This is a genomic window from Deltaproteobacteria bacterium (assembly GCA_005879535.1).
GTDB lineage: Bacteria > Myxococcota > Myxococcia > Myxococcales > 40CM-4-68-19 > 40CM-4-68-19.
The window spans coordinates 216840-298188 of sequence record VBKI01000047.1 but is presented as its reverse complement, the minus strand read 5'-3'; the positions used below and the strand labels follow the sequence as shown (position 1 = coordinate 298188).

Annotated in this window: 80 protein-coding genes and 1 pseudogene (1 of these 81 running past the window's edge); 37 read left to right on the top strand and 44 right to left on the bottom strand. The window is 68.0% G+C overall.

What is annotated here, in order from left to right:
• The 3 genes from E6J58_05030 to E6J58_05020 form a co-directional block, all read right to left on the bottom strand.
• On the bottom strand, positions 1 to 467 hold a 467-nt coding region (locus E6J58_05030; GenBank protein ID TMB41064.1), incomplete at its 3' end, for a glycosyltransferase.
• Positions 468 to 563: 96 nt separating this feature from the next.
• Positions 564 to 1808 (bottom strand): glycosyltransferase, encoded by a 1245-nt coding sequence (locus tag E6J58_05025; protein TMB41063.1) that lies wholly within the window; start codon positions 1806 to 1808, stop codon positions 564 to 566.
• A gap of 96 nt (positions 1809 to 1904) precedes the next feature.
• The gene (locus tag E6J58_05020) at positions 1905 to 2300 is read right to left on the bottom strand and encodes an SRPBCC family protein (GenBank protein TMB41062.1); all 396 of its coding nucleotides are present in this window, start codon (positions 2298 to 2300) and stop codon (positions 1905 to 1907) included.
• Between E6J58_05020 and E6J58_05015 the strand changes: the two genes are divergently transcribed.
• The 3 genes from E6J58_05015 (at position 2290) to E6J58_05005 (ending at position 5869) form a co-directional block, all read left to right on the top strand.
• Positions 2290 to 3540, top strand: coding sequence for a 4-alpha-glucanotransferase (locus tag E6J58_05015; protein TMB41061.1), 1251 nt, complete (start codon positions 2290 to 2292; stop codon positions 3538 to 3540). The two genes, E6J58_05020 and E6J58_05015, sit on opposite strands and share 11 nt — an antisense overlap.
• Before the next feature lie 101 nt (positions 3541 to 3641).
• Positions 3642 to 4160 carry a DUF3455 domain-containing protein gene (locus tag E6J58_05010; protein TMB41060.1) on the top strand — a complete coding sequence of 173 codons (519 nt, stop codon included), beginning with the start codon at positions 3642 to 3644 and terminating at the stop codon, positions 4158 to 4160.
• Positions 4161 to 4237: 77 nt separating this feature from the next.
• Positions 4238 to 5869 (top strand): hypothetical protein, encoded by a 1632-nt coding sequence (locus E6J58_05005; GenBank protein ID TMB41059.1) that lies wholly within the window; start codon positions 4238 to 4240, stop codon positions 5867 to 5869.
• Positions 5870 to 5931: 62 nt separating this feature from the next.
• Here the strand turns inward: E6J58_05005 and E6J58_05000 are convergent, their stop codons facing one another.
• From E6J58_05000 to E6J58_04985, 4 genes are all read right to left on the bottom strand, one after another.
• Complete coding sequence (locus tag E6J58_05000; protein ID TMB41058.1) at positions 5932 to 6153, bottom strand: hypothetical protein; 222 nt, start codon at positions 6151 to 6153, stop codon at positions 5932 to 5934.
• A 111-nt stretch (positions 6154 to 6264) separates the two neighbouring features.
• Entirely contained in the window at positions 6265 to 6930 is a 666-nt protein-coding gene (locus E6J58_04995; GenBank protein TMB41057.1) for a hypothetical protein, read from the bottom strand.
• 14 nt (positions 6931 to 6944) lie between these two features.
• Positions 6945 to 7619: a hypothetical protein gene (locus tag E6J58_04990; GenBank protein TMB41056.1), complete on the bottom strand. Its 675-nt coding sequence runs from the start codon at positions 7617 to 7619 to the stop codon at positions 6945 to 6947.
• Between the two features lie 354 nt (positions 7620 to 7973).
• Positions 7974 to 8477 (bottom strand): DUF2846 domain-containing protein, encoded by a 504-nt coding sequence (locus tag E6J58_04985; GenBank protein TMB41055.1) that lies wholly within the window; start codon positions 8475 to 8477, stop codon positions 7974 to 7976.
• A 94-nt stretch (positions 8478 to 8571) separates the two neighbouring features.
• Between E6J58_04985 and E6J58_04980 the strand changes: the two genes are divergently transcribed.
• Positions 8572 to 8826: a hypothetical protein gene (locus tag E6J58_04980; protein TMB41054.1), complete on the top strand. Its 255-nt coding sequence runs from the start codon at positions 8572 to 8574 to the stop codon at positions 8824 to 8826.
• A 2335-nt stretch (positions 8827 to 11161) separates the two neighbouring features.
• Here the strand turns inward: E6J58_04980 and cobA are convergent.
• From cobA to nirB, 5 genes and pseudogenes are all read right to left on the bottom strand, one after another.
• A pseudogene (gene cobA, locus E6J58_04975) lies at positions 11162 to 12651 on the bottom strand (uroporphyrinogen-III C-methyltransferase).
• Positions 12648 to 13475: a uroporphyrinogen-III synthase gene (locus E6J58_04970; protein ID TMB41053.1), complete on the bottom strand. Its 828-nt coding sequence runs from the start codon at positions 13473 to 13475 to the stop codon at positions 12648 to 12650. The pseudogene cobA and the gene E6J58_04970 overlap by 4 nt, the downstream one beginning before the upstream one ends.
• Positions 13476 to 13482: 7 nt before the next feature.
• Positions 13483 to 14313 (bottom strand): formate/nitrite transporter family protein, encoded by an 831-nt coding sequence (locus E6J58_04965; GenBank protein TMB41052.1) that lies wholly within the window; start codon positions 14311 to 14313, stop codon positions 13483 to 13485.
• Between the two features lie 19 nt (positions 14314 to 14332).
• Positions 14333 to 14713, bottom strand: coding sequence for a nitrite reductase small subunit NirD (gene nirD / locus E6J58_04960; protein ID TMB41051.1), 381 nt, complete (start codon positions 14711 to 14713; stop codon positions 14333 to 14335).
• Positions 14710 to 17250, bottom strand: a complete 2541-nt coding sequence (nirB, locus tag E6J58_04955; GenBank protein ID TMB41050.1) for a nitrite reductase large subunit — start codon at positions 17248 to 17250, stop codon at positions 14710 to 14712. The genes nirD and nirB overlap by 4 nt, the downstream gene beginning before the upstream one ends.
• A gap of 358 nt (positions 17251 to 17608) precedes the next feature.
• Here nirB and E6J58_04950 point away from each other — a divergent pair, with 358 nt between their 5' ends.
• Genes E6J58_04950 through E6J58_04940 form a run of 3 tightly spaced genes read left to right on the top strand, consistent with a single transcriptional unit; the run spans position 17609 to position 22439 of the window.
• A complete protein-coding gene (locus E6J58_04950) occupies positions 17609 to 19201 on the top strand; it encodes a porin (GenBank protein ID TMB41049.1) in 1593 nt (530 codons plus the stop codon).
• Positions 19202 to 19243: 42 nt separating this feature from the next.
• Complete coding sequence (locus E6J58_04945; GenBank protein ID TMB41048.1) at positions 19244 to 21064, top strand: FAD-dependent oxidoreductase; 1821 nt, start codon at positions 19244 to 19246, stop codon at positions 21062 to 21064.
• Complete coding sequence (locus E6J58_04940; GenBank protein ID TMB41047.1) at positions 20979 to 22439, top strand: amino acid permease; 1461 nt, start codon at positions 20979 to 20981, stop codon at positions 22437 to 22439. The genes E6J58_04945 and E6J58_04940 overlap by 86 nt, the downstream gene beginning before the upstream one ends.
• A 104-nt stretch (positions 22440 to 22543) precedes the next feature.
• Here the strand turns inward: E6J58_04940 and E6J58_04935 are convergent, their stop codons facing one another.
• From E6J58_04935 to E6J58_04925, 3 genes are all read right to left on the bottom strand, one after another.
• Positions 22544 to 23788 (bottom strand): TIGR03118 family protein, encoded by a 1245-nt coding sequence (locus E6J58_04935; protein TMB41046.1) that lies wholly within the window; start codon positions 23786 to 23788, stop codon positions 22544 to 22546.
• A gap of 22 nt (positions 23789 to 23810) precedes the next feature.
• Positions 23811 to 26240 (bottom strand): ABC transporter permease, encoded by a 2430-nt coding sequence (locus E6J58_04930; protein TMB41045.1) that lies wholly within the window; start codon positions 26238 to 26240, stop codon positions 23811 to 23813.
• 69 nt (positions 26241 to 26309) lie between these two features.
• Positions 26310 to 27962 carry a tetratricopeptide repeat protein gene (locus E6J58_04925; GenBank protein TMB41044.1) on the bottom strand — a complete coding sequence of 551 codons (1653 nt, stop codon included), beginning with the start codon at positions 27960 to 27962 and terminating at the stop codon, positions 26310 to 26312.
• Between E6J58_04925 and E6J58_04920 the strand changes: the two genes are divergently transcribed.
• Both E6J58_04920 and E6J58_04915 read left to right on the top strand, forming a co-directional pair.
• A complete protein-coding gene (locus E6J58_04920; GenBank protein TMB41043.1) occupies positions 27933 to 28661 on the top strand; it encodes a GNAT family N-acetyltransferase in 729 nt (242 codons plus the stop codon). The genes E6J58_04925 and E6J58_04920 overlap by 30 nt on opposite strands.
• A gap of 44 nt (positions 28662 to 28705) precedes the next feature.
• Positions 28706 to 29581 carry an isocitrate lyase/PEP mutase family protein gene (locus E6J58_04915; protein TMB41042.1) on the top strand — a complete coding sequence of 292 codons (876 nt, stop codon included), beginning with the start codon at positions 28706 to 28708 and terminating at the stop codon, positions 29579 to 29581.
• Between the two features lies 1 nt (position 29582).
• Here the strand turns inward: E6J58_04915 and msrB are convergent, their stop codons facing one another.
• From msrB to E6J58_04890, 5 genes are all read right to left on the bottom strand, one after another.
• Positions 29583 to 29975, bottom strand: coding sequence for a peptide-methionine (R)-S-oxide reductase MsrB (gene msrB / locus E6J58_04910; protein ID TMB41041.1), 393 nt, complete (start codon positions 29973 to 29975; stop codon positions 29583 to 29585).
• A gap of 30 nt (positions 29976 to 30005) precedes the next feature.
• Positions 30006 to 30395: a DoxX family protein gene (locus tag E6J58_04905; GenBank protein ID TMB41078.1), complete on the bottom strand. Its 390-nt coding sequence runs from the start codon at positions 30393 to 30395 to the stop codon at positions 30006 to 30008.
• Positions 30396 to 30412: 17 nt separating this feature from the next.
• Complete coding sequence (locus E6J58_04900) at positions 30413 to 30829, bottom strand: glyoxalase/bleomycin resistance/extradiol dioxygenase family protein (GenBank protein TMB41040.1); 417 nt, start codon at positions 30827 to 30829, stop codon at positions 30413 to 30415.
• Positions 30830 to 30919: 90 nt separating this feature from the next.
• Positions 30920 to 31870: a sigma-70 family RNA polymerase sigma factor gene (locus tag E6J58_04895; protein ID TMB41039.1), complete on the bottom strand. Its 951-nt coding sequence runs from the start codon at positions 31868 to 31870 to the stop codon at positions 30920 to 30922.
• A 19-nt stretch (positions 31871 to 31889) separates the two neighbouring features.
• A complete protein-coding gene (locus tag E6J58_04890; GenBank protein TMB41038.1) occupies positions 31890 to 32492 on the bottom strand; it encodes a carbonic anhydrase in 603 nt (200 codons plus the stop codon).
• Between E6J58_04890 and trxC the strand changes: the two genes are divergently transcribed.
• Positions 32493 to 32990, top strand: a complete 498-nt coding sequence (gene trxC, locus E6J58_04885; GenBank protein TMB41037.1) for a thioredoxin TrxC — start codon at positions 32493 to 32495, stop codon at positions 32988 to 32990.
• Here trxC and E6J58_04880 read toward each other — a convergent pair.
• The 8 genes from E6J58_04880 to oxlT form a co-directional block, all read right to left on the bottom strand.
• On the bottom strand, positions 32971 to 33381 hold the full coding sequence (locus E6J58_04880; GenBank protein ID TMB41036.1) for a hypothetical protein: 411 nt from the start codon (positions 33379 to 33381) through the stop codon (positions 32971 to 32973). The two genes, trxC and E6J58_04880, sit on opposite strands and share 20 nt — an antisense overlap.
• Positions 33382 to 33392: 11 nt before the next feature.
• Entirely contained in the window at positions 33393 to 34178 is a 786-nt protein-coding gene (locus E6J58_04875) for an ABC transporter ATP-binding protein (GenBank protein ID TMB41035.1), read from the bottom strand.
• A complete protein-coding gene (locus E6J58_04870) occupies positions 34178 to 34921 on the bottom strand; it encodes an ABC transporter ATP-binding protein (protein TMB41034.1) in 744 nt (247 codons plus the stop codon). Before E6J58_04870 ends, E6J58_04875 begins: the two co-directional genes overlap by 1 nt.
• Positions 34918 to 35910, bottom strand: a complete 993-nt coding sequence (locus E6J58_04865) for a branched-chain amino acid ABC transporter permease (GenBank protein TMB41033.1) — start codon at positions 35908 to 35910, stop codon at positions 34918 to 34920. The genes E6J58_04870 and E6J58_04865 overlap by 4 nt, the downstream gene beginning before the upstream one ends.
• Complete coding sequence (locus E6J58_04860) at positions 35907 to 36806, bottom strand: branched-chain amino acid ABC transporter permease (GenBank protein TMB41032.1); 900 nt, start codon at positions 36804 to 36806, stop codon at positions 35907 to 35909. The genes E6J58_04865 and E6J58_04860 overlap by 4 nt, the downstream gene beginning before the upstream one ends.
• 45 nt (positions 36807 to 36851) lie before the next feature.
• Positions 36852 to 38078 carry an amino acid ABC transporter substrate-binding protein gene (locus tag E6J58_04855; GenBank protein ID TMB41031.1) on the bottom strand — a complete coding sequence of 409 codons (1227 nt, stop codon included), beginning with the start codon at positions 38076 to 38078 and terminating at the stop codon, positions 36852 to 36854.
• A gap of 101 nt (positions 38079 to 38179) precedes the next feature.
• Positions 38180 to 38509 (bottom strand): hypothetical protein, encoded by a 330-nt coding sequence (locus E6J58_04850; GenBank protein ID TMB41030.1) that lies wholly within the window; start codon positions 38507 to 38509, stop codon positions 38180 to 38182.
• A gap of 47 nt (positions 38510 to 38556) precedes the next feature.
• Complete coding sequence (gene oxlT, locus E6J58_04845) at positions 38557 to 40161, bottom strand: oxalate/formate MFS antiporter (protein TMB41029.1); 1605 nt, start codon at positions 40159 to 40161, stop codon at positions 38557 to 38559.
• Positions 40162 to 40216: 55 nt separating this feature from the next.
• Here oxlT and E6J58_04840 point away from each other — a divergent pair, with 55 nt between their 5' ends.
• Positions 40217 to 41260 carry an aromatic ring-hydroxylating dioxygenase subunit alpha gene (locus E6J58_04840; GenBank protein ID TMB41028.1) on the top strand — a complete coding sequence of 348 codons (1044 nt, stop codon included), beginning with the start codon at positions 40217 to 40219 and terminating at the stop codon, positions 41258 to 41260.
• Complete coding sequence (locus tag E6J58_04835; GenBank protein TMB41027.1) at positions 41257 to 42612, top strand: amino acid permease; 1356 nt, start codon at positions 41257 to 41259, stop codon at positions 42610 to 42612. Before E6J58_04840 ends, E6J58_04835 begins: the two co-directional genes overlap by 4 nt.
• On the opposite strand, the gene E6J58_04830 is transcribed toward E6J58_04835, so the two are convergent.
• From E6J58_04830 to E6J58_04820, 3 genes are read right to left on the bottom strand one after another with little or no spacing between them, the layout of a single operon-like run.
• Entirely contained in the window at positions 42546 to 44891 is a 2346-nt protein-coding gene (locus E6J58_04830) for an EAL domain-containing protein (protein TMB41026.1), read from the bottom strand. The two genes, E6J58_04835 and E6J58_04830, sit on opposite strands and share 67 nt — an antisense overlap.
• Positions 44892 to 44926: 35 nt before the next feature.
• Positions 44927 to 45322: a DoxX family protein gene (locus E6J58_04825; protein TMB41025.1), complete on the bottom strand. Its 396-nt coding sequence runs from the start codon at positions 45320 to 45322 to the stop codon at positions 44927 to 44929.
• On the bottom strand, positions 45319 to 45936 hold the full coding sequence (locus E6J58_04820; GenBank protein TMB41024.1) for a LysE family translocator: 618 nt from the start codon (positions 45934 to 45936) through the stop codon (positions 45319 to 45321). The genes E6J58_04825 and E6J58_04820 overlap by 4 nt, the downstream gene beginning before the upstream one ends.
• A gap of 66 nt (positions 45937 to 46002) precedes the next feature.
• Between E6J58_04820 and E6J58_04815 the strand changes: the two genes are divergently transcribed.
• The 3 genes from E6J58_04815 to E6J58_04805 are packed head-to-tail and all read left to right on the top strand — an operon-like array spanning position 46003 to position 47888.
• Entirely contained in the window at positions 46003 to 46911 is a 909-nt protein-coding gene (locus E6J58_04815; GenBank protein ID TMB41023.1) for a LysR family transcriptional regulator, read from the top strand.
• 9 nt (positions 46912 to 46920) lie between these two features.
• Entirely contained in the window at positions 46921 to 47268 is a 348-nt protein-coding gene (locus tag E6J58_04810; protein ID TMB41022.1) for a hypothetical protein, read from the top strand.
• A gap of 41 nt (positions 47269 to 47309) precedes the next feature.
• On the top strand, positions 47310 to 47888 hold the full coding sequence (locus E6J58_04805) for a CHRD domain-containing protein (GenBank protein ID TMB41021.1): 579 nt from the start codon (positions 47310 to 47312) through the stop codon (positions 47886 to 47888).
• Positions 47889 to 47950: 62 nt separating this feature from the next.
• On the opposite strand, the gene E6J58_04800 is transcribed toward E6J58_04805, so the two are convergent.
• Positions 47951 to 48337: a polymer-forming cytoskeletal protein gene (locus tag E6J58_04800; protein ID TMB41020.1), complete on the bottom strand. Its 387-nt coding sequence runs from the start codon at positions 48335 to 48337 to the stop codon at positions 47951 to 47953.
• A gap of 195 nt (positions 48338 to 48532) precedes the next feature.
• Between E6J58_04800 and E6J58_04795 the strand changes: the two genes are divergently transcribed.
• Both E6J58_04795 and E6J58_04790 read left to right on the top strand, forming a co-directional pair.
• On the top strand, positions 48533 to 50089 hold the full coding sequence (locus E6J58_04795; protein ID TMB41019.1) for an acyl-CoA synthetase: 1557 nt from the start codon (positions 48533 to 48535) through the stop codon (positions 50087 to 50089).
• A gap of 15 nt (positions 50090 to 50104) precedes the next feature.
• On the top strand, positions 50105 to 50881 hold the full coding sequence (locus E6J58_04790) for an enoyl-CoA hydratase (GenBank protein ID TMB41018.1): 777 nt from the start codon (positions 50105 to 50107) through the stop codon (positions 50879 to 50881).
• Here E6J58_04790 and E6J58_04785 read toward each other — a convergent pair.
• Genes E6J58_04785 through E6J58_04770 form a run of 4 tightly spaced genes read right to left on the bottom strand, consistent with a single transcriptional unit; the run spans position 50878 to position 54362 of the window.
• Positions 50878 to 51459 (bottom strand): peroxidase-related enzyme, encoded by a 582-nt coding sequence (locus E6J58_04785; GenBank protein ID TMB41017.1) that lies wholly within the window; start codon positions 51457 to 51459, stop codon positions 50878 to 50880. The two genes, E6J58_04790 and E6J58_04785, sit on opposite strands and share 4 nt — an antisense overlap.
• Before the next feature lie 40 nt (positions 51460 to 51499).
• Positions 51500 to 52570: a DNA topoisomerase IB gene (locus tag E6J58_04780; GenBank protein ID TMB41016.1), complete on the bottom strand. Its 1071-nt coding sequence runs from the start codon at positions 52568 to 52570 to the stop codon at positions 51500 to 51502.
• A gap of 24 nt (positions 52571 to 52594) precedes the next feature.
• A complete protein-coding gene (locus E6J58_04775; protein TMB41015.1) occupies positions 52595 to 53650 on the bottom strand; it encodes a hypothetical protein in 1056 nt (351 codons plus the stop codon).
• On the bottom strand, positions 53502 to 54362 hold the full coding sequence (locus tag E6J58_04770) for a GNAT family N-acetyltransferase (protein TMB41014.1): 861 nt from the start codon (positions 54360 to 54362) through the stop codon (positions 53502 to 53504). The genes E6J58_04775 and E6J58_04770 overlap by 149 nt, the downstream gene beginning before the upstream one ends.
• Here E6J58_04770 and E6J58_04765 point away from each other — a divergent pair.
• Both E6J58_04765 and E6J58_04760 read left to right on the top strand, forming a co-directional pair.
• A complete protein-coding gene (locus E6J58_04765; GenBank protein TMB41013.1) occupies positions 54334 to 55251 on the top strand; it encodes a hypothetical protein in 918 nt (305 codons plus the stop codon). The two genes, E6J58_04770 and E6J58_04765, sit on opposite strands and share 29 nt — an antisense overlap.
• A gap of 175 nt (positions 55252 to 55426) precedes the next feature.
• Positions 55427 to 56524, top strand: a complete 1098-nt coding sequence (locus E6J58_04760; GenBank protein ID TMB41077.1) for a class I SAM-dependent methyltransferase — start codon at positions 55427 to 55429, stop codon at positions 56522 to 56524.
• Between the two features lie 24 nt (positions 56525 to 56548).
• Here E6J58_04760 and E6J58_04755 read toward each other — a convergent pair whose 3' ends face one another.
• Positions 56549 to 57382: a PilZ domain-containing protein gene (locus E6J58_04755; GenBank protein TMB41012.1), complete on the bottom strand. Its 834-nt coding sequence runs from the start codon at positions 57380 to 57382 to the stop codon at positions 56549 to 56551.
• A 211-nt stretch (positions 57383 to 57593) separates the two neighbouring features.
• Here E6J58_04755 and E6J58_04750 point away from each other — a divergent pair, with 211 nt between their 5' ends.
• Positions 57594 to 58040, top strand: a complete 447-nt coding sequence (locus E6J58_04750; protein ID TMB41011.1) for a hypothetical protein — start codon at positions 57594 to 57596, stop codon at positions 58038 to 58040.
• Between the two features lie 351 nt (positions 58041 to 58391).
• Here E6J58_04750 and E6J58_04745 read toward each other — a convergent pair whose 3' ends face one another.
• Positions 58392 to 58829 (bottom strand): hypothetical protein, encoded by a 438-nt coding sequence (locus E6J58_04745; GenBank protein TMB41076.1) that lies wholly within the window; start codon positions 58827 to 58829, stop codon positions 58392 to 58394.
• 49 nt (positions 58830 to 58878) lie between these two features.
• On the opposite strand from E6J58_04745, the gene E6J58_04740 reads away from it, so the two are divergent.
• The 9 genes from E6J58_04740 to E6J58_04700 all read left to right on the top strand — a co-directional run bounded on the left by E6J58_04740 (position 58879) and on the right by E6J58_04700 (position 66741).
• On the top strand, positions 58879 to 59436 hold the full coding sequence (locus tag E6J58_04740) for a scp-like family protein (GenBank protein TMB41010.1): 558 nt from the start codon (positions 58879 to 58881) through the stop codon (positions 59434 to 59436).
• A 77-nt stretch (positions 59437 to 59513) separates the two neighbouring features.
• Positions 59514 to 60689: an ABC transporter permease gene (locus tag E6J58_04735; protein ID TMB41009.1), complete on the top strand. Its 1176-nt coding sequence runs from the start codon at positions 59514 to 59516 to the stop codon at positions 60687 to 60689.
• On the top strand, positions 60686 to 61564 hold the full coding sequence (locus E6J58_04730) for a branched-chain amino acid ABC transporter permease (GenBank protein ID TMB41008.1): 879 nt from the start codon (positions 60686 to 60688) through the stop codon (positions 61562 to 61564). The genes E6J58_04735 and E6J58_04730 overlap by 4 nt, the downstream gene beginning before the upstream one ends.
• Positions 61561 to 62463: a branched-chain amino acid ABC transporter permease gene (locus E6J58_04725; GenBank protein ID TMB41007.1), complete on the top strand. Its 903-nt coding sequence runs from the start codon at positions 61561 to 61563 to the stop codon at positions 62461 to 62463. Before E6J58_04730 ends, E6J58_04725 begins: the two co-directional genes overlap by 4 nt.
• Positions 62456 to 63208, top strand: a complete 753-nt coding sequence (locus E6J58_04720) for an ABC transporter ATP-binding protein (protein TMB41006.1) — start codon at positions 62456 to 62458, stop codon at positions 63206 to 63208. The genes E6J58_04725 and E6J58_04720 overlap by 8 nt, the downstream gene beginning before the upstream one ends.
• On the top strand, positions 63205 to 63900 hold the full coding sequence (locus E6J58_04715; GenBank protein TMB41005.1) for an ABC transporter ATP-binding protein: 696 nt from the start codon (positions 63205 to 63207) through the stop codon (positions 63898 to 63900). The genes E6J58_04720 and E6J58_04715 overlap by 4 nt, the downstream gene beginning before the upstream one ends.
• Before the next feature lie 286 nt (positions 63901 to 64186).
• Positions 64187 to 65374 carry an MFS transporter gene (locus E6J58_04710; GenBank protein TMB41075.1) on the top strand — a complete coding sequence of 396 codons (1188 nt, stop codon included), beginning with the start codon at positions 64187 to 64189 and terminating at the stop codon, positions 65372 to 65374.
• An 83-nt stretch (positions 65375 to 65457) separates the two neighbouring features.
• Positions 65458 to 65925, top strand: coding sequence for a hypothetical protein (locus tag E6J58_04705; protein ID TMB41004.1), 468 nt, complete (start codon positions 65458 to 65460; stop codon positions 65923 to 65925).
• Between the two features lie 9 nt (positions 65926 to 65934).
• On the top strand, positions 65935 to 66741 hold the full coding sequence (locus E6J58_04700) for an SDR family NAD(P)-dependent oxidoreductase (GenBank protein ID TMB41003.1): 807 nt from the start codon (positions 65935 to 65937) through the stop codon (positions 66739 to 66741).
• Here E6J58_04700 and E6J58_04695 read toward each other — a convergent pair.
• On the bottom strand, positions 66707 to 68149 hold the full coding sequence (locus E6J58_04695) for a hybrid sensor histidine kinase/response regulator (protein ID TMB41002.1): 1443 nt from the start codon (positions 68147 to 68149) through the stop codon (positions 66707 to 66709). The two genes, E6J58_04700 and E6J58_04695, sit on opposite strands and share 35 nt — an antisense overlap.
• On the opposite strand from E6J58_04695, the gene E6J58_04690 reads away from it, so the two are divergent.
• Genes E6J58_04690 through E6J58_04680 form a run of 3 tightly spaced genes read left to right on the top strand, consistent with a single transcriptional unit; the run spans position 67929 to position 73181 of the window.
• On the top strand, positions 67929 to 70535 hold the full coding sequence (locus tag E6J58_04690; GenBank protein ID TMB41001.1) for a response regulator: 2607 nt from the start codon (positions 67929 to 67931) through the stop codon (positions 70533 to 70535). The two genes, E6J58_04695 and E6J58_04690, sit on opposite strands and share 221 nt — an antisense overlap.
• Positions 70532 to 71416 carry a ferritin-like domain-containing protein gene (locus tag E6J58_04685; GenBank protein TMB41000.1) on the top strand — a complete coding sequence of 295 codons (885 nt, stop codon included), beginning with the start codon at positions 70532 to 70534 and terminating at the stop codon, positions 71414 to 71416. Before E6J58_04690 ends, E6J58_04685 begins: the two co-directional genes overlap by 4 nt.
• Positions 71409 to 73181 (top strand): fatty acyl-AMP ligase, encoded by a 1773-nt coding sequence (locus E6J58_04680; protein ID TMB40999.1) that lies wholly within the window; start codon positions 71409 to 71411, stop codon positions 73179 to 73181. Before E6J58_04685 ends, E6J58_04680 begins: the two co-directional genes overlap by 8 nt.
• A gap of 6 nt (positions 73182 to 73187) precedes the next feature.
• Here the strand turns inward: E6J58_04680 and E6J58_04675 are convergent, their stop codons facing one another.
• The 3 genes from E6J58_04675 to E6J58_04665 form a co-directional block, all read right to left on the bottom strand.
• The gene (locus E6J58_04675) at positions 73188 to 74747 is read right to left on the bottom strand and encodes an enoyl-CoA hydratase/isomerase family protein (protein TMB40998.1); all 1560 of its coding nucleotides are present in this window, start codon (positions 74745 to 74747) and stop codon (positions 73188 to 73190) included.
• A complete protein-coding gene (locus E6J58_04670) occupies positions 74744 to 75055 on the bottom strand; it encodes a hypothetical protein (protein TMB40997.1) in 312 nt (103 codons plus the stop codon). The genes E6J58_04675 and E6J58_04670 overlap by 4 nt, the downstream gene beginning before the upstream one ends.
• Before the next feature lie 94 nt (positions 75056 to 75149).
• Positions 75150 to 76004 carry a fatty acid desaturase gene (locus E6J58_04665; protein TMB40996.1) on the bottom strand — a complete coding sequence of 285 codons (855 nt, stop codon included), beginning with the start codon at positions 76002 to 76004 and terminating at the stop codon, positions 75150 to 75152.
• 137 nt (positions 76005 to 76141) lie between these two features.
• Between E6J58_04665 and E6J58_04660 the strand changes: the two genes are divergently transcribed.
• From E6J58_04660 to E6J58_04640, 5 genes are all read left to right on the top strand, one after another.
• Positions 76142 to 77146, top strand: a complete 1005-nt coding sequence (locus tag E6J58_04660; GenBank protein ID TMB40995.1) for a 2-keto-3-deoxygluconate permease — start codon at positions 76142 to 76144, stop codon at positions 77144 to 77146.
• A gap of 3 nt (positions 77147 to 77149) precedes the next feature.
• Positions 77150 to 78346: a four-carbon acid sugar kinase family protein gene (locus E6J58_04655; GenBank protein ID TMB40994.1), complete on the top strand. Its 1197-nt coding sequence runs from the start codon at positions 77150 to 77152 to the stop codon at positions 78344 to 78346.
• Positions 78343 to 79338 (top strand): 4-hydroxythreonine-4-phosphate dehydrogenase PdxA, encoded by a 996-nt coding sequence (pdxA, locus tag E6J58_04650; protein TMB40993.1) that lies wholly within the window; start codon positions 78343 to 78345, stop codon positions 79336 to 79338. The genes E6J58_04655 and pdxA overlap by 4 nt, the downstream gene beginning before the upstream one ends.
• A 69-nt stretch (positions 79339 to 79407) precedes the next feature.
• On the top strand, positions 79408 to 79956 hold the full coding sequence (locus tag E6J58_04645) for a hypothetical protein (GenBank protein TMB40992.1): 549 nt from the start codon (positions 79408 to 79410) through the stop codon (positions 79954 to 79956).
• A 78-nt stretch (positions 79957 to 80034) separates the two neighbouring features.
• Positions 80035 to 80814, top strand: a complete 780-nt coding sequence (locus E6J58_04640) for a hypothetical protein (GenBank protein TMB40991.1) — start codon at positions 80035 to 80037, stop codon at positions 80812 to 80814.
• Between the two features lie 19 nt (positions 80815 to 80833).
• Here E6J58_04640 and E6J58_04635 read toward each other — a convergent pair whose 3' ends face one another.
• A complete protein-coding gene (locus E6J58_04635) occupies positions 80834 to 81241 on the bottom strand; it encodes a hypothetical protein (protein TMB40990.1) in 408 nt (135 codons plus the stop codon).
• A protein-coding gene (locus E6J58_04630) for a tetratricopeptide repeat protein (GenBank protein TMB40989.1) crosses the window boundary here: on the bottom strand, positions 81238 to 81349 show its 3' end. Its footprint extends 2420 nt past the window's final position; 112 of the gene's 2532 nt are visible here — the last part of the coding sequence; its start codon lies off the right edge, out of view; its stop codon occupies positions 81238 to 81240. The genes E6J58_04635 and E6J58_04630 overlap by 4 nt, the downstream gene beginning before the upstream one ends.

Here is an 81349-nt window from a genome sequence, read left to right as displayed (position 1 = left end):
CGCTGCGTCTGGCGTCCCTGAATCGCGAGCAGCTCGCGGTAATCGCGCTCCACCGCTTCGCCGATCTTTTCCACCGTGAAGGGTTCCACCGTTCGGGCGCCCTGGCGCGCCAGCTGGTCCGCGAGGCGGCGATCGCGCCAGAGCCGCACCAGGGCGCGTGCAAACTCGGCCGGTCCTTCGGCAAGGATCAGATCGACTCCGTCCGAATGAGGCAGGCCCTCGGCGGCGATGCGGCTGGCGACCACGGGAGCTCCGGCCGCCCAGGCCTCGAGGATTTTGATGCGGGTCCCCGAGCCGACGCGCAGCGGGATCGCGGTGGCAAAGGCGCGGTCGAGATACAGCCTGACAGAAGCGACGTCGCCCTCGATGGCCACGTCGTTCGAGGCGAGCGCCCGCGAGCACACTGCCCTTCTCGTTCTCGTGTCGCCGGGCCACGACGGTGAGTCTGAACGCCTTGTCGAGCGCACGCAGGACGCTCAAAGCGCGGAGAGCGCCGCCGGTGTCGGCCACAAGCGGCACGGCTGGCAACAAGTAGAGGATGCTCGGCTGGTCGGGACGCACGGTCAGTTGGCGAGGCCTGCAAAGAGATTTTCCAGAGCGCCGGTCATGATCGCGGTCGTGTATCGCTGCCGGTAACGTTCTTGCGCGGCGCGCCCCAGGCGGGAAGCAGTTTCCGGCTCGCGAAGGAGGCGAAGCAGGGCTTGCGCCAACGCCGCCCCGTCGCGCGGCGGCACGATCAGTCCCGTCTGCTCGTGGTCGACCATCGTCGGGATGCCGCCGACAGGCGTGACCACCGAGGGGATACCGAGCGACATCGCCTCCATGATGGCCTGCGGGAGGGAATCGAGCTCGGTCGGGTGGGCGTGAATGTCGATGACCTTCCACGCGTCGCCGTTGTTTCCCGGATAGCCGCAAATGAAGACGCGACCGTCGACCCCGAGGCGTTTCGCTTGCCGGCGCAAATCGTCCGCGTACGACGATCCGCCGCGCGGGTACCCGAGAAGCAGGAAGGCGACGTGGGGTTCCTCGGCGAGGACGCGACTCGCGGCTTCGAGGAGCACGTCCTGCCCTTTGGTTGGCAACAACGTCGCAATCTGGCCGATGACGCGGACGTGCGGGTCCGCCGGCAGGCCGAGCACTTCGCGCATCTCCGCGCGCGATCGCGCGCTCGACGGCGGCTCTATGCCATTCGGTATGACCCTGACCTCCGCTTCGGGGCGCCCCATGAACGACTTTACCGCCTGCGCACAAGCCTGGGAATCGGTGACGACCGCATCGGCACCGCGCAGCACCGCCGGGTGTACGCGGCGCCACAGCCAGAGCGGGTCCCATTGCTCGACCTGATATGTGGTGATGGCCACCGGAACGCGCATCAACGCGCCGCAGATCGTTCCCACCAGGCTGCCCGAGCCGAGGTGCGCATCGATGACGTCGATCTCGTGCTCCCGGAGATAGCGACAGAACCGGGCAACCGATCGGGTGAGCATCAGGCTGCGATTCAGTGCCATCATCGGGCGCGCATCGCGGCCCAGGTTTGGGTAGCCTTCTCCCAGGTCCGCGACCGGGATGCCGGAGCGGGCGTACAGAGCGCGCATCGTTCCGTTGCGCGAGTCGAAGTCGCGGTCCGGACGCTTCACGCAGACCACGCGATGATCGAAGTCCTTCGCATTTACCGTCCGCGAGAACGCAAGGAGCCGGCTCTCGTCGCCGCCAAAGAGCAATTCATTGATGAGCGAAACGACGCGGATTCGCCGCTTCATGATCTCACTCTCGCCACAGAGTGCCCCCGCGTCGCCTGATCTCGTCATCCTCGCCGTCCACTGCAAGCGAGTGAATCCGATTGCCTAATCCTCGCGTCGGCCCATCGGCGCGATGCGGCGAATGATTTCGAACACAATCCGGCTTCAGCGAGGGCGTTCGAGCTTGCGCCGGATGGCCGCAGCGCCCGCTTCGACGAGGGCGGAGATCGCCGGCACAATCTCGTCGGGGAGCACGTCGGTGACCCAGACGAACCGCGTGCGTGCGCCGTCGGCGTACACCTGCATCGACGCGTTGTGATGCGTGGCGCGGCCACCGCGCGCCGTCCAGCAAAGGCGGCGCGTTTCGTCGTTCAGCTCGACGAGCAACTCGCGAACGACCAGCCCGTTGGCAAACGTCACGACGCGCGCGCCCGGTTCGAGCCGCGAGTCCACCAGCACGCCCGGAACGAGCTTCTCGTGCGGCGCGCCGAAATCGCGCACGGCCGACCAGACGTCCTCCGGCCGCGCGTCGAGCAGCAGTTCTTTCCGGATGCAAGCCATCCAGCGACTCTATTCCGGATCGTCGCGTGGCGCTTGCGTTCTCGCGCGGGCGGGTCATGAGTACTCTGCGATGAAGGCTGCGCCCGGGGGAGATCTGGCTCTGGTGGGCGGGACCATCCATCCCGGCCCTGGCGACCAGGTCGTCCGCGACGGCACGGTGCTGGTGCGAGACGGCGTCATCGAGTCGGTCGGTCATCCTCCGGTTCCATCCGCTGTACAGCGGATCGACTGCTCGGGCTGCGCCGTCACCGCCGGCCTCTGGAACAGCCACGTTCATTTCTTCGAGCGGATGTGGGCGGGGGCGGAAGCGATCCCTCCAACGGAGCTGGACCGGCAGCTCCGGGACGCCTTCACCGCGTACGGGTTCACCAGCGTGTTCGACACCGGTTCGATGTGGGCGAACACGCGGTGCATCCGGGATCGCATCGAGTCCGGGGAGGTGCCGGGACCGCGGATTCGCTCGACCGGCGAAGGCCTGCTCCCGGCCGGCGGCCTGCCGCCGGACATCGTCCTCGCCATGATGGGCGTCATGAAATTCCCGGCCCCGGAGATCGCGGACGCCGCGCAGGCCACCGCTGCCGCGCGAAAGCTTCTCGAGGATGGCGTGGATGCCATCAAGCTGTTCGTGTCTACACCGCGCAGCGGCTCCCTTCCGGAGAACGCCATCCGCGCGGCGGTCGACGCCGCCCACGATACGGGCAGACCCGCGTTCGTCCACCCGAACAGCGCCGCCGACGTGCTCGCCGCACTGCGCGCCGGAGTCGACGTCATCGCGCACACGACGCCGGATTCCGGCGCATGGGATTCGCCGATGCTCGCCGCCATCGCGGAACGGCGGGCGGCGTTGACGCCGACGCTCGCGCTGTGGAGGCAGTTCGCTCGTCACGACCGTGTCTCGGCGCGCGAACGCATCGCCGTCATTGCAGCGGGGCAGGTGCGGGCGTGGATCGGGGCCGGCGGCACAGTCCTCTTCGGAACTGACCTGGGCGCGGTCGATCCAGACCCGTCACCGGAATATGCGTCGATGGCTGAAGCGGGAATGACCTTCACCCAGATCCTGGCCTCGCTGACGACCGCGCCGGCGGAGCGGTTTGGGGTATCGCAACGCCTCGGCCGGATCGCGCCCGGCCTCCGTGCCGACATTGCCATCTTCGAAGGCGACCCCTCGCGGGACATCCGCGCCCTGGCCAAGGCGCGCTATACAGTGCGTGCGGGGAAGGTCATTCATCGGACTCACTAGTCCGCAAGCTGATCCGGGCGCGCATTGCGGAGATGGCGGAATAGTTTCGCAGGTTCGCTTCATCTCCAATGCGTAGGGCCGCAGGCAACTCTGGAGGAAAAATGCCTCGATTCGGATCTGCCATCGCGCTCGTGCTCGCTTCTTGCGCCTCCACTCCGCGGTCGCAGCCAACGGCCGTTCCGCAAAATCTCCGTGTTCCAGACGGCCAGTCGCTCCTCCTGCGCGCGGCGGCGCGCGGCGCCCAGATCTACGCGTGCAGGGTGAAGGCAGCGGATCCGGCGGCATTCGAGTGGGCGCTCAAGGCGCCCGAAGCGGAGCTGTTCGATCAGAGTGGCGCCAGGATCGGCCGACACTACGCGGGCCCTACCTGGGAAAGCGCCGATGGAAGTCGCGTCGTCGGCGAAGTGATGCAGCGGTCGGCGGTGCCGGGCGCGGTGCCGTGGTTGCTCCTGCGCGCGAAGTCGAGCGAAGGCAGCGGCATGCTTTCGGGCGTGAAGTACATCCAGCGCCTCGACACCGTCGGTGGGGTCGCGCCATCCGGGGGCTGCGATGCGGCACATGAAGGCACGGAGGCGCGCGTGGATTATTCGGCGAACTATGACTTCTACGGCGCGCGCTGATCCTTCATCCGGGTGCGCATGGACCTGTTCCGCGCATCGTGACAGAATCGCCGCCCTTCCAAATCCAGGGGGAAGCCATGCAGTCTTTCCGTGGCACTCACGCTCTCGCGGTGGCCCTTGCGCTCGCGCCCGGATGGGCACTCGCCCAACACGAGCACGATCACGCGCACCCCGCGCCGGAGAAGTTCGGGCAGGTCCGGTTTCCCACGTCGTGTGACGCCAAGGTTCAGCCGGTGTTCGAGCGCGGGCTGGCGCTGTTGCACTCCTTCGCTTACGTCAAGGCCGCGAAGACCTTCGAGGAGGTTTCGGCGAAGGATCCCGGTTGCGGGATGGCGCAGTGGGGGCTCGCGATGACCTATTTCCACACCATCTGGGGGCCGCCCACGGACGACGAATTCTCTGCCGGACGAGCGGCAGCGCAGAAGGCGGCGGCCGTGGGAGCGCCGAGCGCGCGTGAGCGCGACTACATCGCCGCGATCGGCTCCTACTACGAGGGCGATGGAGTGCCGCACCCGTCGCGCGTCGTAGCCTACGACAAGGCCATGGCCGGCGTGGCGCAGCGCAGCCCCGGCGACCACGAGGCGGCGATCTTCCACGCGCTCGCGATTCTCGGGGTCGCCTACAACTCGCCGCCCGACAAGACGTACGCGAGACAGAGGGAGGCGGCAAAGATCCTCAATGGCCTGCTGACCGTCGAGCCGGATCATCCGGGGATCGCCCACTATATGATCCACTCCTTCGACTACCCCGAGCTCGCCGAGCTGGCGCTGCCGGCGGCGCGCGCCTATGCGAGGATCGCACCCTCGGCCCCGCACGCGCAGCACATGCCGTCGCACATCTTTACGCGCCTGGGAATGTGGAAGGAGTCGATCGACTCGAACATCACGTCGGCGCAGACGGCGCAGAGGTGGATCTCCAAGACCCACGCCGGGGCGACGGCATTCGACGCGCTGCACGCCATGGACTACCTCGAGTACGCGTACCTGCAGACGGGCCAGGATGCGAAGGCGCGAGAAGTGGCCGACAACGTCGCCAAGGTGACGAGCTTCGACATCGCGCAGTTCGCCGCTGGCTACGCCCTCGCTGCGGTGCCAGCCCGACACGCGCTCGAGCGCCGCGCCTGGAGCGAGGCGGCAGCGGTGACCGCAAAGCCGGCGACGTTCCCATGGGCGAAGTATCCCTATGCCAAGGCGATCGTTCATTTCGCGCGCGCAGTTGGGGCGGCGCGGGCGGGCGACGCGAACGCGGCGCGGTCGGACGTCGCGACGCTGACCGAGATCCAGGCCTCGCTCAAGGGCCAGAAAGGTTTCGACTGGGCCACCCAGGTCGAAATCCAGCGGCGCGCAGCGGCGGGATGGCTGGCGCGGGCCGAGAAGAAGGACGCGGAAGCGCTGGCCCTCATGCGATCGGCCGCCGACCTGGAGGACTCGACCGACAAGCACCCCGTTACACCCGGATCGATTCTTCCGGCGCGCGAGCAGCTCGCCGACCTGCTCGCCGAGGTTGGGCAGCCGGCGGCCGCGCTCGCCGAGTACGAGGCCTCGCTCCGTGCGGCGCCGGGACGTCTCAACAGCTATGACGGCGCGGCGCGGGCGGCGGAACGCGCCGGGAAGAAACAGGAGGCGAAGGCCTTCCGCGATCGGTTGGTGGCGCTGTGCGGTGGGTCGGTGCCCGATCGCCTCACGCCGGCGAAGACAGCTGCGCAATAGCTCGCACAAAAAAAGGGCGGCGCACGATGCGGCCGCCCTGCGTCGGACCATTTACATGCTCGTCAGAAGTTGGAGCCACTCCGCCCGGTGCTCTCGCCCCGGTTCTTGTTCGCTCCCGATTGCCATACCGGAAGCACGTCGCGTTCCTCGACGCCCTGCTCGCGCAGATACTCGAAGAAATCCCGCACCGGAATCCGCGTATTGGTGTCGACGAGGCTGATCTGGTGGTTGTTCTTGTCGAACTTGATGTTCTGCAGTCCGCGGTTGGTGTCGCCTGTCGCCATGAGGGTTCTCCTTGATTGAGAGGGTTTGGCCGCGACGCGGGCGGCACCCTAGTGAAAGGCGAAGTGGTTGCAAGAGACGTTCAAGCCCTAGCTTGGACGCGCGTGGCCCGATTACCGCCGGTGACTGCCGCTCGCTGCGATGCGGGTGCGGGCGGGGAACGAGCGGCCGCGAGTGGGTGCGCCAAACGACCGGCTAGTTCGTCCGCTGACGTATCCGCCACCGACGGGGCGGGTTGAGCGATATCCACCGGCGTAAGATCGGCTGCCGCCGCGATAACGTCCCCAGCCATAGCCGGCACGATACAGGCCGCGATACCAGCCGAAGTGAGACGGCCCCCACGCTCCGAAGTAGGGATAGGCGCCCCAACCCCACAGCCACGGCGCCGCAACCCACGACCAGCCCACGCCCACGCAGTAGACGTATTGATACGGCGAAGACGCGCCGTAGGTTCCCTCGTCGACGTACTGCTGGCCGTAAGGCATCCAGACCCAGCCGTACTGGTTCGTGTAGACCCATTGGCCCGTCTGCTGCGGCGCCGCGGTCGCCGGCGGCGAAGCGGGTGCGGGCTGCTGCAGGATGCCCACCTGATCGCTGTCCGATGCAGGCGACGGCGGGGCGGCAGGAGGCGCGGGGGGCTGCATGCCCGGCTCCGCGTCCGGCGGCTGCGCCATCTTCACGTCTTGCGAATCAGGAGGAGGCGGCGGCCCTTCGGACTGCGCAGACGCGATCGCCGGAAAGAGCAACAGGGAGAGGATGAGAACGGAGAGCTTCCGCATGATGGGCCTTTGTCTCAGTGCAGATACCAAAGCAGGTTGAGCCGGACGCCGTAGATGCTGGAGACATCATCGGGGGTGCCCGGCGGGTTGGGAATCTGGTGCCAGGTGACGAAGAATTCCGGACTGATCGCAAACCAGGGCGTGATGCGCGCGTCGTACGATAGGCCCCCGGCAAGCGCGAAGCCGGTGGGACTCGATGCGCGATCGGCGTAGCCCGTGTCGTACGTGATCCCGCCGAATCCAGCGCCGAAGTTCACGTTGAGGCCGTTGCCGGCGCGGTCGCCGGCGAGCACGGTCTGCCCGCGCAGGGTCCAGGTCCACGAGCCCACGCTGTTGCCGTAGTAGGTGCTGCCGACGTCCGTGTTGAAGTCCATGAACATCTGGAAGCGGTCGGAGAACCCGTAGCCGATCCGGAAGTCCACGTCGGCGGCACCAAGGCGCGAGGGTCCTTCATTGGAGAGATAGAGAGAGCCGCCGCCCAGACCGAAGGACAGCAGCAGTCCCTGGCGCGCCTGCGGCTCATAACCGCGGTCGTAGCCGGGTGAATAGCCATGGCGCATCAGGTCGGGCTGCGATTCCGATCGAGCGAGCATCGACCCGTCGAGCGCCGGCCCGTCGGCGGCGCGGGCTGCGAACGGCAGCGCGGCCAGCACTGCGACGGCAGTGGAGGCGACTTTGGTCGTGGTCACGCGAATTCGACGCAACCCACGCAGCGCCCATTCACGGACGCAACCCGCTGAAATGAACCGTCATGTTTCAGGCGCGCCGCCACGCCTCCGGACGTCTGATGCGTGTGCGGCGCGAGATGATCATCGTGCCGCCTGCAATCGCTGTTCAAAGGGGCAACCATGCGTACCGCTTTGCTGCTCATCGCTGCATCGATCCTCGGAATGGCCTGTGCCCATGAGGGCGACGTGCAGGGGAGGCGGTACGAAGGCAGCGCGGGAGACGCGGAGCACGACGGCGACCATCACCGCGACGAAGATCGCCGCGACCGCGATGGCGACCATCGCTGAAGGAAAGGCAAACCGTGGGGCCGATCTTCAGTTCAGAGGCGCTTCCGCCATCTCGCACTCCGCGACTCCGGCGCGGCCGGTCTGCTCGTCCACGAGCTCGAGGCGGTTTACGGCGGACAAGAGGCCCGTCCCGACATCTTGCCTGACGAATACGTTGCGTCCGGATGCCGCGGTGAACTCGATCACCGACTCGTTGTCCGCCTTGCCGATCAGCTTGTGCTTGCCAGGCGTGATGCTCAGCCAGTGGAATGTCTTCGCGGCGGTTTCTCCGAGAGGTGCTCCATCAAGCTCGAGGCTCATCTTGACCGCGCCGCCGTTGGACCCGTTCCGGAACACGTAGAGGGCGGCCTTGCCCTTCGAGGGCCTGGCGAACTCCTTCGCCGCATAGTCGCGCTCGGGACCTGCCATCTCGACGCTGGCGCAGCCAGCGAGCATGGCGAGAACGGCTGCGGCCGAGGCTCGACGACCAAACATCATTCCGTCACCTTCGCTGTGGAGGCCGCGAGATGGCGGCCGGACAGAGCGTGCCATGGTGCCCGGGCCTCGTCAGGTTTTCGCCTGTTGCGGGCGACAGCGCGAGGTGTCTGAACGACACGCGCCGTAGTCGTTGGGTTAGAGTCTGCCGATGAGGTTCGGGAGCATGGCGCTCGCTCTCGTCGCGGCATGCGCGGTTCCGCAGGCTCGTGGGGCGTTTCGCATCTCCGCGACGCACTACGAGTCGATGACCGGCGTGAAGGTCGGCAGCGGCGCAGACGCCATGACCTGCAGTCGGGATACCATCACGGGAAGCCACATCCTGCGCTGGTATTGCCAGTACGAGGCGAAGGGTCCCCAGTACCAGCTTCAAGCCCCCATTCGACTCGACCTGCGCGTTCGGTAGATCCGAACGGGGGCCTCGCTTCCTGCCAGCGCGGCTACCGAAGCACCGGGGATTCAGTGATCACTGGCGGTGCTGGCACAACTGCGTTGCGCTTTGCTAGGCTGCGCGCGCTGAAACCGGCGAACGAGGGACACGCAGATCCCCGTCCCTCGCCATCGACATCTCGATCGCGCAACACAAGGGGGGCATATGAGGACCAGCGTTCGATCCATCACCGTACTGTTCGCCGTCGGGGCGAGCTTCGCTGGCCTGATCGCGCCAGCCGCGGCCGACTCGGACGAGCCGAAATTCCGTTTGCTCAAGGAACACCACCAAGAGGGCAACCACGACTTCGCCATCACCACGCTCTCGACCCGAAACGACGTTGTCACCGGGGGTGACGTCCTGGTGCGCGTCGATGTCGCTCCCTCCATCGCGCTCGGCAATGTCCGCGTCGATCTCAACGGCACCGCCGCCACGTCCGTCTTCCAGCAAGTCCCTGGCAGTCACGCCCTGATGGGGCTCGTCACCGGTCTCGTGAACGGCGACAACGTCCTCGCCGCGAGTGAGCAGGGAAAGAAAGGCAAAGGCCCCTCCGGACGCCTCACGGTGACGAACTTCCCCATCACCGGGCCCATCTTCTCCGGCCCGCACGAGACGCCCTTCTTCTGCACTACCACGACGTTCATCCTGCCGACGACGGGCGGGAATCTGGGCGATCCGATCGACAGGTACTGTTCGATCGTGACGCGGATCGATTACGTGTACCGCTCGACCACGCCGCTGCCCAACCAGGCCTTCAAGCCGCTTTCGGTCAACGGCGTGCTGCCAGCCACGCCGCCCTCCGACATCGCGCTGCTCCCCAACAGCACCGTCAGGTTCATCGTCCGCGTCGAGACCGGGACGGTGAACCGCGGCATCTATCAGATCGCCATCAACCACGATCCGTACCGCGAGCCCGCGCCGGATCCCTTCCACCGGCCCGCAGGCTGGACCGGCAAGCTGATCTATCAACACGGCGCTGGCTGCCAAGCCGGATGGTACACGCAGGGCACCACCACCGGAGGAGTGCTCGACGTCAACCTTCTCGGCCGCGGTTATGCGCGCGCGTCGAACAGCCTCAACGTCTTCAACCAGAACTGCAGCGATCTTCTGGCTTCCGAGACGACGGTGATGACCAAGGAGCGGTTCGTCGAGCACTACGGCGTGCCGACCTTCACGCTCGGCACCGGCACCTCCGGCGGCTCGTACCAGAGCCATCAGACCGCGGAGAACTATCCGGGAATCTTCGACGGCATTCTCGTCCAGCTCGCCTTCCCGGACGTCGTCACGGTCACCGCCTACACGGTCGGCGACGCGCGGTTGCTCGACCTCTATTTCAACCAGGCGCCGGGATTCTTCACCCAGGAGCAGCAGCGGCTGGTCTCCGGCTTCGGCCAGTTCGGGAGCATCGCGACGCTCAGCAACAGTGGGACGTCCGCGCGGCGGCTCGATCCGCGCGGCGACTTCAAGACCGAGGTGCCCTTGAGCGCCCGGTACGATCCCGTGACCAACCCGAACGGCGCACGCGGCGACATCTACGATCACACGGTGAACGTATACGGCAGGGATCCGGAGACCGGATTCGCGCGACGGCCGCTCGACAACGTCGGAGTCCAGTACGGGCTGAAGGTCCTCAACGACAACAAGATCACCAAGGAGCAGTTCCTCGATCTCAACGAGCGGATCGGGGGCTTCGACATCGACCTCAATCCCATCCCCGAACGCCACGTCGGCGACCGCCGAGCCATCATCACCGGGCGGGAATCGGGGCGCGTCCTGCAGGGCATGTTCGGGTTGGCGGAAACACCCATCGTCGACGTCCGCGCGTACAACGACGCCATCCCCAATGGCGACATCCACCAGATCGTCAACAACTTCACGACCCGCGCGCGGCTCGTGCGGAGCAACGGCCACCACGACAACCACATCATCCTCATCGGCGGTCGCTTCGGGTTCACCACGGACAGCCCTGATCTCGGCGTGGCGTGGGATCAGCTGGACCGCTGGGTGACGGCGATCCAGGCCGACACCTCCGGCGCACCGAAATCCGTCAAGGTCGTGAGGAACAAACCGGCCGACCTCGAGGACGCGTGCTGGGGCCCAGGCTCTCCATCAACGCCGGATGGCCACCACTATTACCCGGGGCCACAGGAATACCAGGGCACGGGTCCGTGCTACACGCTCTATCCCCGATTCGCTACGCCCCGGATGGTAGCGGGTTCGCCGCTGGTGCAGGACATCATGACCTGCCACCTGAAGCCCATCGATCCTGCCGACTACACCGTCACGTTCACGGCCGCGGAGCTCGCCCGGCTCAATGCGATCTTCCCGAGCGGCGTCTGCGACTGGTCGAAGCGGACAGGCGACTACCGCCCGACGAAAGGGACGTGGGCGTCATTCGGTCCGGCGGGGGCAAAAGACGACGGCGAGGACGACTGACGGGTTGTGGAGCCGGCGGCTGGCTCGCGCGCGGGTAGCTGACCTGCCCAATGGCGAGCGCCTCGAGCTGCTCGGCGACCGCAACCGTCGCGCCGATCACGAGCAGCCCGGGTAAATCGGAATACATCTCGGGCAGCTCGCAAGCGCCTAACGTGGCCAGCGTCCCACGCCAGGAACGCGCCTCGGCAGTCGAGGCGGAGAGCAGCACCGCGGCGCGCGTCTGCGGATTCCACCCTCGGGAGAGCAAGAGCGCGACGATGGCGGCGCGGGTCGCGATGCCCATCAGCACCACGACGGTCGCCGCTCCCGGTGCAAGCGATCCCAACGCCGGCGCGAAGGCCGTCTCGGCGTGACCCGAAACGACCAGGAATGCGGAGACGGTACCGCGATGAGTGACGGGAATGCCGGCGAGTGCTGGCCCCGCCACTGCCGCGGATACGCCGGGAACGACCTCGCAAGGAACGCCGGCCGCGGCCAGCGCCAGCGCTTCTTCGCCACCGCGGCCGAATACGAATGGGTCGCCGCTCTTGAGGCGGACCACGCGTTCGCCGCGCAGCGCACGGCGAATCATGATTCGCTCGATCGTCTCCTGTGAAATGGAATGCCGCCCGGCGCGCTTGCCGACATAGGCCCAGCGCGCATGCGCGGCGTGGCGCAGTGTCGCCGGGTCGACCAGCGCGTCGTAGAGAACCAGATCGGCCGCCTGAAGGCGCGCCACCGCACGGACCGTGAGCAACTCCGGATCTCCCGGCCCTGCGCCGACCAGCGACACCAACCCCGGACTTCTCATGGCAAGCCCTTCGTCGCGTACATTTCATCGAGGGCGCGCAAGAGGAGCGGCCGGCGCGCGGCGATCGGCACCCCGTCCGCTCGCCAACGCGCGCGCAATCGCTCTGCAGCCACGGTCCACTCGCCGAGATCCTCCGGCAGCAAGCCCTCGAGCGCCTCGCGCAAGAGACCCGCCAAGGCGGGCGCGCACCCGCCGGTCGAGACTGCCACGGTCACTCCGCCCTTGCGCACCACGCCGCCCAGCCAGGCGCTGGCCGCGTCCGCGTCGTCGACCGCGTTGACGAAGATCTGCCGCGTCTCCGCTGCCTGTGCGACTTCCCGGTTCACTTGGGGCGTAGCCGCCGCCACCACGAACCAGCAGCCATTCAGATCGGACGTCTCGAAGGGCCGCCGCAAGAGCGTTACGCGAGGCCGCTCGAGGTCGGTACCGATCCGCGGCGCCACTACGGTGACCCGGGCGCCGGCTTCGAGGAGTCCGGTCAGCTTGCCCGCTGCCACGCCTCCGCCGCCGACGAGCAGCACGGGGCGATTCGCGAGTTTCAAGAACGCTGGATATGCGACTACCGATTCCGTCACTGGGGACTTCCTTCGGCGAGACGCCCGACCAGCGCTCTGATCATGGCGGCCATCTTTGGAGACTCGGGCATGACCTGTGGCGGAATGCCCAGCTCCTTGAGCACCCGCGCGCACGTTGGACCGACGGCGGCGACGAGGACGCGCGACCGCAGAGCAGCGAGCAGGCCCTCCTTGCGACCAACATCACCCGCGACCGCCATCAGATTCCGCGCCTGGATCTGCGTGGTGAATGCGGCGGCAGCGAACGCTCCTCCTTCCAGCTCCTCGATGACGCGGGCCAGCGGCCCCGTGTCCTCTGGCAGCTCCCACTCGTAGAGCATCAGTTCGAAGAGTCGCGCCCCGCGAGACACGAGCGCGACGACGAGTGGTGGGTTCTTCTCGCCGTAGTGGGTGAGCACCACCATCCGTCTCCGGACGTCCACCTGCGCCAGAGCGTCGATGAATTCCTCCGTCGTATACGGAGAGCGCGCCCGGATCGAAGCTGTGATGCCTTCCTTGTGCAGCGCCGCGACCGGCTTGGGCCCGCGGCACACCGCGAGACCGCGCAGGATGGCATCGCGCAGTTCCGCCTCCCGTCCCAGCGCGCGCGCTTCGCCAAACAGAGCGGAAGCTCCCACTCCGGTGGAAAAGACGAATACCGGGGACGGCTCGGCCCGTACCCGGTCGAGCACCGCGGCCATCTCGCGTCCCGCGGAGCGGCGATGCTCGCGCACCGCCGGAACGCAGACCGGCACGCCTCCGCAGCGACGCACGAGCGCGGAGATCTCCTCGGCGAGCCGGGACTCGAAGAGCGCGATGCGCTGTCCGTTCAGCTTCTGCGGCATGCCGCGGCTAACCCGCCACCGCGGCGCGGGCTTCCTCCTCCACCGGCCGGACGGCCAACATCCGCCGCTCCCCCTGCGCTACGTACCAGTACGGCAGCCCGATCAGCAGCGCTCCGCCGACGATGTTCCCGAGAGTCACCACGCCCAGGTTCCTGGCGAAGCCCACCCAGGACACGAGATTGGGGTCGTGCGGCAGGAAGAGCCCGATGGCGAGCAGCGTCATGTTCGCCACGCTGTGCTCGAAGCCGGCGCCGATGAAGGCGAAGAGGCACCAGAAGATCAGCACCAGCCGCGCCGTTTCGTCCTTGGTGCGAAGCCCCATCCAGACCGCGAGGCACACCAGCGCGTTACAGAGGACGCCGCGGAAGAAGAGCTCCACCGCGGGCGCAGCCATCTTCGCCGCCACTACGCCGAGCACGAACTCCTTCGCGGGCGCCTTGCTCAGCACACCGGAAACGGCAACCGCCAGGGCGAGCAGCATCGACCCCGCCAAGTTCCCGATGAAGCTTGCCGCCCACACCTTGCCGAGCGCCCCCGGCGCGACGGTGCGCGACAGCGCTCCCACCGTCATCACCAGGTTGTTGCCGGTGAACAGCTCCGACCCGGCGAAGATGACCAGGGTCAGCGCAACTCCGAACGACGCGCCCATCACCGCCTTCGTCGCTCCCGAGCCGGCCGCCTGCAACGGTGCCCCGATGGCGAAGATGAGCACGATGCCCAGTCCTACGTACGCGCCGGCGAGCGCGGAGAGGATCAGGTACTGCCGTGGGCCGTGGCGAAGAAGGCTCGCCTTGGCCCGCGCTGCCGCTGCGATCCCTGCGATGGTTTCGTGCTCCACACGTTCCTCCTCGAAGCCGTCAGCGCGTTCCGATCCGGCGCGGCTCGCGGTAGACGAGAATCCGCCCCTGCTCGACACGGACGTCGTAAGTGGGGACGCGCACCTGTGCGTCGTCGAGGCATTCGCCGGTGCGCAGATCGAAGCTCTGCTTGTAGATCGGCGAGGCAATCTTCGGGACACCGGCCCGGTCCCCGACGATCCCGCGCGAGAGGACGAACGCCTTGCTGAAGGGGTCGAAGTTGCCGATCGCGTAGAGGGCGTCGGGGGAAGCGGTCCTCACCAGCGCCACCTGCTGGCGGGCGACCATCGCGCACACACCGGTTCCCGGAAGGACGTCGTCGAGGGGGCAGACGTCCTCCCACGCCTCGCACTCGCGAGCCACGCGAGCGGCCGCGTTCATCCGAGCTCCTGCTGCAGGAGGTGCGACTTCTCCGCCCACGTCGCAGGCCGGTGCTGCGCGCGGGAACGGATGGAGACTAGACTCGGATCCGGTGCCGGCGAGTTCACGAAGGTGCGGAACCGGGCCAGCTTCGCCGGATCCTCCACGGTGCTCTTCCACTCGCATTGGTAGGTGGCGACGATGTGCGCCATCTCCGCTTCCAGCTCCGCGCAGATGCCGAGCGAATCCTCGATCAGCACCTTGCGCAGGTACTCGATTCCACCTTCGAGGTTGTTGAACCAGCCCGCCGTCCGCTGCAGCCGGTCGGCGGTGCGGACGTAGAACATGAGGAAGCGATCCAGGTACCGGATGACCTGGTCTTCGTCGAGATCCGTGGCGAAGAGCTGGGCGTGCTGCGGCTTCATGCCGCCGTTGCCGCAGAGATACAGGTTGTAGCCTTTCTCGGTGGCGATGACGCCGAAGTCCTTGCCCTGCGCCTCGGCGCACTCGCGCGCGCAGCCGGATACGGCGGACTTCAGCTTGTGCGGCGCTCGCAGGCCCTTGTACCGGTTCTCCAGGCGGATGGCCATCGAGACGGAGTCCTGCACCCCGAAGCGGCACCAGGTGTTGCCCACGCACGACTTCACCGTGCGCAGCGCTTTTCCGTAGGCATGCCCGGACTCGAAGCCGGCGGCGATCAGATCGCGCCAGATGTCCGGCAGCTGCTCGAGGCGCGCACCGAAGAGATCCACGCGCTGCGCGCCGGTGATCTTCGAGTAGAGCCCGAATTTTTTCGCGGCGCGGCCTAGGGCGATCAGCTGATCGGGAGTGATCTCGCCGCCCGGAACGCGAGGCACGACGGAGTAGGTTCCGTCCCGCTGGATGTTGGCGAGGAAGCGGTCATTGGTGTCTTGCAGCGGAAGACGCTTGTTGTCGAGCACGTGCTCGTTCCAGGTCGAGGCGAGGATCGACGCGATGGCGGGCTTGCAGATCTCGCATCCGTTGCCTCGCCCGTGCTTCGCGATCAGCTCGTCGAAGTCGCGAATCCGATGCAGCCGGACGAGGTGGTAGAGCTCCTGCCGCGAGCGAGGGAAATGCTCGCAGAGATGATTCGAAAGCGCCTTGCCGGCCTTCTTCATCTCGGCGCCGAGGATCTCCCCAAGCAGCGGCGTGCAGGAGCCGCAGCCAGTGCCGGCCCGGGTTGCCGACTTGACCGCTCCCACCGAACCGAGCTGCTGCTCGCAGATGGCACGGCAGATGATCCCCTTGGGCACGTTCTGGCAAGTGCAGATGGTGGCGGCATCGGGCAACGCATCGACACCGAGCCCTGCCAGTCTGGCACCGGAAGGCTGCGGCAGGATGAGCTGCTCGGGATGCGCCGGCAAAGGGACCTGGTTCTGCGTCAGCTGCAGCAGCTGGCCGTAGGACGAGGCGTCGCCCACCAGGACGCCGCCCAGGAGGCGCTGCCGATCGGCGCTCACCACCAGCTTCTTGTAGATGCCGGCCACCGAGTCGGTGAAGGAGAGGACGCGGCTGCCCGGCCGCGTCGCGTGAGCGTCGCCGAAGCTCCCGACATCCACGCCGAGGAGCTTGAGCTTGGTGCTCATGTCGAAGGTGCCGAGCCTTTCCTCCCCGCCCGTCAGCGTCGAGACCGCTGTGCGGGCCATCTGGTAGCCCGGCCCCACCAGGCCGTACGTGCGGCCCCGGTAGTAGGCGCACTCGCCGATGGCGAGGATGTCGGGATCCGAAGTGCAGCAGCGATCGTCGATGACCACTCCTCCGCGCTCGCCGATCGAAAGGCCGCATTCGCGCGCGATCTCGTCTCGCGCACGAATGCCCGCGGAGAACACCACCATGTCCGCAGCCAGCGCGCCACCGTCGGCGAAGCGGATCTCCGCAACGCGTCCTTCGAGCGAAACGATCTCCGTCGTGTGCTTGCCGGTGTGCACCGAGACCCCGAGCGACTCGATCTTCGCGCGCAGGATCTGCCCGCCGCCCTCGTCCACCTGCATGGCCATCAGCCGCGGCGCGAACTCGACCACGTGCGTCTCGAGACCCATGTGGTTGAGCGCGTTGGCTGCCTCGAGACCGAGGAGTCCGCCACCGATCACCACTCCGACGCGGGCCTGCGCCGCGTAGGCGCGGATCGCCTCCAGATCGTCGATGGTGCGGTAGACGAAGCAGCCTTGCGTCTCGCGCCCCTGTATGGGCGGAACCAGCGGTGAAGAGCCCGTCGCCAGCACCAGCTTGTCGTAGGGTACGGCCCTCCCGCGCTCGGAGGTCACCGCCTTGCCTTCGCGGTCGATGGCTGCGGCGCGGTCGGCCCGGTGGACGGTGATCCCCGCGTCGTCGTACAGGCCGGGCTCGACGAGCGAAAGGTCCGCCGCAGTCTTTCCGCTGAAGAAGCTGGAGAGATTCACTCGGTCGTACGCGAACCGTGGCTCCTCGCAGAAGGTGACAACCTGCCAATCATCGCGATGCCTGTCCTCGAGCAGCAGCTCGAGAAACTTGTGCCCCACCATCCCGTTGCCGATCACGACGAGACTCTTCTTCGTCATCGGCACCATCCGCCCCAGACCCGCATCCGCATGAACGACGGATCGGAGCAAGCGCGATGCCAGCGCTGACGCAGCGCGTTCGCACTCGAAGAAGAGGGTTCGCGGCATGCATGCCGCGCGACATTCCTGTCGTTTCTTTCCCGGATACCTTCGGTTTCGTTGGACCCCGCGCGCCTTTTCGAGGGCTCCGGTTCCTCTGTGGAACCGCGCGCCAATCGAAGCGGGCGGGGCGGGAGGCGACAAGGATGTGTGATTCCCGGCGCGAGCCGACGAATACGGAGGAGCCGTGGTGGCTCTGCCTCGTGGCGGCTCCGCCGTCCATCGGACCGACGACAGGTCCCTGCAAACGAAATCGATAATGTTCGCGCCACCAATGATTCGATGGCGCCCAGCCGGTCGTCGTTCCGACGCTGGTCCAACTGACAGGAATACCCCCGATCCCTGTAATGGCCGCGTTGCGCCCATGCAGGTGCGCGCCTGCCGTAACGCAAGGGGGAAACCAATGCGTCGTTTTGCAATCGTGACCTTCTCTCTGCTTTGTCCGTTCGCGGTCGCGAGCCTTGCTTTGGCGCAGCCGGCGAATGAGCCGCAGAATCCCACGCCCACGGGTGAGGCCGTCCCTTCCGACGTGAAGCAGCCACCTCCGCCGCACAAGCCGTTCGACTTCACCGTCTACGGGCGGGTCAACGTCTCCTACGACATCGGGAACCAGGAACTGACCACGGCGCCGTGCATCACCGCCGCCTCTCCCTGCACGCCGCCCGCGGGCAACTTGCGCTGGCTTCACGACCTCTCCAGCAACCTCTCTCGCTTCGGCGTCAGGGGTTATCACGACCTGGTTGGCAGGGATTTCCAGGCGGTCTTCCAGCTCGAGGCACAGGTGGACGTGACCGCAACCCCTGGCAGCAAGCCGAACGGGAGCAACGACACCATCAATCCCGCCAACACCGCCGTGACGGGCGCGCTCGCCTCGCGAAACAGCTTCGTCGGCGTCAGCACACCGTTCGGCGCGCTGAAGCTCGGCAAGAACGACACTCCGTACAAATCCGTGACCGCGGACTTCGACTTCCTCGCCGACACGCCAGGCGACTACAACAGCATCATGGGGAATACCGGCGGCGACAACCGCACCGAGTTCGATGCACGCCTGCCGCACGCCGTCTGGTACGAGTCCCCGGACCTGATGGGATTCCGCCTCAACGCGATCTGGTCGCCCGGCCAGAACCGCTTCGAGGACAACATCGGGTACGCCATCGGCGAGAACGCCTGCTCCGGCGGCAACGCGGGGCCCTGCAACGACGGCGCCTTCGGCGATGCGTACGGCTTCTCCGCCGAGTGGCACGGGTTCGGCCTCAAGCTGATCCTCGCCCACGAGATGCACAAGACAACGAACCGGACCGGAGACGCGGGCCAAACCACGCCTGCCGGGACGTCGGTCGTCGGCACCGCCAACGAATACGCCTGGAAGTTCGGCGCGAAATACACGTTCGAGCCGACCGGAACGACGGTTGCCGGCATTTTCGAGGAGATGCGCCGAAACGACGCTTCCGCCTTCAACGAGCGCCAGCGTGACGGGTACTACCTGTCCGCCCTGCAGAAGGTGGGCCCGAACGACGACGTGATGGGCGGATGGGCGCATGCCGCCAACACGCCCGGGGATCCGGGCGCGGGCCCCGTGGACAACACCGCCGATATGCTCACGGTCGGCGTCCGGCACTGGTTCAACCCGAAGACGACGATCATCCTGAGCTACGCCCACATGAGAAACAGCTCCGCGGCGCACTTCGCGCTTGGACCGGGCGGGCACGGCGTGACGTGGGACTGCAAGGACGGCAGCGGCCCGTCGACGGCGAGCGCGGGTCCCGGGATCGGCCTGATCGGCAACGGGACCGGCTGCTTCACGGGAACGAGCCCGCAGGCCTTCTCGTTGGGAATGACATACGACTTCTGACTCCCAACCAAGTGTGTAGCCCTCCCGTGACATAGTGCCGCGATGCCCGGCACCTCCGGCTCAGGCGGCGTGACACGGGCGCTGGTTGCGACGCTCTTCGCTGCAGGCTGCGCCACGAGCCGCCCTGCTCCTCAGCCCGAAGCCGCCCCCCTCTGTCGCTGCGCGCCGGGACAGCCATGCTGGCCGACGCGGGACGATTGGCAGAAATTCGGAGCGAGCCTCCGCGGCAAGCTCGAGCAACCCCAGTCGCCGTTCGCGCCGTGCAGGAGCGACGCGGCTGGCGAGGCCTGCGCCACGGCCATCCGCAATTCGACGAACCCGTTCTATCTCCAGGATCAGCCGGGCGGCACGGAGTCCACCGGCTGGCTCGGCGCGTGGACCGCCGCCTCCAGCGCTTATGCAGTCGTCGCGAAAGATGCGTCGGACGTCGTCGCGGCGGTGAAATTCGCCCGGCGATCTCGACTGCGCCTGGTGATCAAGGGGACGGGACACGACTACCTCGGGCGCTCCAACGCGCCCGATTCGTTGCTGGTGTGGACGCACCAGATGCGCAAGGTCGACGTCCGCGACGCGTTCATCCCCCAGGGTTGCGGAGCGGCGGAGCCCGCACCGGCGGTGACTCTCGAAGCGGGGACGCGCTGGCTCGAGGCGTACCAGGAGGTGACCGTCAAGCACGGCCGTTACGTCCAGGGAGGCGGCTGCACCACGGTCGGAGCCGCTGGCGGATTCATGCAAGGCGGCGGGTTCGGAAGCTGGTCGAAGAAATATGGAATCGCTGCGGCGAGCATGCTCGAGGCGGAAGTGGTCACCGCCGACGGCAGGGTGCTGGTCGCAAACGGTTGCCAGAACCAGGATCTCTTCTGGGCTCTGCGCGGCGGGGGCGGCGGTACGTTTGGAGTCGTCACGCGGGTGACGCTGCGAACGCATCCGCTCCCGGACTACTTCGGCGCAATCGACGGCAGCATCGTCGCGAAGACCGATGCCGCCTTCAAGGATCTGCTCGAGCACTTTCTCCTCTTCTACCGCGAGGAGTTGAGCAACGAGCATTGGGGCGAGCAGGTGAAGGTCCGGCGGAGCAACTCGCTCGATCTCTCGCTCGTGTTCGAGGGCATGAGCGCGAAGCAAGCGGGCGAGGTGTGGCGCCCGTTTCGCGAATGGGTCGATGCGAATCGCGACACCCTGACGATGAAGGCCGAGCTCGTCGAGATGCCGGGCAATCGGATGTGGGACGCCGCATATCTCAAGAACATTCCGGGCGCCATCGAGACGGATCCTCGGCCCGATCAACCTCCTGACCGCTTCTGGTGGTGGGCCGGCGATGGCGGGCAGGTATCGGCGTACTGGTACGCCTATCAATCGCGCTGGGTTCCGCTCGATCTGTTCGAGCCCGCGAACGCATCGGGGTTTGCGGCCACGCTCTTCGATGCGTCGCGACACTGGTCAGTCGCGCTGCACTTCAACAAGGGCCAGGCCGGCGCTTCTGCGGAGGCGAGGGAGCGCGGCCGGGAAATCTCGATGAACCCTGCCGTCTTCAAGGCCGCGGCCTTGATCATCATCGCCGCGGCGGCGAACGCGTATCCAGGCGTACCGGGCCACGAGCCGGACATGACCGAAGGCGAATCCGCCAAGGCACGAGTCGGCGCCGCAATGAAGGTCATCCGCGCGGCGACGCCGGGCGCCGGCAGCTACCTCAACGAAACGGACTATTTCGAGAGCGACTGGCAGCGGGAGTTCTGGGGCGAGAATTACGCGCGGCTGTCGGAGATCAAGCGAAAGTATGATCCTGACGGTCTGTTCTTCTGCCACCATTGCGTGGGCAGCGAGGGATGGTCTGAAGACGGCTCGTGCCGATCGACGCGCTGATCGCCGTCACTCGGCACGCAATGCGATCATCGGGTCGATGCGCGAGGAGGTAATATGCGCCGGCCAGATGCCAGCCGATTCAGCCGCAGGGACAACTGCGCCATCCGACCTCGTGCGCGCGATCGGCCGCTGGAGCCTCGTCGCGCTGGTCATCAATTGCATCATCGGCAGCGGCATCTTCGGCCTTCCTTCGCTGATCGCGGGCTACCTGGGACGATGGGCGCCGCTCGGGTACATCGTCGCCGGCGCGGGAATGGCGGTGATCGTCGCCTGCTTCGCGGAAGTGGCCTCGCGGTTCACCGACGCCGGTGGACCATACCTCTACGCGCGCGCCGCGTTCGGCAGCCTCGTCGGCATCCAGACCGGATGGCTCGCATGGCTCGTCCGACTCGCAGCGAGCGCTGCCAGCGCGAACCTGTTCGTCGACTATCTCGGCGAGTTCGTGCCGCAGACGAGCTCCGGAGCGCCGCGCATCGCCCTGCTGACCGCGATCATCGGGGTACTCCTCGTCGTGAACGTGCGCGGCGTCCGCGCCGGTGCCCAGGTGAGCAACTTCTTCACCGTGGCCAAGCTGTTGCCTCTCCTCGTGCTGGTCGTCTCCGGCGGGATCTTCATCCTCACCACCGGCTGGCGGGTGGGAGGTGGCGAAACCCGCCCGGGAGGGGCCATCGAAGCCATGGTGCTCCTCGTCTTTGCGTACGGCGGCTTCGAATCGGCGATGATCCCCATGGGCGAGGCGCGCAATCCGCGACGCGACGCCCCGTTTGCGCTGTTCACCGCCCTCGCGGTCTGCTCCGTCGTCTACATGCTGATCCACCTGACGGTGATGGGCGCCCTCCCCAACCCCGCGGGCGTGCCGCGGCCTCTCGCCGCAGCGGCGCGAGTCACGATGGGGACACCCGGAGCGATCCTCGTCACCCTGGGTGCCCTCTTCTCCACGTATGGCCTGTTGTCCGCGAACATCCTGAACGTCCCGAGGCTGACGTTCGCGCTCGCCCAGAAGGGGGAATTCCCCGCCTTCTTTCGCATCGCGCACCCTCGCTTCCGCACCCCGCACGTCTCCATCGCCATCTTCGCCGTGCTGACCTGGGCGCTGTCCGTCGGCGGCGGATTTCGCTGGAACGCGGTGCTTTCGGCGGTGGCGCGCCTTTTCACTTACGCAGTGGTGTGCGCGGCGGTGCCGATGCTGAGGCGCACGCGGCCGGGAGAGGCCCGCTTTCACCTGCCGGGCGGCACGGTGTTCGCCGCGATCGGCATCGCCTTCTGTGCAGTCGTGGCCAGCCGGATGGGGAGGAGCGAGCTCGTCATCGTCCTGGTCACGGGAGCGGTAGCCACCTTGAACTGGTGGTGGAGCCGCCGCACGCCTAACGCCTGAATGTCGAGGCCGATGCCTTCGGGCACGATCCGACGGCGAGGACGGCAATGAACGTCGCGACCATCGTGTCGTAGCGAAGGCTGCGACGGTGGTCATCCACCGCTTTATTTGGGCGCCGGCGCGGGCACCAGGTTGCCGAACAGGCCGTGGCTCTCGCCGTCCGGCCCGGCGGTGAAGTACAGCGTGTTGGTCGATCCCGAGTTCGTGTTGCCGTGGCCGAACTGCAATGCCCACAACCCGTCGATTTTCAGCGGCGGTCCGGTCGCGGAATGGAGCTGGCCGAGCTGCACCGCCTCGCCCGTTCCGCGCGCGCTGGCGAGATCGAATGCGTTGATCCTGCCGTCGCCGAAGTTACCCACCAGCAGCGCGCCGCCGAAAGCGCCAAACGTGGGCGGCGCGAGCGCGAGGCCCCAAGGAGAGTTGAGGCGAGCCTTCGAAGCGACGCGGCGGATCAGCTTTCCGACGGTGTCGTATTGGTCGACGTAGCCGTGGCCAACTCCGGCGACGTCATCGTGCGCGTCGGCGTCCTGCAGGGCATACGTCACGAACACGCTCGCCCCGATCGTCTGGATGCCGAACGGCGCGTACCCTGCCGGAAGGTTGGGATCGGTGAACGCGCCCGGCACGTTCACCGCGACGAAGGCGCTGTTGAACACATCCACGGCGCCGTTGTGGAAGTCGGTGGCGTAGAGGAAGTCGCCGGCGGCGGTGCTCGCGATCGCGAGCCCCTTGTAGACGGAGCCCGCTGCGGAGTTGTTGACCGCAACGGTCGCCTGCGTCGACCCTGGGGCCGGCACGGTGGGCGCCCAGCCCGCGACCTTCCCGTCCTCCGTGGCGAAGATGAACCGGGCAGGAGCGGCCGAGGCTCCGCTGCGCACGACGAACCCCGCCCCGCCGTTGAAGACGACTCCGGTCGGAGGCCCAGGAATGGTCACGACGAGCGTGCGCCTTGCTCCAGTGGCGTCGTAGAGCGTCGACGTCAAGGTGCCATTGTTCGCGACCCACCACGGACTCGTTGCACTGGAGACCAGCCCCCAGGCGTTCACGAGATGCGGGTCGGGGGGATTGGCGGTCGTCCTCTCATCGGAGACGAGGTCGGTCTGAAGATAGTATTGCGCAGCGACGGATTGCGCGAAGAGGAGAGCACCGATCGAGATCGGCAGCCACACACGCGTTCGCATGATTTTCTCCCTGCTTCCGGGAGGCCATCTGCTTCGGCGCTCAATGCGAGCGTGCACCAAGCGGAGGATGCCGCGGGCCAAGCCCGGCGCTCGCTGGATATACCGGAGGCACGTGCTTCGCCTCCGACAAAGGTCCCGTGCGGATCCGACCCGCGTCGACCCCGCCATCTCGCTGCGCGCCGAATAACCCTTACTCGGCTCGGAGCGCCACCGCGGGATCCACCAGCGCTGCGCGTCGCGCCGGGGCGAGCGTTGCCACCAGCGCCACCGCGGAGAGCAGCAGCGTGGCGGCGAGCAGCGCCAGCGGGTCGAGCGGTCCCACTCCGAAGAGGAGCCGGGCGAAGAACCGCGCCGTGGCGAGCGCGCCCGCAAGTCCAAGCAGCAACCCAATGCCGACCACCGCCGCGCTCTCCCTGGCGACGAGTCCCAGCGCCTGCGCCGGCCGCGCACCCAAGGCCATGCGCACGCCGATCTCGCGCGTGCGCTGCGTGACGGTGTAGGCGAGCACCCCGTACAGACCGAGGCCGGCGAGCAGCAGCGCCAGCGCGGCGAACCCGTGGAGGAGCTTCAGGGCGAAGCTGCGCTGCGCCAGCGACGCCGAGAGCATGTCGCTCAGCGGCCGCGCCTGCCAGGCGGTCGCGCGCGGATCGATGGCCAGCAATTCCTGCTGCGCCACGCGCAACACCTCTCCTGCCGGCGCTGGGGAGCGGACGACGAACGTGAGGGTGTTGCTGGGAAGCTGGTCCAGCGGGAAGTACATCGTCGGGCGCAGATCCGCATCGAGGCCGAACTCGCGCACGTCGCCGACCACGCCGGCAACGGTCCACCAGCGCGGATCGCGTGCCAGGCGCAGGCGCTGGCCGACCGGATCCTCCGCGGACCAGTACTTGCGGGCGAACGATCTATTGACCACCGCCACGGGCGCTTTGTCGGCCGCGTCGGTCTCCTGCGGCATGCGCCCGCGCACCAGCGGGATGCCCATGGCTTCGAACCACCCGGGTGTGACGATGCGAATCTCCTCGTCGGGCGGCTGCACTCCCTCGGGTACGGGACGGCCGTCGATCTCGAACGCCTGATCGTTCGCGACGCCGCTCAGGGGCTGGTAGTCGACCCCGCCGACCGCGGTGACCGCGGAAAGCTCCCGCAGGCGCTGCCGCGCATTCGCCAGGACTGCGCGGACGTGCTCGTTGTTTCCCGGCACCCCGACGGTGAGCGTGACCGCGCCCGCGGCCTGGAATCCCGGATCGACGTGCACGACGCGGCTGAAGCTTCGCAAGAGGAGCGCCGCGCCGGAGAGCAACACCAGCGCCAGCGCCACGTCGGCGGCGACCAGGGCGCGCCGCAGGCGCCGGGGATGGCGCGCGGCGGACGCGCTGCCTCCCCGCAGCACGTCCTGGGGGCTCGTCTGCGTCGCGGTGAGCGCGGGCAAGAGCCCGAAGAGAATGCCGCTCACCACCGACGCAGCGAGCGCGAACGCCAGCACCGCTCCATCCACGCGCACCTGGTGCGCCCGCGGCAGATCGGCAGGGCCGGCGGCGAGGAGCGCATCCACGCCCCAGATCGCGATCGACGCTCCCAACGCGCCGCCCAGAAGGGCGAGAACGAGGCTCTCGACCAGCATCTGTCGCACCAGGCGCGACCGGCCTGCTCCCAGCGCTGCCCGCACCGCCAGCTCGCGCTCCCGTGCGCTGCCGCGCGCGAGCAGGAGATTGCCGACGTTGGCGCAGGCGATCAGCAGGACCAGCACGACGGCACCGAACAGCATCCAGAGCGTGAGCCGGACGCCGCCGACCATCTGATCGAGGAGAGGAATGAGAGTCATCTCGAAGCCGCTGTCGGCGGGATAGACGGCGGGGAATTCCGACCGCAATCGCGCCGACACCAGCGCAAGCTCGGCGCGCGCGTCGGCGAGCGTGGAGCTGCGGGCCAGCCGCCCGATCACGCGCAGGAAGCGGCTGGGGCGGGCGCTCGACGTGAGCTGGTCCGCCGGAAAGGGAAGGGGTCTCCATGCGTCGAAGCTTTCCGGAAGCTCGAGATCTTCGCCCAGGACGCCGACGACCGTGAACGGCACTCCGGTGATCTGGACCGTCTGACCCACGACCGCACGGTCCGCGCCGAAGCGACGCCGCCATAGCGCTCGACTGAGGACGACGACGTTTCCGTGGCCGGGCTCTTCCTCCTCCTTGCTGAACCAGCGCCCGAGCGCGGGTTTCACTCCCAGCACCGGCAGCAGCGAGCTCGTGGCGCGGCCGAGCCCGATGTGCTCCGGCGCGCCCTCGCCGGCGAGGCTGCCGCTGCCGTACCCCCACGCTGCCACGCCGCTCATGGTGGACAGGTGCTCGTGATCCTGCCGGTACTCGGCCAGCGAGGTCGTCCCGCTCGGAAACTGCCGCCAGGATCCGTAGAAGCGCACGAGTTGTTCGGGCTCGCGATACGGCAACGGCTTGAGGAGCAGCCCGCGCACGACGCTGAACACGCTGGAGGTCGCGCCGATGGCGATCCCCAGGGTCAGCACCACGACGGCCGCAAAAGCCGGGCTCCGCAAAGGCAACCGCAACGCGCCTCGAACGTCCTGACGCAGACCGACCATGGATCCGTTCGGCAGCCAGATCCGTGCCACGCCCTCTCGACGGGGCCTTCAGGGCGTGCGTCCGCAAATGGGATCCCCCGTCCCGCCTCCGGACGGATTTCAATCCAGATGCATCTGCTGGAGGAGCTTGGGAAAACGCGGGTCCTTGCGCAGCGAATCCCAGAGCGGACTCACCTTCACGTCGCGAAGCATCCAGTCGCGCTCCGCATAGGCCTGGTCGAGCAGCGCAAAGGCGCGATCGCTGTCCCCGAGCATCCCATGCAGGGCGGCGACCGCTGCCGGATGATTCCCGTACGGCGGGTCCGATCGCTGCTGCAGTTCCTGGATCAGCCGCCGTGAGCCGGCGGTATCTCCGGCCACACCCAGGATCCACGCGCGCATGGCGACGTGCTCGACCGCCGATGCTTTCACCTGTTCCAGCTCCGCAAGCGCCTCGGCCTTTCGTCCGGCCGCGGCGTAGGAACAAGCGAGCATCTCGCGCGCCGCCGCGAATCCCGGGTTGAGCTCGAGCGTCTTGCGGAAGGCCGCGATCGCCTTTTCGTAATCGCGGCTCTCGAAGAACACCACGCCCAGCATGTTGTTGACGATGACCGACGCAGGATCGAGCTCCAGCGCACGCTCCGCCTCCGCACGCGCTTCAGCGAACCGCCCCAGCGTCACCAGCAATATTGCGTACCAATGGTGCGCCGTCGCGTACCCGGAACGCAGCTCGATGGCTCGCTTGAACTCACGCTCCGCGGTCGCCCAGTCGTAGTCGAAGATGCTGATGAGGCCGAGGGATGCGTGCGCCTCGGCCAGGGCGCCGTCGAGCTCCAGCGCCCGGTACGCATGAGGCCTCGCCTTGGGAAGGATCTCCGCCGGACGCGCGGAGGTGTACTCGCCGAGCAGCAGGTAGCAATCGGAGAGCCCGGCGTGCGCGAGCGCGTACGCAGGATCGAGGGCGATGGCTTTTTCGAACAGAGCCATCGCTTCCTTCAGATCTTCCGTCGTCCGCTTGGTCCAGAAGTGACGGCCTTTCAGGTACAGGTCGTGCGCCTGGGAGCTCCCGGTCGTCATGGGGACCAGCGACGACTGCTTGAGGAACTTGGGTCGCAGCGCGTCGGCGATGGCGGTCGCAAGCTCGTTCTCGACGGCAAAGACGTTCTTCAGCTCCCGATCGTAGGTCTTCGACCAGAGGTGATATCCGTCGACTGCGTTGATGAGTTGCGCGGTGATGCGCAGGGCGTTGCCTTCGCGGCGTACGCTTCCCTCCAGCACGGTGGCGACGGCGAGCTCCTCGCCGATCTGCCGCACGCTCAGGTTCTTGTTCTTGTACGCGAACGCCGAGGTACGCGAGACGACGCGCAGTCCGTCGACGTTGGCGAGCGCGTTGATCACCTCTTCGGTGATGCCGTCCGAGAAGTATTCTTCGTCCTTCGCCTGGCTGAAGTTCGCGAAAGGCAGCACGGCGACCGACGGAGCCGCGGGTACGGCGGGCGCTGCCGGGGCCCGGGCCGTCCGGGTGAAGTGCCACGCGACCGCAGGCACGACCGCGAGCGCGGCAACGGCGCCCAGCGCCAAGGCGACGCGCAGGCCTCCAGGACCTTCCGGGCGGATCGGAACCGTCCGCTCGATCCTCCCCGCCGACACGTCGAAGACCCACGCGAGCACGACCACGACGGGAAATCCGACGGCGAGGCCCACCACCACGAACGAAAGCGTCCAGTCGGGCAGCCGGAGCCCGTGCATGATTGGCTCGATGACCTGGAGCACGGCGAACGAGACGATCGCGTACCCCACGAGGGCGCGGAAGACGCGCCTTCGCTTCAGCTCCGCGATCAGCGGGACGAACATCCGGCCTCCGTTCCCACGGGGCGGAGCCTAACACCCTGTGCGGGCCGACGGGACGACTCGTGTCCGCTGCGCAATTTACAGTATTGCGGCAGACTTGCAACCGCGGTATGCGAGTCGATCTCGCTGAACCGGTCTTGCTGCTCCCGCATCTCACCGCGGGCCCTGGGGGGAAGCAGAGTGGCGACGATACGCAGTTGTGGTTCGCAGGACTTTCCTGCCGTTCTCGATCTGTTGCGCCAGCACTGGCCGAACGAAGTCTTCGACGAAGCGACTCTCCGAGGCGTCTTCGGGCGAGGGCTTCTGTCTCCGCGGCAGCGATACGTCTGCGCCGAGCTCAGATCGCGCGTGGTCGGCTTCGCCTCGCTGACGCTGAAGATGAGCCTGCGGCAGGAAGGCACGATTGGCCATCTCGACGAGCTGGTCGTCGACGGGAACCATCGCTGCCACGGCATCGCGACCCTCTTGATGCAGAGGATCGAGGACCTCGCGCTCGCGGTGGGCTGCCGCCATCTCGAGCTCGACTCCGCCCTCCATCGCAAGGAAGTGCACGCCTTCTACGAGCAACGCCAGTTCGAAAGGCGCGCGCTGCTCTTCTCGAAGGCGCTCCGCGGCGCGTAGGGTTGCGGTTGCCCGCGGCCTGCTCCCGCCTCAGCTTGAGCAGCATGGAAAAGGTGAGCGGCCCCGAGTCCTGGAACGCGGTTCTGCAGAAGCATCGCCCGCTCGTGCTCCCGGCGGCGCATGATGCGCTCTCTGCCCGTCTGATCGAGAGCGCCGGATTTCCGGCGTATCAGATCGGCGGATTTGCCCTGGTCGGAGCCCGCTACGGGCAGCCCGACATCGACCTCATCCATCTCGGCGAGCGGCGCGCCTCCATCCGCGACATCATGACCGGCTCGAGCCTGCCGGTGCTGGTCGATCTCGACGACGGGTACGGCGACGTGAAGAACGTGACCTTCGCGGTGCGCTGCATGGAGGCGATGCGCGTCTCGGCGGTCTTCATCGAGGACCAGCAAGCGCCGAAGAAGTGCGGGCAGATGGACGACAAGCACGTGATCTCATCGGAGGACATGGTCGCGAAGGTCCGCGCCGCGGCGGCGGCGCGCTCGAGCCGCCAGGCGATGTATCTGATTGCCCGGACCGACGCGCTGGAACCGGAGGGCATGCGCAAGGCGCTGAAGAGGGGCGAAAAGTATCTGGAAGCCGGCGCTGACGCGCTCTACGTCGAAGGCCCCCGGGACGACAAGGAGCTCGAGGAGATCGCCAAGGCCTTCGGGGGCGCCGCCCTGGTGACGACGATGATGGAGGGCGGCGGCGAGACGCCTTGGCATTCGCCGCAGGAGTTCGGAGAGATGGGCTACTCGATGATTCTCTATCCGACGACCATCATCTTCCGCGCCGCCCGGGCGATGGAGCGCGCCGTGGCGGACCTCCGCGCCGGGCGTCGCCTCGACACGAAGGAAGCGATGAACAGGGACGAGTTCATGAAGCTCGTCGGCCTCGAGCGCTGGCAGGAAGTGGAGAAGAAGTTCCAGGCCTGATTCAACGGATCTTCCTGAGCGCCGCAGAGTTGATGCAGTAGCGCTCGCCCGTCGGCGCCGGGCCGTCCTGGAAGACGTGTCCGAGGTGCCCGCCGCAGCGGCGGCAGTGTACCTCGACGCGCTCCATGCCGTGGCTCGTGTCGCGGTCGGATGCGACCGCGCGCGCGTCGGCTGGGCGTGTGAAGCTCGGCCAGCCCGTCCCGCTCTCGAACTTGTCCTCGGCGCGGAAGAGCTGCGATCCGCAGCCCGCGCAGAGGAAGCTGCCGGGCTGATGATCGTCCCAGAGCGCGCCGCTGAAGGCGCGTTCGGTGCCCTTCTCGCGGAGCACGCGGTACTGATCCGGCGTCAGGGTGCGACGCCACTCTTCTGCGCTCTTCTCCACCTTGTCGTCCATGGCGGCCCTGATTCTAGCGCGTCGCCGGTTTCAACCGGCGCCCCGGATGCTGCGAACCAGCTGAGGCCGCCGCAGCAGCAGCCCCGCCCAGACGACGGCGCCGAGATACACGGGAAAGAGGATGTGGCTGAACAGCGGGTTCCCGATCCGGAGGTTCGTTGCCACCGCGCCACCGAGAAAGCCCGTCAACAGGACGGCGCCGAGAGCGGCCGTCGGCGGGATCACATACAGCGCGGTGCAGACGAGGACGATCCACCCGATCAATTGAATGCTGCTGTCCGGATATCCGAGCCGTGCGGTGGCTTCCACCACCACGGGAAGCCGGAGCACCTTCATCACGCCGTCCATCAGCAGAAAGAGCACCGCGAGCGTGCTCAGCACCCGGCCTGTCCACTGCTGGCTCTTCGATCCGACGTCCATGGCGATGCCTCCCGCGCTCATCGCTCGATCGCCTTGGGATCCATCCACAGGACCTCCCAGTGGTGGCCGTCGGGATCGTAGAAGCTCCACCCGTACATGAAGCCGTGGTCCATCGGGTCCATCGCGGGTTCCCCGCCCGCCGCCACCGCCGTCTTGACCAATTGGTCGACCTCGGCGCGGCTGCTGCACGAGAGCGCGAACAACCCTTCCGACTGCGCCTGCGTGTTGCAGATCTCCTTCCTGGTGAACGTCTTGAAGAAGGGCTCGGTGAGGAGCATCACGAACGCTTCTTCGCTCACCACCATGCAGGCGGCCTTGTCGTCGGTGAACTGCGGGTTGAAGCCGAAGCCGAGCTTGCGGAAGAACTCCATCGAGCTCTTCAGGTCGCGGACGGCCAGGTTGACGAAGAGCTTGCGCGAACGGTTCTCAGCCATGTGCGGCCTCCAGGAAACGGTTTCATCGCAATGGACTCCGCGGCGCGCGGAAAATCATCGGTCGCGCAGGACGAGAGGGTCGCGCAGCCTTCAGGACAGCTCTGCAGGCAGTCCGAATCGGGGGAAGAGCGTCTCCGTGTCCAAAAACGAGGTCCAGCCGGCGATCTGATCTCCGGCCAGCTCGAGCACGACGGCCGCCCACGGCCGAAGCGTGCCCTGCGGTCCGGCGGGCTTGTAGTGGGCGAAGGCCGGCGACGCGCAGGCAGCGATCGGAAGCAGACGCGATCCTCGACAGCCCGCGCCGCGGCCGAGCAGCCAGCTCCGGACGGGTTCACGACCACGGAGCCAGAGCGCGTACGGCGGCATCGAGAACGCCGCGTCCTCGCGGAGCAGGGCGGTGAGGGCATCGACGTCGTAGCGGTGGAATGCCTCGACGTAGCGGTTGAGCAGCCGCGACTGCGATTCCGAAAGCGCACCGCCGCCAGCGCTGACGTCGCGGGTGGCGAGGGTCGCACGGGCGCGCTGCAGCGCGCTGTTCACCGCCGCGATCGAAGTCTCCAGCGTTTCGGCGACTTCGGCCGCCGACCAGCCGAGCACTTCGGTGAGGAGCAGCGCCGCGCGCTGGCGCGGTGGGAGGTGCTGCAGCGCGGCCACGAAGGCGAGGCGGATGCTCTGGCGCAGCACCAGAAGCTCGGAGGGGTCGGCGTCGGCGGGCAGCGCCTTCGAGTCCGGGATGGGCTCGAGCCAGTGCGTGCGGGGCAGCTCGTTCAGCGGGTCGTCGGCCGAGCCTTCCGGTCCCAGCTCCATCGGGCGCGCGCGTCGCGAGCGATCGGCGAGCGCGTCCAGGCAGACGTTGGTGGCGATCCGGTACAGCCAGGTGCGCAGCGAGGCCCGGCCGTCGAAGCGCTCGAGGCTCCGCCAGGCGCGAAGGACGGTCTCCTGGACCGCGTCGTCGGCCTCGGCGGCGGAGCCGAGCATCCGGTAGCAGTGGCCGGTGAGCGCGACGCGCTGTTCCTCGAGCTGTGTCGCGGTGGGCGTCATCGAGGGGACTCTAATGCCTTCAATCGGCGTCGTGCTCGAAGAAGCGCACGCGTCCTGTCTCGAGCTCGTACTCGGCGCCGATGACGCAGAGCCGATCCTTCTGCACCAGCTCCTCGATCAGCCTGCTTCCATGCCGAAGCTGCGCGACCGAGGCGAGCACGTTGGCGCGCATCGCTGCGCGGAGAGGGTCGGTCAGGCCGGGAGTCGACAGGACCGGATCGATGATCGGCCGGATCCGCGCGGTGATCCGCAGGACGCTGTCGGTGGCCGGCGGCTCTCCACGCTGCAGATGCCGCGCCGCAGCCGAGATGGCCCCGCAGCGCGTGTGGCCCATCACGACGACGAGGGGCACCTGGAACGCATCGACGGCGAATTCGATGGATCCCACCTGCGACGGCGCGACGATGTTGCCGGCCACCCGGATGACGAAGAGATCGCCGAGTCCCACGTCGAAGACGAACTCCGCCGGCGCGCGCGCGTCGGAGCAGCCGAGCACGGCGGCGAAAGGCCGGGCCTCGGTGGCCGAGGCGGGGTCCCAGCGCGTGCGCGCCTCTGGGCCGCGCTCGACGANGCTGGAGCGCCTCGGCGGAATCGATCGCCATCGCAGCGTCAGGTATCCCAAATGACGCGTGGGTCAAGAGGGTCCCCTTGCGCGTTGCGCAGGAATGATTACGAGGACGGGATGGACGACGATCGGGTCGAGTACCCCTGCGCCCGGTGCGGGGCCACCAATCGCATCCCGCGCGGCCGGTTGCGAGACGACCCCCGGTGCGGGCGATGCAAGGAGAGCGTTTTCCCCGATCAGCCGGTCGCAGCCAGCGATGCCACGTGGAGGCGCGAGGTCGAGGACTGTCCCATCCCCGTTCTCGTCGACTTCTGGGCACCTTGGTGCGGTCCCTGCCACGCGGTTGCGCCGGCCCTGGAGCAGGCCGCGAAAGAGCGCAAGGGAAAGCTCAAGATCGTGAAGCTGAACGTGGACGAGAACCCGCGCACCTCCGCAATGCACCAGGTGCAGTCGATTCCGACGCTGATCCTCCAACGCGGACCCCTGCTGGTCGGACGCGTGGCAGGCGCGCTGCCCAAGACGGAGCTCGACGCCTTCATCGACCGCTACGTTTGATCGTGCCTCGCATCGCCGCGAGCATCTTCTCATCCTGCTCTTTCGTCCTCTGCAGCAGCGCGAGCAGCTCCTGCTTGGTCTTTACGAGCTTCTCGAACGCGTCGACGGTTCGAGCATCGGACATCACCGTCATGTCGTGCCGTCCCATGGGGAGGTCGCGATACCCGGTCATCCGGTTTGCGGTGGCCTGCAACTCCGCCGCGACGGCACGTTGCTCCTCGACGAGCTTCGCGTACGCCTCGCGCTCCTTCGCGGCGTTCGGGTCTCCGAGGTCGAGGGCCCTCATGTGAAGCTCGAGGACTTGCGCCATCGCGGCCGTCACCGTCCCGAGCGCCGCGGGCAACGCCGCATTCTCCGCCAGTCCCTTGCCACATGTCTGTTCATCGCCCATGCGCGCCTCCTTCAGAGGGGCCGGTCGCCCAGAAACAGGCGGCCGACGTCCGGATCCTGCAGCAGCTCCGCTCCTGTCCCTGCCCTCGCGACGGAGCCGGAAACGAGCACGTAGCCTACGTCGGCGAATTCCAGCCCCTTCTTCGCGTTCTGTTCGACCATCACGATGGCCTTGCCTTCGCTGCGCCGCAGGTCGGAGAGGATCTCGAACACCATGTCGATATAGCGCGGCTCCAGGCCGATGGACGGCTCGTCGACGAGCAGAACGCGCGGCTTCATCACCAGCGCCCTCGAGATCTCCAGCAGCCGGCGCTCGCCCCCCGAGAGGACGCGCGCGGGCTGGTGGCGACGATTCGCCAGCCGCGGGTACTTCTGCAAGACGTCCTCCGCCGCCTGCTTCGCCTCCTCTGGACGCGCCATGAGATATCCGCCCATCCAGAGGTTCTCCTCCACGGTCATGTCCGGGAACACGGAGTTGTCCTGGAGGATGTAGGCGATGCCGGCGTGCCTCAGCTTCTCGTTCGAGGACAAGCGCGTGATGTCGCGCCCGGCGACGTGGATGGTGCCGGCGCGGATGCGCGTGAAACCGTAGATGGAATGGAGCACGGTCGACTTGCCGGCGCCGTTCGGCCCGATGATGCACAGCGCCCGGCCCGCCGCGATCTGCAGATCGATGCCGTGGAGGATCTCCATCTTCCCGTAGCCGGCGCGCAGATCGGAGATCGAGAGCACGGGCTCTCCGCCGGCGAGCTCCGCAATCCGCGCGCGCGAGGGGCCAGCGCCTTCGAGATCGAGCATCAGCGCGCTCCCAGATAGGCGTCGAGGACGCGCGGGTCCTTCTGCACCTGCTCCGGCTTCCCTTCCGCCAGCAGCTCGCCGTGCGCGAGGCAGTAGATGTACTGGGCGAGATTCATGATCACGCGCATGTTGTGCTCGATCACGAGCAGGGTGATGCCGAGCTGCGCGTTCACCTGTCTCAGCTGGTCGAGCAGGCCGTTGATGAGCGTCGGATTGATCCCGGCGGTGGGCTCATCGAGCAGCAGCATCCTCGGTCCACTCATCAAGGCCATGGCGAACTCGAGCAGCTTCTGCTGCCCGAAGGAGAGGTCGCGGGCCCGCAGATGGCGCTTGGCATGCAGGCCGACGAAGTGCAGCAGATCATCGGCCTTGCGCAGATCGGAAGGAGGGCTCTTGCGGAACATCGATCGCCACCCGAGCTCGGATGTGGGAACGCTGATCACCATGTTCTGCATGCAGGTCATCCCGCCGTAGATCCGCGTCTGCTGGAACGTGCGAAGCAGCCCGAGGCGGGCGATCTGCGCGACCCGCAGCCGCGAGATCTCGCGACCCTGAAACCGGATCGATCCCGCATCGATGGGGTGTTGACCGACGATGGAGTTGAACAGCGTGGTCTTTCCCGAGCCGTTCGGGCCGATCAGCCCGCAGATGGCGCCTTCGGGGACGCGCAGCGTCACCGCCTTGTTGGCGACGAGGCCGCCGAACGCCTTGCTTACCCGCTCGACCTCCAGGATCGCGCTCACCGCCCGCTCTCCGCAGCGCCGTCCTCGATCCGGTGGCCGAACCGTTCCGGCCAGCGTTCCCGCGCCCAGCCGAGGATCCCGAGGGGAAAGAACACGACGATGACGACGATCAAGAGCCCGAGCGCGACCCGCTGCCAGCCCAGCAGATACGTCCAGAACAGCTCCTTCGTGACGTGGAAGACGACGGCGCCGAGCACCGGTCCCCAGAGCGTTCCCTTTCCCCCGAGAATCGCCATCAACACCATCCAGACCCCGAACGTCGGCCCGGCGAACGCGACCTCGCGCGGGTCGATGAATCCGAGCAGGTTGCCCACGGCGCCGCCGCTCAGCCCGAGGAAGAAGGCGCAGACGCACCAGGCGGTGGTCTTGTAGCGCGTGGTGCGCAGCCCCATCGCTTCGGCCTTGTCCTCGTCGTCGCGGATGGCGTTGAGGACCAGGCCGAAGCGGCCCGCGTAGAGCCAGCGCAGCGACGCGAACGTGGCGGCGGCGAGGGCGAAGCACAGGTAATAGAAGAACGTCTCGCGGCCGCCGAGAGCGCCGGGAAAAAGCGGCGGCACGATACCGCCGCCGGCGCCGACGAAATCCCAACCGCTGGCCAGCTCGCCGGCCGCGATCCCCAGGCCCAGGGTTCCGATGGCGAAGGAGTGGCCGCGCAGGCCGAGGATCCCGGAGCCGAGCAGGCCGGCGAGCGCGACCGCCGCCAGGGCGCCCACGGCGGTACCGACGAACAGTCCGGTGTAATAGCCGAGGCCCGCGTCGCGCTGGACGAGCACGCAGGCGTACATCCCGACGCCGAAGAAGAGAACGTTGCCGAACGAGTTGTACCCCATCTGTCCGCCGAGCAGGTCCCAGGTGAGGGCGAAGACGATCATCACCCAGAGGATCGCCATCTGGCTGCGGTAGGCCGGCGCGAGCGCCGGGAAGAGCAACGCGAGCACGATGCCACAAGCCAGCAGCAGCCGCCGGCGAAGCGCGGAAGACGCGATCATTGCAGGTGTCTCCGCTCCCGCGCGAGCCAGAAACGCCGCCAGACCAGGATCGCAACGAGAAGCGTGAACACGAAGGCCGCCTGGTACTCGGCCCCGAGGATGAACCCGGCGAAGTTCTCCGCCACGCCCAGACCCAGCGCGGCGAAAAGAACGCCGGCGACGTTCCCGAGGCCTGCGAGGATCACGATCATGAAAGAGCGCACCGTGTACGGAAGGCCGAGGTACGGATGCACCACCCACGTCATCGCCACCAGCGCGCCTGACGCACCACAGATTGCCGCATTGAGCGCGAAGGTCCAGGCGTAGACCCGGTCGGTATCGACGCCCATCACCCGCGCAGCACGCGCATTCTGGGCGGTGGCCCGAATGGCCTGCCCCATGCGAGAGCGTTTGAGAAAGAGCATGAGGAAGGCGCCGGTGAGCAGCGCGGCGGCGAACGAGATCAACTTGATCCGCGAGACCGTCACCGCTCCTCCGAAAAGGAAGAGCGTGCCGAACCCTGACTCCGCCGTCCGCACGTCCGCGCCGAACAGCGTATTCGCCAGCTGCTGGATGAGGATGCTCAACCCGAACGTCGCCAGGATGGAGGTGAACAGGTCCTTGTCGACGACCCGGAAGATCACGGCCCGATAGAGCAGCCAGCCGACGACGAAGAGGAGCGCCGCCGCCAGCGGCACGGCGAAGAGAGGGTGGATGCCGGAGCGGGAGAGGAACCAGGCGGCGTAGCCGCCCAGCATCACCAGCTCGCCCTGGCTGACGTTGATCAAGCCGACGACGCCCCAGACGAGAGCCATTCCGTAAGCCGCGAGCGCGAAGATGGCGCCGATCAGGACGCCGTCGAGCAGAAGCTGGAGCGACAGGATCGGCGCGTCGAACAGCAGCCTGAGGTTTTCCATCTCGGCGAATGCGCTCCGGCCCCGGCGGCTGACGGGGTGCGCTCGCTACTGTGGCATCTTCCGCGGCCAGATCAGGCTGACCTCCGCCCACCGCGTCGGCGCCACCACTTTGTAGTCTCCCCCCTGCACCTGGTACAGGACCATCGGCTTGGCGACGTTCTTTCCCGTCGGGTCGAACTTGATCGGCCCGTAGAAGGTCATGAGATCCGTGGCTGCGATGGCGTCGCGCACCTTGCCGGGATCGAACGACTTCGCCCGCTCGAACGCATCGGCGAAGACGAGCACCGACGCGGTCGATTCCGCCGCCTGGTACGGAGCGGGATACTTGAATTCCTTCTCGAAGAGCTTCGCGTAGTCGTCGGCGCTGCCGAACCACTTGTCCTTGTAGCTCAGCTTGCGGTCCCACTGCGAAGCGCAGAGGACCTGCTCCGCCATCTTGCCAAGGCTCTCGGCGATCTTGGCCGAGTCGCAGTGGGTGGTGGCGACGATGGGCACCTCGATCTTCATCTCCGCGGTCTGGCGGACGACCAGCGTCGCTCCCTTCTCGTGACCGGAGACGAGGAGGAGATCGGGCTTGATCGCGCGCACCTTGGTCAGCGTCGCCGCCATGTCGTTGATCTCCGGCGGCAGCTTGTCATCGACGACGATCTGCATTCCGTGGCGCTTCGCGTCTTCCACGATGCCCTCGCGGACGTCGAGGCTGAAGGGATCGTTCTCGAAGGCCATGGCGATCTTGAGCGACTTCGGATCGCGGCCGTTCTTCTTCGCCACCTCGGCGGCGAGATTGACGGCGTCGCGAAGGTAGTAGTCCGAGGTGGAGAGCACCGCGAACAGGTAGCGATACCCCTGCGTGAACAGCTCGCGGGCCGCTCCGTTTCCTTCCACGTGCGGCACCTTGTACTTCTCGGTGACCGGCGCGATCGCCTTGGTCAGGCCGGAGCTGTAGGCGCCGAGCACGAATTGCACGCCGTCCTGGCTGATGAGCCGCTCGGCAAGCTGCGCGCCGCGCGCCGGCGTGGACTCGTCGTCGTAGTAGAGCACCTTCAGCTTGTACGACTTCCCGCCGACCTTCACGCCGCCCATCTCGTTGATGCGCTTGACGGCGAGGTCGTAACCGTCCTTCGTATTCTTGCCATTGACCGAGTACTTGCCGGTCAGCGACACGGCCGCTCCGAGGACCACCGTATCGCCCTCGACCTTTCCCGAAGAGGCACCCGCCATCATCAGCATCGCGACGGCGCCGGACATCACGAGATGTGCCTTGCTGGGCATGGTTTCTCCTCCTGCCTGGAAGCGTTGCGCCGGATTCCGACGTTCATCGGAACACGCCGCGCGCACGACCGCAAGGCGGGTCCTCCGGGAGAGCTGGATGTTTACCGTCCCGCTGCGACCCGGCCCTTCAGCTCCGCGGCGATGAATTCGCGAACGATCTTCTGATCCGCCGGGGGCGCGCTCTTCAGCCGCGTGAGGAGCTTTGGAAGCTGCTTCTCCGTCATCCGCGAAGGCCAGTCCGCCTCGACGAGATCGTAGACATCGAGGGCGCGGGCATTTTCGGAGCTGACGGAGCTGTCATGACACCGATCGCAGCGCGCCGACTTCAGCACCCCGCGCGCTTGCGCACGCGTCGCGGTTGCGCCAGCCGCTTCCGCCGACCAGCCGCCCGCCAATGCCCCGACGATCGCGAGAATCGGGCCAGAGCGCATGGGCCACCCGTCCCGTCGATATCACACGACCGGATTCCGAACACGCGCTACTGTTTTTGGGCCCCCGCCAAGGCGGCCGTGGGGGGCAGCTCGCGCGACGGCTCGACCGGCGCGGGCACCTTCATGGTCCGCAGCACGAAGAACGCGATCGCCGCCGCGGTCAGGTCGAAGGCGATGGCGACTGCGAAGACGCCGGGCCATCCGATGCGCGGGAGGGTGTACTTCGCGGCGAACGGCGTCCACATCGTCGGCACGACGGTGATGGCGACGCCGTACACGACCAGGACGATTCCGATCCCGAACAGCAGGTCGTGCGTCTTCCGCTTCCAATCGATCCGCAGGATGGTGGGAGCGAGGAAATGCGAGAAGAACGCCAGCGCGCCGCCGAGCAGGAGGAGCACGTCGGCGCGGAAGTCGAAGGCCTTTCCGGCCGCGAGCGCCGATCCGATCGGCACGAAGACCGACGCGGTCCCCTTCGCCGTATAGAGGAAGCCGTAGTTCTGCGTGGCGTGCTTGCGGCCGAAGAAGTCGCCGCAGATGGCGGGCATCAGCGAGTAGATCTCTCCCCAGCCGAAGAAAGTGAAGGCGCTGAAGACGACGAACAGCTTCGGGTTCGGCGCGAACTTGATGAGCAGGAAGATGGCAAGCGCCTCCATCGCGAAGGCGATCGCCATGGTCAGCTCGCGCCCGATGTGGTCCGAGATCCAGCCCCAGATCGGGCGGCAGATCCCGTTCAGCACCCGATCCGCCGAGAGCGCGAATTGCAGGGCGGGTAGCGTGAACCAGAGGAAGGTCACGGGGATCTTGTCCACCTTGTACTCGACGGCCATCGGATTGAGCTGCGCCGTCGCCATCAGGCCGCCGGTCGCGACCAGGGTCATCATCAGATAGAGGACCCAGAACTGCGAGGTCGCTGCCATTCCGCTGGAGGTAAAGTCCGCAGACGTTTGTCGCTTCCTGACCTCCGTACCTGCCGCCGCCTCCTTCCATGCCCGCGGCAGCCAGCCGGCTGGCGGCGCCTTCAGGAACAGCGCAGCGAGGACCACGACCGAGCCCTGGATCAAGCCCCACTGGATGAACGCCGCCTGGTACCCCGCCGTGTTGATCATGTTCGCGATCGGGTACACGGTCAGCGCCGAGCCGGCGCCGAAGCCCGCGGCGGTGAGACCGGCGGCGAGGCCGCGATGATCGGGAAACCACTTCAGCGCGCTGCCGATCGCAGTTCCGTACACCACACCGGCCCCGAGACCGGCGACGGCATACGCCAGGTAGAGCGTGGTGAGCGATTCCGCCTTGCCGCTTCCGATCCAGCCGAGTCCGGCGCAGACGCCGCCCGCCATCACCAGCAGGCGCGGACCGAACTTGTCGACCAGCCATCCTTCGAACGGCACCAGCCAGGTCTCGAGAAGCACGAAGACCGTGAACGTCACCTGGACGGCGGCTTGCTCCGCGTGCAGGTGCTTCTGCAGCGGCGGGACGAACAGGGTCCAGCCGTATTGGAAGTTCGCTACGGCCACCATGCTGAGAACGCTGAAGAAGAGGATCAGCCAGCGGTTCTGCAGCAGGCTGTCGTGCTGCTGGGTCGCCTTGGGGTCCATGGGTCCTCGCGCGGCTTCGTCGGAGCGGTGCCGCATCCCGCCCGGCAAACGCATGCTTTTCAAGTCCGACGCACGTCGCTCGCGACGTAGGTCTCAAGCTTGTGACACGATGGTCGGAGTGATCGACGCCGACATCCGCAAGGCGCGCACGCTGCCGGCCGCGTTCTACCGCGACGCCGTCCTCTTCGAACGGATGCGCGAGCGCGTGTTCGCGCGAAGCTGGCAGCTCGTCGACGGCGCGGAGCGGGCCGCTGCGCGCGGTTCCGTCTTGCCCTTCACACTGCTGGAAGGCTGCGTCGACGAACCGCTGCTGCTGACGCGCGACGCCGACGGCACGCTCCGCGCGCTCTCCAACGTCTGTACGCACCGGGGAAATCTGGTCTGCACCGCCGCGGCGACCTTGCAGGGCCTCCGCTGCGGCTACCATGGCCGCCGCTTCGCGCTCGACGGCCGCTGCCTGGGAATGCCGGAGTTCGACGGGGTGAGCGGCTTCCCGTCGCCGTCGGACGACTTGCCTCGCGTCCAGCTCGGCGAGCTGCAACCCCTCCTGTTCGCAGCGCTGGATCCTGCCTTCGGCTTCGACGACCTGGTGACGCCGGTCCGTGCGCGGATCGGCAGCCAGCTCGTTCCCGACCCCGAAGGGTCGCGCGTCTACGAGATCGCGGCGAACTGGGCGCTGTACTGCGACAACTACCTCGAAGGCTTCCACGTCCCGTTCGTGCACGGAGAGCTCGCCACCGAGATCGAGTACGGCTCGTACCGCACGGAGCTCCTTTCCTGGGGCACGCTCCAGGTGGCGGAGGCCAGCGCGGGCGGCGACGCGTTCGACGGCTCGCGGGTCGCCGCCTGGTACTTCTTCCTCTTTCCGAACACGATGTTGAACTTCTATCCTTGGGGCCTGTCCATCAACGTCGTGGTTCCGCTGGCGGTGGACCGCACGCGGATCGTCTACCGCACCTGGGTAGCGGACCCGTCGCGCCGGGGCAAAGGCGCCGGTGGGGGCCTCGATCGGGTGGAGCTCGAAGACGAGGCGGTCGTCCAGCAGGTGCAGCAAGGTGTCCGGTCGCGCCTGTACGATCGCGGCCGGTATTCACCCTCGCGCGAGGCCGGGGTGCACCACTTCCACCGGCTGCTCACCGGGATGCTCGATTGACCGGGCTGCGGCGTTCGCTCAGCCTGCTCGATGCGACGCTGGTGAACGTCGGCGTGATGATCGGGTCCGCCGTCTTTCTCACCGCGAGCGACGTAGCCCGCGCGCTGCCGCAGCCGCTCCTTCAGCTCGCGGTGTGGGCGGTAGCCGCGCTCCTCTCGCTTGCGGGCGCGCTCACCATCGCCGAGCTGGGCGCCGCTTTTCCCAAGGCGGGCGGACTGTGCGTCTATCTGCGCGAAGCGCTCGGCCCGTTCTGGGGATTCTTCTATGGCTGGGCACTGCTGGTGGTGATCCAGACCGCGGCCATCGCAGCGGTCGCCGTCGCTTTCGCAAGTTACTGCGGGCATTTTCTTCCGCTCTCGCCGCGTGCCGCCGACCTGGTCGCGATCGCGGCCATCGCCGCGCTCACCGGCATCAACGTCCTCGGCGTACGCGAAGGCGTCTGGACGCAGAACGTGGTGACCGGTGCGAAGGTGCTGGTGGTCGGCGGGCTGATCGCAGCGGCGTTCCTGGGGAGCGCCGGCTCGCCGTCCCACTTCGCGCCTTCGTCCCATCCCTGGACGTTCGCGGCATTTGGAGCGGCCGCGATCGGACCGCTGTTCGCTTTCGACGGGTGGATCACCACCAGCTACATCGGCGGGGAGATCAAATCGCCAGGGCGCAACCTGCCGCTCGCCGCACTTCTGTCGATCGCATTGGTCACGCTGCTCTACCTGGGCCTGAACGCCGGCTACCTCTACGTGCTCGGATCCGACCGGGTTGCGGCGTCGCCGCTGGTTGCCGCCGACACGGCGCGAGCGCTCCTGGGGCCGCGCGGCGCGGACCTCGCCGCCGGCATGGTCGTCCTGGCCACCGTCGGCGGATTGAACGGCAACATCCTCGGCGGCGCGCGCGTCCTCTATGCGATGGCGGAGGCGGGTCTCTTCTGGCGCGCGGCTGGCCGCGTCCATCCCCGATTTGGCACGCCGGCGGCGGCGCTCCTGGCGCAAGGCGTGGTCTCGATCGGTTTCGTCTTCACCGGCCGGTTCGACCAGCTTCTCACCAGCTGCCTCTTCGCTTCCTGGCTCTTCTACGGTCTTGGCGGCGTCGCCGTGTTCGTCCTCCGCCGCCGGACCGATCTCGACCGGCCTTATCGCGTCTGGGGATATCCGGTGGTGCCCGCCGCGTTCGTCGCCTCGGCAGCGCTGCTGCTCGTGAGCACCGTGGCGGCCGACCCGCGCGACTCCATTCTCGGCGCCGCGCTGCTCCTGACGGGCGTTCCCGCCTACGTCTTCCTCAATCGAAGGGCTCACCAGCTCATGCTGCGACCGACCAGCGAGCACGCCTCCGCGCCGTCGACCGGCGGGGAAAAATAGAAACCCTGCGCGGCCGCGCACCCCAGCTCGCGCAGGAAGCCGAGCTGCTCCGCGGTCTCCACGCCTTCCGCCACGACCTGCGTTCCCATGTCGCGCGCCAGCGCGACGATCGTGCGCACCAGCTCGGGCGCCTGACCGCGCGGCGAGCCGCCGCTGAACAGCGAGCGATCGATCTTCAGGGAGTCGAGCTGCAGGCGGAGCAGCGAATTCAGCGAGCACGCTCCGGTGCCGAAGTCGTCCATGTACAGCCGCACGCCGCGCTCCCGGAGCTCCCCGATGCGGCCAGCATGCTCCTCTTTCTGCAGCGTGTTCTCGCTCAGCTCGAGGACGAGCTCCTCCGGCTGCAGGCTGTGCTCGGCGAGGGTTCCGTCGATGTGCTCCATCAGATCGGAATGCTGAAGCTGGCGCGAGGAAAGGTTGACGTTGAGCGTCAGGGCTTCGGATCCCGCGCGCCGGCAGCTCTCGAAATCGCGGCCGGCCTGGCCCAGCAGCCAGCGGCCAATGGGGACGATGAGGCCCGTCTCGTCCGCCAACGGGATGAAATGCTCCGGCGCGATCAGCCCGCGCTCCGGGTGGGCCCAGCGGATCAGCGCCTCGAAGCCCTGGATGCGTCCTCGGGCGACGTCCACGATCGGCAGATAGTGGACGCGGAACTCGTCGCGCGCCAGCGCGTTGCGCAGATCCGTTTCGAGCTCGAGAAGATGCGGGGCGCGTTCGCGCATCGCCGCGTCGAACGTGACAGAGCGGCCTCGTCCCTGCGCCTTCGCGCGATACATCGCCGCCGCCGCGTCCGCGAGCAGATCGCTCGCCTGCGTGTATGCCGGTGCGCTCAAGGCGACGCCGATGCTCACGGTGAGGGAAAGAGCCTCGCCCTTGACGTCGAGCGGACGCGCAGCCTCCTCGTGGAGACGGCGGGCGACGCTCTCCACCTCCGTTGCGTCCTTCACGTCCTCGACGAGGACGACGAACTCGTCGGCGCCGGCGCGGGCGAGGACGTCCCCTTCTCCGAGCGAGGCGTGAAGCCGTTCCACCAGCTGCATCAGGACTTCGTCCCCGGCCGCGTGCCCCAATCGGGCGTTCAACGACCCGAATCCGTCGACGTCCAGGAGCAGCACGGCCAGCCGGTCGCCTCCGCGCCGCCGCGCGCGGTTGAAGGCGCGCTTGAGGATCTCGACGAAGTTGCCCCGGTTTGGGAGCCGGGTCAGCGCATCGTGCACCACGCGGACCGCGGTGAGATTGGGCTCGCTGATGTCCATCATCGAGCCGGAGAATCGAATCGCTTTTCCTTCTCCGTCGCGGCGCGCCTGGCCGCGCGCGAGCACCCAGCGCCAGCTGCCGTCCTCGTGCCGGAGACGGTGCTCGCTCTCGAATCGCGCGGAGCATCCGGCGAGATGCGCGAGGATCGTCGACTGCAGCGTCTCCCGATCCGCGGGATGGACGCGATCGAGCCATTCCGAGGGCGCCTCGCCCTGGCCCTTCGATCCCACGATCGCGCGCCACGAATCCGACAGCCAGAGATGGTCTGTCCCCAGGTCCCAGTCCCAGATCCCGTCGCCCGCTGCTTGCCAGGCGAGCGCGTAGCGGTCGGGCGCAGGATCGCGCTCCTGGACCAGCGCCGCGTTCCCCACCTCGCGTCCTTTGCTGTCGTGCAGCGGGACGACGGTCCATTCGCACGGGCGCGCACCGGAGCTGGTCGGCGTCTCGCGCTGGAACTGCCGCGTGTCGCCGTGCGCCAACGCCTGGCGCAGCTCGGTGCGGGCTTGCGCGCGGGTCGCGTCGCTGTCGGGGAAGACGAGCATGGACAGCTCGCGCCCGACCGCTTCGGCGTGAGGGACGCCGAACAGTTGCTCGGCGGCCGCATTCCATGCGGTCACCTTCCGATCGGCGTCGCAGACGAGTGCCGCGAACGGCGCCTGATCGAAGAGCCGCGACACCGAGCGCGCCTTGGGCGAGGTCGGACGGGGCCGATCGGTCTCGGGCTGCTTCTGGAGAAGATTGGTGAGGAGCGCGAGCGCGTGCTGCAACGATGCGCGATCGTCATCCGCGCGGCGGTACTCCTTGTCGATCCTGCGGAACAGCCTGCGGAGCTGCGGCGACGCGTCCCGCTCCTGGCCGAGGGCCTCCTCGAGCTGACGTCGGAGGCGCCGGTGCATCGTCAGGCCGGCTCCTCTGGAATTTGCCGTTTCCGGGACGAGCGTGCCCTCAGCGGCGGCGGTGCGTCCTTGCGCGAGGGCTGCGCGAACACCTGCTGCGTACCTTAGCGTACGGGATCTTCGCATTGCAACAAATCGGACAACATTCGATTCGAATGCCGCTATCCAGTTTTCCAGATCCAATCGACCGAGAAGCGACCGGGGCCGCAAATCAGGAGCAGCAAAGCAATGCAAAAATACACGGAGGCGAGCTCGTATCCGCCGATGAAGGGATCGCGCTTGACCAGCACGTGCCTGCCGATCGCCACGGCCATCGTGCAGGCGATGCCGAGCGATGCGAGCGGCGTCAGTAGCCCGAAGATCCAGGCAATGCCTCCGCCGAATTCCGCCACCGCCGCCATCGCCTGGAAGAGGCGCGGGGTTCTCTTCCCCATCCAGGCGAATGGATCGCGCATCTTCGGCCATCCATGCAGGACGAACGCGCTGCCGGCGACGATCCGGATCGCCAGAAGACCGAGCGACGCGTCCGCGACCCCGGCAAACGGGAGGGCGCTCATCGCGTCACCGGCGCCAGCGCCACGAGCGCCGCGGCCCCGATCAGGATGGCTCCGCCGGCGCGGTGGATCCTCCGGGCGACTGCCCTCCGCCGCAGCACCGGCGCCAGCGATTGCGCCGCAAACGTCACCGCTCCGGTCGCTGCAAGCTCGAGGAGCGCGAAAGTCGCGGCCATCGCGGCGAACTGCGGCAGTGCCGGACGGCCCGGATCGATGAATTGCGGCAGGATGGCGCCGAAGAAGAGGAGCGCTTTCGGATTGGAAAAGGCGATCAGCACTCCCCGAACGACCCCTCGTCCGGAAAGGACGCGATCCGGTTCGACGGCATGCTCGCCGCCGGCGCGGATCGCGCGGATCCCGAGCCAGAGCAGATAGCCGGCTCCCAGCCACTTCAGCGCTTCGAGAGCATGGGGAACCGCCGAAAGCAGCGCCGACAGTCCGGCGATCGACGCAGCGATGAGCACGATCGCGCCAACCACGTTCCCGAGCACGACCGGAAGCGTTGCCCGCGCGCCGCGGGCGAGCGCGTGACCGAGAATCGCGAGCATGGCGGGACCGGGCGTCAGGACGGCGCCGAGGGAAACCAGGAGGAAGAGAAACCAGGTGCGCTGCGCCATGCGGCCTCCATCGGGATCCGGTAAGCCCTTGCCGCGCCTCGCACCAGCGCTTTATTCTCCCGTGGTGTGAGCAATTCTCACAGTCGACGGCGCCTTCCTCCGCTCAACGCGGCGCGCGCATTCGAGGCCTGCGCCCGGCTCGGCTCCACGGTAGCCGCCGCGGCGGAGCTGGGGGTCACCCATGGCGCCGTCAGCAAGCAGATCTCCGTGCTCGAGTCCTGGCTCGGCGTTTCCCTCTTCCATCGCGCCGGAGTGCGGCTCTCCCCGACCTCGGCTGGAGCCCGCTACGCCGCCGCGCTCGGGCGGGCGTTCGACGCGTTCGATCTGGCGACCCGGGAGCTGGCCGAATCACCCCGGGCCGGGAACATCGTCCGCGTCAGCACGACGGCGTCGTTCGCCGCGCTCTGGCTGCTCCCTCGGCTCGGCGCGTTCCGGACCCTGCATCCGGACGTCGAGGTCTGGGTCTCCGAGAGCAAGGCACCCGCCGCCGTCGGCCCCGAAGGCGTCGACCTCGCCCTCCGCACCGGCCGCGGTCCCTGGGTCGGAGTGCGCGCTGAACCGCTGCTCACCGACCATCTGATCCCGGTGTGCGCTCCCTCGGTCGGCGCGCGCTTGCGGGAACCCAGGGACCTCGCCCGCGCGACGCTTCTCCACGACGAGGATCCGCTGTCGAGCTGGCCGCACTGGCTCGACGAAGCCGGCCTCGGCCGGCCCGCATGGGGCGATCGCGGCCCGCGGTTCGCCGACGGCGCGTTGCTTCTGCAGGCGGCGCTGGCCGGGCACGGAGTCGCGCTCGGCCGCAAGCGCCTCGCCGCCGCGCACCTTCGCAGCGGCCGCCTCGTCCAGCCCTTCGGACCCGCGCTTTCGCTCGGTCACGCCTACTGGCTGGTGTTGCCCGCGCGAGGCACGCCGATGAATCGTCCAGCGCGCGCGTTCGCCTCCTGGATTCGCGACGCGGCCCGGAACGCCGGATAGGATCGATGGGTGCGCTCTCTTCTCTTCGCCCTGGCCGCAGGCGCGATCGTCGCTGCAGGCGAAAGCGATCCCGCCGGCACCGCCTCGATCCAACTCGAAGTCGGTCAGTCGGCTCCGCTCTCCTCCGCGCCCGGCGCCAACGTGCTCTGCGACGATCCCGGCGTGGTCGCGTCCGATTTCGCGGAAGACGGAGGCGGCTTCGCGCTGCTCGCGCTCAAGCCCGGCACGACGCTCTGCGGCGTCTGGCTCGTGGGCCAGAAGCCCGGAGGGCTCTACCGGGTGACGGTGACGGCGAGGAGCAGCGGCACCGGTGCCGAGCCGGCTGCCGATGCAGGCGTGGACGGCGGCCCCGCCTGAGCCGCGCCGCGTCGTAGCCATGCGACTCCGCGAAGAGCAAGATGCCGCCGCGCCCCTACCGGGGTTCGGGGAAGACCATGAAAACGCGCATGCTGTATGGAGGCCTACTCGCGGGAGCCTTGCTCGCGCTCGCGCTCGCAGCCTACGCCGCAAACGGAAGCAACGCGGGAACCGAATCGAAGTCGCAGGTGCAGGCAGACACCATGACCGGATACCAGGAGACGCCGGGAGTGTCGTCGGTCGCGTTCGGTTCGTTCACGGCCGAGATCGACGACGCGACGCAGACGGTCACCTTCGAGCTAACGTATGTCGGCCTGGAGGCGCCGGTCCTCTTCGCCCATGTGCACTTCGGGAACCGCAACATCGCCGGCGGCGTCTCCGCCTTCCTCTGTGGCGGCGGCTCGAAGCCACCCTGCCCGCAGTCTGGAACGGTGACGGGCACGATCACCGCCGCCGACGTGATCGGTCCAGCCGCCCAGGGCATCGAGCCCGGCGCGATGGCCGAGTTGATTCGTGCGATGCGCGCGGGCGAGACCTACGCCAACGTGCACTCGAGCAAGTTCCCGGCCGGCGAGATCCGGGCGCAGATCAACGACAAGAACCAGCGCCAGCCGCAGTAAGTCGGCTGGCACAGGTTCGGCCCCAAGCGTAGCCGCAAAGCCTTTGCTACGGTCGGCAGCGGCTACGCGGCGGTCTTCGCGCGGACGCCCTTGGCCGAGTCCATCCGCGAGGCCCCCTGGAAGAAGGCGCCCTTCTCCACCACGAGCGAAGCCGTCTCCAGGTCGCCGCGCACCTTTCCGGCGCTGCGGATCTCCACGCCGTTCTTCGCCTGGACGTTTCCGTTCACTTCACCGTGCACCACGATGTTGCCGCAGGTGATGTTGGCGTCGATGCGGGCACCCTCGCCGACCACCAGCACGTCGTCGGTGACGATGGTGCCGACGAAGCTCGCGTCGATGCGGACGGTCCCTGCGAAGGTGAGCTTGCCTTCGAACCGCACTCCGCGGCCGAGCAGCAGGTCGGAAGCGGCAGGAGCAACGTTCTTTTCGGCGATATTCTCGTACGACATGGAGCCTCGCTGGCCGGTGGTCAGGAAACAAGCGGGCGCCCGGCGCAACCGGCCCACCGGCTTCCTTACCTCCGGCCGAAGCCAGGTATTCCCGGCGTCTCCGGGGACGGATGGCGTGACTGCAGATTTCGTCCCTGGCGGTTGACTTTCGAGCGCATCGGGCGTGGACTCGCCGGTCCTCGAGCGGAGGACGACGTGTCGGACGCGCCCGTGCACCGGCAGGAACTGACCCCCATCCATTTCCTCGAGCGCGCAGGCGAAGTGTACGCGACGCGCCTCGCTGTCGCCGACGGCGACGTGCGCCTGAGCTGGCAACAGATGCGTGCCCGGGCGCGGCGTCTGGCGTCCGCGCTCCGGCGCGACGGGCTGCGCAAAGGCGACCGGGTCGCCTTTCTCGCCGTCAATTCGGAGCCGCTCCTCCTCGCCCACTTCGGCGTGCCGCTCGCCGGCGGAGTGCTGGTGCCGATCAACACGCGCCTCAACGCCGACGAGGTCGCGTACATCGTCGAGCATTCGGGGTCCCGCGCGATCTTCTTTTCCCCCGAGCTGAACGCCCAGACGGCGCGCATTTCGCCGCAGGTGAAGCGGTTCGATCTCTCGCGCGAGTGGGAGCCGTTCCTTTCCTCCGGCAGCGACGCGCTCGTGACGCCCGCGCTGGAGAGCGAAGACGAGCCGATCACCATCAATTACACGTCCGGCACCACCGGCCGTCCGAAGGGCGTCATCTATCACCATCGCGGCGCGTACCTGAACGCGCTGGCGATGGCGCTCGACCACCGCCTGACGGCGGACAGTCAGTACCTCTGGACGCTGCCGATGTTCCATTGCGACGGCTGGTGCTTCCCCTGGGCGACCGCCGCGGCGGGATCGTGCAACGTCTGCATTCCCCGCATCGAGCCGGAGCGGGTGTGGCAGCTCTTCCGCGAAGGCATCACGCACTTCTGCGCCGCGCCGACCGTCTGCACCATGCTGATGGCGAGCCCGGCGGCGGGCAGGCTCCCGCGCAAGGTGAGGCTCTTCACCGCCGGCGCGCCGCCCTCCCCGACGTTGATCGCCCGGATGGCGGAACTGAACTTCGAGATCGATCACGTCTACGGCCTCACCGAGGTGTACGGGCCGTTCACCATCGCCGTGCCTGCACCAGGTCAGGACCGGCTCCCCTCCGCGGAGCGCGCGGCACTGCAGGCGCGCCAGGGCTTCGCCAACGTCTGCGCCGGCGAGGTACGGGTCGTCGACGAGGAGATGAACGATGTCCCCGCCGACGGCCACGCCATGGGCGAAGTGGTGATGCGCGGGAACGTGGTCATGCTCGGATACTTCCGCGATCCCGATGCCACCGCGAAGGCGTTCCACGGCGGCTGGTTCCACAGCGGCGACCTGGCCGTGCGCCACCCGGACGGCGCCATCGAGCTGCGCGATCGCAAGAAGGACATCATCATCTCCGGAGGCGAGAACATCAGCACCATCGAAGTGGAGCAAGCGGTGGTGAGCCACCCGGCGGTCCTCGAGGCGGCGGTGATCGCGATCCCCGACGAGCGGTGGGGCGAGGTGCCGAAGGCCTTCGTCACGCTCGCCGACGGAAAGCAGGCCACTGCCGACGACATCATCCAGCACTGCAAGGGGGTGCTCGCCCACTTCAAGGCGCCGAAGCATGTCGAGTTCGGCCCGCTGCCGAAGACGTCCACGGGCAAGGTGCAGAAGTACGTGCTGCGCGAGAAGGAGTGGCGCGGGCACTCCAAGCGCATCCACTGAGAAAGGAACGAGGCAATGACGTTCAAGGACATCCAGCTCGAGCGCGATGGGTCGACGGCCGTCGTGACGCTGAACCGCCCCGAGCGGCGCAACGCGCTGTCGCTGCAGATGCTGCAGGAATTGACCGAATGCTTCCGCCGCATCGGGGAGGATCGGGAGGCCCGCGTGGCGGTCCTGCGGGGCAACGGTCCCGTGTTCTCGGCCGGTCACGACCTCTCCGAAATGGTCGGGCGCGACGGCGCCTTCTACCGCGAGCTCTTCGAAGCCTGCACCCGGCTGATGGAGACGCTGCAGAACATTCCGCAGCCGGTGATCGCGCAGGTGCACGCGACGGCGACGGCCGCCGGTTGCCAGCTCGTCGCCTCGTGCGATCTGGCCGTCGCCGCGCAGGAGGCGCGCTTCGCCACCCCCGGGGTGAAGATCGGCCTTTTCTGCTCGACGCCGATGGTGGCGCTGAGCCGCGCCGTCGGATCGCGCAAGGCGATGGAAATGCTGCTCACCGGCGAAGCGATCTCCGCCGATGACGCGCTGGCCGCCGGCCTGGTCACCCGTGTGGTACCGGCCGCGGAGCTCGGCCCGGCAGTGAGGGCGATGGCGGCGAAGATCGCGTCGTCCAGCCCATACGTGGTGGCCGTCGGCAAGGCCGCGTTCTATCGGCAGCTGCAGATGCCGCAGCCGCTGGCGTACGACTACGCGCAGGACGTGATGACGATGAATGCCGCGGCGGCGGACGCCCAGGAAGGGATGAAGGCGTTTTTGGAGAAACGCGCGCCGAAGTGGTGCGGCAGTTAACGAGCCCTGGGCACACGCCCCATCAGGTAGAACTCGTCGTTCGGCCGCATACCGGTGGCGTTCGCGATCCGGTTGCTCATGCCGAAGAACGCGGCGATGCCGGCGATGTCCCAGCCGTCCTCGTCGCTGAACCCGTGCTCCCGCAGCCGGGCGAAATCGGCCTCCTCGATCTCGGCCGATCGCAACGCCACCTTCATCGCGAAGTCGAGCATCGCCCGCTGTCGCGGCGTGATGTCCGCCTTGCGGTAGTTCGTCGCCACCTGATCGGCGAGGAGCGGCTGCTTCTCGTAGACGCGCACCAGCGCGCCGTGCGCGATCACGCAGTAGTGGCACTCGTTCGCGGCGCTGGTCGCGACGACGATCATCTCCCGCTCGCCTTTGCTCAGTCTGCCTTCCTTCAACATCAGCGCATCGTGGTAGGCGAAGAAGGCGCGGAACTCGTCGGGCCGGTGCGCCAGCACCATGAACACGTTGGGAATGAACCCCGCCTTCTCCTCCACGGCGAGAATGCGCGCCCGGATGTCCTCGGGCAGCTCGTCGAGGCGGGGAACCGGAAACCGCGAGATCGGCTGCGTCATGGCGGCATTGTAACGCCACGCCCGCAAAGCACCTCGTCAGCTATTCCTCGGCAGCCTCTTCCTGCAGGAACTGCAGCACGGCCACCTCGTCGCTCCGGAGCGCGGCCGGCGGATTCTCGCGCCGGTGCTGGCGGGGCGAAACCATCGACGGAAGCGACGGCGTGAGCCCCATCAGGTACGCGCGCACCAGCGCCGGATGCACGTAGTACTTTCGGGAGACCGCGCGTGTGTTTCCCAGCCGGTCCGCGACGGCGTCGATGGCGCGGACCACGTTGCGCTCCGCCTCCCGGCGGCTCGTCGGCGGACCGAGAGCGCAGAGCTCCTTCGCGGCGAGCATCGTCCCGGCCCAGGTGCGGAAATCCTTGGCGGTAATGTCCCGGCCGGTGGTCTCGCGCAGATAGGCGTTGACGTCGTCGGAGGAGATGGACTGCCGCTTGCCCCGTGAATCGACGTATTGGAACAGCTCGTGGCCGGGCAGATCCTGGCACTGCTGGACGATGCGGGCCAGACGGCGATCGGTGATCGCCACCTGATGATTGACGCCGCTCTTTCCCCGAAACGAGAAGTAGAGCCTGGCGCCGTCGATCTGGACGTGCCGGCCGCGCAGGGTGGTGAGGCCGAAAGAGCGGTTCTCGCGGGCGTACTCGTCGTTTCCGACGCGGATCAACGTCTTGTCGAGCAGGCGCACGACAGTCGCCAGGATCTGACGCCGGCTGAGGTCGTGCGCGCGCAGGTCGCGCTCCACCCGCTCGCGCACATCGGGGAGGATCTCGCTGAACTCGAGCATCCGCCGGAACTTCGACTTGTCCCGCGCCTCGCGATAGCGCGGGTGATAGCGGTACTGCTTCCGCCCGCGCGCATCGCGAGCGGTGACCTGGATGTGGCCGCGCGGATCGGGGCAGATCCAGACCTCGCTCCAGGCCGGGGGAACGACGAGTCCCTCGATGCGCGCGCGCTCGGCAACGTCCTTGATCCTCAATCCGTCGGGCGCGAAGAAGATCCACCCTCTGCCCACGCGCTGCCGGCGAATGCCCGGAACGCCGTCGGTGACGTAGCGGAGTCCGGCCCGCGCCGCCGCTTCGCGATGCTCCTGGACGCGCAGCGAAAGCATCGGCCGGGATGTAGCACGGCTCTCTCACCAGTCCTCTTTTTCGAACTTCATCCCCGTCTGCTGAGCGATCCACGCGATGTCCGCCATCGCGTTCGGGTTGCCGCAGGTGAGGACCACCGTCCGCGCGGGATCGACGCGCTTCTGCACCATCTCCAGCGGCCGGGTGCGGGGAAACGTGGGCGCCGTCGCCACAGACGGTTCCTTCGAGGGAAGGCCGAACACCTGGCGCAAGAGGTTGTTGGCGCGGCCGGTGCCGAGGTGGGGGTCGGCGAGATCGCGCGTGGTGGGCCGGCTCACCGAAGGCACGTAGAGGAAGTCGAGGCTCTTCGCGCTCTCGATGTCGAGCAGCTCGCGGTGGTACGCGAGCTCCTCGAAGGTCCGATTCGCGTGCAGGAGCGTGAAGCGCGCTTCCGGCCGCTTCCCGCCGCCCGCATCGCGGTTGAGCTGCTTGATCATCGACGCGAACGGCGCAAGTCCGGTCCCGGTCCCCACCATCAAAACGTGCTCGAAGCCCACCGCACGCTTGGCGAGCGTGAAGTCGCCGACGATCCGCTCGACGTACGCGAGGCGATCGTTGTGGTCCGACTCGACTCCGCGGAAGAGCGACTCGGTGAACCGACCCAGCACGCCGTCCTTCCCCTGCTCGAGCACCACGTAGAACTCGAGATAGTTCCCCTGCTCCGTCTCGAACGGCGCGGAGGAGATCGAGTACGAATGGGTCACCGCGCCGCGCTTCTGCCGGCCCTGATCGTCGAGGTCGGGGACGTAGCGGATCTCGTCTCCGTCCTTCACCTTCCGCGTCAGCAGGCAATCGTCGCGGCGAAGCGCGATGTACTGCCCCGCCTCGTAGGAAGGAAACCTCGCGCCGCCGTCACGCGAGACGAGCCTGAAGAGCGACAGGCTCGGCGAGAGCCTGTGCCACTCGACGATCTTACCCGCCTTGAGCTCTGCCATGGGGTTTTCCTGGGGGTGACCGGAGTTGCAGACGGTAGACGAACACCGGCGCGGCCGCCGGCTCGAGCTTCGTCTCTCCCGCGGGCGCGAAACCGAGCTTGTCCAGCAGCCGGATGGAGGGGGCATTGCCGGGAGAGACGAATGCGGCAACCGCGGTGAGGCGGAGCCTTCTCGCGATCGCGAGAACGGACGCTGCCGATTCGCGCGCGTATCCGTTCGACCAGAACTCGGGAAGGAACGCGTAGCCGAGATCGACGTCGCGGATCTTGTCGCGCTTGAGCAAGCCGCACATTCCGATCGGCTGCAGACCCGGCTTGAGCGCGACCAGGTACAGCCCGTGGCCATGCTTCGCGTAGCTCGCGATCGGACCGTCGTTCAGGTAGCGCACGGCCTCTTCCGCCGTCCGCACGCCGCGATCTCCGATGTTGTGGACGAACGAGGGCTCGTTGAGCAGCCGCAATACGAACAGTGCGTCCGCGGCGGTGAACTCGCGCAAGACAAGCCGTTCGGTCTCGGCGACGAGCCCGGTGGCGACCCCGGCGGGTTTGCCGTTCTGCTCCATTTGCGCAGCCCGTCTTAGCAGAGCCTGCGCGCGTCGTGTGTGCCCGCCGCGCACAGGGTGGTCCACGGGTCCACCCCGCCTTGCGCTTTGTCGGAATTTCGTCATCCGGGCGGGCGGTTCGAACTTCAGCCTGCGACCTGGAGGCCCGATGAAGCTTCTCGCCCGAACAGCAGCTCCTGCCCTGCTCTCCATGCTCTGCTCGTGCGCAGGGGGACCGACGCTCGAGGTGCAGCGTTCGTCCCGGGACGTGACGGCGAGCGCCAGCGTCCTCTTCATCGGCAACAGCCTGATCGCGACCCAGACGGGCGCCACCGGCGAGGATATGCCGAAGGTGCTCTCCCGGCTCGCTTCCAGCAGCGGAAAGACGTTCACCTACAACGAAGCGATCAATATGGGGCACACGCTCCAGGACACATGGAACGCGAACATCGCGCAGCCTTTCCTGACCGGAGCGACGCACTACGATTTCGTCGTGCTCCAGGAGTACAGCACGCTGCCGGTCCTGGATGCCGCCCAGTTCTACAATACGGCGGAGGTCACCTATCAACCCTCCGTGCAGCGATCGCTGACCACCTCCGGCACGGTGCTCCTCTTCGAGAACTGGGCGACCGATGTCGTCTATCCGTTCGGCAGGTTCGCCACGCGCGCGGCCTACGTGGCCGCGCTGGAGGCGAACTACGGCACGCTCTCCGGCAATCTCTCCACGCGCAACGCAATCGCGCCGCTCAGCCGCGCGTACGAGAAGGTCTTCGCGACGAAGCCCCTGACGTACCTCTTCATGGACGACAAGCACCCGAACGATGCCGGCGTCTATCTCGACGCCTGCGTCTTCTACGCGGTCATCTTCGGCGAGTCGCCGGTGGGATTGCCGGCGCTCTACATGTCCGCCGCCGACGCATCGTTCCTGCAAGCCGTCGCGGCGGAGGTCGTACCGATTTCGACTCCTGTTCCATCCGATGCAGGGGTGGATGCCGGCTCGAACGACGGCGCAGACGCGGGAGCGGTCCCTCCGCCGGACGCTGGAGTCGATTCGAAAGGGAGCGATTCGACCACCAACATCCCCGTGAATTCCTCGTCGACCGGATGCTCGACGTCGGGAGTCGCGCTGAACTGGATGGTGGCGCTGGGTTGCGCCGGGCTGCTCGCCCGGCGCCGGCGGCCCTAATCGAGCCGCTCTCGAGAGGGCATGGCGCATTTGCGGGAAACCGGTAGGATACCGGGTCCCACGTATCCAGGATTACGTTCGTCCCCGGACAAGGAGTCTCATGCCGTCGCCTTCCCAAGTCCTTCGGTTCCGCGATGACGTCGCGGCGCAATCATTCCGCGACCGGCGCATTCCGATGAGCACGTTCGTCGAGCGCTACATCGACGGATCGATCGACGTGAGCGGCGATCTGCACGAGCTGTTGTGCGCCAGGGCGGACTGGGTCAACTACCGCTTCACCTGGGATCAGGCGAAGTTCCTGATCATGAAATTCCTCCCCTCGGTGCTGGTGCACTCGAAGGCGGCGGACCGGGCGTTCGTGTGCGAGCACTACGACCGCGGGAACGACTTCTTCGAGGCGTTCCTCGGCCATTCCATGGTCTACACGTCCGCGAAGTTCGGCGCGCCCGACGAGTCCCTGGAAGCGGCGCAGGAGCGCAAGATCCGCGACGTCGGCGAGAAGCTGCAGCTCGAGGCCGGAGACCGGCTGCTCGACATCGGTTGCGGCTGGGGCACTCTCGTCGCCGACCTCGCCGAGCACTTCGGCGTCGACGCCACCGGCGTCACCTTGAGCCGCAAGCAGACGGAATTCGCCACCGAGCGGATCCAGGCGCGCCGCCTGGAACAACGCGCCCGCGTGCTGACGCTCGACTACCGCGACATCCCCGGCCCCGCCTACGACAAGATCTCCTGCCTGGAGATGGCGGAGCACGTCGGCGTGAAGAACTTCCAGAAGTTCCTCCGCCAGGTGAGCGGGCTGCTCGACGACGACGGCTTGTTCTTCCTGCAGATCGTCGGTCTGCGCCGCCCACCCGAGCTCGGCGTGGTGCGCAACGATCGCGGCGGATACTGGGACGCGTCCGACTTCACCTGGGCGATGTTCATGTCCCGGTACATCTTCCCGGGCGCCGACGCGAGCCTTCCCCTCTCGTTCGTGTCCACACAGCTCGAGAAGGCCGGATTCGAGATCCGCAGCGTGGAGAACATCAACGTCCACTACGGCATGACCATCCATCGCTGGTACCAGAACTGGATGAAGAACCGCGACCGGGTGGTCCGGGCGTATGGCGAGCGTTGGTATCGGCTCTGGCACCTGTTCCTCGCCTGGTCCGTCTTCACCGGGGTGCAGGGCCGCGGCGATTGCCTGCAGATCGTCTCGCACAAGAGCCGGCGCGAATTCGATCGTTCCCGCTTCGTCGGCCGGCGGCCGGCAAGCGTGCGCGCGACGGGGTAACCGCGCCTTCGCGGCGGCCGCGGATCAGGTCGGACGCTTTCCGATCAACTGCTCGGCGGTGGCGAGCTCGCGGCGGAGCTGGTCGATCTCTCCCTCGCGCAGGCGCAGGCGATCGCGCAGCTCGTCCATCTCCAGCAGCAGGCCTTTGATCTGCGTCATCAGCTTCGCATCCGGCGCGGGGGCGGCGGAGCCCTCCCGGGGCGCGGCCGGGACCGGCGCGATGGGGCGGGTAATCTCCTTGGCGGTGCCGCGCGCCATCATCTCGTCCAGCCACTGACCCAGCCGCCCGGAGTCGTCGCTGGTCATCGCGCTGAATTCGACGTCCAGACCGGGATGCTGACCAAGGCCGCTCCCGAACGCGCCTCTCACTTGTCCGCCGAGGTGAAGGACCTTCCGCGCGCCCGGCTTGACCAGGTCGGCCTGCAGATCGGATCCCGCGGGCAAGAGCTGGTCGGTACGGAAGAAGGCGCCGCCGACGGAGAGCTCCTCCACCTCACAGGAGAACGCAACCGATCCGCAACGCACGTGCGCCGCGACTCCGTTCACCCGCAGCCGCGGATGACTCCCCTGGTCGTCCTTCAACATGGGCCCTCCGTTGCAGGCAAGGCACCCACCATCGACAGCGTAGTGCGAAGCCTGCGCGCTTCCAATCGACCGGGGTGCGTGCGCGTAGGGCTTTTGCGCCTGTACTGCAACCCGGTTGCGAGCGTACACACCCTCGGAGTAGAGGCAGCCGGTGGGCGCGCGCGAAGACGTCACTCGCCTGCTGTGGACCCGTTCCGGCGCGCGGCGGATTCCACCGGCGCGCGCGCTCGACGCCGCGCTCGGGCGGCTGCCCAAAGGGGAGCTGTTCCGCATTTGCGAATTCGATCCGCGTGGGCCGCTCTATCTGCTTCCGACGCGTGAGCTGGTCCGCGCGCTCGCAGCACGCATCCGCGCCTGCGGTGCCCGGCGCATCCTCGAGGTCGCGGCCGGCGATGGGTTTCTCTCCGCGGCCCTGCGCCCCGCGCTGCGGGGCACACGGATCGTGGCGAGCGATTCGGGTGCCTGGGCCGATCCTCGTGCCCGGATGACGGCGGGCGAGCGCCGTGAATTTCGCGGCGTGAGCGTTCCGGGCGTCCGCCTCGGCGGCTGCGTGCTCCGCTTCGACGCGCTCGCCGCCATCCGGCGCATGCGGCCCGAGCTGGTGCTCGTCTCCTGGTTGCCACCCGGCAGGCTGCTGGAACGGCTCATCCGCGCACCGGTCCTGTACGTACTCGAGATCGGCGCCAAGGGCGGCGTCACGCCAGGCGCCTGGAGCTGGCGCTTCGCGCACGAGTTTTGCGAGGAGGTCGAACGGAACGCGCGCTGCCGCCTCGACGAGCGGCCGCGCCTCGAGCTGCACTCGCGCGTGACGCTCTACTACGGGGCGCGTCACCCGGAGCACGCGCGCGAGCGCGTGCGACCGGGCGACTGGCTCTGGCAATTCCGTCCGCGAATCACTGCTGGGCGGTCGTCGGTGCGGCCGCAGCGATGAGAAAGGGCGGCGCGGCAGACTGTCGCGATTTCCGGCACTGCTGGTGCGTCGTCGATGCGCAAGCGGCGCCACGTTGCGCCGCAGGGGGCGCGAAACGCTCCGGAAGCCCGAATTCCCCCGTCCGTGGGGGATTCGGTCTTTGGCACGGCCGTGGCAACGGGTCACACCGGCACTCGAAACCGGAACGGAGCCGCGTCATGATCCAGGGGCTGATCACCACCAACGACGTGCTGCGGCATACGGTCCTGATCGTTTCGAGCTTCGGTGTCGTCGCCTGGCTGCGCTGCTGCAAGGCGATCGTGCTGGGCCGGTCGACGACGTTTCTCGCCTGCGCCCTGGGATAGACCCGAGCTACTTGATCAGCTCCTTCAAAAGGTGCGCGCCGAGCGCGCGCCGCCCTTCGTCGAGCAACGCCTTTCCCTTCGCATTTTCGAGCGCGCCACGCATCATCTCCGGCGCATAGCCGAGCTCGAGGTTCAGCAGCACCATCACCGCGGATACCGCCGGGCTCAACGTCGCTGCCTTGACGCGGCTGCGACGCTTCTGCACGCCGGCAGAAAGCGCGTCGATGAGCGCATCCTCCGTAGTGCGCGGCCCTCTTCGGTCCTCGAGCGCCGCAGAGATGCCCGCGTACAGCTCATCGATTACCCTTTGACTGCCGACGGCACGCTCCATCCGCTCGTGCGCTTCTTCGAAGTCGACGTTCGCAGACGCCGCGTAGGTCGGCGCTACGAGGAGCGCGAGATCCTTGCGGGTCACGACATGCGGAAGCCGGCGCGAGAACACGATGCCAACCTTACGCTGTGCCGGCTCGATCGGCGGTGAATAGTTTTGTGACGTGCGCTGCTGCCCTTTCCTCGCCGCGGTCCTGCTTGCCGCCGGGTGCGAGCCGGGACTGACCGGAGCATCCGACGCCGCTCCGCAGCCTGCGCCTGACGCCGACGCGCAGACCTGGCTCGATCTCCACAACGCCGTTCGCCGCGCTCCCCAGCCGCCGCCTCCGTCATCGCTGCCTGCGCTGACCTGGTCGGCGGACGCGGCTGCTGTTGCGCAAGCCTGGGCCGCCGGCTGCAACTATCAGCACAACCCCGGCCGGGGTCAGCGCGGCGAGAACATCGCCGCCAGCGCGCCATCCGGCCATTGGACGGCGGCGGACGTCGTCGCCGCCTGGGCCAGCGAGGTGCAGGACTACGACTACGCGACGAACACCTGCGCTTCCGGCAAGCAGTGCGGCCATTACACGCAGCTCGTCTGGCGCGACACGCTGCGCACCGGATGCGCGCACCGCATCTGCACCGTCAACTGGCCGTTCGCGCCGCCCTCGGGCGGAAGCTGGGACTTCTGGGTCTGCGACTACGAGCCGCCGGGCAACTGGGTCGGGCAGAAACCATACTGATGCGCGCCGCGCGCAGCACGCGCGCCGGTTGACGGCGAACGCGGACTTCTGTCGTACTACCGCACCCTGGAGGTCGCATGGCCCTGTCCCGACGCGAGATCCTCGGTGCCGCAGCCTGCTCCGCACTCCTTCCTCGCCGGCTATTCTCCGCCACCGCCGCCAAGCTGCGCATCGGGCTGCTGCTGCCATACTCGGGAACCTACGCGGCGCTCGGCCACAACATCACCGACGCGATGAAGCTCGCCGCCACCGAGCACGGCGGCAAGCTCGGTGGCCGGGACGTGGAGTGGGTGGCCGTCGACGACGAGTCCGATCCCGCCAAGGCGCCGGCCAACGTCAACAAGCTGATCGCCGGAGAAAAGGTCGACATCCTCACCGGACCCGTCCATTCCGGCGTGGCGATGGCGATGATGCAGATCGTCCGCCAGGAGAACGTTCTCACCATCGTCACCAACGCGGGCGCGCAGGCAGTGACCGGCAACCTCTGTGCGCCCCACGTGTTCCGCACTTCCTTCTCGAACTGGCAGACCTCGTATCCGTGCGCCGACGTGATGCTCAAGGCGGGGCACAAGAAGGCGGTGCTGATGTTCTGGAACTACAGCTTCGGCCAGGAGTCGATGGCGGCCTTCAAGGAAGGCTACGCCAAGGGCGGCGGCACCGTCGCGAAGGAGATCGCCGTCCCGTTCCCCAGCACCGAGTTCCAGGCGAACCTGTCGGAGATCGCCTCCCTCAAGCCGGATGCCGTCTTCGTCTTCTTCGCGGGCGCCGGCGCCGCGAAGTTCGTCAAGGACTACGCCGACGCGGGACTCAAGGACCGCGTCGCGCTCTACGGGTCCGGCTTCCTCACCGAAGGCGTCCTCGCGGCGCAGGGACCGGCCGCCGAGGGCATCAAGACGACGCTGCACTACGCCGATGCGCTCGACAACGCCGCCAACCGGAAGTTCCGCGACGCCTTCAAGAAGGCGACGGGACGCGACGCGGACGTCTACGCCGTGGCCGGTTACGACACCGTGAACGCGCTCGCGCAGGCGCTCGGAAAGGTCAAGGGAGATACCGGCGCACAGAAGGACCTGATCGCCGCGCTCGAGGGCGTTCGCCTCGAGAGCCCACGCGGGCCGTTCCGGTTCTCCAAGGCGCACAACCCCATCCAGGACATCTATCTGCGGCAGGTGAAAGGCGGGAAGGAAGTCGTGCTCGGCGTGGCGATGAAGGCAGCCGAGGACCCGGCCGCGGGCTGCAAGACGGGGAAATGAGCCTTTCGCTCTTTGCCTTGCAGGTCGTCAACGGCGTCGAATACGGCTTGCTGCTTTTCCTCGTCGCGAGCGGACTGACCCTGGTTTTCGGCGTCCTCGGCGTCCTCAATTTCGCGCACGGCTCGTTCTACATGCTCGGCGCCTACCTGGCGTGGTGGATCTCGCAACGGACGGGCAGCCTGCTGCTCGCGATTCTCGTCGGCCTTCCCGTCATGGTCCTCGTCGGCCTCGTGGTCGAGCGTCTCGCCATCGCGCGGCTGTACGCCCGCGACCATCTCTCGCAGGTCCTCCTCACCTACGGGCTGGTCCTCCTCTTCAACGAGCTGCAGCGCGGGCTCTTCGGCAACGACGTGCACGGGGTGACGACGCCGAAAGCGCTGGCCTGGACGATGCCGCTCGGCGAGACGCAGACGTGGCCCGCCTGGCGGGCGCTCACGGCGCTGGCCTGCATCTGCGTCGCCGCCGCCATGCGGCAGGTGGTCCTCAAGACCCGGTTCGGCATGCGCGTCCGCGCCGGCGCCTCCAACGCCGAGATGGTCGAGGCCCTCGGCATCGACGTGCGCAAGCTGTTTGCCACGCTCTTCAGCGCCGGCACCGCGCTGGCGGGTCTCGCCGGCATGCTCGCCGCCCCGCTCACCACCGTCTACCCGGGCATGGGCGAGGGCGTTCTCATCCTCTCGTTCGTGGTGGTGGTGATCGGCGGGATCGGATCGATCAAGGGAGCGTTCGTCGGCGCGCTGCTGGTCGGCCTCGCCGACACGTTCGGGAAAGTGCTGCTGCCCGGCTTCGCCAGCGCCACGGTCTACGCCGTCATGGCCGCGGTGCTGCTCTGGCGCCCGCGGGGACTGCTGGGCGCCGCCTTCGAGGGACGATGAGGAGGCGCCTGCTCCTGCTCGTCGCGGCGGCGGCGCTCGGCGCGGTCGCGCTCAGCGGCGACCGCTTCTGGCTGCAGTTTCTGGGAAAGGCGATGATCGGATGCATCCTCGCCATCAGCCTCGATTTGCTCGTCGGCTTCACCGGCCTGGTCAGCCTCGCGCATTCCGCCTTCTTCGGTCTCGCCGCGTATGTCCTTGCCGGGCTGACGAACGGCCTCGGCCTGGTGAATCCCCTCGTGACGCTCCCCATCTCGGTCGCCTGTGCCGCGATCGCGGCGCTGATCATCGGATGGCTCAGCCTGCGGGCGACGGGCGTGTACTTCATCATGGTCACGCTCGCGTTCACGCAGATGCTCTTCTACGTGTTCAACGATTCGCCCGCGCTGGGGGGCTCGGATGGCCTCTACGTCCAGTCTCGCCCGGTGGAAGGGCGAGCGGCCGCGTACGTCGTCATCTGGATTGCGCTGGTGCTCGTCTACCTGCTGCTCTCGCGTGTGCTGCGAGCGCCTTACGGCCGGGTCCTCGAGGGAATCCGCGGAAACGAGCAGCGGATGCGGTCGCTCGGGTTTCCGACGCGACGCTACAAGCTCGTTGCCTTCGTCATCGCCGGAGCGCTGGCGGGACTCGCCGGGTATCTGGACGCGACCCTGTACGGCTTCGTCAATCCCGCCCAGCTCGGATGGCGGCAGTCCGGACTCATTCTGGTCACGGTCCTGCTCGGTGGCAGAGGCACGCTGTATGGCCCCGCCCTCGGAGCGCTGCTCCTCGCGTTCATCGAGCACTACGGCGAGCGCGTCACCGAGCACTGGAACGCGCTGATCGCGCTGCTGGTGATCGCGGTCGTGCTCTTCCTTCCCCGCGGCCTGGCCGGCCTCGTGCCCGGAGCATCGCGTGGCTGAGCCGCTGCTCGAGACGGTGGGGCTGACGCGCCGCTTCGGAGCGCTGGCTGCCGTCGACGGCGTTTCGCTCTCGTTCCAGGAGGGGCGCGTCCACGCCGTGATCGGACCGAACGGGGCCGGGAAGTCGACGTTCTTGAACCTGCTCTCCGGGGAGTTGCGAGCGACCAGCGGGCAAATCCGTTTCCGCGGCGAAGACGTGACGCGCGCAACCCCGGATCGACTCTCGCGGATCGGAATCGGACGCAGCTACCAGACCGCGAATCTCTTCCCCGGGCTCTCGTGCGCGGATTGCGTCTGGCTGGCCGCGCAGTCGCGGCTGGAGTCGTCGATGCGCTTCTTCCGGCCCGCCGGACGCTACGCGGAAGTCGGCATCCGCGCCGCGCATGCGCTCGAGGCCTCCGGACTGACGCAGCGACACGCCACCATGGCCGGTCACCTCAGCTACGGCGAGCAGCGGCAGCTCGAGATCGCCATGATGCTGGCCACCGAACCTTCCCTGCTCCTGCTCGACGAGCCGCTCGCAGGGCTCGGCCACGACGAGGCCATTCGCGTGATGGACCTGCTGAGGAAGATCGCCCGCGGCCGCACGGTGGTGCTCGTCGAGCACGACATGGACGCGGTCTTCAGCGTCTCGGCCGCGGTGACCGTGCTGGTCGACGGCCGGGTGCTGGCCACCGGGTCGCCCGCCGAGATCCGCTCGAGCGCGGCGGTCCGCGAGGCGTATCTCGGCGAGGAGATCGCGTGACGGCGCTGCTGGAAGCGACCGATCTCCACACCTTCTACGGCGCAAGCCACGTCCTGCACGGCGTCAGCTTCTCCATCGCCCAGGGCGAGACGGTGACGCTGATGGGCCGCAACGGGATGGGGAAGACCACCACCATCCGCAGCGTCCTGGGGCTGACGCCGCCGCGCTCCGGAGAGGTGCGCGTTCGCGGCAACGTCGTGACCGGCTGGCCGGCGCACCGGATCGCCGCGCAGGGCATCGGGCTGGTGCCGGAAGGGCGCGGCATCTTTCCCACTCTCACCGTGACGGAGAATCTCCGGGTCGCGCAGCGCCCCGGGGCCTGGACGGAGGAGCGCGCTCTCGCGCTTTTTCCCAGGCTGCGCCAGCGGCTGACCCATCTCGGATCCCAGCTTTCCGGGGGCGAGCAGCAGATGCTCGCCATCGCCCGCGCCCTGCTGATCAATCCGCAGCTGGTGATCCTCGACGGCGCGACCGAGGGCCTGGCGCCCCTGATCCGCCAGGAGATCTGGTCCGCGGTCCGGCGCCTGCGCGGCGAAGGGATCGCGTCGTTGATCGTCGACAAGGAAGTCAAGACGCTGCTGGAGATTGGGGACCGGCACTTGATTCTCCTCAAGGGCCGCGTGGTGTTCTCCGGCGACAGCGCATCCTTCCGCGCCCGCGCGGACGAGAACCTCGCGCTGCTTCGCGCCTGACGCAGGCGCGCTTCGCGGCGCCATCCGGCGGCAACCGTGCGCGCAAGTGGGCGCGGCTCCCCGTTGCGCGAATCCGCGATTCTCGGCAAGCCTCAGGTCGTGACGGCAGCCAACGATCCCCGCGGCTATCTCGGAGCCGCGTTCCGCGTGGCCATCCGGAGCAGATCCGGTTCGACGATTCCGGCGCCGACGCGCAGTACGCGGTCCGCTGGACCTGAATCTTCGCCCCGACGGCCGTTCGCGGTAGGTTGCGCCCCCCGTGCGAGCCCCGAACGGCGAACGCGGAATGCAGGCGGTGGTGTTCGCGCTCGTCGCCACCACCTTCCTCACGATGTACGTCACGCAGCCGGTCCTGCCCGTGCTGACGGCCGAGTTCGGCGTCACGCCGGGCGTCGCCTCCCTCACCGTCTCCGCGGTCGTCCTCGGCATCGCGCTCGCCAACCTTCCCTTTGGCGTGCTCGCCGACCGGGTTCCCATCGGCCCCATCGTCCTGTGCGGTGGAGCGGTGGTGGCGGCCGCCAGCGTCACCTGCGCGCTGACGCCGCACATCGGCGTCCTGATCGCTGCCCGCTTCCTGCAGGGCCTCTTCATCCCGTCGATGAGCACGTGCCTGGCGGCGTACCTGTCGCGCACGCTGCCGCCGCAGCGACTCAACCTGGTCATGGGCTGGTACGTCTCGGCGACCGTTGCGGGAGGCATGGGCGGGCGTCTCCTCGGCGGATTCGTATTCCCGGCCGCTCATTGGCGGCTGGCATTCATCGCGGCGGCGGCGATGGTAGCGGGCGCCGTGGTCGCGGCGTTGCGCTGGCTGCCTCGCGAGCCGCCGCACACCCGCGCCGATCACGACCCGGCCGGCTTCCTCGCGCTGCTCGCGCGAGAGGAACTGTTGCGCATGTTCGCCGTCGGCTTCTTCGCCTTCTTCGTCTTCTCCTCCATGTTCAACTACATCCCGTTCTACCTGTCGGGCGCGCCGCTTCACGCCTCGGTCCGCGTCATCACCCTGCTCTACCTGGCCTATCTCGTCGGCATCGCCGCCGGGCCGTTTTCCGGGACCCTCACCCGACGCTTCGGAACCGGCCTGACGCTGATCGCGGGCTGCGTCCTGTTCGGGCTCTCCCTTGCGCTCACCCTGATCCCGTCGCTTCCGGTGATCGCAGCCAGCCTCGCCGGCATCTGCGGCGGGTTCTTCGCCATCCACTCCGCGGCGGTGGGCTCGCTGAACGGCAGGCTGACCGGCAGCCGCGGGCGCGCGAACTCCCTCTATGTGCTCCTGTACTATCTGGGCGGCGCAGCGGGGATCAGCGCCAGCGGGGCTGCTTACGTGCGCTGGGGGTGGCACGGGACGGTTGCAGTGGCAGCCTGCGCACTGCTGGTGCCGCTGTCGGTCGGCATCGTAGAGATGCTCCAGGATCGGCGGCCGCAGCCGCCCGCGCCCGGTCCAGACCCCCCGCCCGCCCTGCGCAACACCCTGTAGCGTCGTGCAAAATTACATGTACCCACTCGGGCGCCTTGATTGCTACCCGCTGGGCGACGTTACGTCGCCTGCAGGAGCAAACCATGCGACTGCTCACGGCTGTGTCAGCGCTCGCGATCGGTGTGCTTGCGTCCGGGGTGGCTCGCGCGGATCAGTGCAAGCCGATCCACGCGATGATCACGACCAGCGTCACCGGCTGCCTTCCGGGGGAGAGCCCGATCGGGTTTTGCACCGCAGGGAACATCGACTCCGGGCTGCTCGCCGGCTCCACGCGTTTCGGCGTGCAAAGCATGACGCCGACCCCGAGCGGCGACATTCTTTACACCGGTGTCCTCACCGTCACGACCCGATCTGGCACGGTGACCATCAAGGACTACGGGATCCTCACGGATGGCCTGTATTCCGAGATGCAGCAGGTGGTGAGCGGCACGGGGCGCTTCAAGCACATCACCGGTATGCTCGTCTCCCAAGGCTCCCTGCTCGGGGGGACCTTCACGGGCAGGCTGGTGGGTACGCTCTGCCACTTCAACCGGGGGCACGACGACGGGTAGACTCTCGCGGTGCGTTCGCTCCGCGGGAAGACAGCCGTCGTCACCGGCGCGGCCAGCGGGATCGGCCGCGCGCTCGCAGAGCGGCTCGCGCGCGAGCGGATGCATCTGGTGCTGGCCGACATCGACGGCCGCGGCCTGCGCGACCTCGCGAGAACCATTCCTGGCGCGATCGCCGTCCGCGCGGACGTGTCGCGGATGTCCGACGTGGAGTCCCTGGCCTCCAAGGCGTACGCGCGCTTCGGTGCCGTCCACCTGCTGTGCAACAACGCGGGCGTAGCCGAGTACGGCGCCGTCTGGGAAGTGCCGGTCCGCCGCTGGCGCCGCGTCATCGGCGCGAATCTCTGGGGCGCCGTCCACGGCTGCCTGGCATTCGTCCCGCGGATGATCGCGCAGGGAGAAAGCGCGCACATCGTCAACACCGCCTCGATGGCGGGACTGGTGACCCCACCCTTCGCAGGCGCGTATAGCGTCAGCAAGCACGCCGTCGTCGCCCTCTCCGAGGCGCTGGTCCAGGACCTGGCGCTGCGCCGTGCGCGAATCGGCGTGTCGGTCCTCTGCCCGGGATGGGTGGCGACGCGACTCGCGCAGTCCGCTCCCGGAGCCGACGCGGTGCTTCGCTCGCTGATCGCGCAGGGCCAGCGGCCGGAAGCCGTGGCGGAGCGAGCCGTGCGCGCGATCCGCTCGGGGGAATTCTACGTGCTCACGCACCCTGAAATGGCGCCCGCCGTCCAGCGACGCGCCGAGGCGATTCTCGCCGGGCGTGCCCCCGCCGCGCCGGCGCTCAGACCGCCGCGATCGCGGGCAGCGTCACGGTGAAGCGCGTGCCGCGGGAACCTTCCGCGCCGGCCTCGATGGTGCCGCCGTGCCTCTCGACGATGCTCTTGCACATGCTGAGGCCGAGGCCGCGCCCGCCGGCACCGTTCGTCGAAGTGAAGGGCTTGAACAGCCGCTGAGCGACGGCGGGGTCGAGCCCGGTGCCGTTGTCGACGACCTCGAGGCGCACCGTCGAGCCCTGGTGGGAGGTACGCACTTCGATCGTCGGCTCGGGAACGCGCTGGACGGCGTCGGCCGCATTTCCCAGGAGGCTGAGCACCACCTGCGTGATCTCCGGGCCGCGGCAGCGCACCAGCGGCACCGCCTCGAGCTTGCGTTCGAGCCTGACCGATTCGCGGAGCCGGTGCGAAAGCAGCTGCACGGCGGAGAGGACGGCCTGGTTGATGTCGAACGGCTCGGGTTCGACCGCGGCCGTGTAGCTCTGGACGCCGCGCGCGAGCGCCTCGAGCTGCGCCCCCGCCGTCCGGATGGCGGCGATCGACTCGTCGACCGCGCCTGCCAGATCCGGCGTCGCCCGCAGCACCGCATCCTTCAGCCGCTCCGTTTCGTCGGTCGCGAAGCCCTTCTGCACGGCACGGGTCGCCGCCCGGCCCGCCTCGAGGACGCGGCCAACCTCGACCTCCAGCGTCCCGATGCGCGCCACCAGGGGATCGACCTCGTTCTTCAGCTCGTGCCCGATCCCCGACGACAGGCGGCCGAGCGCCGCCATGTGCTCGGACTGGACCAGATCCTCGTAGCTCGTCTTCAGCTGGTTCACCAGCCGGTCGTGCTCGTCGGACAGTCGCTTGGTCTCCAGGGCGCGCCGCACGGTCACGCGCATGTCCTCCGGCTCCCAGGGCTTGAGGATGAACCGGTAGAGGAGACCTTCGTTGATCGCCTTGAGAGCGACGGTGGTGTCCGGAAAGGCAGTGAGCAGGACCCGCAGGGCCCGCGGGCGCACTTCCCGGACCCGGGCGAGGAACTGCAGGCCCGTCATCTCCGGCATGCGCTGGTCGGTGATCACGAGGTCGATGTCGTGAATCATCGCCATTTCGAGCGCGCGCACCGCCGATGTGGCCGAGTGCAGGGCGATGTCGGACTCGCTCTCGAACACCCGCTTGGCCAGGTTCAACGCCAAGGGCTCATCGTCGACGACGAGCAGGCGGTAGGAGGGTTCCGGCACGACGCGAATGTTACCACCATCATTGATCGCAGCCCAAGGGACCGATATCCTTCCCCCAACCATGGGATGGGGGAAAAGGACCCACGCGCTCTCGAGCGCAGTGGCCGCAGCGCGCGTTGCGGTGGCTCCGCGACCCGATCCTCGGGTCGCGGCGGAGCTGAGCCGCACGCTTTCGGCGCGCGCCACCGCGTCGTGCTGGGTGGCGGTGGTGATCATTCCCTTCACCATCGTCGCCTACGACGGCGCGTACTACCCGGCCCAGCTCACCCGCGGCGCCATCGCCGCGGCAGTCGCCGACGCGCTGATCGTGCTCCTCCTGATCGGGCTGCGCGGGCGGGTGTTCGAGCGTTACCCGTGGCTGCCGTTCGCGCTCCTCGCCGGCGTGGTCTGCAACGTCACCGAGGCAGTAAACCTGCTGCTCACCGGCGGCACCGAGAGCGACTTCGTTTTTCCCTACTACCTGATCTCGTTCGGCATCGCGATCCTCTTCCCCGCTCCGCTGGTGGCGGTGATCGTCACCGCCTTCCTTCTTCCGGCGGGGTACCTCGCCGTGGCCTTGGCGGCCCACGAGCCGCTCGGGGCGAAGCATTTCGCCTCCAACCTCATGCTGCTGGTGGACTCCGCGCTGATCACCTGCATCGGCAACCGGGTGGTGACGAACCTCTTCCTCCGCGAGGTGAAGCTGCGCATCGACCTGGAGAAGGCGAACGAGCGGCTGCGCGAGCTGGATCGCCTGAAGAGCGAGTTCTTCGCCAACGTCAGCCACGAGCTGCGCACGCCGCTCACGCTCATTCTTGCGCCGGCCTCGTCGCTGTCGCGCGAGTCGCACGGACGGCTGGAGACGGTGCAGCGCGCGCTCGTCGACACCATCCACCGCAACGCGTCCCGCCTGCTGCAGTTGATCAACGACCTCCTCCTGCTGGCGAAGCTCGAGTCCGGAGAGCCGCGCATCGACCGCGTCCCGGTGGACGTCGGACTCTCGGTGCAGCGCATCGCCCAGGAGGCCCAGGCGTACGCGGAGTCGCTGGAGCTCCGCCTGGAGCTGGACGTCGCCGAGGACGGCCCCTTCGTCTGGAGCGGCGACGAACGGCACCTCGATCGCATCGTCCTCAACCTGATCTCGAACGCCTGCAAGTTCTCCCGCCCGGGCGGCGCTGTGAAGGTGGCGGTGGGCAGCGACCGGGACGGAATCTGGATCACCGTTGCCGACCAGGGAATCGGGATCGCGCCGCAGGACGTGGACCGGATCTTCGATCGGTTCGTCCAGGTGGAGTCTTCCTCGACCCGCCGGTTCACCGGGACGGGCATCGGGCTCAGCATCGTGAAGCAGCTGGTGACGCTGCACGGCGGTCGCATCGCCGTCGACAGCGAGCCCGGCCGCGGAACGACCTTCACGGTGCATCTCTCCGCGGTGCCACGCGTCGCCGGGGCCAACCCCGCCTCCAGCGCACCGGAGCTGCCCAAGGTGCGTCTGCAGCCGGCGCCGTCGCCGCATGTGCAGCCGGCAGGAGGTTCCGGACCGCGGCTCGCGGTCGTGGAGGACAACCCGGAGCTCCTCACGTATCTGACGCAGGAGCTGGGCCGCTGGTACCGCGTCTTTCCCTTCGCAGACAGCACGTACGCAGTGCAGGCCATCGCCGCGGAGCCACCCGACCTGATCGTCTCCGACATCATGATGCCCGGACTCGACGGGATCGCGCTGGCGCGAAAGGTGCGCGCCGATTCCCGCACCGCCGAAGTACCAGTCATCCTCCTCTCCGCCCGGGAGGAAGTGGAGTCGAAGGTGGCCGGCTTCGAGGCCGGCGCGGACGATTACGTCCATAAGCCCTTCGACCTCCAGGAGTTGCACGCCCGCATCGAGCTCCATCTCCGCCTCCGCTCCCAAGCGCAGAAGATTCGCGAGGCCCTCGAGCAGCTGAAGAAGGCGGAAACCTCGCTCGTGCAGAACGAGAAGATGGTCGCCCTCGGGCGCATGGTCGCCGGCGTCGCGCACGAGATGAACAACCCCATCCACTTCCTGCGCGGAAACATCGCCCTGCTCCGCAGGCACATGACCGGCGTGCCCGCCGCCGAGCCAATGCTGGTGGACATCGACGAGAGCGTGGACCGGATTACTGCGGTCACGCGGCAGCTCCTCCTCTTCGGGCGCAAGCAAAGCGGCGACGCTTCCGCCGAGGTCAAGCTCGAGGACGTGGTTCCGCTCGCCGTCAAGATGGTGGCGCCGCAGACGCCGAAGGGCGTCCGCATCGTCCAGGAGATCAACGGCGAGGTGGTGCGGGCCAATCCCCAGGACCTCTTCCAGGTCATCCTGAACATCGTCCACAACGCCCTGCAGGCGGTGGACCCTCAGCGGGGCGAAGTGCGGATCGCCGCGTGCCGAAACGGCGACCGCGTCGAGCTCTCCGTCATCGACAACGGCTGCGGGATCAGCAAGGAGAACCTCTCGCGCATCTTCGACCCGTTCTTCACCACCAAGCCGCCCGGCTCCGGCACGGGCCTTGGACTTTCCATCGTCCAGGAGCTGGTGACCGCCCAGCGCGGGACCGTCCGCGTCGAAAGCGAGCTCGGCCGCGGAACGACCGTGGCCGTCTCGCTGCAAGCGGTGAGCGCATGAACCGCGTCGCGGCCCTGGTCGATTCGGCGCTCCGCAACGCCTGGGTATTCGAGGAGCTGCCCTGGAACCTGCAGGTCGACCCCGAACGCGCCCGCTTTCCCGAAGAGAGCTTCTTCGCGGCCGGCCTGCGCCCGTTCCGGGCCATGAACACCTCTCAGCGTCGCGCTTTCGTCTTTCGCGAGACCTGCTTCCACCTGTCCAACCTGCTCGTCGGCGAGCGCAGCGGCGAGCAGCTGGTCGCCCAGGTGCTGGTGCTGACCGCGCGCGATCAGCCCTGGCACCGCGAGTTCCTCGCCGTGATGGCTCAGGAGGAGGCGAAGCATTTTCTCGCCCTGCAGCGATATCTCTCCGAGAAGGCCGGCGTCCTCTATCCCGCCTGCCGCCAGCTCCGCTCGGCGCTCTCGGCGGTGGAGAATTGCGCCTCGCCGGAAGTGAAGCTGCTCGTCGGTCAGGTCGTCTTCGAGTGGACGGCGGCTTCGCTGGTGGCGACGCTCCTCACCAAATCGCGCGAGCCACTGCTTGCGGCGGTGCTGCGGGTCAACCTCAAGGACGAGGCGCGCCACCTCGCCTACAGCCAGGAGCTCCGGGAACCGCTCGCGCAGGCGCTCGCCGGCCGGGTGCCGCGGGAGATGGAGGATCTGGTCTTCGAAAGCGTCCGCGCCAGCGTCGCCGCGTTGTTCGCGGAGCCCGTCTGGGGCGAGCTCGGCTTGCCCGTGCGGAAGATGCGCCAACACGCCCTGGACCGCCTCGAGCGTCAGGGGGTGTTGCACCGGTACCGGACGTTGGTGCCGGATCAGCTCGAGCGGTGCGGATTTCCCACCGCGCGCCTTCGCCGCCGGTTGGGTCACGGGCTGGTGAAAGGACTGATCGCGGATGCCTGACTCGATCGCAAAAAGGCTCCTCGACCGCGCAGATCGCGAACCCGAGCGCGTCGCCGTCCACATCCTGCGCAGCGCGTCGCGGAAGACCTTCAGGGACGAGCGGGTGACCTTCGCGGAGTGGGCGCGCGGCGCGGGCACCTGTGCTGCCGCCCTGGCCAAGAACGGCCTCGGGCACGGCGACCGGGTCCTGCTCTGCGTTCCCACGGGCCGCGCCTTCCTCGATGGGTTCCTCGGCGCGTCGTCGATCGGCGCCGTGCCCGTTCCTCTTCCTTCGCTGGACGGATTCGCGCGCCCGGCTGCGTTCGTGAACCGGCTTGCCAGCGTCGTGCGCGACGCGGCGCCCTCGGCGGTCTTCGCCGACCGCCGGACGGCGGCCCACCTGCGCGAATCCGGCCTGCTCGCGCCGAAATTGCCGGTGATCGAGCCGCGGACGCTGGAGGACGCCGACCCGCCTGCAACGGGGCATCCCGCCGCAGGCGACGAAACGGCGCTCGTTCAGTACACCTCGGGAAGCACCGGGATGCCGCGCGGCGTGGTGATCACCGCGGGCAACCTGGCGGCCAACGTGGACGCCATGGGCAAGGCCCTGCACCTGACGCACGAGGACCGGGTGGTGTCCTGGCTGCCGCTCTACCACGACATGGGCCTCATCGGCGGCCTCCTCGCGCCGCTCGCGCATGGCGCCGTCTGCTGGCTGCTCTCGCCGCTCGAGTTCATGCTCCGTCCGGCGAGCTGGATGCAGGCGGTGTCGGACGCGCGCGCCACCCTCACCGTGGCGCCCAACTTCGCGTACGGCCTTCTCGCCCGGAAGGTTTCCGACGAGGATCTGCGGGGGTTCGACCTCTCCAGCCTCCGAGCGGCGATCAATGGAGCCGAGCCGGTCGACCCCGGCACCGCCGAGGCGTTTTGCAAGAGGCTCGCTCCGATGGGCTTCCGCGCATCGAGCTACTTCCCGGTCTACGGACTCGCGGAGTGCACGCTGGCGGCCGCCTTTCCTCCGCTCGGCCGGGGCGTGAAGATCGATCACGTGCTTCGCGACGAGCTGGCGAACGGCTCTGCCGTTCCTGCGCCGGCCGGCCCCGCCACGATTCCCGTGGTCTCCGTCGGCCCCGCGATCGAAGGGCACGAGATCACCATCGTCAGCGTCAGTCAGGATCATACTCCGCTGCCCGAGCGCAAGCTGGGGCAGATCTGGATACGGGGACCGAGCATCTCACCGTGGTACTTCGAGCAGCACCACGTGGTCCCCGAGCGCCGGACCTCCCTGCGCACGGGAGACGTAGGGTATCTGGCGGACGGCGAGCTTTACGTCGTCGACCGCCTCAAGGACCTCGTCATCGTCGCGGGCCGTTCGTATTCGCCCTCCGACATCGAGCGCGCCGCCGAGGAGGTGCCGGGCGTTCGCGCCGGGCGGTCAGTGGCCTTCGGTGTCGCCGACCCGGAGCTCGGCACCGAGTCGCTGGTGCTGCTCGCCGAAGTCCAGCCTCGTTCCCCCGCTGACCTGCTCGAGCTTTCGGAGGTCGTGCGGGCCACGGTGGCGGAGCAAATCGGACTGTCCCCGAAGGAAATCTGCCTGCTCAAACCGGGCTCGCTGGCGCGCACCTCGAGCGGCAAGCTGATGCGGCGCGACGCCCGCGACCGCTATCTGTCGGGTCGCCTCAATGGCACGGAAGCCCTGCAGGTGCCGTTTCCCCTCCGGCTCGTCGATGCGGCCCGCGGAGCGCTGGCGCGATTCGTAGCGCGGCGGCGCATGTCGGAAGGCTAGCCGCGGCTATCGGCCGAGGACGCGGGCGGCGTCGCGCGCGAGACGGGACGTTCCCGACCCAACGTGACGGAGGAGCCCTCCGCGCACCGACGGGAACCCGAAGAGGACGGCCGCGAGCAGATCCGCCTGCGAGGGATGCGTGAGCTCGCGTCGGCGCAGCGCCGCGATGCACTCCGCTGCGATCGCCAGCGACACGCGCTCAGCGACAGCTCCTGATCTTCCGCCTCCGCGCAGCCGGTGCGCGAGGGGCGGCGGCAGGCGGTAGCCGAATTCCAGCAGGGCACCCCGCGCCGGGCGCTCGCCGGCGGCGTCCAGGAACGCTTCCAGCAGCCGCTCGCTGACGAACCGTTCCCGCGCCCGGGTCACCACGGGCGAGAATCCCGCCTGCTCCAGCACCTGGAACAGCGGCGCGCCACGCCGCCACGGCGCCTCGTCCACGGCGGGAACGATCTCGATGAGCGGAATCTCCGCCTCGGGAAATGGCAGCAACGCAGCGCAGTCGGCATCGCCGTCGAGCGTGCCGATCGCGCAGGTAAAGGCCCCGGGCACTTTCGCGGTGGAGAAGGCGATGGATCCGCGGTGCTTGATCTCGATTCCAGGCAGGCGACGCTGGTCGAGGATCCGCGCGAGCTTTCGGAGCGCGGGCGTGCGCCGTTCCACGGACAGCGCGACGTGCTTCGGGCGCTGGTACGCGGCGCTGCCGATCGCATGCGCCTTCGCCGCCTGGCGCACGAAGAAGAAGGACATCGCGCGCTCCGACTCCTTCGTTCCCACGCTCCGCCAGAACCCGGACAGCTCCTCGCGCAGACCGTTCTCCAAACGATAGCGAGGCGTGAACGGAAGCCGCGCCAGGCGCAAGCATTCCCGTGCGAGGCGTCGCTCGGGCCCGGGCAACGCATCGAGATCCGGCGGCGGCGACTTCCTCGCCGCGCCCGGAGAGCGCTTGGGCCAGCCAGCTTCCCGCAACCGCGAGAGCAACGCACCCACGGTCCCCTGGACGCTCTCGCCGGCGGCGAGGCGATCGACGAGACCGATGCGCATTGCGCGGCGGGCGCCGATCCGCTCGCCGAGGAGCATTTGCATTCCGTTGCGAAGGCCGAGGAGGAGGGGGAGGCGCTGCGTTCCGCCGAAGAGGGGAATGAACGCGTAGTCGCGCAGCTCCGGCATGTAGAAGTGCGTGTCGTAGCTGTCGCGGGCGATGCGGTAGTCGCAGGTCAGCGCGAGCTCGAGCCCGCAGCCGTAGCAGTTCCCCTCGATGGCCGCGATGGTCGGAACCGGCGCCGCCGCCAGCCGCTCGTAACAGCGCTGCAGCGTCCGGGCGCGCTCCATCGCGGCCCCTTCCGCGTGGGACGAAGCAGCGAGCAAGAGCCCGACTCCGTTCACGAAGCTGCCGGGCTTGGCGCTCCGCAGCACCACCGCCCGCGCTCCCGCGTCGAGTCCGGCCTGGAGCTCGCGCTCCAGCTCCAGCGCGACCGCCGGCGTGAAGACGTTCACGGACGAGCCGCGCGTGTCGAGGGTCAGGTAGAGGATCCCGCCGCGCAGCGAGCCAGTGCAACCAGCAATCATCTTTTGTCTGCGGCGAGAAAGCGGGCGAGCGACTCGACAGTCAGGTCGGCGGGATCTTCGACGCTGGCAATCCACTCCGGCAGGAAGACGGGACGGCCGAGCTGCTTCTCGAGCAGCATGGTCAGCTCGACCACCTTGAGCGAGTCGAGACCGAGATCGGCGAGGATCGACGCCTGGGGGGTAATCCGGCGGCGCAGCTTCTTCGGAACGAGCACCTCGAGGGCGCCGCGCACCTGGGGGAACAGCTCGGGATCCTGCTTGCGGGATCGCGAAACCAGAACGGCACCTCGCTCGGGCGGCCGGCCCATTCCAGTGATAGTCGACGGTGAACGCCGCCGCTGTAAAGGATTGGACGGTCACGTGCGCGCTGCTTCGCGCACGTGGACGCACCCCTGGAAGAGACTAGAGCACCTCTTCGGCGGGAAGCGCCGGCGCCCTCTGTCGGAGAAGCGGACGTACGAAGTACGTGTAGCCCACGTACCGCAGCCAGGACTCGACCAGCAGGGAGGAATGAATCGAGGCGGCGTGCTGGCTGTGCAGGTGCGGGAGCTCGGACCAGTGAACGCCGGGCTTGAGGTGGTGGACGGTGTGATAGCCGTTGTTGAAGAGCAACGCGTTCAGCGTCCGCGAGATGAAGTTCCGGGAGTGGTTCCACTGGCTGTCGGCGTCAGTTTCGATGTGCTGCAGGTAGTTCACCACCTGGATGGAGAAGAGCGCGACCTGCTGCGGAATGAAGAAGAAGAGCAGGGTCTTGCGCCAGTCGGCGACGAAGAGCGCCGCCATGCTCCCGAAGAAGACCGCGTACTCGGATGCGGCGGAGTAGAACGCCGCGCGATCGCGCTTCCACAGGTCCTTGAGGAAGGCATTGATGTCCTTCGTCTGCGCCAGGTTCGTCAGGGTCGGATACACCAGCAGGGCAGCCAGGTGGTTCCCCTCGAACCACTTGGGAGAGCGCGAGCTGTCCCCGGGCTTGTTGTTGAGCTTGTGGTGGATCTGGTTGTGCGTCGGCACCCAGGCGACGGCCGGATGGCCGTAGAAGATCGCGATCCAGTAGCTGGTCAGGAGATTCAGGCCCTTGGACTTCCACATCCCGAGATGATTGTGGTTGTGACTGATCACCGCGGTGGTGAAGAACATGAACAGCGTGACCGGGTAGAGGACCGGGTGCACGGCCCCGAGCGTCCAGTTCACGGCCGTGAGCAACGTCGTCAGGGCTAGATAGGCGAGCGTTCTACGGTCCGCGCGGTAGCGTAGCATCCGGGGCTCTCCTGAGGGGGAGGGAGGCAACTTAGAGCACGGGTGTCATTCGGTTGTCACGTAATCCCTCGGGACGCTCTGGCGATTTTGCGGCTGCATCCGCAGTCTGTTCGAAGGCCATCGCACGGAGGCCTCGCATGCAGGTCCCCATCAAGCGCACGATCGAGGGCGTCCCGGGCGGGATGATGATCGTCCCGCTCTTCTTCGGCGCCATCATCCGCACTCTCGCGCCGGGCACCCCCACCTTCTTCGGCTCGTTCACCGGCGCGCTCTTCACCGGCGCGCTGACCATCCTCGCGGTGTTCTACGTCTGCATGGGCGCGACCATCGAGTTCCGTGCGACTCCCTACATCGTGAAGAAAGGCGGAGCGCTCTTCGCCGCGAAGGTGAGCGTAGCGGTGATCGCCGGAATCATCCTCGGACGGATCTGGGGTGAAGCGCCGGTGACCGCGGGCGTGCTCGCCGGTCTCTCGACGCTGGCGGTCGTGGCGGCGATGAACGATACCAACGGGGGCCTCTACATGGCCTTGATGGGGCAGTTCGGGAGCGCGCGCGACGTCGCGGCATACTCGATCATGAGCGTCGAATCCGGTCCGTTCCTCACCATGGTGACCCTCGGCGTGGCCGGCCTCTCGGCCTTTCCCTGGCAAGCGCTGGTGGGCGCCATCCTCCCGCTCGCGATCGGCATGATCCTCGGCAATCTCGATCGGGAGATGCGGGACTTCCTCGCGCGCGCCGTGCCGGTGATGATTCCCTTCTTCGCCTTTGCGCTGGGGGCGAACATCGATCTGACGGTAGTGTGGAAGGCGGGCCTGTTGGGGATCTTCCTCGGCGTGGCAGTGGTGATCGTCACGGGCGCCGCGCTGTTCGTCGTGGACCGGCTGACCGGCGGGAACGGAGTCGCCGGGCTGGCGGCAGCCTCGACCGCGGGCAACGCCGCGGCCGTGCCGGCCATCGTGGCCGCCGCGAACCCGGTGTACAAACCCGCGGCGGCGTCCGCCACGGTGCTGGTGGCGACGAGCGTGGTCGTCACCGCCATCCTGGTGCCGATCGTGACCGCGTGGTGGTATCGGCGGGTCGGCCGCCCCGGGGCTCCAAAGGAGCGTCTGACGCAGGCGCAGGCGGAAACGGCCTCGGTGTGAAGCATGCCGGAGCTGACCATCATCGCCGACGATCTGACCGGCGCAGCGGATTGCGGGATTGCGTTTGCTCTCGCCGGTTTGCCCACCTTCGTGGCTTTCGGAAAAGGACCGCCGCCCGGCGACGCGCAGGTGCTTGCGCTGGATACGGACAGCCGTGCGGCCTCGCCGGAGGAGGCGTCCCGGCGTGTTCATGCAGCCGCGAAGGATGCCTGGGGACGGGGCGCGCGGACGCTGTACAAGAAGATCGATTCCACCTTGCGCGGCCACGTCGGCGAAGAAGTAGCCGCCGCGGTCGCCGCCGGGAAGGAAGCGGGGCGACGACCCGTGGTCATCGCAGCCCCCGCGTTCCCTGCGCTCGGCCGCACGACCAGTGGCGGCAGGGTGTTCGTGGATGGCGTCCTGCTGGAGCGCACCGAAGTCTGGCGCAAGTCGGGGATGACCGGCCCCGCTGACATCGCCAGTCAGCTCCGGGCCTGCGGCCTGCGCGTGGCGGGAGCCGACCTGGAGGCCGTCCGCAGCGAAATGCTTCCGCGCGGAGCGGAGGCCATCGTCTGCGACGCCGACCGCGAGGAGGATCTGCGCCACGTAGCCGAAGCGGGCGCCCGTCTCGACGCCGCGGTCGTCTGGGTCGGCTCCGGCGGACTCGCGCGTCACTTGCCGGCCGCGCTTCGCTTGCGCCCGGCCACCACCGCCGCGCGCCGCTTTGCTCCTCGCGAAGGGCCGGTGCTGGCGCTGGTCGGCAGCCGATCCTCGGTGGCGCGAGAGCAGGCGCGCGAGCTCTGCGCGCAGCCTGGGACGGCGTGCATCGAGCTCGCGGCGGATGCGCTGTTCTCCGAGCGCGAGGTGCCGGAGGCTCGCAATGCCCTGGAGGCGGGCCGCGACGTCGTCTTGATCATCGGCGCCGGCGACGAGGTCGACCTCTCCCATTCGCTTCGCCTGGCGACGGCCCTGGCCAGGTTGGCGGCTCCGCTCGTCGGCCGCGTTGCCGGGGCCATCGCTACCGGCGGCGACATCGCCCGGGCGCTCCTGGCTGCGCTCGGCGCGAGCGGCGTCTGGCTGGCAGGGGAAGTGGAACCCGGTGTCCCGATCGGCATCACCGATACCGAGCCTCCGCTGGCCGTCGTCACCAAGGCGGGAGCATTCGGGAACCCGTCCACGCTGAAGCGCTGCCGGGCAGCGCTCGGCACGAGGAGCACTTGATGGCAACTCCGGTCGTCGGAATCACGATGGGCGATGCCGCCGGGATCGGTCCCGAGATCATCGTCAAAGCCCTGGGCGTGAAAGGGGTCTACGAATGGTGCCGTCCCGTCGTCATCGGCGACGCCAGGCGCCTGCGCAAGGCGGCGGAGATCGTCGGCGCCAGGACCTCCATACACGCGGTGCCGGACCCTGCGAACGCCGGCCGGCGTTTCGGCGAGATCGACTGTATCGACATCGCGCTGGTGCCCGAGGATCTTCCCTTCGGGAAGCTGTCGGCGGCAGCGGGAAACGCGGCTTACCACTTCATCGCCCGCGCGGTGGAGCTGGCGACGGCAGGAAAGATCGCCGCCATCTGCACTGCGCCCCTGAACAAGGAAGCCCTGCATGCGGGAGGGCACGTCTACCCCGGGCATACCGAGCTCCTGGCGAAGCTCTCGAACACGCCGGAAGTCTCGATGATGCTGATGACGCCCAAGATGCGGGTGATCCACGTCACCACGCACATCGGGCTCCTCGACGCGATCGAGAAGATCGAGCCCGGCCTGGTGGAACGCACGATCCGGCGCGGGCACGAAGCGCTGGGGCGCGCCGGAATCACGCGTCCGCGGATCGCGGTGTGCGGGATCAACCCGCACGCGGGCGAGCACGGGCTGTTCGGGCGCGGCGAGGAAGAGAAGAAGATCGGCCCGGCCATCGAGTCGCTGCGCCAGCGCGGGATCGGGGTCGAAGGCCCCCTGCCCGCGGATACGCTCTTCTTCCGCGCCGGCCGGGGCGATTTCGACCTGGTAGTCGCGATGTACCACGACCAAGGCCACGGGCCGGTGAAGGTGCTCGGGCTCGAGGCGGGAGTGAACGTCACCGTCGGGCTCCCGTTCGTGCGCACGTCGGTCGATCACGGCACCGCTTTCGACATTGCCGGCACCGGCCAGGCGGACGAACGGAGCATGGTGGAGGCGCTGCGGCAGGCGGTCGCGCTCGCTCCCAAGGCATGAGTCCGGGGTGGTGGAGCCGACCACACCGTCCACTTGAAACGCATCGCGGCAAGAAGCGACGCTCGCGCGATGCGACCGTGCCCGAAGTGCAAGACGGCGACGCTCGCGGCGCTCGCTCCCGACCGGGTCAGCGATCCCGACGTCATACCGCCTTCGCGCTGCGTGACTTGCCGGGGCGTGTGGCTGCCGCACGACGCGATCGAGCAGCACGTCGTGCCGCCCTCGTCGGACAGCGACGGGGTGCCTCCCGGTGCCGACGGATTACCGGGATTCTGCCCGGGGTGCCTCGGTCTGCTCGTGCGCGCGCGCGTCGAAGGGACGCATCCTTTCCATCTCGACCGCTGCCCCGCCTGCGCCGGAGTCTGGTTCGACGCCGGTGAGTGGGCGGCGGTGGCCAGCACGGAATGGCTCACGCACCTGGACGATCTGTGGGATCCCGCGTGGCGCCGTCGAGCCCGCGAGCAGCAGGCGACGAAGCGTCACCTGCAGGAGATCGAGCGCGCGCTCGGCGCCGAGACCCTGGCGCGCGTGCGCGCCGCCATCGAGGCGCTGCGCAACCATCCGGAGCGCTCGCTCGGTCTCTCGTACCTGATCGAGCAGCTCCGCGCAGCGCGCTGAGTCTGTCCGGTCCCCGACAGACCGTGCGCCCGCGCGCCTCCATCCCCATCGTTCGGAACAGGACGGAAGGGGGGAACCATGAGGAAGATCGCGGAAATGGCGGCGCTGTCCTGCGCGCTGTTGGCGTGTACGTCGGTGAAGATGGTCCAGCGCGAAGGCTGCTGGGTGAAGCAGACGGAACGGACGCTCGGGGGGACGACCGAAGAGCTCGGCTTCTGCAGCAAGCAGCGGCCGGAGTGGGCCGAGGACCGGCTCGCGCGGCTCGTGCAGGAATGCATGGCCCAGGCGGACTACCGGTGGGAGAACCGCGCGCTCGCGGCGTGGACGCGGAACGAGCCCATTCCGCCGCCCGAGTCGGACGAGCAGATCTCGAAGATCTGCATGAGCCAGGCGGCGTCGGCGCTCGGACTCGAGGTGCAGAACGATGCGCTCAAGTCGCGGCTCTCGGACCTGAGCCAGGATCGGGAGAAGCTCCGCAACGCGAGCGACAAGGACCGCGAGTTCCTCGAGCAGAGCAGCGACAAGATGATCACCGCGCTCGGCGAGGCTGCGAAGAAGCCGACTCCGTCGGCCGTCGCGACGGCGACGAGCACCGGGACGGCGAAGACGGAAAGCGATCAGCGCAGCGCGAGCCAGCCGGCGGCTCCACCGCCGCCGACCACGGTGGTGCTGGCTGCGCCACCGCCGACGACGACGGTGGTCAATGCGGCGCCGGCGAGCCCGAAGCCACTGGCCGCGCCTTGTCCGGCGAAGCCCAAAGCGGGCAAGGCGGCGGAGAAGGTCCCTCCGGCATGCGACAAGGCGGCTCCGGAATCCGGTGCGGTCGACAAGACGGCGTCCCGCGACCACAAGAACTGAGCCGGGCCGTACTGTCCGTCTAGTTGACGATGATGGACGGACAGTACACGTCCGCGACCAGCTCGTCATCGGTGACGCCGATGACGCGGTAATGGTGCACTCCGCGACCCAGCCTGCTCACCTTGAGCGTTGTTCCCGCGTCGTCTGGAATCGGCATCGGGATGGTCAACTGCGGGGGCTTCTTGGGCGAATCATCCTTCTTCGCATCCAGCCGCGTCACCGGCAGGGAGAACTCGTACCCATCGACCGGCTTGTCGAAAACGACCCAGACCTTGGGCACCGGGGCATGGGGGTGAAGCGCAAACTTCACCTGGTCGCCTTCCCTGACGTGCACGGTGCTGGGCACATATGTGAAATCGTAAGGCCCTTCGGGGACACCTGGCCCTTGGGCGGACTGGATGACGATCCAAACCGGCGCGCTTTTCATGGGACCCCCTTGACGAGTCGTTGATACCGGTCGTCGCGCCGCAACGAATCGAGGGGCGGCGCGTTCTCGATCTCCTCCTTCGAATAACCTCTTGCAAGCGCATCGCGC

Bases quoted from the DNA above. Each gene is read 5' to 3' on its own strand.
- E6J58_05025 (TMB41063.1), bottom strand. From the start codon at position 1,808: ATGACGAGATCAGGCGACGCGGGGGCACTCTGTGGCGAGAGTGAGATC.
- E6J58_05015 (TMB41061.1), top strand. From the start codon at position 2,290: ATGCAAGCCATCCAGCGACTCTATTCCGGATCGTCGCGTGGCGCTTGC.
- E6J58_05020 (TMB41062.1), bottom strand. From the start codon at position 2,300: ATGGCTTGCATCCGGAAAGAACTGCTGCTCGACGCGCGGCCGGAGGAC.
- E6J58_05010 (TMB41060.1), top strand. From the start codon at position 3,642: ATGCCTCGATTCGGATCTGCCATCGCGCTCGTGCTCGCTTCTTGCGCC.
- E6J58_05005 (TMB41059.1), top strand. From the start codon at position 4,238: ATGCAGTCTTTCCGTGGCACTCACGCTCTCGCGGTGGCCCTTGCGCTC.
- E6J58_05000 (TMB41058.1), bottom strand. From the start codon at position 6,153: ATGGCGACAGGCGACACCAACCGCGGACTGCAGAACATCAAGTTCGAC.
- E6J58_04995 (TMB41057.1), bottom strand. From the start codon at position 6,930: ATGCGGAAGCTCTCCGTTCTCATCCTCTCCCTGTTGCTCTTTCCGGCG.
- E6J58_04985 (TMB41055.1), bottom strand. From the start codon at position 8,477: ATGGCACGCTCTGTCCGGCCGCCATCTCGCGGCCTCCACAGCGAAGGT.
- E6J58_04980 (TMB41054.1), top strand. From the start codon at position 8,572: ATGAGGTTCGGGAGCATGGCGCTCGCTCTCGTCGCGGCATGCGCGGTT.
- E6J58_04970 (TMB41053.1), bottom strand. From the start codon at position 13,475: ATGCCGCAGAAGCTGAACGGACAGCGCATCGCGCTCTTCGAGTCCCGG.
- nirD (TMB41051.1), bottom strand. From the start codon at position 14,713: ATGAACGCGGCCGCTCGCGTGGCTCGCGAGTGCGAGGCGTGGGAGGAC.
- nirB (TMB41050.1), bottom strand. From the start codon at position 17,250: ATGACGAAGAAGAGTCTCGTCGTGATCGGCAACGGGATGGTGGGGCAC.
- E6J58_04950 (TMB41049.1), top strand. From the start codon at position 17,609: ATGTTCGCGCCACCAATGATTCGATGGCGCCCAGCCGGTCGTCGTTCC.
- E6J58_04945 (TMB41048.1), top strand. From the start codon at position 19,244: ATGCCCGGCACCTCCGGCTCAGGCGGCGTGACACGGGCGCTGGTTGCG.
- E6J58_04940 (TMB41047.1), top strand. From the start codon at position 20,979: ATGATCCTGACGGTCTGTTCTTCTGCCACCATTGCGTGGGCAGCGAGG.
- E6J58_04935 (TMB41046.1), bottom strand. From the start codon at position 23,788: ATGGCGGGGTCGACGCGGGTCGGATCCGCACGGGACCTTTGTCGGAGG.
- E6J58_04915 (TMB41042.1), top strand. From the start codon at position 28,706: ATGGAAAAGGTGAGCGGCCCCGAGTCCTGGAACGCGGTTCTGCAGAAG.
- msrB (TMB41041.1), bottom strand. From the start codon at position 29,975: ATGGACGACAAGGTGGAGAAGAGCGCAGAAGAGTGGCGTCGCACCCTG.
- E6J58_04905 (TMB41078.1), bottom strand. From the start codon at position 30,395: ATGGACGTCGGATCGAAGAGCCAGCAGTGGACAGGCCGGGTGCTGAGC.
- E6J58_04900 (TMB41040.1), bottom strand. From the start codon at position 30,829: ATGGCTGAGAACCGTTCGCGCAAGCTCTTCGTCAACCTGGCCGTCCGC.
- E6J58_04895 (TMB41039.1), bottom strand. From the start codon at position 31,870: ATGACGCCCACCGCGACACAGCTCGAGGAACAGCGCGTCGCGCTCACC.
- trxC (TMB41037.1), top strand. From the start codon at position 32,493: ATGACGCGTGGGTCAAGAGGGTCCCCTTGCGCGTTGCGCAGGAATGAT.
- E6J58_04880 (TMB41036.1), bottom strand. From the start codon at position 33,381: ATGGGCGATGAACAGACATGTGGCAAGGGACTGGCGGAGAATGCGGCG.
- E6J58_04875 (TMB41035.1), bottom strand. From the start codon at position 34,178: ATGCTCGATCTCGAAGGCGCTGGCCCCTCGCGCGCGCGGATTGCGGAG.
- E6J58_04865 (TMB41033.1), bottom strand. From the start codon at position 35,910: ATGATCGCGTCTTCCGCGCTTCGCCGGCGGCTGCTGCTGGCTTGTGGC.
- E6J58_04860 (TMB41032.1), bottom strand. From the start codon at position 36,806: ATGGAAAACCTCAGGCTGCTGTTCGACGCGCCGATCCTGTCGCTCCAG.
- E6J58_04855 (TMB41031.1), bottom strand. From the start codon at position 38,078: ATGCCCAGCAAGGCACATCTCGTGATGTCCGGCGCCGTCGCGATGCTG.
- E6J58_04850 (TMB41030.1), bottom strand. From the start codon at position 38,509: ATGCGCTCTGGCCCGATTCTCGCGATCGTCGGGGCATTGGCGGGCGGC.
- oxlT (TMB41029.1), bottom strand. From the start codon at position 40,161: ATGCGTTTGCCGGGCGGGATGCGGCACCGCTCCGACGAAGCCGCGCGA.
- E6J58_04840 (TMB41028.1), top strand. From the start codon at position 40,217: ATGGTCGGAGTGATCGACGCCGACATCCGCAAGGCGCGCACGCTGCCG.
- E6J58_04830 (TMB41026.1), bottom strand. From the start codon at position 44,891: ATGCGAAGATCCCGTACGCTAAGGTACGCAGCAGGTGTTCGCGCAGCC.
- E6J58_04825 (TMB41025.1), bottom strand. From the start codon at position 45,322: ATGAGCGCCCTCCCGTTTGCCGGGGTCGCGGACGCGTCGCTCGGTCTT.
- E6J58_04820 (TMB41024.1), bottom strand. From the start codon at position 45,936: ATGGCGCAGCGCACCTGGTTTCTCTTCCTCCTGGTTTCCCTCGGCGCC.
- E6J58_04805 (TMB41021.1), top strand. From the start codon at position 47,310: ATGCCGCCGCGCCCCTACCGGGGTTCGGGGAAGACCATGAAAACGCGC.
- E6J58_04800 (TMB41020.1), bottom strand. From the start codon at position 48,337: ATGTCGTACGAGAATATCGCCGAAAAGAACGTTGCTCCTGCCGCTTCC.
- E6J58_04790 (TMB41018.1), top strand. From the start codon at position 50,105: ATGACGTTCAAGGACATCCAGCTCGAGCGCGATGGGTCGACGGCCGTC.
- E6J58_04785 (TMB41017.1), bottom strand. From the start codon at position 51,459: ATGACGCAGCCGATCTCGCGGTTTCCGGTTCCCCGCCTCGACGAGCTG.
- E6J58_04780 (TMB41016.1), bottom strand. From the start codon at position 52,570: ATGCTTTCGCTGCGCGTCCAGGAGCATCGCGAAGCGGCGGCGCGGGCC.
- E6J58_04775 (TMB41015.1), bottom strand. From the start codon at position 53,650: ATGCCCCCTCCATCCGGCTGCTGGACAAGCTCGGTTTCGCGCCCGCGG.
- E6J58_04770 (TMB41014.1), bottom strand. From the start codon at position 54,362: ATGAAGAGGACGCTGGCGCTCGCCGTCACGTCCCGGGACGAACGCTGC.
- E6J58_04760 (TMB41077.1), top strand. From the start codon at position 55,427: ATGAGCACGTTCGTCGAGCGCTACATCGACGGATCGATCGACGTGAGC.
- E6J58_04755 (TMB41012.1), bottom strand. From the start codon at position 57,382: ATGCGGAACAGCTCCCCTTTGGGCAGCCGCCCGAGCGCGGCGTCGAGC.
- E6J58_04750 (TMB41011.1), top strand. From the start codon at position 57,594: ATGACGGCGGGCGAGCGCCGTGAATTTCGCGGCGTGAGCGTTCCGGGC.
- E6J58_04735 (TMB41009.1), top strand. From the start codon at position 59,514: ATGGCCCTGTCCCGACGCGAGATCCTCGGTGCCGCAGCCTGCTCCGCA.
- E6J58_04730 (TMB41008.1), top strand. From the start codon at position 60,686: ATGAGCCTTTCGCTCTTTGCCTTGCAGGTCGTCAACGGCGTCGAATAC.
- E6J58_04725 (TMB41007.1), top strand. From the start codon at position 61,561: ATGAGGAGGCGCCTGCTCCTGCTCGTCGCGGCGGCGGCGCTCGGCGCG.
- E6J58_04710 (TMB41075.1), top strand. From the start codon at position 64,187: ATGCAGGCGGTGGTGTTCGCGCTCGTCGCCACCACCTTCCTCACGATG.
- E6J58_04705 (TMB41004.1), top strand. From the start codon at position 65,458: ATGCGACTGCTCACGGCTGTGTCAGCGCTCGCGATCGGTGTGCTTGCG.
- E6J58_04690 (TMB41001.1), top strand. From the start codon at position 67,929: ATGTTACCACCATCATTGATCGCAGCCCAAGGGACCGATATCCTTCCC.
- E6J58_04695 (TMB41002.1), bottom strand. From the start codon at position 68,149: ATGGTGAAGGGAATGATCACCACCGCCACCCAGCACGACGCGGTGGCG.
- E6J58_04685 (TMB41000.1), top strand. From the start codon at position 70,532: ATGAACCGCGTCGCGGCCCTGGTCGATTCGGCGCTCCGCAACGCCTGG.
- E6J58_04680 (TMB40999.1), top strand. From the start codon at position 71,409: ATGCCTGACTCGATCGCAAAAAGGCTCCTCGACCGCGCAGATCGCGAA.
- E6J58_04675 (TMB40998.1), bottom strand. From the start codon at position 74,747: ATGATTGCTGGTTGCACTGGCTCGCTGCGCGGCGGGATCCTCTACCTG.
- E6J58_04670 (TMB40997.1), bottom strand. From the start codon at position 75,055: ATGGGCCGGCCGCCCGAGCGAGGTGCCGTTCTGGTTTCGCGATCCCGC.
- E6J58_04665 (TMB40996.1), bottom strand. From the start codon at position 76,004: ATGCTACGCTACCGCGCGGACCGTAGAACGCTCGCCTATCTAGCCCTG.
- E6J58_04660 (TMB40995.1), top strand. From the start codon at position 76,142: ATGCAGGTCCCCATCAAGCGCACGATCGAGGGCGTCCCGGGCGGGATG.
- E6J58_04655 (TMB40994.1), top strand. From the start codon at position 77,150: ATGCCGGAGCTGACCATCATCGCCGACGATCTGACCGGCGCAGCGGAT.
- E6J58_04645 (TMB40992.1), top strand. From the start codon at position 79,408: ATGCGACCGTGCCCGAAGTGCAAGACGGCGACGCTCGCGGCGCTCGCT.
- E6J58_04640 (TMB40991.1), top strand. From the start codon at position 80,035: ATGAGGAAGATCGCGGAAATGGCGGCGCTGTCCTGCGCGCTGTTGGCG.
- E6J58_04635 (TMB40990.1), bottom strand. From the start codon at position 81,241: ATGAAAAGCGCGCCGGTTTGGATCGTCATCCAGTCCGCCCAAGGGCCA.